This is a genomic window from Faecalibacterium sp. I4-1-79, assembly GCF_023347235.1.
Taxonomy (GTDB): domain Bacteria; phylum Bacillota; class Clostridia; order Oscillospirales; family Ruminococcaceae; genus Faecalibacterium; species Faecalibacterium tardum.
Window position 1 is genome coordinate 282,532 of the sequence record NZ_CP094467.1, and the last position, 115,343, is coordinate 397,874.

98 protein-coding genes, 3 tRNA genes and 6 rRNA genes (2 of these 107 only partly in view) are annotated in these 115,343 nt (G+C 55.5%); 49 read left to right on the forward strand and 58 right to left on the reverse strand.

Annotation, left to right across the window (positions count from 1 at the left end):
• The 4 genes from MTP36_RS01375 to MTP36_RS01390 all read right to left on the reverse strand — a co-directional run.
• On the reverse strand, nucleotides 1-206 hold the beginning of the coding sequence (locus tag MTP36_RS01375) for a tyrosine-type recombinase/integrase (RefSeq protein ID WP_249252981.1). The gene continues 994 nt to the left of window position 1, outside the view; 206 of the gene's 1,200 nt are visible here — the first part of the coding sequence; the start codon lies at nucleotides 204-206; its stop codon lies off the left edge, out of view.
• Nucleotides 207-271: 65 nt separating this feature from the next.
• Entirely contained in the window at nucleotides 272-547 is a 276-nt protein-coding gene (locus MTP36_RS01380) for a helix-turn-helix domain-containing protein (protein ID WP_117530179.1), read from the reverse strand.
• Between the two features lie 880 nt (nucleotides 548-1,427).
• Entirely contained in the window at nucleotides 1,428-1,865 is a 438-nt protein-coding gene (locus MTP36_RS01385) for a YaiI/YqxD family protein (RefSeq protein WP_249252983.1), read from the reverse strand.
• Complete coding sequence (locus MTP36_RS01390; protein WP_249254448.1) at nucleotides 1,862-2,530, reverse strand: alpha/beta hydrolase-fold protein; 669 nt, start codon at nucleotides 2,528-2,530, stop codon at nucleotides 1,862-1,864. The genes MTP36_RS01385 and MTP36_RS01390 overlap by 4 nt, the downstream gene beginning before the upstream one ends.
• A gap of 593 nt (nucleotides 2,531-3,123) precedes the next feature.
• Here MTP36_RS01390 and MTP36_RS01395 point away from each other — a divergent pair.
• Genes MTP36_RS01395 through MTP36_RS01435 form a run of 9 tightly spaced genes read left to right on the forward strand, consistent with a single transcriptional unit; the run spans nucleotide 3,124 to nucleotide 14,947 of the window.
• A complete protein-coding gene (locus MTP36_RS01395) occupies nucleotides 3,124-4,605 on the forward strand; it encodes an ATP-binding protein (RefSeq protein WP_249252985.1) in 1,482 nt (493 codons plus the stop codon).
• Between the two features lies 1 nt (nucleotide 4,606).
• Nucleotides 4,607-7,435: a Z1 domain-containing protein gene (locus tag MTP36_RS01400; RefSeq protein WP_249252987.1), complete on the forward strand. Its 2,829-nt coding sequence runs from the start codon at nucleotides 4,607-4,609 to the stop codon at nucleotides 7,433-7,435.
• Complete coding sequence (locus MTP36_RS01405) at nucleotides 7,435-8,367, forward strand: PD-(D/E)XK motif protein (RefSeq protein WP_249252989.1); 933 nt, start codon at nucleotides 7,435-7,437, stop codon at nucleotides 8,365-8,367. The genes MTP36_RS01400 and MTP36_RS01405 overlap by 1 nt, the downstream gene beginning before the upstream one ends.
• On the forward strand, nucleotides 8,367-10,643 hold the full coding sequence (locus MTP36_RS01410; protein ID WP_249252991.1) for an AIPR family protein: 2,277 nt from the start codon (nucleotides 8,367-8,369) through the stop codon (nucleotides 10,641-10,643). Before MTP36_RS01405 ends, MTP36_RS01410 begins: the two co-directional genes overlap by 1 nt.
• Nucleotides 10,627-11,922 carry a DNA (cytosine-5-)-methyltransferase gene (gene dcm, locus MTP36_RS01415; protein WP_249252993.1) on the forward strand — a complete coding sequence of 432 codons (1,296 nt, stop codon included), beginning with the start codon at nucleotides 10,627-10,629 and terminating at the stop codon, nucleotides 11,920-11,922. The genes MTP36_RS01410 and dcm overlap by 17 nt, the downstream gene beginning before the upstream one ends.
• The gene (locus tag MTP36_RS01420) at nucleotides 11,906-12,349 is read left to right on the forward strand and encodes a very short patch repair endonuclease (protein ID WP_249252995.1); all 444 of its coding nucleotides are present in this window, start codon (nucleotides 11,906-11,908) and stop codon (nucleotides 12,347-12,349) included. Before dcm ends, MTP36_RS01420 begins: the two co-directional genes overlap by 17 nt.
• 17 nt (nucleotides 12,350-12,366) lie before the next feature.
• Nucleotides 12,367-12,726, forward strand: a complete 360-nt coding sequence (locus MTP36_RS01425) for a hypothetical protein (protein WP_249252997.1) — start codon at nucleotides 12,367-12,369, stop codon at nucleotides 12,724-12,726.
• Between the two features lie 40 nt (nucleotides 12,727-12,766).
• Entirely contained in the window at nucleotides 12,767-13,921 is a 1,155-nt protein-coding gene (locus tag MTP36_RS01430; RefSeq protein WP_249252999.1) for a hypothetical protein, read from the forward strand.
• A 21-nt stretch (nucleotides 13,922-13,942) separates the two neighbouring features.
• The gene (locus MTP36_RS01435; protein WP_249253000.1) at nucleotides 13,943-14,947 is read left to right on the forward strand and encodes a hypothetical protein; all 1,005 of its coding nucleotides are present in this window, start codon (nucleotides 13,943-13,945) and stop codon (nucleotides 14,945-14,947) included.
• 130 nt (nucleotides 14,948-15,077) lie between these two features.
• Here the strand turns inward: MTP36_RS01435 and MTP36_RS01440 are convergent, their stop codons facing one another.
• From MTP36_RS01440 to MTP36_RS01470, 7 genes are all read right to left on the reverse strand, one after another.
• The gene (locus MTP36_RS01440; RefSeq protein WP_249253002.1) at nucleotides 15,078-15,467 is read right to left on the reverse strand and encodes a hypothetical protein; all 390 of its coding nucleotides are present in this window, start codon (nucleotides 15,465-15,467) and stop codon (nucleotides 15,078-15,080) included.
• 11 nt (nucleotides 15,468-15,478) lie between these two features.
• Nucleotides 15,479-16,102: an RloB family protein gene (locus MTP36_RS01445; protein ID WP_249253004.1), complete on the reverse strand. Its 624-nt coding sequence runs from the start codon at nucleotides 16,100-16,102 to the stop codon at nucleotides 15,479-15,481.
• Nucleotides 16,090-17,274, reverse strand: a complete 1,185-nt coding sequence (locus tag MTP36_RS01450; RefSeq protein ID WP_249253006.1) for an AAA family ATPase — start codon at nucleotides 17,272-17,274, stop codon at nucleotides 16,090-16,092. The genes MTP36_RS01445 and MTP36_RS01450 overlap by 13 nt, the downstream gene beginning before the upstream one ends.
• A gap of 151 nt (nucleotides 17,275-17,425) precedes the next feature.
• Nucleotides 17,426-17,800, reverse strand: a complete 375-nt coding sequence (locus MTP36_RS01455; protein ID WP_249253007.1) for a TnpV protein — start codon at nucleotides 17,798-17,800, stop codon at nucleotides 17,426-17,428.
• Between the two features lie 55 nt (nucleotides 17,801-17,855).
• On the reverse strand, nucleotides 17,856-18,686 hold the full coding sequence (locus tag MTP36_RS01460; RefSeq protein ID WP_249253009.1) for a DUF6017 domain-containing protein: 831 nt from the start codon (nucleotides 18,684-18,686) through the stop codon (nucleotides 17,856-17,858).
• A gap of 126 nt (nucleotides 18,687-18,812) precedes the next feature.
• A complete protein-coding gene (locus tag MTP36_RS01465) occupies nucleotides 18,813-19,013 on the reverse strand; it encodes a hypothetical protein (protein WP_249253011.1) in 201 nt (66 codons plus the stop codon).
• 346 nt (nucleotides 19,014-19,359) lie between these two features.
• Complete coding sequence (locus tag MTP36_RS01470) at nucleotides 19,360-19,995, reverse strand: helix-turn-helix transcriptional regulator (protein ID WP_005925497.1); 636 nt, start codon at nucleotides 19,993-19,995, stop codon at nucleotides 19,360-19,362.
• Nucleotides 19,996-20,386: 391 nt separating this feature from the next.
• Here MTP36_RS01470 and MTP36_RS01475 point away from each other — a divergent pair, with 391 nt between their 5' ends.
• From MTP36_RS01475 to MTP36_RS01500, 6 genes are all read left to right on the forward strand, one after another.
• Entirely contained in the window at nucleotides 20,387-20,761 is a 375-nt protein-coding gene (locus tag MTP36_RS01475; RefSeq protein ID WP_249253013.1) for a RidA family protein, read from the forward strand.
• A gap of 37 nt (nucleotides 20,762-20,798) precedes the next feature.
• On the forward strand, nucleotides 20,799-22,124 hold the full coding sequence (locus MTP36_RS01480; RefSeq protein ID WP_249253015.1) for an L-cysteine desulfidase family protein: 1,326 nt from the start codon (nucleotides 20,799-20,801) through the stop codon (nucleotides 22,122-22,124).
• A gap of 50 nt (nucleotides 22,125-22,174) precedes the next feature.
• Nucleotides 22,175-23,371 (forward strand): dicarboxylate/amino acid:cation symporter, encoded by a 1,197-nt coding sequence (locus tag MTP36_RS01485; RefSeq protein ID WP_249253017.1) that lies wholly within the window; start codon nucleotides 22,175-22,177, stop codon nucleotides 23,369-23,371.
• Nucleotides 23,372-23,603: 232 nt separating this feature from the next.
• Entirely contained in the window at nucleotides 23,604-24,788 is a 1,185-nt protein-coding gene (locus tag MTP36_RS01490) for a cation diffusion facilitator family transporter (RefSeq protein ID WP_249253019.1), read from the forward strand.
• Between the two features lie 231 nt (nucleotides 24,789-25,019).
• Nucleotides 25,020-26,207, forward strand: coding sequence for a pyridoxal phosphate-dependent aminotransferase (locus MTP36_RS01495; protein WP_249253021.1), 1,188 nt, complete (start codon nucleotides 25,020-25,022; stop codon nucleotides 26,205-26,207).
• Between the two features lie 60 nt (nucleotides 26,208-26,267).
• The gene (locus tag MTP36_RS01500) at nucleotides 26,268-27,479 is read left to right on the forward strand and encodes an NADP-dependent isocitrate dehydrogenase (protein WP_055186497.1); all 1,212 of its coding nucleotides are present in this window, start codon (nucleotides 26,268-26,270) and stop codon (nucleotides 27,477-27,479) included.
• A gap of 144 nt (nucleotides 27,480-27,623) precedes the next feature.
• Here the strand turns inward: MTP36_RS01500 and MTP36_RS01505 are convergent, their stop codons facing one another.
• A complete protein-coding gene (locus tag MTP36_RS01505; protein ID WP_118658555.1) occupies nucleotides 27,624-28,511 on the reverse strand; it encodes an aldo/keto reductase in 888 nt (295 codons plus the stop codon).
• Nucleotides 28,512-28,624: 113 nt separating this feature from the next.
• Between MTP36_RS01505 and MTP36_RS01510 the strand changes: the two genes are divergently transcribed.
• Nucleotides 28,625-29,017 (forward strand): MerR family transcriptional regulator, encoded by a 393-nt coding sequence (locus MTP36_RS01510; RefSeq protein WP_442900280.1) that lies wholly within the window; start codon nucleotides 28,625-28,627, stop codon nucleotides 29,015-29,017.
• A 40-nt stretch (nucleotides 29,018-29,057) separates the two neighbouring features.
• Here MTP36_RS01510 and aroD read toward each other — a convergent pair whose 3' ends face one another.
• The gene (aroD, locus tag MTP36_RS01515; RefSeq protein ID WP_249253025.1) at nucleotides 29,058-29,813 is read right to left on the reverse strand and encodes a type I 3-dehydroquinate dehydratase; all 756 of its coding nucleotides are present in this window, start codon (nucleotides 29,811-29,813) and stop codon (nucleotides 29,058-29,060) included.
• 583 nt (nucleotides 29,814-30,396) lie between these two features.
• On the opposite strand from aroD, the gene MTP36_RS01520 reads away from it, so the two are divergent.
• The 6 genes from MTP36_RS01520 (at nucleotide 30,397) to MTP36_RS01545 (ending at nucleotide 37,871) form a co-directional block, all read left to right on the forward strand.
• Nucleotides 30,397-31,907 (forward strand): 16S ribosomal RNA (locus MTP36_RS01520).
• Nucleotides 31,908-32,177: 270 nt separating this feature from the next.
• Nucleotides 32,178-35,012: ribosomal RNA gene (locus tag MTP36_RS01525) — 23S ribosomal RNA — on the forward strand.
• Nucleotides 35,013-35,137: 125 nt separating this feature from the next.
• A 5S ribosomal RNA gene (gene rrf, locus MTP36_RS01530) occupies nucleotides 35,138-35,254 on the forward strand.
• Together the 16S, 23S and 5S rRNA genes form the textbook arrangement of a ribosomal RNA operon.
• Before the next feature lie 139 nt (nucleotides 35,255-35,393).
• Complete coding sequence (locus MTP36_RS01535; protein ID WP_249253027.1) at nucleotides 35,394-36,257, forward strand: TraX family protein; 864 nt, start codon at nucleotides 35,394-35,396, stop codon at nucleotides 36,255-36,257.
• A 4-nt stretch (nucleotides 36,258-36,261) separates the two neighbouring features.
• Complete coding sequence (locus tag MTP36_RS01540) at nucleotides 36,262-36,942, forward strand: response regulator transcription factor (RefSeq protein WP_249253029.1); 681 nt, start codon at nucleotides 36,262-36,264, stop codon at nucleotides 36,940-36,942.
• Nucleotides 36,924-37,871 (forward strand): histidine kinase dimerization/phospho-acceptor domain-containing protein, encoded by a 948-nt coding sequence (locus MTP36_RS01545; protein ID WP_249253031.1) that lies wholly within the window; start codon nucleotides 36,924-36,926, stop codon nucleotides 37,869-37,871. The genes MTP36_RS01540 and MTP36_RS01545 overlap by 19 nt, the downstream gene beginning before the upstream one ends.
• Before the next feature lie 162 nt (nucleotides 37,872-38,033).
• On the opposite strand, the gene MTP36_RS01550 is transcribed toward MTP36_RS01545, so the two are convergent.
• The 4 genes from MTP36_RS01550 to MTP36_RS01565 all read right to left on the reverse strand — a co-directional run bounded on the left by MTP36_RS01550 (nucleotide 38,034) and on the right by MTP36_RS01565 (nucleotide 42,286).
• A complete protein-coding gene (locus MTP36_RS01550) occupies nucleotides 38,034-38,969 on the reverse strand; it encodes an alpha/beta fold hydrolase (protein ID WP_249253033.1) in 936 nt (311 codons plus the stop codon).
• A 23-nt stretch (nucleotides 38,970-38,992) separates the two neighbouring features.
• Nucleotides 38,993-39,244 carry an AbrB/MazE/SpoVT family DNA-binding domain-containing protein gene (locus MTP36_RS01555; RefSeq protein ID WP_118659051.1) on the reverse strand — a complete coding sequence of 84 codons (252 nt, stop codon included), beginning with the start codon at nucleotides 39,242-39,244 and terminating at the stop codon, nucleotides 38,993-38,995.
• 244 nt (nucleotides 39,245-39,488) lie between these two features.
• On the reverse strand, nucleotides 39,489-40,784 hold the full coding sequence (locus MTP36_RS01560; RefSeq protein WP_249253044.1) for a cation:proton antiporter: 1,296 nt from the start codon (nucleotides 40,782-40,784) through the stop codon (nucleotides 39,489-39,491).
• A gap of 473 nt (nucleotides 40,785-41,257) precedes the next feature.
• Nucleotides 41,258-42,286, reverse strand: coding sequence for a glycosyltransferase family 2 protein (locus MTP36_RS01565; protein WP_249253046.1), 1,029 nt, complete (start codon nucleotides 42,284-42,286; stop codon nucleotides 41,258-41,260).
• Between the two features lie 248 nt (nucleotides 42,287-42,534).
• On the opposite strand from MTP36_RS01565, the gene MTP36_RS01570 reads away from it, so the two are divergent.
• Nucleotides 42,535-44,109, forward strand: a complete 1,575-nt coding sequence (locus tag MTP36_RS01570) for a RecQ family ATP-dependent DNA helicase (protein ID WP_055187052.1) — start codon at nucleotides 42,535-42,537, stop codon at nucleotides 44,107-44,109.
• Nucleotides 44,110-44,286: 177 nt separating this feature from the next.
• Here MTP36_RS01570 and nrdG read toward each other — a convergent pair whose 3' ends face one another.
• Together nrdG and nrdD are read right to left on the reverse strand one after the other, a co-directional pair.
• Nucleotides 44,287-44,844 (reverse strand): anaerobic ribonucleoside-triphosphate reductase activating protein, encoded by a 558-nt coding sequence (nrdG, locus tag MTP36_RS01575; RefSeq protein WP_055187051.1) that lies wholly within the window; start codon nucleotides 44,842-44,844, stop codon nucleotides 44,287-44,289.
• Nucleotides 44,845-44,932: 88 nt separating this feature from the next.
• Complete coding sequence (gene nrdD, locus MTP36_RS01580; RefSeq protein ID WP_097778421.1) at nucleotides 44,933-47,104, reverse strand: anaerobic ribonucleoside-triphosphate reductase; 2,172 nt, start codon at nucleotides 47,102-47,104, stop codon at nucleotides 44,933-44,935.
• Nucleotides 47,105-48,068: 964 nt separating this feature from the next.
• Here nrdD and MTP36_RS01585 point away from each other — a divergent pair.
• The 6 genes from MTP36_RS01585 (at nucleotide 48,069) to MTP36_RS01610 (ending at nucleotide 54,526) form a co-directional block, all read left to right on the forward strand.
• Nucleotides 48,069-49,579 (forward strand): 16S ribosomal RNA (locus MTP36_RS01585).
• Nucleotides 49,580-49,705: 126 nt separating this feature from the next.
• Nucleotides 49,706-49,781, forward strand: a tRNA-Ala gene (locus MTP36_RS01590).
• A gap of 3 nt (nucleotides 49,782-49,784) precedes the next feature.
• A tRNA-Ile gene (locus MTP36_RS01595) sits at nucleotides 49,785-49,861 on the forward strand.
• Nucleotides 49,862-50,066: 205 nt separating this feature from the next.
• Nucleotides 50,067-52,901: ribosomal RNA gene (locus tag MTP36_RS01600) — 23S ribosomal RNA — on the forward strand.
• Between the two features lie 126 nt (nucleotides 52,902-53,027).
• Nucleotides 53,028-53,144 (forward strand): 5S ribosomal RNA (gene rrf, locus MTP36_RS01605).
• A gap of 221 nt (nucleotides 53,145-53,365) precedes the next feature.
• Complete coding sequence (locus MTP36_RS01610) at nucleotides 53,366-54,526, forward strand: glycosyltransferase family 4 protein (protein WP_249253048.1); 1,161 nt, start codon at nucleotides 53,366-53,368, stop codon at nucleotides 54,524-54,526.
• Nucleotides 54,527-54,576: 50 nt separating this feature from the next.
• On the opposite strand, the gene MTP36_RS01615 is transcribed toward MTP36_RS01610, so the two are convergent.
• Nucleotides 54,577-56,193 carry a phospholipase D-like domain-containing protein gene (locus tag MTP36_RS01615; RefSeq protein WP_249253050.1) on the reverse strand — a complete coding sequence of 539 codons (1,617 nt, stop codon included), beginning with the start codon at nucleotides 56,191-56,193 and terminating at the stop codon, nucleotides 54,577-54,579.
• Between the two features lies 1 nt (nucleotide 56,194).
• On the opposite strand from MTP36_RS01615, the gene MTP36_RS01620 reads away from it, so the two are divergent.
• The gene (locus MTP36_RS01620; RefSeq protein ID WP_249253052.1) at nucleotides 56,195-56,584 is read left to right on the forward strand and encodes a hypothetical protein; all 390 of its coding nucleotides are present in this window, start codon (nucleotides 56,195-56,197) and stop codon (nucleotides 56,582-56,584) included.
• Entirely contained in the window at nucleotides 56,581-57,210 is a 630-nt protein-coding gene (udk, locus tag MTP36_RS01625) for a uridine kinase (protein WP_097783024.1), read from the forward strand. Before MTP36_RS01620 ends, udk begins: the two co-directional genes overlap by 4 nt.
• 530 nt (nucleotides 57,211-57,740) lie before the next feature.
• Here udk and atpC read toward each other — a convergent pair.
• The 17 genes from atpC to MTP36_RS01710 form a co-directional block, all read right to left on the reverse strand.
• Nucleotides 57,741-58,139: an ATP synthase F1 subunit epsilon gene (atpC, locus tag MTP36_RS01630; protein WP_005921506.1), complete on the reverse strand. Its 399-nt coding sequence runs from the start codon at nucleotides 58,137-58,139 to the stop codon at nucleotides 57,741-57,743.
• A gap of 3 nt (nucleotides 58,140-58,142) precedes the next feature.
• The gene (atpD, locus tag MTP36_RS01635) at nucleotides 58,143-59,537 is read right to left on the reverse strand and encodes a F0F1 ATP synthase subunit beta (protein WP_005921508.1); all 1,395 of its coding nucleotides are present in this window, start codon (nucleotides 59,535-59,537) and stop codon (nucleotides 58,143-58,145) included.
• A gap of 83 nt (nucleotides 59,538-59,620) precedes the next feature.
• On the reverse strand, nucleotides 59,621-60,469 hold the full coding sequence (atpG, locus tag MTP36_RS01640; protein ID WP_055186785.1) for an ATP synthase F1 subunit gamma: 849 nt from the start codon (nucleotides 60,467-60,469) through the stop codon (nucleotides 59,621-59,623).
• A gap of 19 nt (nucleotides 60,470-60,488) precedes the next feature.
• On the reverse strand, nucleotides 60,489-62,009 hold the full coding sequence (atpA, locus tag MTP36_RS01645) for a F0F1 ATP synthase subunit alpha (protein ID WP_005921512.1): 1,521 nt from the start codon (nucleotides 62,007-62,009) through the stop codon (nucleotides 60,489-60,491).
• A gap of 90 nt (nucleotides 62,010-62,099) precedes the next feature.
• The gene (atpH, locus tag MTP36_RS01650; RefSeq protein ID WP_249253054.1) at nucleotides 62,100-62,639 is read right to left on the reverse strand and encodes an ATP synthase F1 subunit delta; all 540 of its coding nucleotides are present in this window, start codon (nucleotides 62,637-62,639) and stop codon (nucleotides 62,100-62,102) included.
• A complete protein-coding gene (gene atpF / locus MTP36_RS01655) occupies nucleotides 62,636-63,142 on the reverse strand; it encodes a F0F1 ATP synthase subunit B (protein WP_015537344.1) in 507 nt (168 codons plus the stop codon). Before atpF ends, atpH begins: the two co-directional genes overlap by 4 nt.
• Nucleotides 63,143-63,179: 37 nt before the next feature.
• Entirely contained in the window at nucleotides 63,180-63,461 is a 282-nt protein-coding gene (atpE, locus tag MTP36_RS01660) for an ATP synthase F0 subunit C (RefSeq protein WP_005921517.1), read from the reverse strand.
• A gap of 51 nt (nucleotides 63,462-63,512) precedes the next feature.
• The gene (locus MTP36_RS01665; protein ID WP_015537345.1) at nucleotides 63,513-64,256 is read right to left on the reverse strand and encodes a F0F1 ATP synthase subunit A; all 744 of its coding nucleotides are present in this window, start codon (nucleotides 64,254-64,256) and stop codon (nucleotides 63,513-63,515) included.
• On the reverse strand, nucleotides 64,257-64,760 hold the full coding sequence (locus MTP36_RS01670) for an ATP synthase subunit I (RefSeq protein ID WP_015537346.1): 504 nt from the start codon (nucleotides 64,758-64,760) through the stop codon (nucleotides 64,257-64,259). It abuts the gene before it with no gap.
• A gap of 15 nt (nucleotides 64,761-64,775) precedes the next feature.
• Nucleotides 64,776-65,036: an AtpZ/AtpI family protein gene (locus tag MTP36_RS01675; protein ID WP_172679811.1), complete on the reverse strand. Its 261-nt coding sequence runs from the start codon at nucleotides 65,034-65,036 to the stop codon at nucleotides 64,776-64,778.
• Nucleotides 65,037-65,375: 339 nt separating this feature from the next.
• Nucleotides 65,376-66,794, reverse strand: a complete 1,419-nt coding sequence (gene glgA, locus MTP36_RS01680) for a glycogen synthase GlgA (RefSeq protein WP_055186788.1) — start codon at nucleotides 66,792-66,794, stop codon at nucleotides 65,376-65,378.
• A gap of 165 nt (nucleotides 66,795-66,959) precedes the next feature.
• The gene (glgD, locus tag MTP36_RS01685; RefSeq protein ID WP_249253056.1) at nucleotides 66,960-68,087 is read right to left on the reverse strand and encodes a glucose-1-phosphate adenylyltransferase subunit GlgD; all 1,128 of its coding nucleotides are present in this window, start codon (nucleotides 68,085-68,087) and stop codon (nucleotides 66,960-66,962) included.
• Nucleotides 68,081-69,274 carry a glucose-1-phosphate adenylyltransferase gene (locus tag MTP36_RS01690; RefSeq protein WP_005921531.1) on the reverse strand — a complete coding sequence of 398 codons (1,194 nt, stop codon included), beginning with the start codon at nucleotides 69,272-69,274 and terminating at the stop codon, nucleotides 68,081-68,083. The genes glgD and MTP36_RS01690 overlap by 7 nt, the downstream gene beginning before the upstream one ends.
• 86 nt (nucleotides 69,275-69,360) lie before the next feature.
• Nucleotides 69,361-71,628, reverse strand: a complete 2,268-nt coding sequence (glgB, locus tag MTP36_RS01695) for a 1,4-alpha-glucan branching protein GlgB (RefSeq protein ID WP_249253058.1) — start codon at nucleotides 71,626-71,628, stop codon at nucleotides 69,361-69,363.
• Nucleotides 71,629-71,996: 368 nt separating this feature from the next.
• A complete protein-coding gene (locus MTP36_RS01700) occupies nucleotides 71,997-73,034 on the reverse strand; it encodes a 3D domain-containing protein (RefSeq protein WP_249253068.1) in 1,038 nt (345 codons plus the stop codon).
• 250 nt (nucleotides 73,035-73,284) lie between these two features.
• Nucleotides 73,285-73,497: a hypothetical protein gene (locus tag MTP36_RS01705; protein WP_249253070.1), complete on the reverse strand. Its 213-nt coding sequence runs from the start codon at nucleotides 73,495-73,497 to the stop codon at nucleotides 73,285-73,287.
• Nucleotides 73,494-73,700: a hypothetical protein gene (locus MTP36_RS01710; protein ID WP_249253072.1), complete on the reverse strand. Its 207-nt coding sequence runs from the start codon at nucleotides 73,698-73,700 to the stop codon at nucleotides 73,494-73,496. The genes MTP36_RS01705 and MTP36_RS01710 overlap by 4 nt, the downstream gene beginning before the upstream one ends.
• Before the next feature lie 75 nt (nucleotides 73,701-73,775).
• Here MTP36_RS01710 and MTP36_RS01715 point away from each other — a divergent pair, with 75 nt between their 5' ends.
• Genes MTP36_RS01715 through MTP36_RS01745 form a run of 7 tightly spaced genes read left to right on the forward strand, consistent with a single transcriptional unit; the run spans nucleotide 73,776 to nucleotide 78,711 of the window.
• Nucleotides 73,776-75,377, forward strand: a complete 1,602-nt coding sequence (locus MTP36_RS01715) for a hypothetical protein (RefSeq protein WP_055186791.1) — start codon at nucleotides 73,776-73,778, stop codon at nucleotides 75,375-75,377.
• 14 nt (nucleotides 75,378-75,391) lie between these two features.
• Nucleotides 75,392-75,979 carry a hypothetical protein gene (locus MTP36_RS01720; RefSeq protein ID WP_249253074.1) on the forward strand — a complete coding sequence of 196 codons (588 nt, stop codon included), beginning with the start codon at nucleotides 75,392-75,394 and terminating at the stop codon, nucleotides 75,977-75,979.
• Between the two features lies 1 nt (nucleotide 75,980).
• Nucleotides 75,981-77,039: an Ig-like domain-containing protein gene (locus MTP36_RS01725; RefSeq protein WP_249253075.1), complete on the forward strand. Its 1,059-nt coding sequence runs from the start codon at nucleotides 75,981-75,983 to the stop codon at nucleotides 77,037-77,039.
• Complete coding sequence (locus MTP36_RS01730; protein ID WP_249253077.1) at nucleotides 77,036-77,797, forward strand: SGNH/GDSL hydrolase family protein; 762 nt, start codon at nucleotides 77,036-77,038, stop codon at nucleotides 77,795-77,797. The genes MTP36_RS01725 and MTP36_RS01730 overlap by 4 nt, the downstream gene beginning before the upstream one ends.
• 20 nt (nucleotides 77,798-77,817) lie before the next feature.
• Nucleotides 77,818-78,228 carry a YcbK family protein gene (locus MTP36_RS01735; RefSeq protein ID WP_249253079.1) on the forward strand — a complete coding sequence of 137 codons (411 nt, stop codon included), beginning with the start codon at nucleotides 77,818-77,820 and terminating at the stop codon, nucleotides 78,226-78,228.
• 5 nt (nucleotides 78,229-78,233) lie between these two features.
• A complete protein-coding gene (locus MTP36_RS01740) occupies nucleotides 78,234-78,452 on the forward strand; it encodes a hypothetical protein (protein WP_055186805.1) in 219 nt (72 codons plus the stop codon).
• Between the two features lie 4 nt (nucleotides 78,453-78,456).
• A complete protein-coding gene (locus MTP36_RS01745; protein ID WP_249253081.1) occupies nucleotides 78,457-78,711 on the forward strand; it encodes a phage holin in 255 nt (84 codons plus the stop codon).
• 198 nt (nucleotides 78,712-78,909) lie between these two features.
• On the opposite strand, the gene MTP36_RS01750 is transcribed toward MTP36_RS01745, so the two are convergent.
• The 3 genes from MTP36_RS01750 to MTP36_RS01760 form a co-directional block, all read right to left on the reverse strand.
• Nucleotides 78,910-79,509, reverse strand: coding sequence for an ECF transporter S component (locus MTP36_RS01750; protein WP_097778438.1), 600 nt, complete (start codon nucleotides 79,507-79,509; stop codon nucleotides 78,910-78,912).
• A gap of 140 nt (nucleotides 79,510-79,649) precedes the next feature.
• Entirely contained in the window at nucleotides 79,650-80,633 is a 984-nt protein-coding gene (locus MTP36_RS01755) for a Gfo/Idh/MocA family protein (RefSeq protein ID WP_249253083.1), read from the reverse strand.
• Between the two features lie 27 nt (nucleotides 80,634-80,660).
• Entirely contained in the window at nucleotides 80,661-81,551 is an 891-nt protein-coding gene (locus MTP36_RS01760) for a type III pantothenate kinase (protein ID WP_249253085.1), read from the reverse strand.
• A gap of 184 nt (nucleotides 81,552-81,735) precedes the next feature.
• On the opposite strand from MTP36_RS01760, the gene coaBC reads away from it, so the two are divergent.
• Together coaBC and murC are read left to right on the forward strand one after the other, a co-directional pair.
• Nucleotides 81,736-82,932 (forward strand): bifunctional phosphopantothenoylcysteine decarboxylase/phosphopantothenate--cysteine ligase CoaBC, encoded by a 1,197-nt coding sequence (gene coaBC / locus MTP36_RS01765; RefSeq protein ID WP_249253093.1) that lies wholly within the window; start codon nucleotides 81,736-81,738, stop codon nucleotides 82,930-82,932.
• A 181-nt stretch (nucleotides 82,933-83,113) separates the two neighbouring features.
• A complete protein-coding gene (murC, locus tag MTP36_RS01770; RefSeq protein WP_117930512.1) occupies nucleotides 83,114-84,499 on the forward strand; it encodes a UDP-N-acetylmuramate--L-alanine ligase in 1,386 nt (461 codons plus the stop codon).
• Between the two features lie 70 nt (nucleotides 84,500-84,569).
• Here murC and MTP36_RS01775 read toward each other — a convergent pair whose 3' ends face one another.
• From MTP36_RS01775 to MTP36_RS01790, 4 genes are all read right to left on the reverse strand, one after another.
• A complete protein-coding gene (locus tag MTP36_RS01775) occupies nucleotides 84,570-84,833 on the reverse strand; it encodes a Txe/YoeB family addiction module toxin (RefSeq protein ID WP_118657913.1) in 264 nt (87 codons plus the stop codon).
• Nucleotides 84,833-85,090, reverse strand: coding sequence for a type II toxin-antitoxin system RelB/DinJ family antitoxin (locus tag MTP36_RS01780; protein WP_249253095.1), 258 nt, complete (start codon nucleotides 85,088-85,090; stop codon nucleotides 84,833-84,835). Before MTP36_RS01780 ends, MTP36_RS01775 begins: the two co-directional genes overlap by 1 nt.
• A gap of 185 nt (nucleotides 85,091-85,275) precedes the next feature.
• A complete protein-coding gene (locus tag MTP36_RS01785; RefSeq protein ID WP_249253097.1) occupies nucleotides 85,276-87,186 on the reverse strand; it encodes a hypothetical protein in 1,911 nt (636 codons plus the stop codon).
• Between the two features lie 6 nt (nucleotides 87,187-87,192).
• The gene (locus MTP36_RS01790) at nucleotides 87,193-89,292 is read right to left on the reverse strand and encodes an efflux RND transporter permease subunit (protein WP_249253099.1); all 2,100 of its coding nucleotides are present in this window, start codon (nucleotides 89,290-89,292) and stop codon (nucleotides 87,193-87,195) included.
• A gap of 265 nt (nucleotides 89,293-89,557) precedes the next feature.
• On the opposite strand from MTP36_RS01790, the gene MTP36_RS01795 reads away from it, so the two are divergent.
• The 4 genes from MTP36_RS01795 (at nucleotide 89,558) to MTP36_RS01810 (ending at nucleotide 92,324) form a co-directional block, all read left to right on the forward strand.
• Nucleotides 89,558-90,160: a TetR/AcrR family transcriptional regulator gene (locus MTP36_RS01795; protein ID WP_117528137.1), complete on the forward strand. Its 603-nt coding sequence runs from the start codon at nucleotides 89,558-89,560 to the stop codon at nucleotides 90,158-90,160.
• 78 nt (nucleotides 90,161-90,238) lie between these two features.
• Nucleotides 90,239-90,314, forward strand: a tRNA-Val gene (locus MTP36_RS01800).
• 89 nt (nucleotides 90,315-90,403) lie between these two features.
• A complete protein-coding gene (locus MTP36_RS01805) occupies nucleotides 90,404-91,018 on the forward strand; it encodes a DUF1919 domain-containing protein (protein ID WP_249253101.1) in 615 nt (204 codons plus the stop codon).
• Between the two features lie 226 nt (nucleotides 91,019-91,244).
• Nucleotides 91,245-92,324: a HipA protein gene (locus MTP36_RS01810; RefSeq protein WP_249253102.1), complete on the forward strand. Its 1,080-nt coding sequence runs from the start codon at nucleotides 91,245-91,247 to the stop codon at nucleotides 92,322-92,324.
• Nucleotides 92,325-92,406: 82 nt separating this feature from the next.
• Here the strand turns inward: MTP36_RS01810 and glpK are convergent, their stop codons facing one another.
• Nucleotides 92,407-93,909 carry a glycerol kinase GlpK gene (gene glpK / locus MTP36_RS01815; protein ID WP_249253104.1) on the reverse strand — a complete coding sequence of 501 codons (1,503 nt, stop codon included), beginning with the start codon at nucleotides 93,907-93,909 and terminating at the stop codon, nucleotides 92,407-92,409.
• A gap of 332 nt (nucleotides 93,910-94,241) precedes the next feature.
• On the opposite strand from glpK, the gene MTP36_RS01820 reads away from it, so the two are divergent.
• Together MTP36_RS01820 and MTP36_RS01825 are read left to right on the forward strand one after the other, a co-directional pair.
• Nucleotides 94,242-94,976, forward strand: a complete 735-nt coding sequence (locus tag MTP36_RS01820) for a LytR/AlgR family response regulator transcription factor (RefSeq protein ID WP_055185548.1) — start codon at nucleotides 94,242-94,244, stop codon at nucleotides 94,974-94,976.
• Nucleotides 94,973-96,253 carry a sensor histidine kinase gene (locus MTP36_RS01825; protein WP_249253106.1) on the forward strand — a complete coding sequence of 427 codons (1,281 nt, stop codon included), beginning with the start codon at nucleotides 94,973-94,975 and terminating at the stop codon, nucleotides 96,251-96,253. Before MTP36_RS01820 ends, MTP36_RS01825 begins: the two co-directional genes overlap by 4 nt.
• A gap of 57 nt (nucleotides 96,254-96,310) precedes the next feature.
• On the opposite strand, the gene MTP36_RS01830 is transcribed toward MTP36_RS01825, so the two are convergent.
• Both MTP36_RS01830 and MTP36_RS01835 read right to left on the reverse strand, forming a co-directional pair.
• A complete protein-coding gene (locus MTP36_RS01830) occupies nucleotides 96,311-97,627 on the reverse strand; it encodes an NAD(P)-dependent oxidoreductase (RefSeq protein ID WP_015537365.1) in 1,317 nt (438 codons plus the stop codon).
• 141 nt (nucleotides 97,628-97,768) lie between these two features.
• Nucleotides 97,769-98,977: a nucleotidyltransferase family protein gene (locus tag MTP36_RS01835; protein ID WP_249253108.1), complete on the reverse strand. Its 1,209-nt coding sequence runs from the start codon at nucleotides 98,975-98,977 to the stop codon at nucleotides 97,769-97,771.
• Nucleotides 98,978-99,221: 244 nt separating this feature from the next.
• Between MTP36_RS01835 and MTP36_RS01840 the strand changes: the two genes are divergently transcribed.
• Both MTP36_RS01840 and MTP36_RS01845 read left to right on the forward strand, forming a co-directional pair.
• Complete coding sequence (locus MTP36_RS01840; protein WP_005921122.1) at nucleotides 99,222-100,418, forward strand: acetate/propionate family kinase; 1,197 nt, start codon at nucleotides 99,222-99,224, stop codon at nucleotides 100,416-100,418.
• 409 nt (nucleotides 100,419-100,827) lie between these two features.
• Entirely contained in the window at nucleotides 100,828-101,115 is a 288-nt protein-coding gene (locus tag MTP36_RS01845) for a zinc-ribbon domain containing protein (protein ID WP_005921120.1), read from the forward strand.
• A 74-nt stretch (nucleotides 101,116-101,189) separates the two neighbouring features.
• Here MTP36_RS01845 and MTP36_RS01850 read toward each other — a convergent pair whose 3' ends face one another.
• The 11 genes from MTP36_RS01850 to MTP36_RS01900 all read right to left on the reverse strand — a co-directional run bounded on the left by MTP36_RS01850 (nucleotide 101,190) and on the right by MTP36_RS01900 (nucleotide 114,617).
• Complete coding sequence (locus MTP36_RS01850) at nucleotides 101,190-102,209, reverse strand: glycosyltransferase family 2 protein (RefSeq protein WP_249253110.1); 1,020 nt, start codon at nucleotides 102,207-102,209, stop codon at nucleotides 101,190-101,192.
• Between the two features lie 18 nt (nucleotides 102,210-102,227).
• Nucleotides 102,228-103,607 (reverse strand): O-antigen ligase family protein, encoded by a 1,380-nt coding sequence (locus MTP36_RS01855; RefSeq protein ID WP_249253111.1) that lies wholly within the window; start codon nucleotides 103,605-103,607, stop codon nucleotides 102,228-102,230.
• A gap of 43 nt (nucleotides 103,608-103,650) precedes the next feature.
• Nucleotides 103,651-104,763 carry a glycosyltransferase family 1 protein gene (locus MTP36_RS01860; RefSeq protein ID WP_249253113.1) on the reverse strand — a complete coding sequence of 371 codons (1,113 nt, stop codon included), beginning with the start codon at nucleotides 104,761-104,763 and terminating at the stop codon, nucleotides 103,651-103,653.
• Between the two features lie 31 nt (nucleotides 104,764-104,794).
• Entirely contained in the window at nucleotides 104,795-105,889 is a 1,095-nt protein-coding gene (locus MTP36_RS01865; protein WP_249253123.1) for a glycosyltransferase family 2 protein, read from the reverse strand.
• An 18-nt stretch (nucleotides 105,890-105,907) separates the two neighbouring features.
• Nucleotides 105,908-107,737, reverse strand: coding sequence for a GGDEF domain-containing protein (locus tag MTP36_RS01870; RefSeq protein WP_249253125.1), 1,830 nt, complete (start codon nucleotides 107,735-107,737; stop codon nucleotides 105,908-105,910).
• Entirely contained in the window at nucleotides 107,734-109,032 is a 1,299-nt protein-coding gene (locus tag MTP36_RS01875; RefSeq protein ID WP_249253127.1) for a hypothetical protein, read from the reverse strand. The genes MTP36_RS01870 and MTP36_RS01875 overlap by 4 nt, the downstream gene beginning before the upstream one ends.
• Before the next feature lie 46 nt (nucleotides 109,033-109,078).
• On the reverse strand, nucleotides 109,079-109,981 hold the full coding sequence (locus MTP36_RS01880; protein WP_249253136.1) for a metallophosphoesterase: 903 nt from the start codon (nucleotides 109,979-109,981) through the stop codon (nucleotides 109,079-109,081).
• Between the two features lie 255 nt (nucleotides 109,982-110,236).
• A complete protein-coding gene (lepA, locus tag MTP36_RS01885) occupies nucleotides 110,237-112,048 on the reverse strand; it encodes a translation elongation factor 4 (protein ID WP_249253144.1) in 1,812 nt (603 codons plus the stop codon).
• Between the two features lie 19 nt (nucleotides 112,049-112,067).
• Nucleotides 112,068-113,270, reverse strand: coding sequence for an alanine racemase (gene alr, locus MTP36_RS01890; protein ID WP_097783053.1), 1,203 nt, complete (start codon nucleotides 113,268-113,270; stop codon nucleotides 112,068-112,070).
• The gene (locus tag MTP36_RS01895; protein WP_005921098.1) at nucleotides 113,251-114,051 is read right to left on the reverse strand and encodes a tRNA 2-thiocytidine biosynthesis TtcA family protein; all 801 of its coding nucleotides are present in this window, start codon (nucleotides 114,049-114,051) and stop codon (nucleotides 113,251-113,253) included. The genes alr and MTP36_RS01895 overlap by 20 nt, the downstream gene beginning before the upstream one ends.
• Nucleotides 114,048-114,617, reverse strand: a complete 570-nt coding sequence (locus tag MTP36_RS01900) for a hypothetical protein (protein WP_249253145.1) — start codon at nucleotides 114,615-114,617, stop codon at nucleotides 114,048-114,050. The genes MTP36_RS01895 and MTP36_RS01900 overlap by 4 nt, the downstream gene beginning before the upstream one ends.
• Before the next feature lie 312 nt (nucleotides 114,618-114,929).
• On the opposite strand from MTP36_RS01900, the gene rplM reads away from it, so the two are divergent.
• Nucleotides 114,930-115,343 carry the 5' portion of a 50S ribosomal protein L13 gene (gene rplM / locus MTP36_RS01905; protein ID WP_055185524.1) on the forward strand. It continues 15 nt past the right edge of the window, so only the first 414 of its 429 coding nucleotides appear in the window; the start codon lies at nucleotides 114,930-114,932; its stop codon lies off the right edge, out of view.

The following is a 115,343-nucleotide window of genomic DNA, read 5'->3' on the forward strand; positions in this document are numbered from 1 at the left end:
AGGGGCAGCGGCAAGGGCTTGGCGGTTTTAGCGTCTACTTTTTCGTAGGTGCCTCCCCGCCCCGTGGGCAGCTCCCCGGTCTCATCATAGTGGAGCAGCACTTCCCGGAGCATGGATTCCGCCTTGCGCTTGTTGCCCCGGACGGTCAGACCTGTGGAGATCCACTTGATCTTCCGCTTGCCGTTGGCATCATAAAGATTGATCACGAAATAGAAACGTCCATTTTTCTCTTGGACAGACCCTGTAGTTTTCATCATAAACCTCCTTTGGGTCAACAGGCGTGCTGTCCGTTGCTGCACCCACAGCATACCACATCCAGCGGCGGATTTCCAGCCGGGAAGGTGCTCTGTCCGGTGAGCAGGAACTCGATCACGCTCAGCTTCGGGATACGGTAGGTGCGGCCGATTTTAAGCGCAAACAGGCGGCGGGAACGGATCAGTTCCCCGACCGTGTGGCGGTTCAGACCAAGCATCTCCGCAGCCTGCTGAAGGCTGACGGCATCGGGGTAACCGGGAAACATCTGGGAATAGGCATCGTTAAACTTCATGGGCACTCCTTCTGCATAAGTAGTTTAAGATCAAAAGTGTGTGCCACCTGCGGTTATATCCTTTGCAGCAAGGCTGCGGTCAGGCGGCAATGTAAAGAGAGCTGACAGTAGTTTCAACTCTCGCATCGCAGATAGACTTGCAGCCCATCTGCGTCAATATGATATAGGTCTCCCATATTCGCCCTCGGCACCCTAGGAGTGGGGAATCGTCCAGCAACGGATTCACACCGCACCATTGGCATTTCAGCCACCCCGTCTTCGTTATGACCGGGCTGCGAGTTACAGAAGTACCTTTTGTGAAGTACCGGACGATTGAACTATTCTGTTTTCAAAGAACAGAGTTTTATAGAAAATCTTCGGAATTTAAGGCTTCCGAAAAATTGTCCCTCTAATTGGTAGGCATCGAGAAAGGCCAAAAAGTAACCCGAAAAAGAAATTTGTTAAAAAGTTCTTGGAAAATATAGCCGAAGTAGCTTCTTGGTTAAAATAACGTCGGTCCATGGGGTGACCGATGGAGGGCGAAACTTTGCAACAATGGCGGTGCCTGAAGTTGAAAGTGGTCTTGAAAAAAGATGCCCTCAATAGGTAGCCGACGAAAAAGGCCAAAACGTAGCAATGCTTTTGAAAATTAACAAAAAAGTCACAATTTGCATTTGCAAATCGTGCGTCTGCTATTAAACGGAATTGTCATAATAATCATACGAGTACAAGCAAACCTTCGTGAAAGAAGATACTCCGAAGAAATACCCCTCTATATACGAGCCCACGAAAAGGGCTATTCTGCACCCACAACTTACAATCTGTAACCAAGATGTAATCATTCAAATCGATATTCGCCAAAAAAGAAGGCTGGATTTCTCCAGCCTTCCAAAAGAATGTATCAATAATTTTTGCTCAGAGTCTTCTCAAGCGTGTCCGCAAACCTGACATCCTGCTCCTTCGTCCGCTTTGGGCTCCCCTTGGGGTGCTTTCCGGCAAGAAGGAGCTTTTTGTTTTCATAACGCCGAAGCATGAGAGCGTCTATGTTGTCGGCGGTGTATTCCAGACCATTCTGGTTCAGCACTCGGACGCGCTTGGCAAGGCACATACTCGCCAGCCCGTAGTCCTGTGTTACGACAATATCACCCGGTTTTACCCGGTTGACGAGAGCAAAGTCTACGCTGTCCGCTCCTTTGTCGAACACCAGCGTCTGCGCACCTTCCCGCTCGATTTGGTGAGCGGTGTCGCACAGGATGATGACCGGAACGCCGAACTGCTTTGCAATCTGCAACGTCAGAGCGACGACCGGGCAGCCGTCTGCATCGATCAAAATGGTCATGTGTGGTCCTCCATCGTCCACCGAAAGGCTTTCGCGGTACGCAAATCAGCGTCCTTAAAGTGCCCGCCGCTGTTCCATTCAAGGGTGCAGTCTGTGCCACGCTCTGCAAGTCGGCTGTGCAGGGTGCAGATGCTATCTCCTACCGCAGCCATGACGGCGTTTTTCGTGTGCTCTTCCTTGTCGCCAAGGCTCAGATAAATGTGCTGTGCCTGTATCGGGTGCTGCTGTTCAAACTCCATCCAGCCCGGAAACCACACAGAGGGGGATGCGGCAGCGATACCATAGAACAGATTTGTCTGGGTGGATGCCCACAACGCAAACAATCCCGCCAGCGAGTAGCCGCCTAGAATGATTTTGACGTTTTCCGGGAGACGAAACTGCTGCTTCAGCGTGGGAACGACCTGTTCCGTCAGAAAGCGCAGGGTGTCCGTAGCATTGCCGCCGAAGCCTTGTTTTCCCCACACAGCAGGGGCTTCCCACGGAGAAAGTGCATCGTTCCAGCTTTCCACCGGGATGGCCGCAAACAGAAAGTGGTGCGCACTCTGTGCAATAGCGGTAACCTCACTTTCCATGCTTTGCAGCTCATGTTCGCCTGTCATTTGGAGCAGTAGGTATTCTGCATGGGCTTCGCCGTAAATGAGGCAAGGTCTGTTCCCGATTAGCATTGTCTGTGCGGTCACTGCGACGTCCTCCTGAAAAATTTTTGATGAGTCCAGTATAACAGCTGCGAGCGGAATTGACAATTCAGATGGATGCAATAGCTTCTGCAAGCAGTGCTTCGTGGTACCATTCTGGTACGCTGAAGCTCTCTTGCAAGCAATGTCTTTGTATATACAAAGCCCCTTGCCTTGTAAGAGCTTGTTGGGCACAGCCCAAACCTGTTGTTCTGCATCGTGCCGATGCAGGCTTCGCGTTTCTGCAAAACGCTCTTTCAGCACTCCGCAGGAGTGCGCGGCTATCACGGGACGTGATGTTCACAGGGATTGGGATTGCATCCCAACAAGCAGAATACGCACGGCAAATTTGCAATGCCATGCGTGTTTGAGCCTTTGTATATACAGAGGCACTGCTTGCAGATGCTAGAGCAATCAACAAATGCAAACTGGATTTTTTGTGAAAAGATACAGGAAAGACAATGAGATTGGTGTTTTGAGTCAAAACGCATTGCCTGCGAACGCGGCAGAGAGTATACTTTGATATAATAAATCATAAGTTGTCGAAGCACTACTTGTCCTTAGCAGAAAGAAGATGAGGAATCATGGCAAAACTGAAAGCGAACAAACCGACTGCGGATGTCCTGATGAATTCCATGCGTGCGATGGGATATTCCTTTGAGGCAGCGATTGCGGATATTGTGGACAACAGTGTCAGTGCACAGGCCCGGAACATTGTGCTGCGATTTCCGATAGACCCATCCGACTGCTGCGTTGCTGTCTGCGATGATGGTATCGGAATGAATAAGAAAGAACTGCTGGATGCTATGAAATATGGCAGCCAGCTGAAATCCGCCAATCGTTCTGAGGATGATCTTGGAAGATTCGGGCTCGGAATGAAAGCAGCTTCTCTGTCTCAGTGCCGCCGGTTGACTGTTGCGAGCAAAAAGGACGGTAAACTTTCGGCCTATATATGGGATCTGGACATCATTGAGGAAAAGAAAGATTGGTATATGGTTGACTGCTCAAAGGAGCAGATTGCGGAAATCCGATATGTTGACTTCCTGAGCGACAAAGAAAGCGGAACGATTGTTCTTTGGGAGAATTTTGATCTTATTGAGAAGTCGAGTGGAAATGTTTACGCAGAACTCGGAAAACACCAGAACGCAACAGCAGAGTATTTGTCCTTGATTTTCCACCGGTATCTGAATGGTGAGGGCCGGAATCCACTGACGATCATGGTAAACAATTATAAACTGACAGGATTGGACCCTTTCCTTGAAAATCACAGAAAAACGAATGTCCGCAGAAAAATTGAAATTCCAATCAAGGATTCTGAAGGAAAGGAACAGATTGTAAGCGTTCAGCCATTTGTTCTGCCCTTCCAGAAAGACCTGAGTGCAGAAGATAAGAGATTGTCTGGTGGGATTGAAAATTATCGGGCAAAGCAGGGATTTTATATTTATCGGAACAAACGGTTGATAATCTGGGGAACATGGTTTGGCAGACATCGGGATGAACTGACAAAGTATGCCCGGATCAAGGTTGATATTCCGAATTCACTGGATGACATCTGGGGAATTGATATCAAGAAGCAGCATGCCACAATTCCGGCGATTATCCGCAACCGCCTGACGAAAGCTGTTGACGAAGCAATGGATCTTGCAGCGAAGGCACAGACCTATCGCGGACGGGTTGAAAAAGTGGATGAAAAGGTTGACTACATCTGGGACCGCATAAAAGAACGGGATAACCAGTTCGTATACAGGATCAACCGGAATTCCCGGATTTTTGACCTTCTGAAAGAAAAAGTGGATGATGAAACATGGAACCGACTGGATATGGTGCTGGACGAAATCGAGAATTCGGTTCCCTATCAGCAGATTTATATTGACAAGTCGCAGAACCGCGTTGATGATACTGTGGATGATGAACGGGTTGCTGAAATTGAGAGCAAGGCCAGAATTCTGATAAAGATGTCCATGGATATAGGCGCAACTGATCGCAATGCTGTGATCGGACGCCTGTTCCAGTCTGAACCGTTCTGCAAATATCCGGAGTTGGCGGAAAAACTCAGGGAGGCATAAAATGGGACTCGATATTGAGAAGGTCGCCATGCTGACAGGTATGGTCGATAAGCTGGTACAGATGAAACATGTGGATAATGCTCTGGATGAAAGTGTTGTTGAGGAGCTTATCCAAAAAGCATTATTCATCAGCGATGTGCCTTACAGTGATGATGAAATTGCAGCCGTCAAACGGGATATTGCCTATAAATATCAGATTCAAGCACGTCCTGGCCAGAGCATTTTGGCAGATTATGAGCAAGCCAACTGGTATGACGACAGAAAAGCTGAAATTCAGCAGAATTTCTGGACACGATACAAGAATTATCTGATTGACGAAAAGCATTTCAGCCCGAACGTGGTCAGTACGCTGGGTAATGACACGTTGGATCAGAAGCTGATGAATTATATTCTGGATCCGAAGGCGGACTACGGAAAACCTGTACTGAAACGCGGCCTGATTATCGGCGACGTACAGTCTGGAAAGACTTCGACCTATATCGGCTTTATCTGCAAAGCGGCAGATGCAGGCTACAAAGTGTTCATTTTGCTGACCGGCACGATCGAATCCTTGAGGAAACAGACACAGGAGCGAGTGGAAGAAGGATTTATTGGTATTGATATGTCGGCCAATACTACCGGAGGAAAACGCGTTGGCGTGGGTCTCGACAACAAGCCGATACATGCAATGGCATTGACCTCCCGCGCAAGTGATTTCCGTGGGAACTCCAATAAAATAGCAATGTCGCTTGGCAAGGATAAGGATGCTGTTGTCTTTGTCATCAAGAAGAATACCACAACGCTCACCAAGCTGACGAAATGGCTGATTGACCTGAATGCTGATCCGCGGACACATAAGATTGATATGCCGATGCTGATGATTGATGATGAGGCGGACAATGCTTCCATCAATACAAGTTCCGATAAAGAAGATCCGACCAAAATCAACAAGCTGATCCGGAAACTGGCTGATGTGTTCACAAAGTCCAATTATGTCGGATTTACAGCAACACCGTTTGCCAACGTTTTCATCGATCCGGAAACAACGGAGAAAATGGAAACGCATGACCTTTTCCCGGAAGATTTCATTGTGGCGCTTCCGACACCCAGCAACTACATCGGACCAACAAGAATTTTTCCGAAGGACGCAGAATTCCATTCGCAATTGGTTTATATAACGGATGCAGGCCGGGAAGAAGAAGACGGCTATTCTTTCTATTTCAAGCACAAAAAGGACTGGAAAGGCAAACTCCCGGAAAGCATGACAGATGCCATCTATGCCTTTTATCTGGCGAATGCAATCCGTGATCTGCGGGGTGATCAAAGAGAGCATCGGTCTATGCTGATCAACATTTCCCGGTTTGTCAAGGTCCAGAAGTATATCAAGGAAATTGTCGAGAAGATTCATGCGGAAGCATACCGGTCGCTGAAGTATAATCTTTCCAGTGACTTTGAACTGTCCATGAAAGACCCGGTGCTGAACCGGATTTACAAGGTCTGGCAGAGTCAGTATGAAAAATGCGGATTTACATGGGATGAAGTTGCAGCAGCGCTTTTCGATGCAATGGAGAAAATCCAGATCAAGGTTGTGAACAGCTCCAGATCTTCTGAAAAGCTTGAATATCCGAAAAATGAATCTTTGCGTGTGATTGCAATCGGTGGTCTGGCACTGTCCCGTGGTCTGACGTTGGAAGGACTCATCATCAGCTATTTTTACCGGAATACTTGTACCTATGATGTTCTGATGCAGATGGGACGCTGGTTCGGATACCGGCGCGGATATGAAGATCTTTTCCGTATCTGGACGCATAAGGCATCTGCGGAGTGGTATGCGGAAATCGCGGATGCGACTGAAAAACTAAAGGAAGATATGGTGTTGATGCGGGATCTGGGGCAAAAACCGCGTGATTTTGGTATCCGTGTACGGAACAACTCGACAGACCTCAATAATACGGCCTATAACAAAATGCGCAATGCCACGGATGAGTTTGATGTGAGCAGCTACTTTGGAAGTATTGTTGAAACACCATATCTCCGGTTTGATGTGGAAGCCCAGAAAAATAACTTCCGGGCGGTGACAGATCTTGTAAGCGAGTGTCTCTCCAGAGGATATAGGTTTGAGCGCAGGGCAACAGGTTCCGGAAGAAAAGGCCGGTATGTGTTGTCGGATGTTCCGAAGGAATTGATAGTAGAACTCATTGATAGGCTCTCCATATCGAAGTACAGCTCGTATTTCAACACAAAGCAGATCTCGGAATTCCTGAGTGGATGCACAGACGCATCCATAGATGTCTTTGATGTTGCTTTTATGGACGGAGAAAGTCCGGATAAGGTGGCAGATGTCTGCGGTCAGAAAATTACCTGTGTCGAACGAAAAACCTGTATTATCGACAGTGAACTTGACAGACTGAGTATCGGCAGAAAAGGTAAATTGGGAGGCCCTGGAGATGGTTTGGTGGGAATTGTTGATTTCAATGGGAAAACTGCAGAAGAAATCATTGAAAATGCCAAGGCATCTTTCCGTAAATTCTATGAAAAAGAAAAAGGAGTACCATTTGATAAGACAAGGGTATATCCATCGGAGACATGGTTCCGCTTTGTTGTGGACAGAAAACCACTTCTGCTGATTTATTTGATTGATGTTGGTGTAGCGGAGGAAAATCAGAAAAAACAAGAAGCAGAATTCAAAGCTGCAATGGGAAATACGCCGGCAGTAGGTCTGGCATTGGGTCTGCCACGCAATGATGAGGAAGCAGGGCTTACATCCACCCGTTATAAGGTCAACCGTGTCTATAACTGGTTTGATCGGGAGGAAATGGAAGATATCCTTGCAGAAGGAAGGGAAGAATAATGACAGGCGTCATGGAGGAACGTTTTGCGGCTTTTCTGAGACCCGGATATTTTTCGAGAGTGGACAATCAGCATCCGTTGGAATTGTACATTGGTCTGGACGAAAAAGGGCGAAAAGCCATCGAACTCCGGGCAAGGTTCACAGCCCGAAAAGTGACGGGCACATCGGCTATTGATGTGAATCAGTACAAGAATGAAAAATACAATACAATCCGTTTTTCCTTGTGCGATGAAGAGATAAAAGGATTGTTCTTCAAATTTTGCGATGACCTGATAGAGCAATCGCGTGGCATCAGCGACAAGGGGCAAGGATATCAGACCATTGTCAACCGTTTTTTCCAGTGGAAGAAACTGTTTGTGGGTTCCAAACATGTATTCCTTACAGAACCCGAAATCATGGGGCTGATCGGAGAAATCCTGTTCCTGCGTGGGAAACTGGCAGAACAGATCGGGCTGGAGAATGCGCTGAAGAGCTGGAGTGGGCAGGAACTCACACATAAGGACTTTTCCTATGGAGATTCGTGGTATGAGGTAAAAACCATTCACCGTGGGATACCGGCAGTGAAGATATCCTCCATCGAGCAGCTTGAAAGCAGCACGGACGGAGAACTTGTGGTTTTCTTTCTGGAAAAGATGAGTGCCGCTTACAATGGTGTGAATCTCAACAAGCTGATTCTGGAGACAAGAAGCCTTTTTGCATCGGATGAAGACCGGAATGATTTTATGGCAAAGGTTGCCCTTCAGGGATATGTGTACAATGACTACTATGATGACTTTATCTATGAGATAAGAAGCTGCAACCGGTATCGTGTGACAAACGGTTTTCCGAGATTGACGCATGAGTTGCTGCCAGAGGCAATCTGCAAGGCATCGTATGAAATTCTGCTTCAGAAAATTGAGCAGTACAAACTGAAAGATCAAGAGGCCGTATAATGGACTATCAGGCGTATAAAAAGGAATTTCTGGAATCTCTGCGCAACGATTCGGCCATCAACGGGACGGATACGGAGGATGAATTCCTGAACAGGACATTGAGCCTTCTGGTTGACTATGATGAAGTTAATGATCCTGTCCGCTTTGGTATGGGCGACAAGAGAGGGCACGGAAATCGCCTGATGCGTGCAGATGGTTACTGTTTTGATGAAACGGATCACAGTCTGATCCTGTTCATCAGTGACTTTCAGGATTCAGAAAATGCCGCCAACCTCACCAGAAGCAGGGTTGACGAATTGTATTGGAGATTGTATTATTTTCTGGATGAGGTCTGCAATGGCCGGATGGAGGACTACTTCGATGATTCGGATGACATCCTCCGGGTTGCAAGGATGTTCCGCAAGCGGATGACCTGCAATATCGACGACCCGCAGCTGATTCTGAAAATCAAGTTCTATGTTCTTACTAATAAGGAACTGGACACAGCTTTGCTGGATGCCAATCTTCTGGAAACAACGATCCGGAAGAAAAAGGGAGCCGCAAAGAAAACCCGCACAACCAAAAAGATCAAGAAAGCAGACTTTAACGGTAAACCGCTGGAAATCAACCTGTGGTATCCGGAACGTTTCTATGAAATGGAAATGACAAACAGCAATGAGCCGGTTGTCATTGATATCCCGAAGGATTTTTCTGAAGTCGGAGTTCATGGTATTCCGTGCATAAAGGGCGACATTGGTGAGAACCTTGGGTATGAAGCCTATATTGCAATCATTCCGGGAAAACTTCTGGCCGAGATATACATTGCCTACGGAAGTAAGGTACTGGAAGGCAATGTCCGTGCCTTTCTGGGAACCAGTGGAAGCAAGAGTGTCAACAATGGTATAAAAAGAACAATAAACAACGATGCAACAAAGTTCTTTACCTATAATAATGGAATAGCAACAACCGCAAAGGGCGTGGAAGTTGAGAATATCAATGGACAGAATCTGATTACAAAGATAGTGGATTTCCAGATCATCAACGGCGGACAGACGACCGCAACGCTGGCGGATGCTGTTCTGAAAAAGACCAACGTTGAGCTGGAAGGCATTTATGTCCCGATGAAGCTGACTGTGATCGAGGACCGGGAAACGGAAAACGAGGACGGTGTCCGCTTCTATGACGAGATGGTGCAGGCAATTGCCCGCTATGCCAATAGCCAGAATAAGGTCACGGCAGCGGATCTGTTCTCCAATGACCCGTTCCATATCTGGATGGAAAAGATGTCGAAGAAGTGCCTTGCACCTCCGGCGAGATATACGATCCCGACAGGCTGGTATTATGAGCGATCCCGTAAGAAATACCAGCAGGAACAGGTGAAACTTCGCGGCGATGAACTGAGGCGTTTCCAGAAAAAATTCCCGAAGGATCAGGTCATCACAAAAGAGCAGCTGGGTATGTACCTGACAACGGTTGCCTGCAAGCCACACATCGTTTCCAAAGGCAAGAACTGGGTCATGAAGGAATTCGGAAATGACATCAGCAAGGAATACCGTGGGAACAATGATTCCTTCAATGAATTCTACTTCAAAAAAGGAATCTGCGCAGCGATTATTTTCCGGGCTGTTGATAACTACCTTGAAAGTCATAAGGACAGCGAAAAACGTCCGACGGGCTTTTGGTACAAAGTGGGCGGCTATAAGCTCAATATTGTACCCTATACGATTGCAAAAATCCTCAGCAAGATTCCGGATGGATATTCGCTGAACTGGAGTGCAATCTGGCAGAAACAGGCATTGTCGCCTGCATTCATGCATGAAATTGAAATTGTGACCAAGCAGACCAATGACTTCATTTGCGACAGCCATGGTATGATTGTCACGGAATACTGTAAAAAAGAATCTACATGGGAAGATTATAAGGCCGATAAAACATATACCCCTTCAGTAGCCTTTATGGATGAGCTGGTTCCTGTATCGCTTATCAAGGAGGAAGAAACTTCTGCGAAAAAAGAAGCCAAGGAATCCAATGACCTCAAGGTTGTGATGGGTGTGGTTGCGTTGGGTCCTGGATATTGGAGCAAATTGATGAATGCTGGTATCAGGCGTTCAATGCTGTCTTATCAGGAACAGACGTTGTTAAAGCAAGTCGTGCAGCTTTCATCGACGGGAAATATTCCTGTCTCCGCTTCAGGGAAGGTGCCGTACAAGACAATGAACATGATCAGGTCGGTGCTTTCTATCAAGGAAAAACTGGAGTCGGAAGGAATATCAGTCACAAATGGAGAAAACGTATAATATTGTTGAATTGTTCAGCGGCATCGGAAGTCAAGCAGCTGCACTGAAAAATCTTGGTGTAAAGATAAATACAGTCGGAACAAGCGAGTGGGATGTCCATGCAATCGTAGCCTATGATATGATTCATGGAGGAACAGATATTCCGGCGGATATTGCGCGGATGTCCAAGGATGAACTCCTTGAAAAAATGAGCCACTATACATTCAGCAATTCAGGAAAGGCACCACTGGAATATGAAGCTCTGCGTACATATTCAGTGGAATCCCTGCGATACATCTATACCAGCATCAAGCGAAATCATAACTTTGTCGATATAAGTGCTCTGGAAGGAAAGGAAATGCCGGACGGAATAGATATTCTCACCTATTCTTTTCCCTGTCAGGATCTTTCCAACGTCGGTGCATTCCACGGCTACAACAAAGGAATAGACAAGGATTCGGGCAGCCGATCCAGCTTGCTGTGGCAGGTAGGAAGAGTACTTACAGAGATGAAGGATACAGGAAAAACGCTGCCCCGGTTTTTGCTGATGGAAAATGTCCCGACACTTCTCTCCCAGCGCCACAAGAAAAATTTTGAAACATGGATCGGCGAGCTGAGCAAGTTGGGGTACGTCAGCAAATACTACCAGCTGAATGCTTCGTCTTTTGGCCTCCCCCAGAACCGCCCCCGCCTTTTGATGATCAGTGTATATGTCGGAGACGATGAAAACAAAAAATCGCTGACGGAAGATTATTTTGCAAGAAAAAGCAGTCCGGAGGATGTCGTGAACGATTTCCATACATCCGGGCACTATAAAGCAATAAAAATCCGTGATCTGCTCCGGAATGACTATCGGAACCCGATCTGGTTTGAGGAGGCAGTGGAGTGTACTCCCAACGATACTGTATCCAGAAGAAAAATCTGGGAAGATAATCCGCAGATTGTTCTGGAGGGAAATATTATCAATCCGGAAATTGATACAATCCGAACGATCACTACCAAACAGGACCGGAACCCGAACTCCGGTAATCTGTATTTTGACAGCGGAATTGAAGGAAAAGGAAAGTTCAGATACCTGACTCCCCGTGAATGTATGCTGTTTATGGGATTCAAGGATACGGATTATTGGAAATTGAAAAACAATAATGTCGCATTCCATAAAGGTGACCAATTATTTTCAAGAGATAAGATAATCCGGATGGCAGGAAACAGCATTCCTGTGAAATTGCTGGAAGGCGTTTTCTGGCAGATTCTCCAGATTGATAAGCTGATGGATAAAGACGATGGATGTTCACAGTAAAGCCGTCCGTAGCTATAATATGTCCTGCATACATGGCAAGGACACGAAGCCGGAAGAGATTGTAAGGAAATATTTATTTTCAAAGGGATTCCGTTACCGGAAGAATGACAAAAAACTTCCGGGAAGCCCGGATGTTGTGTTACCGAAGTACAGAACCGTTATATTCGTGAATGGATGTTTCTGGCATGGGCATGATGGGTGCAGATATTTTGTCTGGCCCAAAAACAATGCGGAATTCTGGCATAATAAGATAAAAACCAATATTGAACGGGATGCCCGGAAGAAAAAGCAGCTTGAAGATGCAGGCTGGAATGTGATAGTTGTCTGGGAATGCCAATTGCGTCCGGAAAAACGTGATAAAACATTGGAAGAATTGGAAAGTATGCTCAAAACAAGATTGGAAATGCGTCACAGAAAAGACAGCTGATAAGGAGGACAGTCATTATGCCAAGACCCAAAGGAAGCAAGAATAAAGCGAAAACTCCGGTGGTCATCATTGATTATGTAGCTGAACTGGAGAAAAAAATCTCAGAGAAGAACACCTTGGAAGCAGATATTACAGCATTGGAGGCTGACGTTGATGGGCTGAAGGTGCAGCTCAAAGAGAAGAAGACTGCACTGAAAGCACTTGACAAGGAGATTGCAGCATTGGAACGGAAAAAGTCCCGTCAGGATGCTGAAACGTTGAGGAAAGCCCAGAAAGAAGAAATCGACAAGGCGATTCAGCAACTTTTGGACGATGGGATGAGTATGGAACAAATTTTGGAAAAATTGTCATGTGGGAACATTAGCAATCAAAAATAAATACATGGAAAATTGCAGAGAATGAAAGAAGGAATTTGAAATGGATTGTTTGTTTGATAAACGTGGTGACTGTATGTCAATCGCATTTACAATTTCATATTCTGAATATAAGGAACTTATTGATCATGCATATAAGAATCGTGGTGGAATCGATGGACAACGTGGTACATTAAAAACGAGTACGGCGATTAGAATTCGCAAACGAATGGTAGAGGATATTACAAAAGGAACAATTTTGCCACCATTGGTAATAGGTGCGGCTGTTAAAGAAGCTGATTATAATGAGTTTGAAAAGAAGAACGAAGAAGCATTGCTGATATGGCTAAAAGAAAATGCATCAAGCCTCTCACTGATTGATGGAATGCAAAGAACGACTGCAATGTTCGAAGCGGAGAAAAGCATTGATTTAAGCGAGTATAAAATTCGTATAGAGTTATGGCTTGCACACACTGTAAATAATTTGATTTATCGGATGCTTGTTTTGAACTCGGGGCAAGTTCCGTGGGATGTGAGAAGACAACTGGAAACCGTTTTCGGATCAATTGTATCTCAGCTACAAATGGATTTGCCGGAACTCTCTATTTTTACGGAAGAAGAGTCTAGGAGACGTGCAAAAGCTGGTCAATATCAAGCCAATCGCATTCTTGAATTGTATTTGGCATTTGGTTCAAGAAAAGAAAAAATCGACATTAAAGAGCGTTTATCTGACGAATTTGTTAGACTTGATTTTTTGGAATTAACCTCGGATACAGATTCAACATTGGAATTTGAAGAAGCACTTCGATTGATGACGCAATTAGATCGAATTTTTGAGAGAGTTGATGCAGTAGAAAGTGAAAGATTCAAATCAGGAACAGATGTCTTTGGAAGCCAGCCAGCATGTGTGGGTTTTATTGTAGCAACATCAATCTTAATGTTGGGACGTCCAGGAAGTTCCCAGTCCAAGGAAAGCCTCGAAAAAAGATGGAGCGAGAAAAAAGCTGGATTTAATAGCATTGTTGAAAAAGCTCAAAAAATGAACAAAGAGGAATTGACTGAATTTCTTGCCCTTCAAACCTTGTCAGAAAAACTGGCAGGTCGAAAATCCGGAAAAGTAGGTGATTTTGAAAGAGAATTCTTTAGGACGGCATTTTCGACATTGTATGATGAGGGGGAAGATTTGACCTCTTTTGAAGTATGTTGGAATGCATACTGAGGGTGAAAAATGTCACGAAGTATGATAGATGCCAATAAAAAGTTCTTTGAGAATATAATAAATTCAGTCGGCGATGATAACGTGGAATATATTGCACAATGCCCTCGATATATTAGCACAGATGAAAATTCAAAATCATGGCTCAAAAATGCTAAGATAAAGAGAATACATCGCTTTTCCAAATCAACCTGTGCATTGCTTATAGAACACGGCGAATATTATATTTGTACAGTAAATGTCAATGTTGTACAAGCAGAAATTGACGGCATGGTAATAGAGCCGGTAAATGCTGGATTGGCAACATTATTGGGTTCAGAGGGATATTTGACAAAAACTTTTTCTGTTGATACCCGAGCTGAGATTTTCGATAAAGTATTGTATGATACATATGATATTCATGAATATGCAGGACATAACTGGGAAGATATAAAAGGACTTTTTCCTTCGATTAATTGCTTTCGTCTGAAAAATATGACTCAAATGGATTTTGATAGAAATGCGTTTTATTCACAGTTATGTAAGATTGCTTATGAAAATGAGTTGTGCAATAATCCGATGAGTGTGATTTCTCGAAATACTTGGGAAAAAGTGTTTTATGAATCCAATGAAAGCTTGAATTACAATCATTTATTATTAGCGTATACAGCTCTTTCTTGGGATTTGACCTATTTGTATTTATATCAATGCTTGGAAGATAAATTTGTTGAAAAATCAGTTGAAAAATTAAATGAAAGATTAGGGGTTGATCTATCGGAAAAAGAACTTGGACATATTTTGTATCAAGAGTTGGAGTGGCAACCGAGAGATATTGAAAGCATTGAAAGAATTATACAGGGATGCTCACCGGAATCTATAGCGATTAAACTCTTGACGGAATGCGCCAACGGGGAAAAGTTGCCCAAATTTGTTTATTCTGTCAGAAATGAAATTGTACATGAAACAAGAGATCCGATGATTGGATTAGACGCAAATGATCGTTGGGAAAAACTCATAACAGGTATGCTGAATTTAATAAAGGATATCTAATCAATCACCACAATAAGTTTCGATTATATGATGTGAACCCGAAGCGTATGCCAAACGATAAGGTCTATAGATCGGAGACTTATTCCAATCTATAGACCTTGTTGTATCCATCGGCTGATACAAATTGATACTAATTAGCATCAATAAACTTTTGATATTCAGCCATAATTTTCCTTGCCCTGCCGCGGGTGGTATCCTCAAAGGTCTCATCTTCACTGAAGCGCAGCCAGAAAGGGTCCTCCATCAGGCAGGCATCGGTGCGCTTTACGATTTCCCAAGCGTTGTAGTCAGGCAGGCCCATCATCTCCAGAATCTCCTTGCAGTCCATCCGATTTCGGGGAAAGATGCGCTTCTTTGCCCAGACGACCACATCGACCAGTGGGACTTTGCGGCTGCTGCCGATAAAGAGGTTCAAGGGCAGGTCGTACTGTGGCACCCCCTCATTGGCGCAGAGATACTGCCCATCTTCGCTCAAATGAGCGATTTCCTTTTCATCCAGCATCAATTTCAGGTAAGCCATAAAGACACCTCTCAAACTTTGGAGTTCAGGTATTCGACAAGCTCCCAAACGGTTGTTAGTGGATTGCTTTGTCGAGATATCAGCTCTGTGTCTTGATTCCGGACTTGTTCAGCCCGTGCTTTTGCCCGCTGGATTGCAGTGGATTGCAAAGGCTTCAAAACGTCAAAGTAATCCTTGTTTTTCTCATAATCAGGAAGTCTGCCCGGCTGTTTCAGCAATCGAATCAATGCTTGGCAATCTTCAACCTCTGTCTGCTGATTTACAAAATGTAGTAGGAACCACAACTCGAAAGACGGGTTAGAATAGGCCAAATGATAGCCTTCCTTTTGAGCGGACTGTTTGGCACGCAGAAGAACCTCGTTGGAGTTATCGTCACGGTCAAATACGCACCAGATGGAGTCGCCATCTTCCGGGTAGTATGGATTATTGCCCATAGTGGCTTTGGCTTTTTGCACAAGCCTGTCGGCAGATTTATACTGAGAAGAAATCGGGATGATGTCGATGTTACAGCCCCGACTTCGGAAACGCTTGAAATACCGAATCTCCGTTTCGCTGCCCTCGCAGATAAGATACACGACCGGGTTGCGCTTTCTGGTGTGGGTAGACTTGCGGCTGATCTCTTTTATTCTGCCCATGCTGCATCCCCTCCAATGAACGGAATCGCACCGTAGCGACCTTGTAAATAGCCCTTGGAGATGTTCTCGCCTTTCCGGGGAGAAAACTCGGTCAGGGCGTAAATATCGGTCTGCATGGTCTTTTCGTTCTTCTCTGCAAACCAGATCTGATCCCGGCGCAGCAGGGTCAGGTCGAGAAGCCCTGTGTCATGTGTAGTAAAAATGAGCTGGGCGTGGTTTGTGTTAATGGCAGCATCCTGCACCATCTCGATCAGATGTCGTGTCAAGAGTGGGTGCATACTGGATTCGATCTCGTCTACGACCAGCACAGCCCCGGATTCCAGTGCGGTGAGCCACATTCCGATGCGGGAGAAGAAACGCTGTGTGCCGACCGATTCCAGCCCAAGAGGAAGCCAGAATCCCTTGGAAGTGCCCTCCCCGGAATCCAGCGTGTGCAGGGCAGAGATGATCGGTTCGTCCTTGGAGCCGGTAATGCGGATGTCCTTGATGCCGAGGTCTGCATACAGCATTTCATGCAGGATACGTCTCTTTTCAGAGCCGCCCTGCCGGATGGCAGACAAGGTGGCATCCAGCTGCATTTCGGTTCCCATAAAGCCGGTCAGTTTCTCAAAGAACCACAGATACGCCTTTTCAGTCTGGGGGCAGTTCCATTCGTTGGAGCTGGACAGGTAAAGCCGATTTTCTGCGGTGCGTCCGGCAAGGGTAAACTGCTCCTGAATATTCTCGCGGAACTGATAACCATTGCCTTCTCTGGAAAAAATCAGAGCCTCCCGACCATTGGGCCAGTGATAGAGATATTCGGTCAGGATTTTGGCTTTATCGAAAGAGAATCCGTAGGCATATTTAATGCCGTTGTAGAAGTAGATGACCTCAAAACTGGTGGGCTGCGGAGGCTGTTCTGTAAAAGCAAACGGTTCCTGCGGCAGAGCTTCGCCCTTGAGCAGCTTGGCATACCGTCCGCAGACCATCTCACGCATGAGCAGGAGTGCATGGAGGACGTTGCTCTTTCCAGCTGCATTTGCGCCGTACAGCGCAAGGACAGGCACGAGCTGTTTCTTCTCGTCCGGCGAAATCAGGCAATCAGACAGACTTTTATCCGTAGATGCTTTCAAGCTGATAATAGCCGTGTCCTTGATGGAGCGGTGGTTGGTGACTGAAAATTGAAGCAGCATCGCGATTCCTCCCAGATGATTTTCTGAATCCAGTGTACTCTATTCTGGGCGAAAAGTCAAATTTTGATTTTGAAATTTGCAAATATTCAGCAAAAATCAAGAATAAAATCTAGAATATCGGCTTTTGATACCGTTCAGATGCTATCAGAAATCATTCTGCATACACGACTTCCCTCACCACCACCTCCTCCGCCTGCGCTTTCAGCCCGTTCATGTGCGCCACCCAGAGGAGCTGTGCGCGCTCTTTGTCCGGCGCGGGGTACTTGTCTAACAGAGTGGTCATTGTGCGTTCCAGCCACGCGCAGGCCGTTTTCTGGGCATCCTGCAAATGCGGCCAGAGCGTACCGTTCAGCAGCATCTGGTTGTACAGCACAGGACGCTGATTCTTGAGATAGGCCAGCCGCATCCGGCCATACTTGCCCAGCGGTTCGGTATCATCGGTCTGCGGCAGGGTGAGCAGGGGCAGCTGATACTCCCCGACCTGGGCGTAATGGATCTCGTTGCGGACGGTGTTCGTGTTCTTCATGGAAATTCTCCTTTGCATTTTCAACGTGTGTTGTGGTCTTTGTGGAAAACGGTGTTCACTTCTTCCGGCTCTGCGCGGTCAGCCAGTTGCCCTGCGCCTGATAGTAGTGCTCCATCGTGGTGGGTGCGTTCAGGATGGCGGTGCGCAGATAGGCCATGATGTTCTTGATGGGCTGGGTGGTGTTGGACATCACATCGAAGATGTACTCAACGTGCTGGCTGGTCAGCTTGTCCAGCCGCAGCCGGATGGCTTTGGTGGTCTGCGGCTGCTTGCCGACGTACTGGGTCTGCCGAGGACAGCAGTACATCTCCACAATGTTGTCCAGCAGTTCCTCCAGCTTGTCGGGGTCGTACCGCTGGGCAAGGGTGTCGATCTCCAGCCGTTCCCGGAACTCCTCCCGCACCTGTGCTTCCATCTGGTCAAAATCTGCGGATTCGCCTGTCGGCCCTGATAGATTAGTACTTTGTCTTTTAGTATTTTGTTTATTAGTATTTTGTTGTATTGGATTCTCCAACGTTGGAAAACCCGACATTGGATTTTCCGATGATGGTGAATTTGGCACTGGAGCAGGGCGTTTTTCAATCAGTTCTTTCTGCGGCAGTTCAAAGACTTCATAGTTGTAGTCAATAATGCGGCCACGGGCATCACGGACTTTGCTCCGACACAGATACCCGCCATCTTCCAGTTCGTGAACCGCACTTCTCACACTGTCGATGCCATCCTTGCAACCAACGGTCAGCCCTTTCAGGCTGTAATCCCAATCGTCCGGCAGGGAGAGCATATAGGACAGCAGTCCCTTGGCTTTCAGGGACAGTCTCTTATCCTGCAGGTGGTGGTTGCTCATAACGGTGTAGTTGACGTTTTTATTGACGCGGAATGTTGACATGGCGGCTTCCCTTTCAGCCCAATGCGGGCAAGAGAAAACGCAGCATCTCCCGGCTTTCGGGAAACGCTGCGTTCAGACAGGGAAGCCTGCTGTGAGCTGGCACAGCAACGGCAGCACTGCATATTTCTAACGGACATCTAACACAACTACACCTGAAATGCAGCCGCTGACGGCCTGTGTGAAAAAGGCTTTTTCTAACGTCATTTCGCAAAAAGCGGCTGATTTTTGCCTGCAAATTGCGGTGTGACGTGCCTTTTTGGAGGTCACAAGAATGCCCTCAGCTGCCGATGACAGCCGCGAGAAACCAGCTTCATCCAACAATTTCAAAGACTCGAAATCGTTTTGTCCTTAACCGGGCACGTGGGTTCGAATCCCACCATCTTAGCCGCAAAAAAAGCACCGGCTCAGGCTGGTGCTTTTTTTGCATATCCAACCGGATTTCTCCATCCTTCAAAAAATATGTATCAATAATTTTTGCTCAGAGTCTTCTCAAGCGTATAGACAAGATGAATTGTCGCTTCACTGCGCGTACACGTTCTCCCTTAACACCACTTCCTCCGGTTCGGCACAGTCTGCTGTTTCCGGTGGCTGGAACGTAAACGATACGCAAAAGACCGCCTCCGCGTTTGAAAACGGAGACGGTCTTTTTGTCGGGAAACAGTTCCTTCGCGGCTCACTTCAGCTTGCTCAGGTAGCGGTAGATGGTGGCCTCCGAGGAGCCCAGCTGGGCGGCGACCTCGCTGACGGCGCCCTTCATATAAAAGATGCCAGCGTGGTGCAAGGACTCCACGATGCGGATCTTCTCTTCCATCGTCAGTCGGTCGGGCGGCAGCCCGGCGCTGCCGGTCACCTCGGCAATGGCATTCTGTACGGCGTCGGGCAGGGAACTGACAAAGTTCTCCACCCCGATGCCGGTAGAGGAGGGCTCGGTGTGCGCCCCGCAGAGGGCAAGCAGCTCCTGCGCGATGCGGCTGTACTTGCCGGCATCAAAGTTGATGCAGAGCATGCCGATGAGCTGGCCGTTATCCTTGATGAACATGGTGGAGGAGCGCAGACGCCCCTTGGCCTGCGAAGCACCCTGATAGCCCGCCAGATAATCCTGTTTTTCATACATCCGCTCCTGAATGAAGCGCAGCGCCATGTTGGAAAGGGGCGCACCCTCGGTGCGTCCGCTGATGTGGTTGTTGACGATGGCAACAATGGTGCCGTCCTCACTGGTAAGGTCGTGCAGAACTACCTCGTAGTCTGGGCCCAGCGCCTCCCCCAGAAAAGATACCACTACGCGATAAGGCTCAAGTCTTGCATCCATCCCGTTCACCTCTTTTGTACTGCTGGAGCGTGTGAGAAAAAATTCTCACGCGTGTTCTATTGCTATCATAGCAGAAATGACAGTTTTTTACAATAAGAAGGTGCGTTGTATCCATTGTTTCGTCAAATTGATGACATTTATCGGGACTTTTTGTCATGCACGACAATTCATTCTTACGATAAGAAAATATTATTGACAAAATATTCTCACTGCGTTAGGATAGTGTCAGCAAGGGAAGGACAGCTCTTCCCGAAAAACACGGAAATCAACTTTTGAAGATTGACCCGGTGCAAAAGCCTTCACCCCTTGGGGACAGATTTCCCCCGGCCGGGGGAAGCCTTTTTCGGAAAATTGATTTCAGTGCCGACAAATGGAAAAGGAGAAAAATCGGATGAAACAGGTGATCGTTACCCCCAATGCTCCCGCTGCCATCGGCCCCTATTCGCAGGGCATCGCTGCAGGGCAGACCGTCTATGTATCCGGGCAGCTGCCCATCGATCCGGCCACCGGCCTGATCCCGGAAGGCATCGCCGCCCAGACTGCACAGTCCCTCAAGAACATTCAGGCCATTCTGGCACAGCAGGAGATGACGCTGGCCAATGTGGTCAAGACCACGGTGTTTCTGGCGGACATCAACGATTTTGCAGAGATGAACAAGGTGTACGGCGAGTACTTTGCGCAGCCCTACCCCGCGCGCAGCGCGGTGCAGGCGGGCAAGCTGCCCAAGGACGCTCCGCTGGAGATCGAGTGCATTGCTGTAAAGTAAGTTCCCCCGCACGGGAAGAAAAGAAACGGTGAACCAAATGGATAAACAGATGTTCGTTCGCATCCTGAACAGTGAGATGGAGCTGGCCACCGGCTGTACGGAGCCCGGCGCAGTCGCTCTCACCGCCGCAGAGGCGGGCGCAGCACTCCGCAAGGCGGGTGGCACACGGGTAGAAGCCGTGACCGTCCGCGCCAGCATCAACATTATCAAAAACGCCATGTCGGCAGGCATTCCGGGCACCTCGTATCAGGGCATGGATTACGCCGCTGCCATTGGTGCCGTAGGCGGCGACCCCGTCCACCTGCTGGAGGTCATGAACTATGTGCCCCGGGAGCAGATGGAAGAAGCCGCAGCCCTTGTCAAGGCAGGCAAGGTCAAGGTAGAGGTGGCACAGGTGCCGCAGAAGCTCTACGTTGAGGTGATTGTTACTGCCGACGGCCACACCGGCCGCGCGGTGGTGCGGGACCTGCACACCAACGTGGTGCTGGTGGAGCAGGACGGCGTAGCTACACTGGACAAGCAGCACACCGACCCCGCCGCAGCAGGGGACAGTGATGTGATGACCCCGGAGCAGATCGCAGAGTTTCTGACCGTCCGCTCCATCTGGGATTACTGCACTGAGGAGCTGGACCCCATGCACGACCCCATCGATATCATCCGCAGCGCCGTACAGGTGAACACGACCATCAGCAACGAGGGTCTTTCCAAGGAATACGGCCTTGCCATTGGCCGCAATCTGGAGCTGAACTGCCGCAAGGGTCTGATGACCCGCGACCTGACCACCAACGCCATGGTCATCGCTTCTGCCGGCGCGGACGCCCGTATGGCAGGCGCGCCGGTCTCTGTTGTGGCAAACTCCGGCAGCGGCAATCAGGGCATCACGGCTACCATGCCTGTTGTGGCAACTGCCCGCTGGCTGGACATCGACGAGGAGAAGATGCTCCGCGCCGTGACCCTTTCCAACCTGATCGCGATCTGCATCAAGGCCAAGTTTGGCCGCCTGAGCAACCTTTGCGGTGCAACCGTAGCCGCCACCGGCGCAGCCTGCGGCATTGCCTATCTGCTGGGCGGCGGCTACCACGAGGTATGCTGCACCATCCAGAACATGGTGGGCAACGTCACCGGCATGGTATGCGATGGTGCAAAGGCCGACTGCGCGCTGAAGATTTCTACCTGCGTCAACGCCGCCTGTCAGGCAGCTGCCATGGGCGTGCGCGGCGTGCGGGTGCAGAGCACCGATGGCATCGTGGAGCACAATGTGGAATATACGCTGGACAACTTTGCCACCCTGAGCACCCACGGCACCAGCGACAGCGTGATCCTTGATCTGATGCTGAACAAACACCTCCCGGAGACGGAATAAGTCTCCCCACCCGGCCCCTTTCCGGGGAAAAAGAAAGAGGTACTAAAGTTATGAAAAAGCTATTCCATAGTCTGCCCTTCCGGCTTTTGCTGGGCATTTTTGTTGGTATCATCCTTGGCCAGCTGTTCAACGAGAGCACCATGGGCGTTGTGGTGACCCTGCAGTACATCATGGGTCAGCTCATTACCTTCTGTGTGCCGCTGATCATCATCGGCTTCATTGCTCCGTCCATTACAAAGCTTGGCAAAAACGCCTCCCGCCTGCTGGCAGTGGCCATCGTCATCGCCTATGTGTCCTCTGTCTGCGCAGCCTTCATGAGCATGGGCGCAGGCTACGGCCTGATCCCCCACCTGTCCATCGACAACAATGTTGCCGGTCTGCGCGAGCTGCCGGGCGTCGTCTTTGAGCTGAACATTCCCCAGATCATGAGCGTCATGAGCGCTCTGGTGCTGAGCGTTCTGGTGGGTCTGGCTGCCACCTGGACCAACAGCAAGCTGACCTGCGACTTTTTGGCCGAGTTCCAGAACATCGTGCTGGACATCGTGAGCAAGGTCATCATCCCCGTGCTGCCCTTCTACATTGCCGCCACCTTCTGCGGCCTGAGCTACGAGGGCACCATCACCCATCAGCTGCCCGCCTTCCTGCAGATCATCGTCATCGTTATGGCCGGTCACTACATCTGGCTGGCTGTGCTGTACCTGTTGGCCGGTGCTTACTCCGGCAAGAATCCTTGGGAAGTGCTGCGTCACTACGGCCCCGCTTACCTGACCGCTGTCGGTACCATGTCCAGTGCTGCTACGCTGGGTGTGGCGCTGGAGTGCGCCCGCAAGAGCAAGGTCCTGCGTAAGGACATGGTCAGCTTCGGCATCCCCCTGTTTGCAAACATCCACCTGTGCGGCTCTGTGCTGACCGAGGTGTTCTTCTGCATGACCGTTTCCAAGATCCTGTACGGCAAGCTGCCCAGCGTCGGCACCATGATCCTGTTCTGCCTGCTGCTCGGCATCTTCGCGATCGGCGCACCCGGCGTGCCCGGCGGCACTGTCATGGCTTCTCTGGGTCTGATCACCGGTGTTCTGATGTTCGACAACGCCGGTACCGCTCTGATGCTGGCCATCTTTGCCCTGCAGGACAGCTTCGGCACCGCCTGCAACGTGACCGGTGACGGCGCGCTGACCCTGATGCTGACCGGCTACGCCGAGAAGCACGGCATCGCTGATACCGGCGACCTCGAAAGCCCGATCCTGTGATAAAAACCTGAGCACTCCTCCTTAATTACAAGAGACTGGGAACAGACAGTCCCGAAATCTCCGAAAAGCCCCGGCGACCGCAACGGCCGCCGGGGCTTTTTGTGCTGCAACCCGGTTTGATATCCGGCGTAATGGGATGAAATTTTTGAAACGCCTTTAAAACCATAAAGTAAAATGCTATACTAGAAGGACATTGGGTGCGCTGAAAATGCGCAGCCTGAAAGGAGCTTTTATGACGCAGCTTTTGATTCGTCTGTTTATACGCCGTCCCAATTCTCCGCAGAATCCCCGCGTCCGTGCCGCCTACGGCAATCTGGCCAGTGTGGTGGGCATGGTGTGCAATATCCTGCTCTGTCTGGGCAAGTTTGTGGTAGGTACCCTGTTCGGCTCGATCGCCATCACTGCCGATGCGCTGAATAACCTTTCGGATGCTTCCTCCAATATCGTCAGTCTGGTGGGCTTCAAGCTGGCCGCCAAGGCACCGGATGCCGAGCATCCCTACGGCCACGCCCGTTTTGAGTATCTGGCGGGTCTGGTGGTCAGCGTGACCATTCTGGGCATCGGCTTCTCCCTGCTGAAGGAATCGGTGGTCAAGGTGCTGCACCCCACCCCGGTGCAGTTCGGCTGGCTGACCGTGGCGGTGCTGGTGGTGTCCATTCTGGTCAAGCTGTGGATGAGCGGCTTCAACCGCACCATTGGCCGTATCATTTCCTCCGAGACCCTCATCGCCACTGCCGCCGACAGCCGCAACGATGTGCTGAGCACCGCCGCCGTGCTGGTGGCTGCCATCCTCTGCCGGGTGACCGGCTGGGACGTGCTGGACGGTCTGATGGGCGTGGGCGTGGCGGTGTTCATCCTGATCTCCGGCTGGGGACTGGTGATGGATACCCTGAGCCCGCTGCTGGGCGAAAGCCCCAGCGAGGATCTTGTGGAGCATATCGAACAGACCGTGATGGGTTATCCCGGCGTGCTGGGCGTACATGACCTGATGGTGCACGACTACGGCCCCGGCCATCAGTTTGCGTCCATCCATGTGGAGCTGCCCGCCGAGCAGGACCCGCTGGAAGCGCACGACCTGATCGACAACATCGAGCGGGACTTTATGAAGCACGACCATCTGATGGTGACCATCCACTATGACCCCATCGTCACCTCGGACGCCGCCGTGGGGGTGCTGCGCAGCCGTCTGACCGAAAAGCTGCGCCAGCTGGACCCGGCGCTCTCACTGCACGACCTGCGCATCGTGCCGGGCAAGACCCACACCAATGTGCTTTTCGATCTGGTGCTCCCCGCGGGCTATGCCGGGGACAAGGTGGAACTGCTGACCCAGATGGAGCAGTTTATCAAAGAGCAGGACCCCACCTATAACTGCATCATCAAGCTGGAACAGAGCTATACGGCTGCGGCTCATAAATGAGGGGGAGCCGTCCCGCACAGGCTTTGCGATATAAGGCAATACCGCATAATTCTAAGTGCCGATACGGCGAGTGAGGTGCGGCAGATGCTAAGCCAAAAGCACAGATAATACTTTGTGTATTATCGAGCATTTTGGCAACGCAGATGCCGTGCCGCGGCCGCCGGAGTGGTGCTTAAGCCGTAAGGCGGGAATTGTGCGGTGTTGCCATAAGGAAAGCAGAGGGAAAGTAGTATGCTGAACGAGACCTACCGCGCCATGCTGAACAACAAAAGCGTCATCCGCGAGACCTTCATGTATGGCAGACAGCGCGCTGCCCAGATCGGCAGCGAGAATGTGTTCGATTATTCACTGGGCAACCCCAGCGTGCCCTGTCCGCCGGAGTTCACCGAAGCCATGCAGACCCTGCTGGCACAGGAAGAGCCGGTAAGCCTGCACGGCTATTGCCCCAGTCAGGGCGACCCGGGCTTCCGCACCGCTGTGGCGGCGCATCTGACCGAGACCTTCGGTCTGCCCTACGCGCAAAAGCACATCTTCCCCACCACCGGCGCGGCGGGTGCGATCGCCCACGCCATCCGGGCGGTGACCCAGCCCGGGGACGAGGTGCTGACCTTTGCACCTTACTTCCCGGAGTACGGCCCCTATGTGGCGGGCACCGGCGCGGTGCTGCGGGTGGTGCCGCCGCAGGCGCCTACCTTCCAGCCCAATCTGGATGCCTTTGCACAGATGCTGACCGAAAAGGTCACCTGCGTGCTCATCAACACCCCCAACAACCCCACCGGCGTGGTCTACTCTGCCGACACTCTGACCCGCATGGCGGCGATTCTGACCGAAAAAAGCGCCCAGTACGGACACAATATCTTCTTGGTCAGTGACGAGCCCTACCGGGACATCGTGTTTGATGGCAAGACCGTGCCTTACCCGGCGGCGTTCTACCCCCACACCCTGACCTGCTTCTCCTACTCCAAGAGCCTGAGCCTGCCCGGCGAGCGTCTGGGCTATGTGGCGGTGCGCCCGGGGTGCGAGGGCGAGGACATCCTTGTGGACATGATGAGCCAGATCTCCCGCTTTACCGGCCACAACTGCCCGCCCAGCATCATCCAGCGGGCAGTCAGCTGTTGCCAGAAGGTGACCAGCGATCTTTCGGTCTACCAGACCAACATGGAACTGCTGTACGAAAAACTCACCGCGCTGGGCTTTGAAGTGGAGCGCCCGGGCGGCACCTTCTATATCTTCCCCAAGGCACTGGAAGAGGACGCCAACGCCTTCTGCCGGAAAGCCCGGGAATTTGATCTGCTGCTGGTGCCCAGCGACAGCTTTGGGGTAAAGGGCTATGTGCGCCTTGCCTACTGCATCGACACCGAAAAGGTAAAGCGCAGCCTGCCCGCCTTTGAAAAGCTGGCAGCCGCCTACCGCAAATAACCGGAACGCCCCGACCCGGGGCATAAAATAAACAACTGATAGAGGAAAGGGAACCCTGCTATGGAAAAGATCAAGATGACGACCCCGCTGGTGGAGATGGACGGCGACGAGATGACCCGTATCCTGTGGAAGATGATCAAGGACGAGCTGATCCTCCCCTTTGTGGATCTTAAGACCGAGTACTACGATCTGGGTCTGCCCAACCGCGATGCCACCGCAGATCAGGTGACCATGGATGCCGCCCTCGCCAACAAGAAGTACGGCGTGTCGGTCAAGTGTGCCACCATCACCCCCAACGCCCAGCGCGTGGAGGAGTACAAGCTGCACGAGATGTGGAAGAGCCCCAACGGCACCATCCGCGCTGTGCTGGACGGTACCGTGTTCCGCGCACCCATTATGATCGACAGCATCCATCCGGTGGTCAAGAACTGGAAAAAGCCCATCACCATTGCCCGCCACGCCTACGGCGATGTGTATAAGTGCACCGAGTTCCGCATTCCCGGTGCAGGCAAGGCAGAGCTGGTGTTCACCGGCGCAGACGGCAGCCAGCAGCGTGCCACCGTCTTTGACTTTGAGGGTGCCGGTGTGCTGCAGGGTCAGTACAACAAGGATGATTCCATCCGCAGCTTTGCCCGCAGCTGCTTCAACTACGCACTGGACGTGAAGCAGGATCTGTGGTTCGGTGCAAAGGATACCATCTCCAAGAAGTACGACCACACCTTCAAGGACATCTTCCAGGAGACCTACGATGCCGAGTACAAGGAAAAGTTCGAAGCTGCCGGCATTACCTATTTCTACAGCCTGATTGACGATATCGTGGCGCGCGTCATCCGCAGCGAGGGCGGCTTTGTCTGGGCGTGCAAAAACTACGACGGCGATGTGATGAGCGATATGGTCTCCACCGCTTTTGGCTCGCTGGCCATGATGACCAGTGTGCTGGTCAGCCCGGATGGCAAGTACGAGTATGAGGCTGCCCACGGCACCGTCACCCGCCATTATTATAAGTATCTGAAGGGCGAAAAGACCTCCACCAACCCCATGGCTACCATCTTTGCATGGTCGGGCGCCTTCAAGAAGCGCGGCGAGCTGGACAACCTGCCGGAGCTGGTGCACTTTGGCGAGGCGCTGGAAGCCGCAAGTCTGCAGACCCTGAACGAGGGCATCATGACTAAGGATCTGTGCGGTCTGGCAGAGGGCATCACCCCCACCGCCGTGGACAGCGAGGGCTTTATCAAGGCCATCCGTGAGCGTCTGGAAGCTAAGCTGGCATAAAACGATTTTCAATATAACATAAAAACCGGAACAATCCACCCGAAAAAGGGAAGATCGTTCCGGTTTATGTTTTAGGCAGGATGTACGACAAACTGGAATTTATCTGCTTAGGTTACGTACTTTCGTTGCTAACCTTTTCCTCCCTTACCAATCCTTTTTTTCTTTTGTACAGTCATGGTTCTTTTTGCGTTCTTCCACCATATTTGCAAACCATTCCACCTTAGCTGGGTCATAGTGGGAAAAGAAAGCACTCATTTTCGTGTCCAGTGCGGCAATTCTTGCCATATCCTCCGCAGAGAGTGCAAAGTCGAATACATTCAGGTTTTCCTGCATTCGTTCAATATGTGTGGACTTTGGAATCACCACTACGCCTCGTTGCAAATGCCAGCGGAGAATAACCTGTGCTGCACTTTTACCATACTTTTTGCCGATTTCATTCAGCACAGGATTCTGAAACATATTTCCTCTGCCTTCGCCAAACGGAGCCCAGGCCTCAATCTGTACGCTGTACTTGTCCATCCACTTCTTTGCCTCTTCCTGCTGATAGAAAGGATGTACCTCCACCTGATTCACCATCGGTTTAATGCGGGAAAAGGAGCAAATATCCACCAAACGGTCAGGATAAAAATTAGATACACCAATGGCACGAATTTTTCCTTCTTCGTATAGTTCTTCCAGTGCCCGCCATGCCCCGTAATAATCCGAATACGGCTGATGCAGCAGGCAAAGATCAAGATAATCTGTACGTAGCTTTTCCATAGAGTCTAAAACCGACGCTTTAGCTTTCTCATAGCCGTAATGCTCAATCCAGACCTTTGTGGTCAGGAAAATATCTTTACGGTCAACACCGGCTTTTTCGATTGCTGCACCGACCTGCTCTTCATTATAATAGCTTTGTGCCGTATCAATGGCACGATAGCCGACCTTTAGTGCATCCAGTACGCAACGTTCGCATTCCTCCTGTGTCACCTGAAATACGCCATAGCCCAACTGTGGCATTTTCACACCGTTGCTCAAAGTAATATAGTCCATAACAAAAGCCTCCTGTTGTGTTAAATTTTATTCTGTGGTATTATCATAACAGCCGGTAGTTACTACCGGTCAAGGCTTTTTTTTCAAAAACAGGAGGATTTTTTGTGTATTCTATGAAAGAGGCTTGTACTCTCACCAATATGACCTATGAAAATCTGAAATTCTACTGCAACGAGGGATTGGTCCCCAATGTCAAGCGAGACAGACGAAATTATCGTGTCTTTGACGAACATGACATCAAATGGATTCAGAGTCTGAACTGCCTGAAAAGCTGTGGAATGAGCATTGCAGAGATGAAGCAATATCTTGCTTTGTGCATGGAGGGCGAAGGCACAATTCCGGAACGTAAGGTGATTCTTGCAGAAAAAAAAGAAGCCCTGCTCCAGTCTATTACTGAACTGCAAAAGGCAGTGGAATACATTGACTGGAAGCAGAGATTCTATGACGATGTGCTGTCAGGCAAGACAGCGTATTACAGTAATCTTGTTCCGGAATTGCTTAAGTGATATATCGGTACAGTTGACACAGCAAATTTCGATTTGTTGGTTACAAATGCAGTGCATCCAGCACTTCATTTACGATGTCCAGCGATACCTGCCCCGGGGCGCTGGCCTGCCCGGGGTTGGCAAAGGTCATGGCAGAGCCAAAGACCTCCCCAGCCAGACGGCTCACCGAGCCCAGCGCCCCCATGCTCATGGTGATGACCGGTGTTTTCGGGTGAAGGTCGGCCATCTCAGCGGTGGCGGCCAGCAGTTCCAGTACATCGGTGCGGCACCGGGGCATCACAGCAAGCTTGGGCAGGTCGGCTCCGGCCTGCTGCATCTGTACCATGCGACAGACAAGCTCTGCCCGGGGCGGGGTCTTGACAAAATCGTGGCTGGAGCACACCACTGCGACCCCGGCGGAATGTGCCTGCTCCACCAGCTTGGGCAGGTCTGCCCCGGCGGTGAAGAACTCAATGTCCAGCAGGTCGGCGCAGTCGGTGTCAAGGATAAGGCTCAGAAGAGTAAGGTATTCGGGATGGGAAAGCGCCTGCTCACCGCCCTCTGCCTTGGTGCGGAAGGTGACCAGCAGAAGCTTGTCCCGCAGGGCGACCCGCAGCTTCTGTACGCAGTGGGCAATGGCAGCGGGGGACTGAAAGCCCTCGAACCAGTCCACCCGCCATTCCACACAATCGGCCGACAATGTTGAAAACTGTGCGGCCTTTTCCAGAATAGCGGCTTGGGTACGCTCCACAATGGGCAGAATGACCTTGGGGCGGCCCTCCCCGATGCGGCAGCCGCGGACGTTGACACAGGACATGGCACTTCTCCTTTATATAATAGGTATAGCTATATCATACAGGATGCTGGGATGACTCCATAATACGTTCTGCTCGCTGCCTTGTCAAGAAAAGGCGGCGATTATAATAGGAGAAAAGCAGGAGCATTTTCCCCCCTCTGCAAAGAATTTGGAAAAAAGATGTCAAAAAGTGTTGACAAGCGCCCCGGGGTGTGGTATTATACTTGAGCGCCAAGCGCTGAGACAAAAGAATGACTTCTGAAGTCCCAGCAGGAAGCCCTTGAAAAGAACCAATGAACGTTCAAATGTTCCGGTTAGCACCGAAAAACTGCTGAACGATTCAAGTTCAAAAAACTTCAAAAGCTTCTCAAAAAGTGCTTGACAAAAAAACCGCTTCTGTGGTAAAATAACTAAGCTTTCAGCCGCTAAGGCTGTGGCGCACAGGACCTTGAAAATTGAACAATATCGAAAGAACTTGTAACGGAACCTATTTTCGTGTTGGAAAAACACGGTAAACAATTCCAAACAAAAGTAATTCACACAGGACGCAAGCGATTGCGTGCTGAGCGAAACAAGATTCAACACTTTTAAGTGATAAATATCATTTATAAAGAGTTTGATCCTGGCTCAGGACGAACGCTGGCGGCGCGCCTAACACATGCAAGTCGAACGAGCGAGAGAGAGCTTGCTTTCTCGAGCGAGTGGCGAACGGGTGAGTAACGCGTGAGGAACCTGCCTCAAAGAGGGGGACAACAGTTGGAAACGACTGCTAATACCGCATAAGCCCACGGTGCCGCATGGCACAGAGGGAAAAGGAGCAATCCGCTTTGAGATGGCCTCGCGTCCGATTAGCTAGTTGGTGAGGTAACGGCCCACCAAGGCGACGATCGGTAGCCGGACTGAGAGGTTGAACGGCCACATTGGGACTGAGACACGGCCCAGACTCCTACGGGAGGCAGCAGTGGGGAATATTGCACAATGGGGGAAACCCTGATGCAGCGACGCCGCGTGGAGGAAGAAGGTCTTCGGATTGTAAACTCCTGTTGTTGAGGAAGATAATGACGGTACTCAACAAGGAAGTGACGGCTAACTACGTGCCAGCAGCCGCGGTAAAACGTAGGTCACAAGCGTTGTCCGGAATTACTGGGTGTAAAGGGAGCGCAGGCGGGAAGACAAGTTGGAAGTGAAATCCATGGGCTCAACCCATGAACTGCTTTCAAAACTGTTTTTCTTGAGTAGTGCAGAGGTAGGCGGAATTCCCGGTGTAGCGGTGGAATGCGTAGATATCGGGAGGAACACCAGTGGCGAAGGCGGCCTACTGGGCACCAACTGACGCTGAGGCTCGAAAGTGTGGGTAGCAAACAGGATTAGATACCCTGGTAGTCCACACTGTAAACGATGATTACTAGGTGTTGGAGGATTGACCCCTTCAGTGCCGCAGTTAACACAATAAGTAATCCACCTGGGGAGTACGACCGCAAGGTTGAAACTCAAAGGAATTGACGGGGGCCCGCACAAGCAGTGGAGTATGTGGTTTAATTCGACGCAACGCGAAGAACCTTACCAAGTCTTGACATCCTGCGACGCACATAGAAATATGTGTTTCCTTCGGGACGCAGAGACAGGTGGTGCATGGTTGTCGTCAGCTCGTGTCGTGAGATGTTGGGTTAAGTCCCGCAACGAGCGCAACCCTTATGGTCAGTTACTACGCAAGAGGACTCTGGCCAGACTGCCGTTGACAAAACGGAGGAAGGTGGGGATGACGTCAAATCATCATGCCCTTTATGACTTGGGCTACACACGTACTACAATGGCGTTAAACAAAGAGAAGCAAGACCGCGAGGTGGAGCAAAACTCAGAAACAACGTCCCAGTTCGGACTGCAGGCTGCAACTCGCCTGCACGAAGTCGGAATTGCTAGTAATCGCAGATCAGCATGCTGCGGTGAATACGTTCCCGGGCCTTGTACACACCGCCCGTCACACCATGAGAGCCGGGGGGACCCGAAGTCGGTAGTCTAACCGCAAGGAGGACGCCGCCGAAGGTAAAACTGGTGATTGGGGTGAAGTCGTAACAAGGTAGCCGTAGGAGAACCTGCGGCTGGATCACCTCCTTTCTAAGGAGTCAGGCAATGACAGAGCATCTAAGATGGTCGGTCATTGGAACAGGTGACAAGTTAAAGTTTAAGTAGATATTGTTCGATTTTGAGGGCCCTGAAAAGGACACTCAAAGACGTACCTTGAAAACTGAATAATAACTGCGAAACAAAGATTATAGTAAGTTCTTTTTTAAGAAATATTACAATTTCAAAAGGAAGGGTAACAATAATCTTCGTTGGCAAGAGAGAATCAAGAGGATACCAAATGTTCCAAGAGAACGTTTGAAAGGTCAAGCGAACAAGGGCGCAGGGCGAATGCCTTGGCACTGGGAGCCGATGAAAGACGTGATAAGCTGCGATAAGCTTCGGGGAGCTGCAAATAAGCATTGATCCGGAGATTTCTGAATGAGGAAACTCACCTGGGTTCATACTCAGGTACGTTATACTGAACTTAAAAATAGGTATATCGAGGGAACCGCCTGAACTGAAACATCTAAGTAGGGCGAGGAAGAGACATCAAACGAGATTCCGTAAGTAGTGGCGAGCGAACGCGGAAGAGGGCAAACCGGGAGTAGAAATACTTCCGGGGTACGGACCGCATTTAGGACTTAAGTTGTTAACCGAACGGCATGGGAAGGCCGGTCAGAGAGTGTGAGAACCACGTAGGTGAAAACGACAAGAGCTGAGCGAGTTCCAGAGTACGGCCAGACACGTGAAACCTGGTCGGAATACGGGGGGACCACCCTCCAACCCTAAATACTACCCAGTGACCGATAGCGTATAGTACTGTGAAGGAAAGGTGAAAAGCACCCCGGGAGGGGAGTGAAAAAGAACCTGAAACCCTGTGCCTACAAGCACCTAGAGCACGTCAAAGTGTGATAGGGTACTTTTTGTAGAACGGTCCGGCGAGCGATTGTATGCAGCAAGGTTAAGGACTTAAGGTCTGGAGCCGAAGCGAAAGCGAGTTTGAAAAGGGCGTTAAGTTGCATACAATGGGCCCGAAACCGGGTGACCTACCCATGGTCAGGTTGAAGTGGAAGTAAAATTCCATGGAGGACCGAACCGACCTCCGTTGAAAAGGCGGCGGATGAACTGTGGGTAGCGGAGAAATTCCAATCGAACCCGGAGATAGCTGGTTCTCCCCGAAATAGTTTTAGGACTAGCCTCAAGTTAGATACCTGGAGGTAAAGCACTGAATAGCCTAGCGGCCGAGAGGTTAGCGAAGCTTATCAAACTCAGAATGCCAGAGTATTGATGCTTGGGAGTCAGACAGTGTCAGATAAATGTCATTGTCAAAAGGGAAACAGCCCAGATCTACAGCTAAGGTCCCAAAGTCAGGTTAAGTGGAAAACGATGTGAAGATACGTAGACAACCAGGATGTTGGCTCAGAAGCAGCCACACATTCAAAGAGTGCGTAATAGCTCACTGGTCGAGCGTCTTTGCGCGGAGAATTTAACGGGGCTAAACCTGACACCGAAGCTTAGGCAATACAGCAATGTATTGGGTAGGGGAGCGTTGTATACGCGGTGAAACAGTAGCGCAAGCGGCTGTGGAGTGTATAGAAGTGAGAATGCCGGAATGAGTAGCGCGAATGCAGTGAGAATCTGCATGGCCGAAAGCCTCAGGTTTCTGGAGGAAGGTTCGTCCGCTCCAGGTTAGTCGGGAGCTAAGGTGAGGCCTAACGGCGTAGCCGATGCACAGACGGTAGAGATTCCGTCACCACCAAAAGAGTTAAACACAGGGACACATTTGAAGTCTCGGAGCCGGGTGTTGGTTCCGGTAGCGATCGAGGGAAGTTAGTACCGAAGTCCGGGATGGAAGATGGCGAGAAAAGCTGTGTGTATTTCTGCGGTGCCCGTACCGCAAACCGACACAGGTAGGTAGGAAGAAGATTCTAAGGCCAACGGGAGAAGGGTTGTTAAGGAACTCGGCAAATTGACCCCGTAACTTCGGGAGAAGGGGTGCTCCAGAGATGGAGCCGCAGAGAATCGGCCCAAGCAACTGTTTACCAAAAACACAGGTTTGTGCTAAATCGAAAGATGACGTATACGAGCTGACGCCTGCCCGGTGCTGGAAGGTTAAGAGGAGATGTGCAAGCATTGAATCGAAGCCCCAGTGAACGGCGGCCGTAACTATAACGGTCCTAAGGTAGCGAAATTCCTTGTCAGGTAAGTTCTGACCCGCATGAAAGGCGTAATGATTTGGGCACTGTCTCGACAGCCCGCCCGGCGAAATTGTAGTACCGGTGAAGATGCCGGTTACCCGCGACAAGACGGAAAGACCCCATGGAGCTTTACTGTAGCCTAATATTGGGTTTCGATGTTGCATGCACAGGATAGATGGGACACAGGGAAACAAGTGCTTTGGCATTTGTGGAGTGGCCGTTGGGATACCATCCTTGCGATATTGGAATTCTAACCTGCGCCTTTGAATCAAGGCGGGGGACATTGTTAGGTGGGCAGTTTGACTGGGGCGGTCGCCTCCTAAAGAGTAACGGAGGCGTTCAAAGGTTCGCTCAGCTTGAACGGAAATCAAGCAAAAGAGTGCAAACGCAGAAGCGAGCCTAACTGCGAGACTGACGGGTCGAGCAGTAACGAAAGTTGGAGTTAGTGATCCGGTGGTATGTGAGTGGAAATGCCATCGCTCAACGGATAAAAGTTACCCTGGGGATAACAGGCTGATCTCCCCCAAGAGTCCACATCGACGGGGAGGTTTGGCACCTCGATGTCGGCTCATCGCATCCTGGGGCTGTATTCGGTCCCAAGGGTTTGGCTGTTCGCCAATTAAAGCGGTACGCGAGCTGGGTTCAGAACGTCGTGAGACAGTTCGGTCCCTATCTGTCGTGGGCGCAGGATATTTGATGGGAGCTGTTCCTAGTACGAGAGGACCGGAGCGGACGTACCTCTGGCGCACCAGTTGTTCTGCCAAGGGCATAGCTGGGCAACTATGTACGGATCGGATAAACGCTGAAAGCATCTAAGCGTGAAGCCGACCCAAAGATAAGATATCCCATTGTTTCAAACAAGTAAGACCCCTTGAAGACTACAAGGTTGATAGGCATGATGTGTAAGTGGAGTGATCCATTCAGCAAGCATGTACTAATAGGTCGAGGGCTTGACCACAATTCGCTTGAGACTTTTAAGTCAACGAAAAAATGTCAGCAGTGATTATTCAGTTTTGAAGGCACGTCCTTCTAAAAATACTGGACAGATACGCAGAAATGTGTTATACTGATTCAGTCAAATCGGTCGGTGTCGATGACGGTAAGGTTCCACCTGTTCCCATTCCGAACACAGAAGTTAAGCTTACTTGTGCCGAAGATAGTTAGCTGGAAACGGCTTGTGAAAATAGGTAGTCGCCGACTTAACTGAAAGCTCTGAGATGAAAGTCTCAGGGCTTTTTTGTTGCGTTTCGGGACAAAAAATAGTATCATAAAAGGCAGAACCTTATACTTTCTACAGATTTTCCTGTTACACTGAATGCACAAGGAAAGGAGAGTCTATATGGACAAATTAACGAAAAAAGGGCTGGACGGTACCCAGCTCAAGACCATTGCACTGGCGCTGATGGTGCTGGACCACATTCATTATTTCTTCGAGTTCACCGGCTGTATCCCGACGGTGTTCAGTATGCTGGGGCGGCTCAGTGCGCCGCTGTTTCTGTTCTGCACGGTGGAGGGCTTTGCCCACACCCATGACCGCAAGCGGTATTTTGTCCGCATCTGGGCTATCGGTGCAGCCATGGCGGCGCTGGAATTCTTTATGATTTATGCCAAAGCCTTCCGGCGCGGGGATGGCTTCTATCCGCTGAATGCTATTTTTCAGGACCTTGCGCTGCTGTGCATCGTCTGGCAGGGCATCGACTGGCTGCGGGAGAAAAAATTCGCAAAGGGCATTGGCGCCATTGCTGCCGTTCTGTGCTGGCCGTATGTGGTGGTAGTATTTCTGCTGCTTTTCCCCGGGGTACAGGAGATGCCCATTGCTTCGACGATCGTGGCGTTTGTTATCACCAGCCCGCTGCCCATGTGGACAGCCATCACGGATGGCAGCTGGAGTTTTCTGCTGGGCGGCGTGCTGCTGTATGCCCTGCGGGGGCGGCGCAAAGTGCAGCTGACGGTATGGGCACTGGTGATTTTCCTGTGTGACTTTGCGCTGACCTTTGGGATGGCTTGCCGACAGGAGGGTTTTGTCTGGACGCAGATGTTCACCGACAACTACGAGTGGTTCGGGGTGGCGGCGGTGCTGCTGATGCTGCTGTACAACGGGCAGCGCGGCAGCGGGCACAAGCAGCTGTTCTACTGGTTCTACCCCGCCCATGTGTATCTGCTGTATGGGGCATCCTGCCTTGTTTATAACGTGTTGAGGTGATCTTGTGGCAAACATTCTGGCAGTGGATGACAATCTGGAACTCTGCAAGCTGATCCGCACCACTTTGGAGCGGGACGGCCACCGGGTAGAAACGCGGCAGGCGGGCAGAGATCTGACCGAGGCGCTTTGCCGCTGGGCAGACTGCATCCTGCTGGACGTGATGATGCCCGGGGAGGACGGCTTTGCGGTCTGTCGGCGCATCCGCAGCCTGACCGAAGTGCCCATCCTGTTTCTGAGTGCCCGCACCGACGAGGCTGCTGTGTTGGAGGGGCTGGGCATCGGGGCAGATGACTTTTTGTCCAAGCCCTTCCGGGTGGCTGAGCTGCGGGCGCGGGTGGCGGCACATCTGCGGCGGCAGAGCCGCACCCCGGCGCACCGGATGGTGCGCAGCGGCGTAGCCTTTGACCTGACCGCCCGGAGCGCGGCGGTGGAGGGGAAGGTGCTGCCGCTGACCCGCTCGGAGTATGCCATCTGCGAGTATCTGGCGCTGCACGCAGGGCAGACTTTTACCAAGGAGCAAATTTACGAAGCGGTTTTTGGTATTGACGGCACTGCGGACGACACTGCCGTGACACAGCACATCAAAAATATCCGGGCAAAGCTGCGGGCGGCGGGCGTGCCGGAGCCGGAAAAGCTGCTCAATACCGTGTGGGGCGTGGGGTACCGATGGAAAAGCGAAGACTGACCTCTCTGCGCAGCGTGCTGCTGCAATATCTGGTGCGCACGGCGCTGGCCTGCCTGCTGGTCGCGGTGGGGTGGCTGCTGGGGCTGATGCTGTGGATCCAGAACGGCGGGCTGTTTCTTCCCGCGAATCAAGCTGCACAGGCCTGTCAGAAAGCCGCACAGGACGTTTTACCGGGCATGACCGCCGCCACCTTTGACGAGACGCAGCTGGACTCCTTGTGCCGGTACGCCCTGTTTGCCGCGCCGGACAGCAGCGAGGTGCTGGCCACCAACATGGATGCCGGGCACTTGCAGCGGGCAATGGAGAACCGGCAGGGGAAAACCCGCTGGCATTTTGGCTACACGCAGTATTATATGACGTCAAAATTGCAGGACGGAACGGTCTGTCTGCTGCAATTTGACTATGCCGTGCCCTACGCCGACCCTGCGCTGCGGGGCGTGCTGCCGGATATGCAGACGGTGCACTGTATTCTGGGCATTCTGCTGTTGGTAGGCGCGGTGGTGTGGAGCACCCACAGGACCGGGCGCTTCCTGACCCGGGAGACCGAAAAGCTGACCGCCGCCGCGCAGGCGGTGGCGCGGAAGGATCTGGACAGCGCCGTGTTTTCCGGAGCGAAGGTGCGGGAGTACGAGAGCACTTTACAGGCATTGCAGACCATGGGCGACGCCCTGACCGGCAGCTTACAGAAGCAGTGGGCCATGGAGCAGCGGCAGCGGGAGCAGATCATTCAGTTGTCCCACAAGCTGAAAACGCCGCTGACCATCATCGAGGGCAACGCGGAGCTGCTGGCAGAGGATGACGGCCTGACCGCAGAGCAGAAAGCGCAGGTGGAGTCTATTTTGCAGGGCGCAGAGCAGACCCGCACCTATCTTGGCAAGATCCGTGCCGAGGTGCAGACCCCGCTGCGCTATAAACGGAATGTAGAATGATGGCAGAAATAGACGAATTGGAGCAAATTCCGCTGCATTTTGTTTCCGAAAACCATGAAAAGAGCTTCCCAAACGTCCGCAGGCGTTCTGGAAGCTCCATAAAAATGCTTATTCCACGTTAAAGGGCTGCTGCACGTTTTGTGCAGCAGCCCTTTGCTCGTTTTACTGTTTTGCCAGCTGCTTGTCCAACCAAGCGGCAATGTCCGCGAAAACCTCCAACTTGTTGGTCTCCACCAACAGCTCGTGGCGGGCACCGGGGTAGAAGATGCTTTCAATGTTCTGCACACCGGCGTCCTTCAGGCTCTGGATGGCGCGGCGCACGCCCTTGCCCTGCTCGCCCACCGGGTCGGCATCGCCGGAGAGGAAGAGCAGCGGCAGGTCCTTGGGCATCCGTGCCAGAAAAGCCGGGTCGTGCAGGCGCAGAATGCCGCTGAACATACTGTAATAGGCGTTCAGCGTAAAGGTGAAGGTGCAGCGCTCCTCCGCCAGATACTTGTCCACCTCAGCCTGATCGCGGTTGAGCCAGTCGTGGGTGGTGCGGCCCTCCAGCCCCTTGTTGTAGCCCATAAAGGAAAGGTTGGCCACAAGGCTGCTGCGGTAGTGCCAGCCGTGGAAGGCTGCCAGCACCCGGCAAAGGGTCTTGGCAACCTTGACCAGCGCCTTGGGCTGGAAGCCGGTGCCCATGATGATGGCACCGTCCAGCTCCCGGCCATACTCGCACAGATACTGCCGGGCGTAGAAAGAGCCCATGCTGTGTCCCAGCAAAAAGTAGGGCAGGTTCGGGTACAGCTCCTTGGTCAGCACGGTTACGGCGTGCAGGTCGGCCAGTACGGCGCGGTTGCCGTCCGGCTCGGCAAAATAGCCATAGTCCTCCTTGGTGCGGATGGACGCACCGTGCCCCAGATGGTCGTGGCCGGTGACCAGAATGCCCCGGTCGGCCAGATATTCCGCCAAGGGGCGGTAGCGGTCGATGTACTCCACCATGCCGTGGGACAGCTGCAGCACCGCCCGCACCTGCCCCTCCGGGACGCAGCGAAAGCCGTGCAGGGTGCGCCCCGGCACGGTGGAGGGAAGGGTAAAGTCGATGAACTGACTCATGAGAAAGGGGCCTCCTTTCTGCGTTACAGTGCGCTGAGCTTACGACGGCAGGCGGTGCAGATGCAGTAGCCGCCAAACTGGATGGCCTGCTCGTCCACCTCTCCGCAGAAATCGCAGCTGCCGGAGGGACGGTACTTTTTCAGGACGATGGCGTCCCCATCCACAAAGATCTCCAATTTGGTGTCGGTGTCGAGGTGCATACTAGTGCGCAGCTCCTTCGGCAGAACGATCCGTCCCAGCGAGTCAATGCCGCGAACGATGCCAGTGCTTTTCATAATGTGTCATTCTCCTTCACTATTCCTATTTAGCAACCACTGACACAATAGGAAAATTGTGCCAGCGCCGATAAGCTTAGTATACAAAAAATAGCAGCTTTCGTCAATGATTGCGTGCTGATTCGACAAAAAACAACCTTTTGCACATAAAGGTGGGAGAGATTCTCTCTGTGAAAAAAGGGGTTCAGGAAAGCCCACAGGCTTTCCTGAACCCCAAAATTACAAATAATTCTTCTTCGCCGTCTCAGCTCAGCTCCACAGGGGCTTCGGGCTGGTTCTCCACGCGGGCGCTGGTGCGACCCTCGGGACGGATCTCGCCGGCAGCGGTCAGCGAGAGCTTGGTCAGGGTGGGGCCTACCAGCTCGTACACCAACACCGAGAACAGCACCACGTTGCGTACCATGTGGCCGTCCGACAGCTCGGCAGCGGTAGCAGCCATGCCCAGCGCCACGCCGGCCTGCGGCAGCAGGGTGATGCCCAGATACTTCTGGATGGCGGGGCTGCAGCTGGTGGCGCGGCAGCTCAGGTAGGAGCCGCTGATCTTACCGGCAGAGCGCGCCGCAATGTACACCACGCCGATGAGCAGCACCATGGGGTTGGTAAGGATGGTCAGATCCAGTTCTGCGCCGGACAGCACGAAGAACAGGATGTTGATGGGGGACACCCAGCGGTCCAGACGATCCATCAGCTCGTCCGAGGTGGGGCAGACATTGCAGAACACCGTGCCGGTCATCATGCACACCAGCAGCAGAGAGAAGCCGCAGCGGGTGCCGTTGATCTCGAATTTGGTCATGGACAAGCCCACGGTCAGCAGCACAAAGGCCACCGACAGGCTCATGCGCTTGGAGCGGGAGTGGAAGTAGACTTCCAGCAGGTTCAGAAAATAACCGGCGGCAGCGCCCAGCACCAGCGAGAGCGCGATCTCCAGCAGCGGCTCCAGCACCACGCTCACAGGGTCGATGCGGCCTTGCTCCAGCGCGTTTGCCACGCCGTAGGAGGCCGAGAACAGCACCAGACCCACGGCATCGTCAATGGCGACCACCATCAGCAGAAGCTTGGTTAAAGGGCCGTCCGCCTTATACTGTTTGACCACCATCAGGGTAGCAGCGGGTGCGGTAGCGGCGGCGATAGAGCCCAGCGTGATGGCAGAGGCCAGCGAGATGGCGTCCGGGCGGGCAAAGTGCAGGGCAACGAGGGCGATATCCACCAGCGCGGTGGTGATCACCGCCTGCGCAATGCCCACGGTCACGGCGCGGCGTCCCATGTGCTTCAGGGCGCTGAGCCGGAACTCGTTGCCGATGACGAAGGCGATAAAGCCCAGCGCCACCTGTGTGAGGACGCCGTAGCCCTCCACGGCAACAAGGCTGCCAAAGCCAAAGCCGAAACGGCTCAGCCCCAGCCGACCCAGAAAGAAGGGGCCCAGCAGCAGGCCGGTAAGCAGGTAAGCGGTAACGGCGGGCAGACGCACGGCCTTAGCAGCGCGTGACATGAGCAGACCGGCGATCAGGGCAAGGGACAGACAGATCAACATTTGTTCCATAATGTGGTTTGTATTGGGTGCGCAGCCAAAGGCCGCAGCACTCGGTTCCTCCTTGTCAAAAAAGTATCGAACTCCTGTGTGAAATCCAGTGCGGGGTCAAAATGGGAAAACGTATCCAGTATACCGGAATAATGGAGGAAAAGCAACCATCCCGCGCGTTTCGTACAGACTTTGGCACGAAAAGATATGTTTACCCCTCTGAGCTTCGCTTCGCTCAGCAGATTCCCCAAGGGGACGCCAACCCTCTCAGGCGCTACCGCGCCAGCTCCCCCGAAGGGGGAACTTTTACGCATCTGCCGGTAAGCGCTGATAAAGCTCCCCCCTCGGGGGAGCTGGCACGCCGTCAGGCGTGACTGAGAGGGTTCGGCCGTCCCCTTGGGGAAGGTGGCTGCGACCAACGGGAGCAGACGGAAGGGGCTCCCTCAAACAAAAATCCCCCCGTCATTTAAGATGACAGGGGGAAAACGATGCTTTTAGTTGAACTTGAAGATCTTGCGCAGCTGGCGGTAGGTGGCTACGACCACCTTGTCGCCGCCGGGGAAGCGCAGGTCGGTCAGACCGCCAAGGTTCACGCGCACGGCGCGGTAAACGCCGGGGGTAACGTGATCCTTGAGGTACTGCCACAGCTCGGCCTTTTTGGCGTGTGCCTCGGCGCTGCCGTCCAGCAGCAGAAAGATGTCACTGACTGCCATCATCACCGACAGGTAGTGCACCATGTAGGCGCGCAGACGCTTCTGATCCTTCAGCGCATCCAGATCCTGACAGTCGATCATGTGCTTTGTGACCCGCAGCTGCTGATCCACGCGGCCGATCATCACGCTCTCGTTCACGCTCTGGTCTGCGCGGCCGATGAAGTAGCGGTACAGATCCAGATCCATATAGTACATGCTCTTGACGTAGGGCAGGGGCTGGTACACAAAGATATTGTCCACATAGAAGGTGTGCTTGGGCAGCACCATGCCGCACTGGCGCAGCACCTCGGTGCGGTACATGACCGAGTGCATCAGCAGGTTCTGATCCGGGCGGAAGTGCCGGACGTGCACCCAGTCGAACAGGCGGTTCTGCGGGAACACGTTGGTATAGCGCACGGTATGGCTGGTGCCGTCCTCCACATGCTCGTACACATAGTTGCAGATCATCAGATCCGGCGCGGTGCCGCGGGCAACCAGTGTGGTCAGACGCTCCAGCACCTTCTTCAGGGCGTCGGTGTCCAGCCAGTCGTCGCTGTCTACTACCTTGTAGTACAGGCCGGTGGCGTTGCGGATGCCCTGATTCACGCCCTCGCCATGGCCGCCGTTCTCCTGATGGATGGCCTTGACGATGGTGGGGTACTTTGCGGCGTACTCGTCGCAGATGGCGGGGGTGTCATCCTTGACGGAACCATCGTCCACCAGAATGATCTCGGCCTGCTCGCCTGCGCTCAGCAGCGTTTCGATGCAGTGACGCATATAGGCTGCCGAGTTGTAGCAGGGCACGGCAAAGGTGATAAGTTTCTGCTGCATATTATAAATGCTCCTTTTTACATTGCATGATCCATGCCGGGCAGTCTGCGGGGGGCATGGAGATATGTGTTCTCATTATAGCATTTTCGCGCCTGAAAAGCTATCCTTCCCGGGCAGAAAGAGTGGATATCGCACATTTTTGCGCAAAGTGACGCTTTTTTCTGCCAAAAGTATCGGTTTTGTGGTATACTGATAAGGTTTTGAGCGACTGGCGCGTCAGCGCACCTACTTATATAACGGAGGAGACCATGGAAAACCCGCACAGTATCCTGAAAAAAGTTTTCGGCTACGACAGCTTCCGCCCCGGGCAGGAGGAGATCGTCAGCCGCCTGCTGGCTGGGCAGGATGTGCTGGCGGTCATGCCCACCGGCGCGGGCAAATCCATCTGCTATCAGGTACCGGCGTTGCTTTTGCCGGGCATCACCATCGTGGTGTCCCCGCTGGTCAGCCTGATGAAGGATCAGGTGGGAGCGCTGGTGCAGGCGGGCGTGGCGGCGGCTTTTCTGAACAACAGCCTGACCGACAACCAGAAGGCGCTGATGCTGCACCGCGCCCGGGAGGGCTGGTACAAGATCATCTATGTGGCACCGGAGCGGCTGGAGATGCCGGGCTTCCAGCGGTTCGCGCAGGAGCGGCAGATCAGCATGGTCACGGTGGACGAGGCGCACTGCATCAGCCAGTGGGGACAGGATTTCCGCCCCAGCTATCTGCGCATCAAGGAATTTGTGGACAGCCTGCCCAGCCGCCCGGTCATGGGTGCATTCACCGCCACCGCCACCGCCCATGTGCGGGAGGATATCCGCACCCATCTGGCGCTGCAAGCGCCCTACGAGGTGACCACCAGCTTCGACCGCCCCAACCTGTACTTCGAGACCCGGCGGGCACTGCCCAGCCAAAAGCCCAAGGAGCTGCTGGAACTGGTGCTCAAAGAGGGCAATCATGCGGGCATCGTGTATTGCAGCACCACCCGGCAGGTAGACGAGACGGTGCAGCTGCTGCAAAGCCGCAGCATCCGGGCGGCAGCCTACCACGCCAAGCTGGACGCGGACACCCGGCGGCAGAATCAGGACGATTTCCTCTACGACCGGGTGCAGGTGATGGTGGCCACCAATGCCTTTGGCATGGGCATCGACAAGCCCAACGTGCGGTTCGTCATCCATTATAATATGCCAAAGGATCTGGAAAGCTATTATCAGGAGGCAGGGCGTGCCGGGCGCGACGGTCAGCCCGCCCGATGCACCCTGCTGTATTCCGGCACGGATGTGCGCACCATCCGCTTTTTCATCGACAAGGAGCGGGAGGCCGACAATGGTCTGCCCGCGGATGTAAAGGCCGAAGCCGCCCGCAAGGCAGAGGAGCGGCTCAAGTACATGACCTTCTACTCCACCACCCAGCACTGTCTGCGCGGCTTTCTGCTGCAATACTTCGGAGAAGCAGCGCCCAAAAAGTGCGGCAACTGCTCCTGCTGCCTTGCCGCCGAGCAGGAAGCGCAGTTGCAGGTGGAATACGCCCGCCGCCGTGCCGCCCAAAGCGCCGACCGGCTGGAAAAGCCACGCCGCGCAAAGCCCGCCGCGGGCAGCCTGAGCGAAGCGGACGAAAAGCTGCTCAACGCCCTGTACGCGGTGCGCAAGCGCTTGGCAGGCAAGCAGAACCTGCCCGCCTTTATGGTGTTCAATGATGCCACCCTGCGGGAGATGGCAGAGAAAAAGCCCATGAGCATCGACGAGCTGCTGAACATCAGCGGCGTGGGCGAAAAGAAAGCCGCCCGCTACGGCAATGCCTTCCTGCGCGTCATCGAGGACGCTGTGGGCAGCCGGGAATGAGAAAAGAAAGAAGCCGCTGCACAGTCTGTGCAGCGGCTTCTTTTAGTGCGGGACGATTTCGAATGGCCTCCGCGTTGCTTTGGCCATATTCAGCGGAAGAATTATTTTTAATAGAGCGTTTGTCGCGGCCTGCGGGCCGCGACAAACGCATTTTCACGAGAAGGAGTTCAGCACCGCTTACCGTTCCATGGTATGGGTGGCGAATACCTTTTCGTCCTCCCACCACACGGGCTGCCCGGCGGCAAGGGACTTGGGCACATCCAGCAGGCGCTGGTTGCGGCTGCCGCGGAAACGCAGAGAGATGTCGTGCTCGGCCTGCACGAATCTGCCGTCCACCAGCACATCCAGCAGTGCCAGCAGCTCGTCGGTCACCTCGCACCGCGCGGGACTGGGCTCTTTGCCGGTAAGCTGTTCCCAAGTGTAGCCGGAGTAGCACCACACCGTCTTGGCGGGGTACAGCGCCTTGAAGTTGCGTACAAAGGGCAGCAGCTCCCGCTGGTTTTCCGGCTCAAAGGGTTCGCCGCCCAACAGGGAGAGCCCGGCGATATAGTCCGGCTGGCAGGAGGCGAATATCTCGTTGCGCACGGTCTTATCAAAGGGCTGACCGTAGGCAAAGTCCCATGCCACGGCGTTGAAGCAGCCCGGGCAGTGGTGGCGGCAGCCGGACACAAAAACGCTGGTGCGCACCCCGGGGCCGTTGGCGATATCGTAATATTTGATGTTTGCGTAGTTCATGCTCATGTTCCTGTCGTTTGCTGAAAAGATATTTGGAGCGGCCTGAAGGCCGCTCCAAATATAAATCATAAATAAATTTTGGCGTTTTTTACAGATGCAGCACGCGGTCCTTGATCTCCTGCGTGCGTCCCTGGTTCCAGAACTGAGTGCCGATATAACCGCAGGTGCGGCGGGCAACGTTCAGCTTGTTCTGGTCGCGGTTGCCGCACTTGGGGCACTCCCACACCAGCTTGCCGTCATCCTCCACGATCTTGATCTCGCCATCGTAGCCGCACACCTGACAGTAGTCGGACTTGGTGTTCAACTCGGCGTACATGATGTTGTCGTAGATGAACTGCAGCACGCTTATGACGGCTTCCAGATTGTCCTGCATGTTGGGCACTTCCACATAGCTGATGGCACCGCCCGGGGACAGGCGCTGGAAGTCGGCCTCAAACTTCAGCTTGGTAAAAGCGTCGATGGGCTCGGAAACATGGACGTGGTAGCTGTTGGTGATATAGTTCTTGTCCGTGATGCCCTTCACGATGCCAAAGCGCTTTTGCAGGCACTTGGCAAACTTGTAGGTGGTGGATTCCAGCGGGGTGCCGTAGAGGGAGTAGTCCATGTTCTCGGCTTTCTTCCACGCGTTGCACTTGTCGTTCATGTGCTGCATCACACTTAATGCAAAGGGCTTGGCACCGGCATCGGTGTGGCTCTTGCCGGTCATATACTTCACGCATTCGTACAGGCCGGCATAGCCCAGACTGATGGTGGAATAGCCGCCGAAGAGCAGCTTGTCGATCTTTTCGCCCTTCTTCAGGCGTGCCAGTGCGCCGTACTGCCACAGAATGGGGGCAGCATCACTGGGGGTGCCCAGCAGCCGCTTATGGCGTGCCTGCAAAGCCCGGTGGCACAGATCCAGACGCTCGTCAAAGATCTTCCAGAACTTTTCAAAGTTGCCGCCGGAGCTCAGGGCAACGTCCACCAGATTGATGGTGACCACGCCCTGATTGAAGCGGCCGTAGTACTTGGGCTTGCCGGTCTCGGGGTCTACATAGGGGGTCAGGAAGCTGCGGCAGCCCATGCAGGTGTAGCAGTGGCCCTCGCCATTCTTGTCCACCTTGAGTTCCAGCATCTTCTTTTCCGAGATATAGTCCGGCACCATACGCTTGGCGGTGCACTTGGCGGCCAGCTCGGTCAGGTAGTAGTAGGGAGCGCCGGGGCGGATGTTGTCCTCCTCCAGAACATAGATCAGCTTGGGGAAGGCGGGGGTGATCCACACGCCTGCCTCGTTCTTCACGCCCTGATAGCGCTGCCGGATGGTCTCTTCAATAATGATGGCAAGGTCGGCCTTTTCCTGCGGGTTGCGGGCCTCGCCCAGATACATGAATACAGTAATAAAGGGTGCCTGACCGTTGGTGGTCATCAGGGTGACCACCTGATACTGGATGGTCTGCACGCCGCGGTTGATCTCGTTGCGCAGACGGCGCTCCACGATCTCCTTCTTGCGCTCGGCAGAGACGTCCAGCCCTTCCATCTCCAGCTCCACCTCAGCGGCGATCTTCTTGCGGGAGACGTCCACAAAGGGAGCCAGATGGGTCAGGCTGATGCTCTGACCGCCGTACTGGTTGGAAGCTACCTGTGCAATGATCTGGGTGGCAATGTTGCAGGCAGTGGAGAAGCTGTGCGGCTTCTCAATATAGGTGCCGGAAATAACGGTGCCGTTCTGCAGCATATCTTCCAGGTTCACCAGATCGCAGTTGTGCATGTGCTGGGCAAAATAGTCGGAATCGTGGAAGTGGATCAGACCCTCCTGATGCGCCTTTACGATCTCCGGGTCCAGCAGCAGACGGGCGGTCAGATCCTTGGAGATCTCGCCGGCCATATAGTCGCGCTGCACACTGTTGACGGTGGGGTTCTTGTTGGCGTTCTCCTGCTTGACCTCTTCGTTCTGGCACTCGATCAGGCTCAGGATACGCTCGTCAGTGGTGTTGGTCTGGCGCTTCAGGCTCTGGACGTAGCGGTAGGTGATATAGTGGCGTGCTACATCGTGCGCCTGAATGTCCATCAGCTGGTTCTCCACCAGATCCTGTACTTCTTCCACGCTGACCGCGCGGTTGAGCTGCTGGCACTGGTCGGTAACGGCTGCGGCGATCTGGGTGATCTGCTCCCGGCTCAGACGAGCCTGACCGCCCACAGAATCGCTGGCTTTGGTAACGGCGGTGATGATCTTGGTAATATCAAAAGGAACTTCTGCACCGTTTCGTTTGATGATCTTCATCGGTTCTCCTCCTTCTATATAGGCGCATTGTGAACGGGTACCTCTTATCATAAGAGATACCCGTCTGCGCACAACGATATCCAACAAACTGAATGTAACTCTATTTTATCATTATCTAGTGGCAAGTCAAGCAAAATACCACTATATTTTGCGTTTTGTAGCAATCGCCAAAAATAGCAGATATTTTTCGGGACAAAATTTTGCACGGAAACTCTTGACAGCGCAGTACGCTTTCCGGCGGGTAATATAAGCCACAGTCTATACCTGTCTGGGTTTCACACTGCCTATATAATGTAATAATATAGAGTTGAACCCTCTCAGGCGCTGCGCGCCAGCTCCCCCGAAAGGGGGAGCTTTTATGCATCTTCCGGTCAGCCCAATAAAGATCCCCCCGAGAGGACAGATTTCCCCCGGCCGGGGGAAAATGTCACCGCAAGTGACAAAAGGGGGAATCTGGCATCGCGCAGCGATGCCTGAGAGGGTTCGTTTCGGTTGGAGTTTTGCCCCAACCCCCCCTCCGCAAAGAAATTGGAAAAAAGATGTCAAAAAGTGTTGACAAGCGCCCCGGTGTGTGGTATTATACTTGAGCGCCAAGCGCTGAGACAAAAGAATGACTTCTGAAAGCTCAGCAGGAAGCCCTTGAAAAGAACCAATGAACGTTCAAATGTTCCGGTTAGCACCGAGAAACTGCTGAGCGATTTAAGTTCAGAAAAGTTCAAAAGCTTCTCAAAAAAAGTGCTTGACAAAAAACCACTTCTGTGGTAAAATAATCAAGTCGTCAGCCGCTAAGGCTGCGGCGCACAGGACCTTGAAAATTGAACAATATCGAAAGAACTTGTAACGGAACCTATTTTCGTGTTGGAAAAACACGGTAAACAATTCCAAACAAAAGTAATTCACACAGGACGCAAGCGATTGCGTGCTGAGCGAAACAAGATTTAACACTTTTAAGTGATAAATATCATTTATAAAGAGTTTGATCCTGGCTCAGGACGAACGCTGGCGGCGCGCCTAACACATGCAAGTCGAACGAGCGAGAGAGAGCTTGCTTTCTCGAGCGAGTGGCGAACGGGTGAGTAACGCGTGAGGAACCTGCCTCAAAGAGGGGGACAACAGTTGGAAACGACTGCTAATACCGCATAAGCCCACGGCTCGGCATCGAGCAGAGGGAAAAGGAGCAATCCGCTTTGAGATGGCCTCGCGTCCGATTAGCTAGTTGGTGAGGTAACGGCCCACCAAGGCGACGATCGGTAGCCGGACTGAGAGGTTGAACGGCCACATTGGGACTGAGACACGGCCCAGACTCCTACGGGAGGCAGCAGTGGGGAATATTGCACAATGGGGGAAACCCTGATGCAGCGACGCCGCGTGGAGGAAGAAGGTCTTCGGATTGTAAACTCCTGTTGTTGAGGAAGATAATGACGGTACTCAACAAGGAAGTGACGGCTAACTACGTGCCAGCAGCCGCGGTAAAACGTAGGTCACAAGCGTTGTCCGGAATTACTGGGTGTAAAGGGAGCGCAGGCGGGAAGACAAGTTGGAAGTGAAATCCATGGGCTCAACCCATGAACTGCTTTCAAAACTGTTTTTCTTGAGTAGTGCAGAGGTAGGCGGAATTCCCGGTGTAGCGGTGGAATGCGTAGATATCGGGAGGAACACCAGTGGCGAAGGCGGCCTACTGGGCACCAACTGACGCTGAGGCTCGAAAGTGTGGGTAGCAAACAGGATTAGATACCCTGGTAGTCCACACTGTAAACGATGATTACTAGGTGTTGGAGGATTGACCCCTTCAGTGCCGCAGTTAACACAATAAGTAATCCACCTGGGGAGTACGACCGCAAGGTTGAAACTCAAAGGAATTGACGGGGGCCCGCACAAGCAGTGGAGTATGTGGTTTAATTCGACGCAACGCGAAGAACCTTACCAAGTCTTGACATCCTGCGACGCACATAGAAATATGTGTTTCCTTCGGGACGCAGAGACAGGTGGTGCATGGTTGTCGTCAGCTCGTGTCGTGAGATGTTGGGTTAAGTCCCGCAACGAGCGCAACCCTTATGGTCAGTTACTACGCAAGAGGACTCTGGCCAGACTGCCGTTGACAAAACGGAGGAAGGTGGGGATGACGTCAAATCATCATGCCCTTTATGACTTGGGCTACACACGTACTACAATGGCGTTAAACAAAGAGAAGCAAGACCGCGAGGTGGAGCAAAACTCAGAAACAACGTCCCAGTTCGGACTGCAGGCTGCAACTCGCCTGCACGAAGTCGGAATTGCTAGTAATCGCAGATCAGCATGCTGCGGTGAATACGTTCCCGGGCCTTGTACACACCGCCCGTCACACCATGAGAGCCGGGGGGACCCGAAGTCGGTAGTCTAACCGCAAGGAGGACGCCGCCGAAGGTAAAACTGGTGATTGGGGTGAAGTCGTAACAAGGTAGCCGTAGGAGAACCTGCGGCTGGATCACCTCCTTTCTAAGGAGTCAGGCAATGACAGAGCATCTAAGATGGTCAGTCATTGGAACAGGTGACAAGTTAAAGTTTAAGTAGATATTGTTCGATTTTGAGGGCCCTGAAAAGGGGTTACTCAAAACCTTATGTGGGGGTTTAGCTCAGCTGGGAGAGCACCTGCTTTGCAAGCAGGGGGTCAAGGGTTCGATTCCCTTAATCTCCACCACATGGGCCAATAGCTCAGCTGGCTAGAGCACACGACTGATAATCGTGAGGTCGATGGTTCGAGTCCATTTTGGCCCACCATGTGATGAAAGTCAGAGTTCCGGGAGACCGGGCTTTGAGGGACATCACCAAGACGTACCTTGAAAACTGAATAATAACTGCGAAACAAAGATTATAGTAAGTTCTTTTTAAGAAATATTACAATTTCAAAAGGAAGGGTAACAATAATCTTCGTTGGCAAGAGAGAATCAAGAGGATACCAAATGTTCCAAGAGAACGTTTGAAAGGTCAAGCGAACAAGGGCGCAGGGCGAATGCCTTGGCACTGGGAGCCGATGAAAGACGTGATAAGCTGCGATAAGCTTCGGGGAGCTGCAAATAAGCATTGATCCGGAGATTTCTGAATGAGGAAACTCACCTGGGTTCATACTCAGGTACGTTATACTGAACTTAAAAATAGGTATATCGAGGGAACCGCCTGAACTGAAACATCTAAGTAGGGCGAGGAAGAGACATCAAACGAGATTCCGTAAGTAGTGGCGAGCGAACGCGGAAGAGGGCAAACCGGGAGTAGAAATACTTCCGGGGTACGGACCGCATTTAGGACTTAAGTTGTTAACCGAACGGCATGGGAAGGCCGGTCAGAGAGTGTGAGAACCACGTAGGTGAAAACGACAAGAGCTGAGCGAGTTCCAGAGTACGGCCAGACACGTGAAACCTGGTCGGAATACGGGGGGACCACCCTCCAACCCTAAATACTACCCAGTGACCGATAGCGTATAGTACTGTGAAGGAAAGGTGAAAAGCACCCCGGGAGGGGAGTGAAAAAGAACCTGAAACCCTGTGCCTACAAGCACCTAGAGCACGTCAAAGTGTGATAGGGTACTTTTTGTAGAACGGTCCGGCGAGCGATTGTATGCAGCAAGGTTAAGGACTTAAGGTCTGGAGCCGAAGCGAAAGCGAGTTTGAAAAGGGCGTTAAGTTGCATACAATGGGCCCGAAACCGGGTGACCTACCCATGGTCAGGTTGAAGTGGAAGTAAAATTCCATGGAGGACCGAACCGACCTCCGTTGAAAAGGCGGCGGATGAACTGTGGGTAGCGGAGAAATTCCAATCGAACCCGGAGATAGCTGGTTCTCCCCGAAATAGTTTTAGGACTAGCCTCAAGTTAGATACCTGGAGGTAAAGCACTGAATAGCCTAGCGGCCGAGAGGTTAGCGAAGCTTATCAAACTCAGAATGCCAGAGTATTGATGCTTGGGAGTCAGACAGTGTCAGATAAATGTCATTGTCAAAAGGGAAACAGCCCAGATCTACAGCTAAGGTCCCAAAGTCAGGTTAAGTGGAAAACGATGTGAAGATACGTAGACAACCAGGATGTTGGCTCAGAAGCAGCCACACATTCAAAGAGTGCGTAATAGCTCACTGGTCGAGCGTCTTTGCGCGGAGAATTTAACGGGGCTAAACCTGACACCGAAGCTTAGGCAATACAGCAATGTATTGGGTAGGGGAGCGTTGTATACGCGGTGAAACAGTAGCGCAAGCGGCTGTGGAGTGTATAGAAGTGAGAATGCCGGAATGAGTAGCGCGAATGCAGTGAGAATCTGCATGGCCGAAAGCCTCAGGTTTCTGGAGGAAGGTTCGTCCGCTCCAGGTTAGTCGGGAGCTAAGGTGAGGCCTAACGGCGTAGCCGATGCACAGACGGTAGAGATTCCGTCACCACCAAAAGAGTTAAACACAGGGACACATTTGAAGTCTCGGAGCCGGGTGTTGGTTCCGGTAGCGATCGAGGGAAGTTAGTACCGAAGTCCGGGATGGAAGATGGCGAGAAAAGCTGTGTGTATTTCTGCGGTGCCCGTACCGCAAACCGACACAGGTAGGTAGGAAGAAGATTCTAAGGCCAACGGGAGAAGGGTTGTTAAGGAACTCGGCAAATTGACCCCGTAACTTCGGGAGAAGGGGTGCTCCAGAGATGGAGCCGCAGAGAATCGGCCCAAGCAACTGTTTACCAAAAACACAGGTTTGTGCTAAATCGAAAGATGACGTATACGAGCTGACGCCTGCCCGGTGCTGGAAGGTTAAGAGGAGATGTGCAAGCATTGAATCGAAGCCCCAGTGAACGGCGGCCGTAACTATAACGGTCCTAAGGTAGCGAAATTCCTTGTCAGGTAAGTTCTGACCCGCATGAAAGGCGTAATGATTTGGGCACTGTCTCGACAGCCCGCCCGGCGAAATTGTAGTACCGGTGAAGATGCCGGTTACCCGCGACAAGACGGAAAGACCCCATGGAGCTTTACTGTAGCCTAATATTGGGTTTCGATGTTGCATGCACAGGATAGATGGGACACAGGGAAACAAGTGCTTTGGCATTTGTGGAGTGGCCGTTGGGATACCATCCTTGCGATATTGGAATTCTAACCTGCGCCTTTGAATCAAGGCGGGGGACATTGTTAGGTGGGCAGTTTGACTGGGGCGGTCGCCTCCTAAAGAGTAACGGAGGCGTTCAAAGGTTCGCTCAGCTTGAACGGAAATCAAGCAAAAGAGTGCAAACGCAGAAGCGAGCCTAACTGCGAGACTGACGGGTCGAGCAGTAACGAAAGTTGGAGTTAGTGATCCGGTGGTATGTGAGTGGAAATGCCATCGCTCAACGGATAAAAGTTACCCTGGGGATAACAGGCTGATCTCCCCCAAGAGTCCACATCGACGGGGAGGTTTGGCACCTCGATGTCGGCTCATCGCATCCTGGGGCTGTATTCGGTCCCAAGGGTTTGGCTGTTCGCCAATTAAAGCGGTACGCGAGCTGGGTTCAGAACGTCGTGAGACAGTTCGGTCCCTATCTGTCGTGGGCGCAGGATATTTGATGGGAGCTGTTCCTAGTACGAGAGGACCGGAGCGGACGTACCTCTGGCGCACCAGTTGTTCTGCCAAGGGCATAGCTGGGCAACTATGTACGGATCGGATAAACGCTGAAAGCATCTAAGCGTGAAGCCGACCCAAAGATAAGATATCCCATTGTTTCAAACAAGTAAGACCCCTTGAAGACTACAAGGTTGATAGGCATGATGTGTAAGTGGAGTGATCCATTCAGCAAGCATGTACTAATAGGTCGAGGGCTTGACCACAATTCGCTTGAGACTTTTAAGTCAACGAAAAAATGCTAGCAGTGATTATTCAGTTTTGAAGGCACGTCCTTCTAAGAAATACTGGACAGAAACACAGAAATGTGTTATACTGATTCAGTCAAATCGGTCGGTGTCGATGACGGTAAGGTTCCACCTGTTCCCATTCCGAACACAGAAGTTAAGCTTACTTGTGCCGAAGATAGTTAGCTGGAAACGGCTTGTGAAAATAGGTAGTCGCCGACTTAACAAAGAGCTCTGAGAGAAATCTCGGGGCTTTTTTTACGTATAGAATATGAATTTTCTACAAATAAAGCAAGATATAATTGAAAATTCATATTTTGTTAAAGTACTTTATAGGAATTAGTTGCAGCTAAGGGATGCTTATGATACAATAATAATATGTTATTGTGATGAAAAATGGGATTTGACGAGGATGTATTACAAAATGAAAGGAAGTAGTTGCGGTGAAGGTGGCGATGATCGGGCACAAGGATTTTCCAAGTCGCTCGGGCGGTGTAGAGGTCATGGTCGGCGGGCTGGCCAGAAGTCTGGTGGAACGCGGCTATGACGTTACCGTGTATAACCGCGGCTTGGAAAAGCACCATAATGTGTACGATGTGGACGGCGTTCACGCACGGCGGGTGTTTACCCTGCAAAAGCCTGCACTGAATGCCACGATCTACTCTTTTCTGGCTACTTTTGATGCGCTGTTCCGGGGTTTTGATGTGATCCATTACCACGCCATCGGACCCAGCGTACCGCTGCTGATCGCTAAACTGTTCGGCAAGCACACCGTATGTACGGTGCACGGTTTGAACTGGAAGGTGGACAAGTGGCGCGGCTTTGCAAGCCGTTACATGAAGCTGGGAGAGAAGATCGCCGCAAAATATGCGGATGATCTGGTGGTGCTTTCGGAGACGGAGTGGAACTATTTTTTGCAGAAGTATGACCGCGCGTCTATTCTGATCCCCAATGCTATCCGCTTTTATGAAAGGCACGATTGCAGTCTGATCCGGGAAAAATATGGGCTGAAGCAGGGAGAGTACATCCTGTATGTGGGGCGCATCTCGCCGGAAAAGGGCACGATGGATCTGGTGGAGGGCTACCGCAAAGCCAAGACGGGGAAAAAGCTTGTACTGGTCGGCCCGCTGGATGACAGCGAATATTGCAGAGCAGTACAGCAGCAGGCACAGGATGACCCCAATATCATCATGACAGACTATGTGGTGGGCGACCCGCTGAAGGAGCTTTACAGCAACTGTGGACTGTTCGTTCTGCCCAGCCACACCGAGGGGCTTTCTCTATCTTTGCTGGAGGGGCTGTCTATCGGTGCACGGTGTCTGGTGAGCGATATCTCCGAGAATACGGTCGTGACCGACATTTATGGCGCGGCCTTTACGCCGGAGGATACGGACGACCTTGCCCGGGCGCTGGAGCGAGAATGCGCACAGGAGTACCCGGACGCAATGCGGCAGCAACAGATCGAGTACGTCCATACAAATTTTGAGTACGATGTGATGCTGGATCGTTACGAGGAGGTCTATCATCATGTGGTGGGCAATCCGCTGACGGCGATGCCCTCCACACTGAAAAAAGAAAAAGTGCTGGTCGGCACAAAAGCATAAGCAAAGAACGCCCCGGAAACGTTTGACAGCGTTTCCGGGGCGTTTTTCGTTTAGATCAGCGGGGCGATGAACTTGAGCATCATACCCACCAGATGCAGCAGCTTTTTGCCCTGCCAGACGCTCTGGCGGGTGGGCTCTACCGTGCGGCACTGTGCCAGTGTATCTTGAAAATCAGCCTCAATACGAGGCAGACAGTCCACACCGCGCATCCAGACCGCGTTTTCAAAGTGGTGGTACAGACTGCGGTAGTCCAGATTGATAGTGCCCACGACCGCCTCCTGCCCGTCCATGATCATCACCTTGGCGTGGGTGAAGCCGGGCACCCACTCGCTGATCTTCACACCAGAGGACAGCAGTGGCAGGTAATGGGTCTTAGCCAGCGCATAAGCAAACCACTTGTCCGGCTTGCCGGGTAAAATCAGGTGCACATCCACGCCGCGCTCTGCGGCAAAGCGCAGGGCGGTCTCCAGCTCGCCGTCCAGAATGAGGTAGGGCGTGATGATATGTACGCTGTGCCGGGCGCGGTTGAGCAGGTCGATGTACACCATCTCGCCTACACGCTCGCCGTCCAGCGGGCAGTCGCCGTAGGGGATGACAAAGCCGTTGGCCTGCGTTTCCGGGAGGGGCCGGGTAAGAAACTGCGCAAACTCCGGCTCGCGCTGGATGCTCCACATCTGCAAAAACAGGGCGGTCATGGTGCGCACACCCTCGCCCTCCAGCATGACCGCGGCGTCCTTCCAGCGGCCGTATTTTTCAACGTGGTTGATGTACTCATCGGCCAGATTCACGCCGCCGGTAAAGCCCACACGACCATCCACGACAAGGATCTTGCGGTGGTCGCGGTAGTTGTAGTGGGTGGAAACAAAGGGTGTGACCGGCGCAAATACCTTGCACTGGATACCCAACGCCTCCAGCCGTCTGGGGTAGTCCCGGGGCAGGGTGGAGAACTCGCAGGTGCCGTCATACATTACCCGCACATCCACGCCCTGCGCGGCCTTGCGTGCCAGAATTTCCAGAATGCGCCCCCACATCAGACCCTCATCGATGATGAAGTATTCCAGAAAAATGTACTGGGTGGCGCTTTCCAGCTGGGGCAGCAGCGCAGCAAACTTGGCTTCTCCGCTGGGGAAATAGGTCACCTGCGTGTTTTCGTACACCGGGAAGCCGCCGCCCCGTCCGCGCAGATACTGCGCCAGAGAGGCCGCGCCGGGGCAGTCTGCATCCAGCGCCTTGCCCGTCTTTTTGTTCTGCGGCAGTTGACTGCGGGTCTGCCCCTCCAGCTCCAGCAGGCGCTTTTTGAGCATCCGGTGACCGACATCCTCCTTGGTGTAGCAGAACAGCAGCACGCCCAGCACCGGGGCAAGCGCCGTGACCACCAGCCACGGGATGCGCACGCTGTTGTTCATGTCCTGATTGAGCAGGTAGACCATCATGGCCGCGGTGACCAGCAAGGTGCCGCCCAAGTAGTGGGGCAGCAGGTCGCTGAACCAGCGCATCAGGCTGAACAGCGCCCCGAATTGTAGCACCAACAGCACCAGCACCAGCCCAAAGCGGCTGAAGATGGCGTGGATGAGCCCTTTCTGGCCTTTACGGAGCAGACGGATGCCGCCGTCCTCAAAGACCCGAACCTTGCTTCTCATGGTGCGCTGCAATGTTTCTTTTGACATTTTGACCGTCCTTTTCCGTAAATGTGTCGGCGAACGCAGTGAGCAGACGGATGAGGGGGATTCCCCACAAGCTGCCGCTTGCCTGCGCCCTCATCCGTCACCTGTGGTGACAGCTGTTCCCCTCTTTGTCACCTTCGGTGACATTTCTCCCCGGTGCGGGGAGAATCTGTCCCTTCCGGGGAAAGCCATCATTCGGAAAAATGATTTTCGTGAGGATGGCCTGCAAACCCTGTCCAAACGACACATTTTGTGCTATGATAAAAGGGAAGAACTGCTGCCGGGCGGCAACAGCCCCGGGGCAGCAGAATATATACAAATCTATTATAATCCATTCCGGCCGGTTTTTCCACAGAAACCGGCAGATTTTGTACAGAAGGAGTTTGCATCATGAACAACCTGATCATTGGCATCGCGGGCGGCTCGGGCAGCGGCAAGACCACCCTTTCGCTGCGGCTGAAGGAGCGCTTTGGGGAGGACGAGGTGCGCTTGATCTCCCACGATAGTTACTACAAGCGCCACGACGAACTGCCCTTTGAAGAGCGCTGCAAGCTGAATTACGACCACCCGGACGCCTTCGACAACGCCCTACTCATCTACCATTTACAGGAGCTGAAGGCCGGACGCGCCATCGACTGCCCGGTGTACGATTACTCCAACCATAACCGCAGCAACGAGGTGCAGCACATCGAGCCCGCCCCGGTGCTGATCGTAGAGGGCATTCTGCCCTTTGTAGAGCCGGAGCTGTGCGCCCTATTCGACTACAAGATCTTTGTGGACACGGACGCGGACGAGCGCATCCTGCGGCGCATCCTGCGGGACGTAAAGGAGCGGGGGCGCAGCTTGGACAGCGTGATCGACCAGTATCTTACCACGGTCAAGCCGATGCACGAAGCCTTTGTAGAGCCCAGCAAGCGCAACGCGGACATCATTGTGCCCAATGGCGGCGAGAACAGCACCGCTGTGGAGATGCTGGCGCACCACATCCGCACCCTGATCGAGAAAGCGAACCGGGGGTAAGACGATTTAGAATGGCTTCCGCTGCGCTCTAGCCATGTTCAGCGGAAAGAATATTTTTAATTTTGGGGTTCTGAAAAGCCTGCGGGCTTTTCAGAACCCCATTTCCACAGGTGGAGTCGTAGAGGAAAACGGCATTTGCAGCGCCGCTTTCTGCGAAAGCGCGGCGCTGGGGGCGGGCGCTCGCTCCCCCTTGGGGGAGCTGTCGCGCAGCGACTGAGGGGCTATAAATGGAGAAGCGAAAAAAGCGTTAAAGCGATAGCGCCAACTGGCGCAGCGCTAGCTTTTTTGTGCTTCGACTTCTTCTTTAGGATTGTCAAGGGCGAGCAGCCCTTGGCCCGTTGCGGGGTGGGTGGAGTCCAGAGGTAGGGAGGGGGGAGTCGGAACACCCCTCCCTGCCTCTGGCCCAGCGGAGCGTCTTTGCACGCTGACGGCAGGTAGTAACTTCTCCTGCGGAGCGCATTTGAAATCGTCCCGCGCAAAAAACGGCACCCGCAGCCGGATGGCTGCGGGTGTCGTTTTGCATACAGGGTTTAACGGACAGAGGTGCGCACCAGCGCGCGTTTCAGGCGCGCCTGTGCCAGCTCGTACTCACGGTCGTTCAGGTTCTTGCGGGCAAGGATCTCCTCGGCGCGCTTCTTGGAAGCTTCCGCGCGCGCCTGATCGATGTCCTCGGCCCATTCCCAAGTGGTAGCCACCAGACGCACGTCCCCGTCCAGCACGCTGAGCAGGCCGCCCATGCAGGCTGCACGGCGGCGCTGACCGTCGGCATCCACAATGTGCGCCTCGCCCATGCCCAGTGCCGTGCAGTAATCGCCGTGCTTTGCCAGAATGGCGATATCGCCGTCAATGGCGCGGCAGACGATGCGCTCGGCCTGACCTTCAAAGGCGCAGCCGTCCGGCGTGACCACCGTCAGATGAAAGGTCGTCATGGCTTACCCCTTCTTCGCTTTTGCGAACACGTCGTCGATGGTGCCCGCGAACAGGAATGCGCTCTCGGGCAGCTCGTCGCACTCGCCGCTCAGGATCATCTTAAAGCCCCGCAGGGTCTCCTTCAGCGGCACATACTGGCCGGGCATACCGGTGAACTGCTCTGCTACATGGAAGCTCTGGCTCAGGAAGCGCTGCACCTTGCGGGCGCGGCTGACGGTACGCTTGTCCTCCTCGCTCAGTTCGTCCATGCCCATGATGGCAATGATATCCTGCAGCTCCTTGTAGCGCTGCAGCACCTTCTGGACAGCGCGGGCGATCTCGTAGTGCTCCTGACCCACGACCTCCGGGCTGAGGATGCGGCTGGTGGAATCCAGCGGGTCCACAGCGGGGTAGATGCCCTGCGATGCAATGTCACGGCTCAGAACCGTGGTAGCATCCAGATGGGTAAAGGTGGTGGCAGGGGCGGGGTCGGTCAGGTCATCGGCGGGAACGTAGACGGCCTGCACCGAGGTGATGGAGCCCTTGCGGGTGGAGGTGATGCGCTCCTGCAGGGCACCCATCTCGGTGGCCAGCGTGGGCTGGTAACCAACGGCAGAGGGCATACGGCCCAACAGTGCGGACACCTCGGAACCGGCCTGCGTGAAGCGGAAGATGTTATCAATGAACAGCAGCACGTCCTGATTTTTCACATCGCGGAAGTACTCCGCCATGGTCAGGCCGGACAGTGCCACGCGCATACGGGCTCCCGGGGGTTCGTTCATCTGGCCGTAGACCAGCGCGGTCTTGTTGATAACGCCGCTCTCGGTCATTTCGCCGTACAGGTCGTTGCCCTCACGGGTGCGCTCGCCAACGCCGGTAAATACCGAGTAACCGTTGTGCTCGGTGGCGATGTTATAGATCAGTTCCTGAATCAGAACGGTCTTGCCGACACCGGCGCCGCCGAACAGGCCGATCTTACCGCCCTTGGCGTAGGGGCAGATCAGGTCAACCACCTTGATGCCGGTCTCTAAAATCTCGGTGGTGGACTGCTGCTCCTCGTAGCTGGGAGCGGGACGGTGGATGGGCCAGTAGGCATCCGGGGTGGGGGCGGGCTTGTTATCCACAGGCTCGCCCAGCAGGTTGAACACGCGCCCCAGACACTGGTCGCCTACGGGCACCTTGATGGACTCGCCGGTGTCCACGGCATCTGTGCCGCGCACCAGACCATCGGTGCTGCTCATAGCAATGCAGCGTGCCACATTGTCGCCGGTCAGCTGAGCGACCTCCACCACCAGCTTCTGGCCGTGGTTGTCGATCTCAATGGCGTTGAGCAGCTCCGGCAGCTCGCCATCCTTGAACTGGATGTCCAGCACCGGGCCAATGACCTGGATCACCTTGCCGATATGTTTTTCGGACATAGGCTACAACTCCTTCTTGATAGGTTTTTCCGCTCAAGCTCCCCCTTCGGGGGAGCTGCCGCCGTCAGGCGGCTGAGAGGGTTTTAGTTCTCCGCGCCGGCCACGATCTCGGTGATCTCCTGCGTGATGGCAGCCTGACGGGCACGGTTATAATACAGGTTGAGATGGTCGATCATCTCGCCGGCGTTCTTGGTGGCAGCGTCCATGGCGGTGCGGCGGGCAGCCAGCTCGCTGGCCACGCTCTCGCACACGGCACCGTAGACGACACCGGCCACATACTCCGGGATGATCGCGCTGAATACTTCCTCACTGCTGGGTTTGTACAAGATCTGACTGCGGCGTGCCTCGGCTTTCTGCTGCTCGGTGGGCTCCATGGCCAGCGGCAGCACCTCGATGGAGACAGCCGTCTGGGTCATCATGGAATCGAACCGGGTGTAGCAGAGCTTTACGGCGTCAAACTCGCCCTTGCGGTACCCTTCGGTGATCTGGCGCGCCAGCTGGAAGCACTGCCCCACCGAAATATCGGCGGCCAGCAGCACCTCCTGCGTGAACAGTTCGGCTTCGTGGTGGGCAAAATATTCTGCCGAGCGCTTGCCGATGGGCAGCACCTCCACGTTGCCGCTTTCCTGTGCGGCCAGCTTGAGCACATTGGCGTTGTAACCGCCGGCAAGGCCGCGGTCACCGGCAATGACCACCAGCAACGTGCGCTTGATCTCGCTGCGGCGCAGGTAGGGGTTGCGGGCCCGGGGGTCCGCTGCCGCGATCTCGGTCAGGGTCTTGTACAGCGTTTCAAAATAGGGTCGGCTGTGCTCGACCCGCTCCTTGGCACGGCGCATTTTGGAGGAAGCCACCAGCTCCATGGCCTTGGTGATCTGCATGGTGCTCTCTACGCTTTTGATGCGCAGTTTGATGTCCTTCATGGAACCAGCCATGCGTTACGCCTCCTTCCCTTTAATGCGCCTTGACAAAGCTTTCGGTATACCGGGTCAGCACGGCTTTGAGCTGCTCCTCGGTGTCCTTATCCAGATTGCCGGTGGTGCGGATGGTGTCCATCACGGCAGCCCCGGCGGCATCGTTGTCCAGATACTCGTACAGGCTCTTCTCGTACTCTGCCACATCCGGCACCTTGACGTTGACAAGGTAGTCATGGATGGTGGCGTACAGGATGGCGACCTGCTTTTCCACAGGTACGGGCGCGGAGCGGTTCTGCTTGAGCACCTCCACGATGCGCTCGCCCTGTGCCAGACGTGCCTTGGTGTCGGCGTCCAGATCAGAGCCGAACTGCGCAAAGGATTGCAGTTCGCGGTACTGGGAGTAGATCAGCTTCAGGGTGCCTGCCACCTTCTTCATGGCCTTGATCTGGGCGTTGCCGCCGACACGGGACACCGAGATACCGGGGTTGACTGCCGGCATGACGCCGGAGTGGAACAACTCGGTCTCAAGGAAGATCTGACCATCGGTGATGGAGATGACGTTGGTGGGGATGTAGGCGGAAACGTCGCCCGCCTGCGTCTCGATAATGGGCAGAGCCGTCAGGCTGCCGCCGCCCAGCTCATTGGAAAGCTTGGCAGCGCGCTCCAGCAGACGGGAGTGCAGATAGAAAACGTCGCCGGGGTAAGCCTCGCGTCCCGGGGGACGGCGGATCAGCAGCGACAGGGCACGGTAGGCCACAGCGTGCTTGGAAAGGTCATCGTAGATGATGAGGACGTGCTTGCCCTGCTGCATGAAGTATTCGCCCATGGCGCAGCCGGAGTAGGGGGCGATATACTGCAGGGGGGACAGCTCGGAGGCGGTAGCGGACACCACGATGGTGTAGCCCATGGCACCGGCTTCGGTCAGGCTCTGCACAAGGTTTGCCACGGTAGAGCGCTTCTGACCGATGGCAACGTAAATGCAGATGACGTCCTTGCCCTTCTGGTTGATGATGGTATCGGAGGCGATGGTGGTCTTGCCGGTCTGACGGTCACCGATGATCAGCTCGCGCTGGCCGCGTCCGATGGGGATCATGGAGTCGATGGCCTTGATACCGGTCTGCAGCGGCTCCTTGACGGGCTGGCGCTCGATAATGCCGGGAGCGCGGCTCTCGATGGCGCGGTACTCGGTGGTCTCGATGGGGCCTGCGCCGTCGATGGGCTGACCCAGTGCGTTGACCACGCGGCCGATCATGGCATCGCCCACCGGCACGGAGACTACCTTGCCGGTGCGCTTGACGATGCTGCCTTCTTTGATGCCGGCATCCGAGCCCAGCAGCACGATGGAAACGGTATTTTCCTCAAGGTTCTGGGCCATACCGTATTCGCCGTTGTCAAACTGGAGCAGCTCGCCTGCCATGCACTTTTCCAGACCGCTGGCCCGGGCGATGCCGTCGCCCACCATAATGACCGTGCCGGTCTCGCTCTGCTCGATGGCATTTTCGTAATGCTTGATCTGCGCACGGATGATCTTGGAGATCTCTTCAGGTTTCAGTTGCATCTTTGTTTGTTCACCACTCAATTCATAATAGTCATTTCGGGTGGAAATTCGTTCTGTACTCTGCCCCGTTTGTAAAGGGCAGGGAAAAAGTTACAGGGTAACCGCCGCAATATCCCGGCGCAGGGAGGCAAGGCGGTTCTGGACGGTGCCGTCCAGCTCGGTGCCCTCGATATCCAGCCGGATACCGCCCAGCACCTTGGCATCCACCTTGGTCTTAAGGTCGATGGTCTTGCCGGTCAGGCTTTCCAGCTTGGCGTGCAGCGCCGCGCGCTGCGGCTCTGTCAGCGGAACAGCCGAGATGGCCGTAGCTTCCAGAATGCCGTGCGCCTGATTGTAGCGGATGCGGTAAGCCCGTGCGCAGCCGGACAGCTCCCGCAGGGTGCCCTTCTCGCACAGGATCTTTAAAAAGTTCAGCACATAGAGGTGGACCTGCCCGCGCAGGGCTTCGTCCAGCAGACCGCAGCGCTCCTTTTTGGGGATGCTGGGGGTGCTGAGCAGCCGCAGGTAGTCCGGGTTTTGCTTCAGAAGCTGTTGCACCTCGTCAAGCTCGCCCAGAATGCGGGTCTCCAGCCCTTCCTCTGCCGCCAGATCGTACAGACTGCCGCCGTACATCTTTGCAGTTTCGGTCATGATGCTTCACCCACGTTTTTGATAAATTCGTCGATCAGGTCCTTGTGGTCCTTCTCGCTGATCTCGCGCTCCACCACCTTGGATGCGATCTCCATGGCGATGCCGCCGATCTCGTCCTTGACCTCGTTCACGGCCTTCTTGCGCTCCTGCGCAATGTCGGCCTCGGCCTTCTGCTTCAGCGCAGCGGCCTGTGCGCGGGCCTCGCCCACGATCTCTTCCGAGCGGGCGGTGGCGGTCTTTTGCGCCGTAGCTACGATCTGGTTGGCCTCGGTGCGGGCGTTCTGCAGGTTCTGCTCGTACTCCGCCTTCATGGCCTCGGCCTCGGTGCGCAGCTTCTGCGCATCCGCAATCTCGCTGTCGGCTTTTGCCTTGCGGTCGGCGATCACCTGTTTGATCGGCTTCAGCAGGAACTTTTTGAAGATGACCAGCTGGATCATCAGGTTGCAGATCTGGGCCAGAAAGGTCCAGCCATCCAGCGTGATCAACGCCTGATACAGTTCCATAAGCGTCTCCTTTCGTTATTTTTTCGGATCGGGAGGCTTATGCCAGATACTTCATGAACATACCGGGAGCCAGGAAGATCAGCAGCAGGCCGGTAACAAAGCCGTAGATACCGGTGGTCTCGGAAAGGGCAACGCCGAGGATCAGGGTGCTGGTAACATCGCTCTTGCACTCCGGCTGACGGCCAACGGCCTCACAGGCAGCAGCAGCAGCGTTGCCTTCGCCGATACCGGGGCCGATACCTGCGATCAGTGCGCAGCCTGCGCCGATGCCGCAGCCTGCCAGAGCGATACCACGAGCCAGATACTGGAAATCAGTCATAAGATTTGTCCTCCTAAAATGTGTTTGTGTTTTGGGGGATGCCGGAAGGCCTTAGTCCTCACCGGCAGCACGTTTGATGAAGATTGTGGTCAGGGTACAGAAGATGAACGCCTGAATGCAGCCGCCGAACCAGTCGAAATACAAACCGGTAAAGGCCGGGATGCCGATCTGGAACAGCTGGATCTGACTCAGGAAGCCCGGCAGCCAGCCAAAGATGACGTGGCTCAGACTTGCCAGTGCCCAGTACAGCAGTGTGGAGATGACCGTACCGGATAGGATGTTGCCGAAGTGACGGAACGCCATGCTGACAGGGGTAGAGATCTCTGACAGCACATTGATGGGTGCCATGATAAAGATTGGATCGAGCAGACCCTTGAGGTAGGCCAGAATGCCGTTCGTTTTGATCTTGTAGTACATGATCAGAACAAACACCACGATGGCCCACGCTGCCTCGGTGTTCAGGTCGGCCGTGGGGCTCCACAGGCCAACGACGCTGATCAGGTTGCACCCGATGCTCAGTGCAAAAATAGCACCGACCAGGGGGATATACTGATCGAAGTGGAAGCCCATGTTGTCGTGCACGAACTGCTCCAGCCGCGTTACGATGAACTCGGCTGCGGCCTGTCGTTTGGACACATTTTCCAGCTTGAGGTCGTGCCCCAGCCAGATGGCAAAACCCGAGAGCAGCGCCATGACGATCCAAGTGCTTACCAAGGTCTGGGTAATTTTAAAATCACCCAGCAGGGGGATATTGGTGTGGATGGTATACAGGATCTTTGCGCCGTTCAGTTCCATTTATTCTTGTTCACCCCCTTCGTCACGGGGCTGCACCGCAGACGCCTCGGCGGGGGCGGGGTCATCTTCCACAGCGATGTCCACCGGCTCCTGCGGGGGCGTGAGCGGCTTGTACTTCCCGGTTATCTGGAGATAATAGATCGTAACTCTGGGGAACAGCAGCGGCAAAACGCCTGCAAACGCCTGGAAGCACGGAGCCGCAATGGCTATGATGATCCACAACGCCTGCAGCAGCATCCTTGTATTATAGGATATCTGCAGCTGCGCTTTACGCTTTTTTTCGTCCGGCTCGTCAATGACCTTCTGCACCACAAAGCAGATGCCGGCAAAGTTGCCGATGGCCACCAGCGCGCCGATGATGCCGCCCAGCAGCACCCGGTAGTCAAAGACCACCCAGCCCACCAGATGCAGTGCTGCAAACACCACCCACATCACGGCGGTGCACAGAGACACGCCGCAGGCGATGCGCAGCAGCTCCTTTTTGGATTCCGGCTGCAATTTCATAAAAACGGACCTCCATTACTGGTGGGAGTTAAAGCCCACCCGATGATTTTTTTCGTGTTTGGAGCGCTCCAGCCGTTCCTTGCAGAACACCCAGAAGTTCTGCGCCCCGGCGGCAAGCCCCAGACCCACAGCGGGCAAAAACAGCCATTCCGGCCAGCCCCAGTGCTCTACAGCCCACCAGCACCCGGCAAGGCAGAGCACCAGCGGCAGCAGCATATTCAGTCCCAGCTGGGTCAGCCAGACCAGATCCTCTAAAGCTTTATACCAGCCCTTCAAGTCCTGCGCCGCTCCTTTCTGCGGGTGCTGCCTATATTCCAGTATCTGGAAGTCTTGCCAGAGATGGACAGGCAGCCAAAAAGTCTATGCCCTCAGTATACTTCAAAACGTTGGATATTGCAATCAATTCTCCACCGAAATATAGTGAAATTTCATAGTTTGTTCAGACTGATTTCACGGGTGTACGCCGATAGCACACATTGTACGCCTGCGGGAATATCATTGCACAAACTTTGCGGAAAAGTTTGTGCAGAATGTAAAAAAGCGGAAAAAGAAGCAAAAAAGGGGCTGCCGCACGTTTGTGCGGCAGCCCCGGCGGGTGCTTTGGGATTCAGGCGCTTACCAGAGGTTTGCGGTCTCGTTGTACAGACCCTCGTAGCTCTTGGCGGAAACGTCCCAGCTGAAATCGCACTCCATGCAGTGACGCACGAGGTTCTTCCAGTTTTCCTTGTTGTTGTAGGCATCCTGTGCGTTGCAGCAGGCCACATACAGCTCGTGGGCGTTGTAACCGGCAAAGGTAAAGCCGTTGCCGTCACCCATGGTGCTGTCGTGGATGGAGTCGCGCAGACCGCCGGTCTCGCGGACGATGGGAGGTGTGCCGTAGCGGCAGGCCACCATCTGTGCCAGACCGCAGGGCTCGCTCTTGGAGGGCATGATGAAGGCGTCTGCACCGGCGTAGATCTCCTGCGAGAGCTTGGGCTCAAAGCCGATGTAGGTGCCTACGCGGCCCGGGTGACGGCCGCACAGGTCAGAGAAGAAGCTCTCGTACTGGCTCTCGCCGCTGCCCAGAATGACCAGCTGGATGCCGCGATCCACCAGACCGTCAGCGATGCTCTGCACCAAATCAAAGCCCTTCATGCCCACCATGCGGCTGACCATGCCAAAGACGGGACTGCCGTCTTTATTCAGACCGAACCTGTCCTGCAAAGCTTCCTTGCACTTGGCCTTGCCGGTCTCAAAGGTCTTGATGCTGTAATTGAAGGGGATGTTCTTGTCGGTGGCGGGGTCGTTGGCGTCCATATCGATGCCGTTCAGGATGCCGCACAGCTTGTACTGCTTTTCACGCAGCAGAGCGTCCAGACCGTAGCTGAACCACGGGTCCAAGATCTCCTGTGCGTAGGTGGGGCTGACGGTGGTGATCTTGTCGGCAGTCTCGAAAGCGCCCTTCATGAAGTTGGCGCAGCCGTCGTACTCCACGATATGCTGGTCCCGGTGGCCGATACCGCAGGTGTCCTCCAGAATATCGGTGCCGTACTTGCCCTGATAGGCAATGTTGTGGATAGTGAACACGGTCTTGATGCGGTTGAACTTGTCCAGATGACGATAGTACAGGTTCAGGTACACCGGCACCAGAGCGGTCTGCCAGTCGTTGCAGTTGATGATATCGGGGGTGAAGTCGATATAGAACAAAGTCTCCAGCACGGCGCGGGAGAAGAAGGCGAAGCGCTCGCCGTCATCGTAGAAACCGTACAGGCCGCGGCGCTTGAAATAATACTCGTTGTCGAGGAAGTAGTAGGTCACGCCGTCCACATCGGCCTTGAACAGGCCGCAGTACTGGCTGCGCCAGCCCACAGGCACGGAGTAGTTGGTAACGTATTCCAGCTTATCGCGGTACTTCAAATCGCCGTACAGGGGCATGATGACGCGGGCGTCCACGCCGTCCTTGACCAGCGCTTTGGGCAGGGCACCTGCCACATCGGCCAGACCGCCGGATTTGGCAAAGGGATTGGCTTCCGAAGCAGCATACAGGATCTTCATAGGATTCGCTCCTTCCATGATACAGGCAGATGTTCGCGCTCCCCGCCGCCATGAAAAGCGGCGCGAACCTTGCATACAAAAGAGCAGGCGGGGGCACACAGGTGCCCCCGCCCCTCTCAAGAGGGGCTACCGGGGAGGAAGCCGCCCCTATGGATATTGCATCGATCAGACGGTGTGGTTCTTCTGGACGTAGACCGGGAAGCTCTCGGTGCCGGACAGCTTTTTGCCGGCGGTGATCTTCACGTTCTTGTCGGTGACAACGCAGTCCAGCTCCACGTTGGGCTCGACCACGGTATCCTGCATCAGGACACAGTTCTTGACCACAGCACCCTTCTTGACCTTGACGCCGCGGAAGAGCACGCAGTTCTCCACGGTACCCTCGATGACGCAGCCGTCGGCCAGAATGGAATCCACGACCTTGGAGCCGGTGACGTAACGGGTGGGGTTATCGTCGCGGATCTTGGTGTAGATGGGGCTGCCCTTGGGGAACAGCGCTTCCAGATTGCGGTCATCGATCAGCTTCAGGTTCTCGTCAAAGTAGCTCTTCATGTCGCAGACGTGAGCCACATAGCCGGTGTACTCCAGCGCATGGATGTTCAGGATGTTGACATTGTGAGCCAGAATGTCGCGCTCGAAGTAGATCAGACCACGGGCGGTAGCGTCCTTGACCAGCTTGATCAGGGTCTCGCGCTCCAGCACATAGATGTTCAGATCCAGATTCTGCACGCCGGAACGGTAGTCGTTGAACAGCAGCTCGGTCACGCGGCCATCGGCATCAATGGTCAGGGTGTAGTTATCGTTCTTGCGGCCCTCAGGGATCTCGGTCTTCTGGTAAGCCACAGTCACGTCGGCACCGCTGGCCTGATGAGCAGCCAGCAGGGTGTTGAAGTCGTAGTTGACGGCGATGTTGGCATCGCTCATGACCACATACTTCTCCTTCTGGTGCTCGAGGAAGCTCAGAATGGAGCCCAAAGCCTCCACACGGCCGGAGTAGATGCGCACGCCCTTTTCTGCAAAGGGCGGCACGATGTTCAGGCCGCCGTGGCGGCGGGCCATATCCCACTCGCGGCCGGTGCCCAGATGATCCATCAGGGAGTGGTAGTTTTTACGCACCACGATGGAAACGTTGGAAATGCCGCAGTTGGCCATGCTGGACAGCACAAAGTCTACCATGCGGTAACGGCCCGCAAAGGGGATCGAGGCCATTGCGCGCTCGGTCACCAGCTCGGGAACGGTATTGTCATAGCTGTTGGGGAAAATGATACCCAACGCATTGGTGTTCTGTCTCAGCATACTTCCACACCCTCCTTGACGGATTCAAACACTTTTGCGCCCTCCTTGACGGTAGCGCCTGCGCCGATGGTCAGACCGGTGCCAACATGGGCAATTGCGCCCTCGCCGCCGACCTTTGCACCTGCGCCCACAACAACGTCCTCAGCAAGGATGCAGCGCTTGACCACGGCACCTGCCTTGACCACGACACCGTCCATCAGCACGGCGTCCTCAACGGTAGCGCCCTCTTCCACAACGACGCCTGCGCTCAGGACAGAGTGCTTGACGTTGCCGTAGATCTTGCAGCCCTCGGTGATGAGGGAGTCCTGCACAACGGCGCGCTCGCCGATCTTCTGGGCGGGCAGCACGGGGTTGCGGCTGTAAATTTTCCAGGTCTTATCAAAGATATCAATGCCGGAGTTTTCGGGGTCCAGCACTTCCATGTTAGCTTCCCACAGGCTGTCGATGGTGCCGACGTCGCGCCAGTAACCAGCAAAGCGGTAGGCGTACATCTTGCGGCCGTCACGCAGCAGGGCGGGGATGATGTTCATGCCGAAGTCGTTCTTGGAGTTGGGGTCAGCCTCGTCCTCGATCAGATACTTCTTGAGCACATCCCAGTTGAAGATGTAGATGCCCATGGATGCCAGATTGGACTTGGGCACCGGGGGCTTCTCCTGAAACTCGGTGATGCGGTCGGTCTCGTCTGCCACCATCAGGCCGAAACGGGAAGCTTCCTTCCAGTCCACTTCCATAACGGCCACAGAGAACTCTGCGCCCTTTTCCTTGTGGAAGCGCAGGAAGTCGGCGTAGTCCTGCTTGCAGATCTGGTCGCCGGACAGGATGATGACGTACTCGGGATCATAGCTGTCGATGAAGCCGATGTTCTGGTAGATGGCGTTTGCAGTGCCCTTGTACCAGTCGGTGCCGTTTGCCTGCTCGTAAGGGGGCAGGGTGTGCACACCGCCGTGCAGACGGTCCAGATCCCAAGGCTGACCGTTACCGATGTACTCGTTCAGCTTCTGGGGCTGGTACTGCGTTGCGATACCAACGGTGTCGATATCGGAGTTGACGCAGTTGGACAGCGGGAAGTCCACGATGCGGTACTTACCGCCGAAGGACACCGCAGGTTTTGCCGTCTTTTGTGTCAGCGCGTATAAGCGCGAGCCACGTCCACCGGCAAGGATCATTGCCACGATTTCTTTTGCCATAGCTTTATTCTCCCCTTTAGCATTTCCGTTTTGGAAATGATAGTCAACAGATCAGAATGTTCGTGCGTGCATCCGTGTGGGCATCCTTACTCCTTGGGTGCTTTTGCTTTGCGGGTGCGCTTTGCGGGTTTGGTTTCTGCTTCGGTCTCAGGTTTTGCTTTTGCCGCGGTCTTTGCCTTGGCGGCGGTTTTCTTTACCGGCTTGTCCGCTGCGGCCTTGGACTTGGCAGCGGCCTTTTTTGCTTTTTCCGGTTTTTCATCCGCCGTTTCGGCGGCCTTGGCCTTGGTGGTGCGGGTCTTTTTTACCGGCTTGTCGGCGTCCGGCTCGGCCTTGGCCTTGCGGGTCGTCTTTTTTACCGCCTTTTCCACGGCGCCCTTGACGGTGGATTTTTTGGCGGTCTTTTTTGCCGGTTTGTCCGTGCTGTCCTCTGCTGCCTTGCGGGTGCGCTTTGTGGGCACCTCAAAGTACAGGGTGCTCATGGGCGGCAGGGTAACGGTGATGCTCTGCTCAAAGCCGTGCTGCGGCTTTTTGTGGGTACGCACCGGCTTGTTGTGCACAGTGCCGGAGCCGCCGAAAGTGGCATCGTCACTGTTCAGGATCTCCTTGTAGGTGCCGGACACCGGTGCACCGAGGGTGTAGCCCTCGCGCAGGACGGGGTTGAAGTTGCAGATGACAAGGATCTGCTTGCCGGCGGCATCCTTGCGCAGGAAGGCGATGACGCTCTGCTGCGAGTCGTCCGGTACGATCCACTGGAAGCCCTCCCAGCTGTAATCGATCTGCCAGAGGGCGGGGTGCTCTTTATAGAAGGCATTCAGGGTGCGGACGTAGTTCTGCAGCTCGGCGTGCTTGTCGTAATCAAGCAGCATCCAGTCCAGCTGCTTTGTCTCGTTCCACTCGGCAAACTGACCGAACTCCTGTCCCATGAACAGCAGTTTCTTGCCGGGGTGTGCCATCATATAGCCGAAGAAGGTGCGCAGATTGGCAAACTTGTCGTCATACTCGCCGGGCATCTTGTTCAGCAGGCTGCCCTTGCCGTGCACAACCTCATCGTGGCTGATGGGCAGGACAAAGTTCTCGCTGAAAGCGTAGAAGAAGCTGAAAGTCACCTTGTTGTGGTTGCCGGAGCGGAACAGCGGGTCGGTCTTCATGTAGCTGAGCATATCGTTCATCCAGCCCATGTTCCACTTGAAGTTGAAGCCCAGACCGCCGTCCGAAGCGGGCTTTGTGACCATGGGCCACGCGGTGGATTCCTCGGCGATCATGTACTTGTGGGGGTGACGGCCCAGCACGGTGTTGTTCAGCTTGCGCAGGAAAGCAATCGCTTCAAGGTTCTCCTTGCCGCCGTCCTTATTGGGCTCCCATTCGCCCTGCTTGCGGTTGTAGTCCAGATACAGCATGGAGGCCACGGCGTCTACCCGCAGACCGTCGATGTGGTACTGCTCCAGCCAGTACAGTGCGCTGGAAATGAGGAAGCTCTGCACCTCGTTGCGGCCAAAGTCGAACACCATGGTGCCCCACTCCTTGTGCTCGCCGCGCTTGGGGTTGGGGTCCTCGTAGCAGGCCTCGCCGTCAAAATTGTACAGGCCGAACTGGTCTTTGGGAAAGTGGGCGGGCACCCAGTCCATGATGACGCCAATACCTGCGGCGTGCATCTTATCCACGAAGGCCATAAAGTCTTTGGGGGTGCCGTAGCGGCTGGTGGGTGCAAAATAGCCGGTGACCTGATAGCCCCAGCTGCCGTCAAACGGATATTCCATCACCGGCAGCAGCTCTACATGGGTATAGCCCATATCCTTGATGTACGGGATCAGCTCGTCCGCCAGCTCGGAATAGTTGTAGGGCTTGCCGCCCTCCTTCTGCTTCCAGCTGCCGGCGTGCATCTCGTAGATATTCATCGGGCCGTTGATCACGTCTGCCTTTTTCTGTGCGGCCTGCCATGCGGCGTCGTTCCATGCAAAGCCGGACAGATCATAGACCTTGCTGCCGTTGGACGGCCGGGTCTCGGCGTGGAAGGCGTAAGGATCGGCCTTGTAGACAAGGTCGCCTGCGCGGGTGGTCACGCAATATTTATAAACATCGTATTCCTTCATGCCGGGAATGAACAATTCCCACACGGAATCGCCATCAACCTTGCGCATGGGATGGCTGCCGGGCTTCCAGCTGTTGAAGTCGCCTACCACACTGATGGCTACGGCGTGCGGTGCCCATACACGGAACACGACGCCGGACTCCCCGACCCGCGTTTCCAGATGTGCGCCGAAGTAGCGATAAGCCTCGCAGTTATTGCCCTGCTTGAACAGGTACACCGGCAGATCCGATGTATTGCTCTGAATCTTTTCTTCGGTCGGTTTCATAGACTGCTCCTCCCCGTGTGGAAGCCGAAAGCGGCTTCCACAGCTTTGTACTCTTTTATATTAAAAGGTTTTGACCAGATTTGCAAGACTTTTTGTCCAAAATTCAAATACAATTACCACAAATTTTCTGGACTTCTCTGTATGTTGTGGGCATACCATCCAAAATTTGCAGCTCGACATCGTGTAAACTGCTCATTTGACAAACGGTTTCAGCGAAAGCGTTGCGAAAACGGGAAAGGGGTCGGGGAAAGTCCGCAGACTTTCCCCGACCCCGAAATAAAAATAGCTTTCCACATAACCACGCAAAGAGACCGCTGCACAGTTTGTACAGCGGTCTCTTTGCGTGGTTATTGTGTTTTGTTTACAGCTCAGCCCACAACGTAGACGTTGACCTGAATGGCGCCGTTGATAACGCTTTCGGCGTAGGTTTCGTAGAACAGGTCTACAAGGATCTGCCCCTTCTGGACGGCGATGCCGGTATCGGTGGCTACGGCGTAGCCGTAGACGAACTTGCCGTCGGTGGAGGTGATGTAGAGCTTGGTGCCGTAGGGGATCACGTCCGGGTCCACAGCCACGGTGCCGTAGCCCAGACCCAGACCGGAAGAGCCCTTGCCGGTACGGGAATAGTAGCCGGTGGCCTTGCCGGTAAGCACCTTGCTATAAGAGGTGGGGGCGTTGGTGGTGCCGTCCGCGCCGGTCAGGGGGGACACCGGCGCGCCTACGCCGTAGGTCTTGATGACGTGGTTGGTGGGTTCTACCGTGGTGGTGGTATCCACAACGGTGCTGTTCTCCAGCTCGCCGTCCACATAGCGGTCGCGGGTGGTCACGGTCTGCTGACCCGCTGCGCCGTGCTGCAGGGTGGTGGTGCGGCCGGTGTTGCGGAAGTACAGGCTGGTGTAGACATACTGGGTGTCGTAGGGGATGGCCTGGGTCTCCACACGCTCAGCGTAGTCCACGCGATGGACCACGATCTTGCTGCCGGCGGTCACAACATGATCCAGCGCCGGCTCGGTGTAGTCGTCCCCTTCAAGGGTGATACCGGCGCGCTCCAGTGCATCGGCAACAGTGCCGAACACCAGTTTGACCGGGTACTCCTGCCCGTCGGCAGTGATGCTGACGGAGAATGCGCGCTCGATGTTCAGGGAGGCAAGATTGCCGCTGAACGCGGTGTAGTAGACCTCATCGCCCTCTTCAGAGCGGATGCCGGAAAGGTGCATGACCTGTGCGGGGGAAGCATCGGCATCGGTCACAAGGACCTGCCGTGCACCATTGGAGTCGGTGACGTAGGTCAGCCGCAGATTTGCAGCGGTGACGCCAAGGGTAGCCACAAGACATACCACCATGACACAAAATGCCAGCACACGGGGAGATACTGCCTGCTTTGCGGCAGTAACTGCTTTCTTCAATTTAACGGAAGCGATACGAGACAACTCCTCTCTTTGTCGTATTTTGCGCGGCTGCGGGCAGTGCATCAGCACCCCGGCCGCCCGGACTGCGGCGGCTGGGGATATAAGTGCCGCACAGTCAAATACGATGCTCTCTTTGGGTAAAAAGCGGAGCATCGTATTACAGGTTGGAATCCGCTTCGGGCAGACCACAAAACTGCCCAGACACGGGCCGCATCTGCCCGTGCCGTGCCGTACGCAGGACGGCTTTTTACTTCATCCAGATAGAATTTAAACGCTGCAACGTTCGTTGCACAAACGTTATTTTACCAGACCGTAAAGCATCTGTCAAATTTGCATCATGTGCTTTGTTAGATTTATAACATTGTTTTTTGTGCAATTTCCACAGTGTTTTCTTTGATATTTTGGTTTTTAGGTAGTTTCCATCTGATTTTTTCCTTTTTTCTGCGCGTGATTTGTTCATGAATTTTTAACATTTGCATCGGCTTTTTTTCCTGCAAATAAGGCCGCAGCGGCGGCCGCTGCGCCCAAAACAAGCTGCCCCACATCGCGGGTTTTGCATAGAAAACCTGCAAGGGGATTACCCGCTTCCGGCAGGGGAAAACGGCTTGTATTTGCGGCACAAAAACCCCGTTTAGCAAAATGCCGAAGAGCAGAAAATTTCACATTTTCTGTACACTCTGGATAGTTTTGCACCTCCAGCGGTACAATCGGGATAGCAAACAGAAAAGGAGGTTTTGCATGGAGATCGAGATCCTCAAGCAGCAGTGCGGCGGCACCGAATTTGTGCCCCAGCCGCACCGGCTGCACCTTGGCGCACAGAACGCCGAGGGGGTGGACCGGCTGCAGTTCATCCTGCCCGCAGCGTGGGCGGGGTGCACCATGGCGCTGTATCTGCGCCGCAGCGATGGGGTGCAGCTGGCGGCTATTCCGCTGGACACCGACGGCAGCGTGACGGTGGACCGCCGCCTGACCGGCAGCGTGCGGGGACAGTGGATGCTGGCCGCCATGGGCAGCGGCGGCTACACCGCCTACACCCGCCCCGGCAGCTACGATGTGTACGCCACCCTGCCTACGGACGGCGGCAGCGAGGAGCTGCCGCCCTCGGTGTACGAGCAGTTCGTGGCCCGCGTGCTGGAAAGCGCCCGCGCCGCAGCGGAGAGCGCCCGCCGCGCCGAAAACGGCGCAGCAGACACCGCCGTACAGGTGGCGCTGGCGCAAAAGGCGGCGGACAAAATTCTGGCCGACCGCACCGATGCCGATGCCTGCGCAAAGCGGGCGGAGGACGCCGCGCTGCGTGCCGAGAGCTACGCGCCCAAGGACGGCACCGTGCTGAGCGTGAACAGCAAGGGCGGCGCGGTGCAACTGGACGCACAGGATGTGGCAGCGGTGCCGCTCCCGGCGCGGCCTTTGCCCGGCGAGGTGGTGCGCATCCTCAGTGTGGATACCGCCACCGGCGCGGTACAGACCGACACCACCCCGCTGCCGGACCTGCGCCCCTATGTGCGCAGCGAGACCGTGCCCACGGCGGCAACGCCCGGCGCAGTACGGGCAGACGGGCAGTACGGTGTTGCGGTGCGGGCAGACGCCACCTTGACTACCGTGCCTGCCACGGCGGCACAGCTGGACCGCATGACCGAGGCCTACGCGCCCCTGACCCCGGCGCTGCTGCCCTACGGCGTAAAAAAAGCGCTGACCAGTGCCGCCGGGGCAGCAAGCTGGTCGGCGCAGGAAAAGGCGGCAGTGCTGCTGCAGCTGGGTGCGGATGACCGGTTTTATTCCAAGGCGGAGGCAGACCGGAAATTCAGCACGGGCTACACACTGCCGTGTGCCACCGCAGCCGTGCTGGGCGGCGTAAAGCCCGGGCGGGGGTTAACCGTGAGCGCGGACGGCACGCTGGAAGTGACGGCGGAAAACCTTGACACGGTGCTGGGTTTTAGTCTGGCCGAAAAACTGAAACGACTGGAAAGGATGATGGACATGGACGGAAAGCTGGTATACACCGGTGCGGGCACTGCGGGCAAGGCCGCAACGAGCCTGACTGTGCCGGAGACGGTGGATTACATTGTGGTGCGGATGGTGGCACCCACGGCAGAAAACAGCACGAACCCGGTCGCCGCTGCTGCGGAGTACGGCAGCACCCGCATCGTGCGGGGCGGCACGGCGGTGGCCATGGTGGGCGGCACAGGCTATGACTACAGCAACGGTGTCAAGTGCAGCGGTGCAGCGCCTGTGCGGATGAGCTTTGCAGCCAGCGGCGTGCTGAGTATCGGCGTTGTGAGAACGGACTCGAGCCTCAGCTTTGAGTACCCCTTTAACGTAGAGGGTTACCAGTATGTGTAAGGGTGGGGTGCAGCATGAATGAGATGACCATCCGGCTGGAGCGCAACGGCGCGGCAGCAGTGCCCGGCGGGCAGCTGCTGCTGGGTTACGCGGGCAACCGGGGCAACTACCGACTGCGCATTGAGCAGCGGGGCGAGTGGAAGGGGCTGACGGTATGCGCCCACTGGCACACCCCCGGTGCAAGCGCGGCCACGCTGGTGGAAAACGGTGTGCTGACCGTTCCGGCGGCGGTGACGGCAGTGCCCGGCACAGGCTGCATCACCTTTGAGGGTACGGACGGCAGCCGTACTGTGACAAGCGCCGATGTGCGGTGCAAGGTATGCGCCAACAGCGGCACGGCGGAGGGCACGATGCCTGCACCGGACACCCCGGCGTGGGAGGCGCTGGTAAGGCTGCTGGGAACCGGCGGTATTACCACCGCGGAAAAGCGGGAACTGCTGGCAATCCTGCGGCTTCTGGCGGCGGGCAATGATGCAGCCATGACCGCCTATGACCGCTTGGCGGCGCTGTGGAGCGCCCCACAGCCGGAAAAGCCGGAAAACAAGATGACTGCCCGGCTGAGCCTTGCGGTGCTGGGCAGAATGATCCTTGGAAGGAGTTAATATGAGCTACGTAAAACAGAATTTTGTGGACGGCCAGACTCTGACGGCTGCCCACCTGAACCACATGGAAGCGGGCATTGCGGCAGCCGCAGGGGTAAAGGGCGATAAGGGCGACCCGGGCGAGGGAGTGAGTGAAACTGCGAAAGAGCTGCTGCTGAACCTGTTTGAGAATGCAGCCTACAAAACCAGCGATGCACAAGATACCCTGAATGCCTTGCGTGTAGAGTGGGGCAGAAGTGCACAGGATATTCCGGTGCAGAGCGTGAGCCTGAGCAGCAGCGCCCTGACCCTGAACGAGGGCGAAAGCAAGACCCTGACGGCTACCGTGCTGCCCGCAAACGCCACCAGCCATGTAGTGGTGTGGCGCGTTGCACCTGCCGGGTTTGCCACGGTGGCAAACGGCGTGGTGACAGGCATCAAAGCAGGCAACTGCACCGTAACGGCTACGGCGGGCGGTAAAAGCGCAAGCTGTACGGTGACGGTGGCAGAGGTGGAGACGGCGCAGCTGCTCTACGACCTGCCCGGTGAAACGGCACTGACAAAGGGCCTTGATACCGGCGTAAAGATGCTGGAGCACGCGGGCACTGAGACACCGCAGTACACCATTTTGCTGGATGCAAAGGCCAGCGACCGCTTTAACGACAAAGCATGGATCGTGTTTGTGCACTGCATGACCGAGACCGGCGATAACTTCAATCTGCCGGGTATCAACATCAATCTGAACCCCAACAACGGCACCACCAGTATTGCTTATTACGACTATTGCGACGTGACGCTATCGGACAGCGTTGCACACCTCAAGACGCGCACACGGTATGTGATCCAGCTGGACGGCCAGAAGTATCGCGGCGGCAGCACCCACTGCACGCTGAGTGACTGGAAGGTAACCAAACACACCCTTAAAGACGTGCCGGAGAGTCTGCTGATCGGTGGTGCTCCGGGCACGAATGGCGGCGAGATGACCCGCTGCTGGGACGGCACACTGTACCAGTGTAAGGTGTACAAAGGACTGCTGAGCGATACGAAGATCAACAAGTTCATTCAGGAGGGCACGGTATGATCTATGATGTACATGGTGATCCCCTCGGTACAGCAAGCGGCAACGTGCTGTACGGGAAGAAATATGTGGCCTGCGGAGACAGCTTTACCGCAGGCGACGCGACTGGCTACACGGATGCTGCCGGCAACACCGGCACGAACTCGGATTTTTACGACCAGAAGCTGAAAGCATGGAAAACATACCCGTGGTGGATCGCAAAGCGCAACGACATGACGCTGGTGAACGAGGCTGTGAGCGGCTCTGTGTTCACCAATATCACCGGGCGGCTTTCGCCGTTCTCGGTGGAGCGGTACAAGGCCGTACCGAAGGATGCGGACTACATCACCCTGATGTTCGGCCTGAACGAGTGTGAGCCGGACACGGCACAGGGCTTTGACCCGACCGCCATTGTGGGCACAAAGACAGATACCACCAACGCAACAGTGTGGGGCGCGTACAATATCGTTTTTGAGTATCTGATGAAGAACATCCCCTACGCGAAGCTGGGCGTGATTCTTGCGGACGGATGGATGAGTGCAGCCTACCGGACAACGATAAAGGAGATCTGTACCTACTGGGGTGTACCGGTACTGGACCTGAACGACGCGCAGCACCCGCTGCTGCTGACCGCACACAGCGCAGGACGCGCGGACGCCAGCCCTACGGCAAAGCAGCTGCGCAACGATGCCTTTCAACTTGCCCTCTACAACGGCCATCCGGGTCTGCGGGCGCATGAGTACCGCAGCACCATCATTGAGAACTGGATGCGGGGACTGTGATGCAGAAAGAAAGTGAAGAGATGATCCGACAATATAGCCTTGCAAGGGACGGAGAACGCCGCCTTGCACCGGACTTTAAGGTACGGGAGCTGCGCTGTCGGGACGGCAGCGACACCGTTATGGTAGACGAGGCGCTGATGCTGCTGCTCCAGTGTATCCGGGAGCACTTTGGCAAGGCGGTGACCATTACCAGCGGCTACCGGACGGCGGCGCACAACGCGGCCGTGGGCGGCGCCAAGAGCAGCCAGCACCTGCTGGGCCGGGCGGCGGACATCCGGGTGCAGGGAGTAAGCGTGGAGGACGTGGCTGCCTACGCCGAAAGCCTGATGCCGGACTGGGGCGGCGTGGGACGCTACCCCGTCAAGGCAGGCCGGGCAAAGGGCTGGGTGCACGTGGATACCCGGGCAGACAAAGCCCGGTGGAGGGGGTGAACGCAATGACAAGCATCATCTCAGCCATCATCGCAGGTGCGGTGACCCTGATCGGCGTGCTGATCGCCAACGGAAAAAGCCAAGCGGTGACCGACACAAAGCTGGAGGAACTGACCCGGGAGGTGCGGGAGCATAACAACTTTGCCCGCCGCGTACCCATTTTAGAAGAACAGATGAAGGTGGCTAACCACCGCATCGCAGATTTAGAGAAAGAGAGGAACTGAACCTATGAACGATACCCATTGCAAAATTTCTGCTGCTACGCTGGCGCGCACGGCTGCACTGGCGCTGGCACTGACCAATCAGGTGCTGAGCGCCTGCGGCAAGCCTATGCTGCCCATCGAGAGCTCCACCGTGGAACAGTTGGTGACCACCGGCCTGACCGTGACCGCCGCCCTTGTGAACTGGTGGAAGAATAACTCCTTCACCCCGGAGGCCATCAAGGCCGATGGCTATCTGGAACAGCTGCGGGAGAAAAAGTAAAGGCTGCCGAGCAGACGGGACGATATTTTTGTGAATAGGGCAATGCCGGAGCGTCTGCGGACGCTCCGGCATTGCATTTTCACAGGGAGGATATTGGAGCCGTTCCCAACAAAAAACTCCCCCGGCAGTTGCCGGAGGAGCATTCATTTTTCTATTCTAAACACGGATGCGCCGCCCTGACATGGTGCGCAGCCGGTCTTACTTCAGGAACTTTGCCACGGCGCGGGCGACGATGCCGCCCAGAATGCCGGACACCAGAAATTCGGCAACGCCCTGCACGCCGACCAGCAGCACCACGAACATGAAGGGGTTGGCAGCGCCCTTGACGGACACCAGATTCTGCACATAGTCGCAGCCGTAGAAAGCCAGCACGATGTAGCCCATGAAGAACAGGGTGTTCAGGGCGGGTGCGGTCATGGCGCTGACGATGTAGCTCCAGGTGCGGGACTTATCCAGCTTCTGCAGGCCCTTGAAGATCAGGCCGCAGCACAGACCCATGAGCACACGCATGCCCACGCACAGGATAAAGGTGTTCAGCGGGCTGACCTGAAACAGTGCACCAGTCATGGCAGATGCGCCGGTGATGGCATCGTAGAAGCTCACAGCGCCGAACACGCCGCCCAGCAGGGCACCCACGGCGGGGCCCATGGTGATGGCGCCCACGGCGATAGGCAGGGTGAGGAAGCTCATGTACAGCGGGCCCACGGGCACACTGCCCAGACCGACAAGCTTCATTACCAGTTCAATGGCCACCAGCAGGGCCACACGAGTCAGAGTCTTGGTATTGGTATTCTTCATAATTCAGTTTTCCTCCTGCTGCCGTTCCGCCCTTTTTGTCGGATACGGCGCAAACCTGCCCGCTCTGTGCGGGTTTTAGGTGAATATTCAAATCTCTTGGAAGCGCGTAGTTGTCAGGGCGTGTTCCAGAGAAAAATGCGTTAAAATCTGTCACCGGGGAAGCGTACCCCAGCGCTGCGGCGCGCCACCGTGAGTACCCGGCTCACCGCGATGCTGGTATCCAGCATGCGGGCGCACAGCTCCTGGTCTCCGGCGGTCATGGCGCGGTAAAAGGTCTCGAACTCTGCCGCCTGCCGGGGACGGTCCCCGTTCAGGTTGTAGTGCTCCTCCTTGCCCTCGTTGGGGTGGAAGGTCACGCCGCCGCAGTAGTTCGGGGTGGATTTTTGCAGAATGTAGCCCTTTGTGCCCTGAATGATGCAGCGGGCAGGGGCTGCGCAGTCCTTGGCGGCAAGGCTTACCGCCTTGAAGCCGCTGTAATCCATCATCAGCACACCGCTGGTGTCGATATTGCGCTCCATGTTGGCGGCATACACCGCCTTGTTGGGCTCACCGAACAGACCTACGATGTAGCTGACGTTGTACACGCCCAAGTCCATCAGTGCGCCGCCCGCGCACAGCGGGTCGAACACCGGCGGGGTCTGCCCGGCACAAAAGGCGTCGTACCGGCTGGAATACTGGCTGAAGCTGCACTGTACCATGCGCACTGTACCCACCCGGGGCAGCAGCTCCCGGAGCTTTGCGTAGTTGGGCTGGTACTGGGTGGTCATAGCCTCAAAAAGGAACAGCCGCTTGCGCTGTGCCAGCGCAGCTAGTTCCTCGGTCTCGGCGGCGGTCACCGCCATGGGCTTTTCCACAATGACGTGCTTGCCCGCCTCCAGCGCCACCCGGGCGTAGCGGGCGTGCTGCAAATTGGGCACGGCGATGTAGACCGCGTCTACCCATTGCAGCAGCTCAAAATAATTGGTGGTGTGCTGTGGGATCTGATATTGTACGCACAACTCTGCGGCTTTTGCCGCCGAGCGCGGGGTGCTGCACACCGCCTGCACAGTAAACGGCGTGTGCTCCACAAGCCATGGCAAAAATTCCTGCACGATCTTACCCGTGCCAAGAATGCCCAGTTTCATAATGCTCTCCCTTATCCTCTTGTTCCCTCAGCCTACCAGCGTCTCCGGCTCGCGGCGGGTGCGGCGGTTGGGGTACGGATGCTTTGCCCGGGGGCGTCCCTGTTGACCGTAGTGTCTGCCGCCGCCATGGCTGCGGCTGTGCTCCTGCGGGGCGTTCAGCTGGTACAGCAGTGCCAGCCCCTTCATCAGCAGCTCCGGGTCATAGGCCAGGGGGTGGCGGCACAGCGGGGTGACGTATTTTGCCAGCCCGCCGGTGACCACCAGTGTGACCGGGCTGCCCAATTCCTCTTCAATGCGCTGCACCATGCCGTCAATGAGCACGGCGGTGCCCAGCACCGAGCCGGACAGCATACAGCTTTCGGTATTGGTGCCGATGGCTTTTTTCGGGGAGCCCAGATGCACCTGCGGCAGCTGGGCACAGCGCTCGCCCAGTGCGCGCAGCCCGGTGGAAAGGCCGGGGCAGATCACGCCGCCCCGGAATACCCGATCCTTGTCCACCACATTAAAGGTGGTGGCGGTGCCAAGGTCTACCGTGACGACCGGCAGCGGAAAGTTTGCCGCCGCGTAGGCGGCATCCACCAGCCGGTCCTTGCCCACGGCGCGGGGCTCGTCCACCCCCATGGTCAGCCCGGTGCGGATGTCCGGCGAAACGATGACCGGCTTTTTGCCGGTATAGTGACGGGCGCACTCGGCCAGTGCCCCGGTGATCTGGGGCACTACGCTGGTGAGCACCGCACCCTCAAAGCGCATGGGGCGCTCCGGGTGGCGGCGGTGCGCAAAAATTTTATCCATCTCGGCACGATATTCCGCAGCCGTGCGGGTGCGCACCGTGTCCATGCGCGCCACAAAGCATACACGTCCGTCCCGGATGCCCCCAAGGGCGACGGTGGTGTTGCCTATATCAATGGCTAAGATCATAATTCTGTTTTCCTTTTCAAAGTAAAAGAAAAGAACCGGTTTGCTCTTTGTCAAGCGTATTTTACCGCATTTTTGCTCAGGATACAAGTTCCCGGCAAAGATTTTGTTGTGCTGGTGGAAGTTTTGCATTATACTAAGGTAAGATATGTGGAAAAGAACTGTTTTTCCGGGAGGTAAACGAACCATGGATCTGAACGGCAAGTGCGTCCTGCTGGGCGTGAGCGGCGGCATTGCCGCCTATAAGATGGCCAACGTGGCCAGTGCACTGCGCAAGCTGGGCGCGGACGTGGAGGTCATCATGACCAAAAACGCCACCCAGTTCATCACCCCTCTCACCTTTGAGACCCTGACCGGCCACAAGTGCATGGTGGACACCTTTGACCGGGATTTCAAGTTTGAGGTCACCCACATCTCGCTGGCAAAAAAAGCGGATGTGATCTTAGTCGCCCCCGCCACCGCCAACGTCATTGCCAAAATGGCGCACGGCATTGCGGACGATATGCTTACCACAGTGGTGTTGGCCGCTAAGTGCCCGAAGCTGGTCGCCCCCGCCATGAACACCGGGATGCTGGAAAACCCCATCACGCAGGATAACCTTGCCACGCTGGAGCGGTACGGCTTTACCGTCATCCCCTCCGAAAGCGGCGTGCTGGCCTGCAAGGATGTGGGCAGCGGACGCCTGCCCAAGGAAGAGGTACTGCTGGAGCACATTCTGCACACCATCGCCCGCCCGAAGGATCTGGTCGGGGTGCGCATCGCGGTGACTGCCGGCCCAACGCAGGAAGCACTGGACCCGGTGCGCTACCTGACCAACCACTCCACCGGCAAAATGGGCTACGCCATTGCCCGCGCCGCCGCCATGCGGGGTGCGGAGGTGACCCTGATCCACGGGCAGACCGCGCTGCCGCCGGTCAAGTTTACCACCGATGTGCAGGTGACCACCGCCCGGCAGATGTACGAGGCGGTGACAAGCCGCTTTGACACCACCGATGTGCTCATCATGGCCGCTGCCGTGGCAGACTACCGCCCTGCTACCGTGGCAGACGACAAGATCAAAAAGAAGGAGGGCGACCTTTCCATCCCGGTGGAGCGCACCGAGGACATCCTTGGCACCATCGGCCCCCGCAAGACCCACCAGTTCCTGTGCGGCTTTTCCATGGAGACCCGGAACCTTGTGGAAAACTCTTCCGCGAAGCTTGCTAAGAAAAATCTGGACATGGTGGTGGCCAACAACCTCAAGGTGGCCGGTGCAGGCTTTGGGGTGGACACCAACGTGGTCACCTTCATCACCCCGGACGGCACCCGGGAGCTGCCTTTGATGAGCAAGGCAGATGTAGCTGATGCCATTCTGGACGAGATCCTGCAGCGGCGGGCAAAGTAATACTACCGGGATTTTGTTGTACACATATCACAAAATTCACAAAAAAATTATGGTTCTTTCCGAAAATTCGGCCTTACCTGTTTATTTTATGCTGCAAAAAATATATAATAAGAGTGTGTCCCCATATTTGGAAGGAATCGGTCTGCGCTGCAGCCGTTAATATTTGGAGGAGAGCCTTACTATGTTCATGTACTCGGATTATAGCCAGCATCTGCTGGACCATGTAAAGAAGATCCATTTTATCGGCTGCGGCGGCAGCGGAATGTACCCGCTGATCCAGATCTTGGCCGCCAAGGGCTACGAGCTGTCCGGCAGCGATGTGCTGGACGGCAGCATCATCCGCTACGAGCGGGAGATGGGCGTGAAGGTCAGCCTTGGCCACAATGCGGATAACGTTGTTGGTGCGGACATGGTGGTGTACTCTGCCGCCATCTCCAAGGATAATGTGGAACTGAACGCAGCTGCCTCCTATGGCATCCCCACCGTGGAGCGCAGCGTGCTGCTGGGCTATGTGAGCCGCCTGTACAAGCAGAGCATCTGCGTGTCCGGCACCCACGGCAAAACCACTACCACCTCCATGATCACCACTGCGCTGGAACTGGCAGGGCGCGACCCCTCTGCCGTCATCGGCGGCAAGCTGCCCCTCATCAACGGCTACGGCAAGGCCGGCAAGGGCGATGATATCGTCATCGAGGCCTGCGAGTTTGCCGAGACCTTCCTGAAGCTGACCCCCTACCTGTCCGTGGTGCTGAACATCGACAACGACCATCTGGACTACTACGGCAGCATGGGCGAGCTGAAGTTCGCCTTCAAGCGCTTTGCCCTGATGACCCAGTTCATGATCTTTGCCAACGCCGACGATAAGAACACCATGGACGTGATGTACACGCTGGACCGCCGGGTGCGCACCTTTGCCATCGACAACCACGGCGACTACCGCGCTGTCAACGTCAACGAGTATAAGCCCGGCTTCTTCGAGTTCGACCTGAAGGAGTGGAATACGACCGACACCACCCGCATCCGCCTGTCTGTGCCCGGCCGCCACAATATTTATAATGCACTGGCCATGTGCGCCGTGTGCCGCTTTGTGGGCCTGAGCGCAGAGCAGTGCGCCGAGGCCGCCCTGAACTTCAAGGGCGCAGGCCGCCGCTTTGAGGTGTACGGCGAGTGCAACGGTGCGCTGGTCATCGACGACTACGCCCACCACCCCACCGAGCTGCGCGCCACCCTGAACACCGCCAAGGAGATGGGCTACAAGCGCCTGATCGCCGTCCACCAGCCGTTTACATACAGCCGCACCAAGATGCTGTTCAACGACTTTGTGGATGTGCTCAAGATCCCGGACATCACGGTGCTGACCCCCATCATGGGCAGCCGCGAGCCCAACGACCCCACCATTACCAGCGCAAAGCTGGCAGCGCAGATCCCCGGCTCTGTGCTGGTGAACAGCCTGCAGGAAGCCGCCGACTGGGTAAAGCAGAACGCCCAGCCCGGCGATCTGGTCATCACCCTCGGCTGCGGCGATATCTATAAAGCCAGCAAGATGATGGTGGAAAAGGATCAGTAAGTTTATTTAAAAGGGACACCGGACAGCCTGCGGGCTGTCCGGTGTCCTTTTTTAGATACAGCGGCTGCTGTCAGGTGTCATCGTAATGTCCGCGGCAGGAAACGATAAACACAATGCCGTTTTCTTCGTAGTAAACGATGCGGTTCACATCGTCGATACGGCGGCTCCACCAGCCGCTGAGCGTACCGCGCAGCGGTTCCGGCTTGCCGATGCCGTCAAAGGCGTTGCGGGAGATATCTTTGATCAGCGCGTTGATGCGTTTCAATGTCTTTTTGTCCTGCATCTGCCAATAAAGATAATCCTCCCATGCGCGATCCTCCCACAGCAACCGCATCAGGCTTCCTCGATGAGATCATGCGGGGCAAAATGCGCCTTGCCGCTGCGCACATCCCGCATGATGCCTTCCAGATAACGCTGATTGGCAGAGGAATAAAAGGGGTCTGCGGTCAGCTCGAACGGAATGCGCTTTTCCCGGGCGCAGGCCTTGAGAAAGATGGTGATAGCCGTGTTCATGCTCAGACCGATTTCGTCAAAGGTCTGCTCTGCCTCATGCTTCACGGTGTCATCTACGCGTACACTGATCTGTGCCATATCCAGCACCTCCTTCTTTCTTTGATTCTACCATAAATGAAAGCAGAATGCAATCAAGATGCTTTCTTTTTATTGTATGCCTTTCACCCTGAAATATTCCCGCAGACGCAGAAGCGCCCCGCAGTCATTCGGCTGCGGGGCGCTTCTGCGTTTCTATCTACGATTCTGGAAGGATGTTGGCATTATCAGAACTTGAACAGGTCCACGATGCGCTGCCACAGGCGGGTGAAGATGTTGCCCTCCTTCACCGTCTCAGTCTCAGCCACAGCATTGTTGGCAGCGGCCACGGTCTCGGCGGTCTTGTAGACAAACTTCACGCTGCTCTCGGCGTCCTCGGGTGCACCGGCAAAGCTGGTGTAGCTTTCCAGCCGGTCGGACATCTCGTCCAGCACGGTCTTGAGGCCGTGCAGCTGATCCTGATCCAGTGCGCCGGTCAGCTTGGAGATGCCCTCCTCGTTGAACTGGTTCAGGCCGTCGTTCAACTGATGGGTGCCGTCGTTCAGCTGGCTTGCGCCCTCGTTCAGGGTGTTCACGCCATCGTACAGGGTCTTGGTACCGGCGGCAAGCTGGGCGCTGCCGTCCTTGGCAGAATGGGCACCATCTGCGGCGGTCTGCACACCGGCGGTGTACTGACCCACGCTGGAAACGAAGTACTGGATCTTGGAAAGGCTGTCCTTCAGGGCACGCACATCCGCGATATCCTGACTGTTCTCCACCTGATACTTCAGCTCTGCCTTGGCGGTGTCCTTAGCCTCCTGACTGGTCAGCAGCTGCACCAGACCGCACAGCATGGAGGGGTCGTAGTTCTGCATCAGGTGCAGAGCAGCCTCCAGATCATGGTTCGTCTTGGTAGCGGAAAGGTACAGCGCCAGATCCAGCTGGCTGTCCTTGAAGCTGGGCGCCTGCTCCCAGATGGTACGCACCATCTTGCGGCGGCCGGCAGCCAGCGTCTTGTCGTTGATGGTCAGGATGTTGTCGATGACCGCGGCGTAGTTGTCCCAAGTCATATCGGTGTCGATCAGACCGCCCTCTTTCAGGGTCTTGTTGGCAGAAGCCAGCACGCCGTCTGCCACCTGCTGTGCACCGCTGTTCAGGGCGCTGTTGTTGGCGCTCAGGGTGTCCAGACCGTTGGTCAACTGGCCCAGACCCTCGTCCAGTGCGGCTGCACCATTGTTCAGGGTGTTGGCGCCGTCCAGCAGTGCCAGCACGCCGCTGGCCAGCTGACTGGTGCCATCCTCCAGCTGAGAAGCGCCGTCCAGCAGCTGGCTCATGGCATCGTTCAGCTGGTTGATGCCGTCGGTCAGGTCGTTGATGCTGCTCAGGTCAAACACATTGTCAGTGCCCAGAGCCGCAGCGCTGGTGGCGCAGGCCATCATCACCTGCGGGCAGGTCAGCCCGGTGACATCTGCTTCCACCGTGATGGTGTCCTGCAGATAGTCCTCAATGGTGTCCAGCTCGTCCGGCAGCAGACCGGACAGGGAATCCTTCACGCCCGGCAGGGTGACAAAGGCAGCCACATTGCTCTTGGCGGCGCTTTCCACCAGACCGTGGGCAGCCACCACATTGGTGGCATCCTGCCCAAAGATCACGCCCACAGCGGTGACCAGCGGGGTGACGATGGTGCGGTCGGTGCCGTTCACGTTCACGGTGCCGGTCTCGTTGTTCTTCAGGGCGATGGTCATGGTCAGATGACCGCTCTTGCCGATCAGATCTTCCAGCGCGGCTTCCTGACCGTCCAGCGCGTAGGTGACGGTAGCCTGAATGGGCAGGGCGCGGTCCGTGTCACCTTTATAATACACATCGGTATCATCGGTGTTCCACACCAGCTTTTCGCCGTCCTGTGTGAACGCGGCGCTGCTCTCAGTGTTCTGGATATTGGTCAGGGTGCTCTGGTCGGTTACTTTGGACAGACCGGAGGCGCTGTAAACATGCTCGCTGACGGTGGTGCTCTGGATGGAGCCATCGGCGTTCATCACAGCGTACACGGTCTCAGACTTGGTAAAGCTGCTGCCGCCTGCGGCAAAAGCCGGGGCTGCACAGCTGGCGGCAAGGGCAACTGCCAGCGCCGCACTGGCGAAACGAAGCGATTTTTTCATAACGCATTACTCCTTTTCAGACTTCTTGGCGTTGGCAGATTCAGGGACCATCCATTTCAGGGTGGTGTGGCGGATGAGCCAGTCGCACAGCATCAGGGCGGCGGGCAGCATCACCAGAATGACCAGCATACTGATCAGAGCGCCGCGGGAGATCAGCAGGCAGATGCTCCGCAGCAGTTCCATCTTACTGATGGCGGCCACGCCGACCGTAGCGGCGAAGAAGGTCAGGCCACTGGTCAGGATGGACTGGCTGCAGTGCTCCAGCGACTGCTGGGCAGCTTCCTTGGGGGTGCGGCCAAAGGCGCGCTCCTCGTGATAACGGGTAGTCATCAGGATGGAGTAGTCCACGGTAGCGCCCAGCTGGATGGTGCCGATAACGATGCTGGCGATGAAGGGCAGCTGCGTACCGGTAAAGTACGGGATGCCCATATTGATGGCAATTGCGGCTTCGATGCTGGCAACCAGCAGCACCGGGATGGAGATGCTCTTGAAGGAGATGGCGATGATGACCAGAACGGCCATGATAGACCAGACATTGACGTTCTTGAAGTCCACGTCTGCCACCTCGATCAAGTCTTTGGTCATAGCGCCTTCACCGGTGATGACGCCCTCGGGATCTACATTTTTGATCAGGCCGATCATCTTGTCCAGCTGACTGTTGATGGCATCCGTGCCGGTCTTGTAGGAGCTGTTGGCCAAAATCAATTTGTAGCCGCCGGATTGCAGGATCTCCATCACGCTGTCGGGCAGCAGCTCGGTGTCAAAGCCGGGGCCGGTAATGGAATCCAGACTTACCACCTGCGTGATACCGTCCACGTCCTTCAGCTCGTCGCACAGGTCGGACACCTGCGTGGCGGTCAGATCGTCATGCACCAGAATGAAGTGGCTGGTGGTCATGCCGAAGTCCTCGCCCAGCTTGTTGGTGCCCACGATGCCGGTCAGGTCCTGGGGCAGGGAGTCGAACAGGGTGTAGTACACGCTGGTCTTGTTCTGCGCAATGGCAAAGGGGATAAGGATGAGGATAAAGACGACCACGATGGGCACGGAATGCTTGGAAACAAAGTAGCTCAGCTTGGTCAGCCGGGGGATAACGGTGCGATGCTTGTATTTTTCCACCCACTTATCAAAGGTAAGGATCAAAGAGGGCAGGATGACCACGGTGCAGATGACGCCCAGTGCCACGCCCTTTGCCATGACAAGGCCGATATCACGGCCCAGCGTCAGACGCATGGCGCACAGTGCAAGGAAGCCTGCAATGGTGGTCAGGCTGGAAGCGGAGATGGAGGTCATGGTCTTGCAGATGGCGCTGACCATGGCTTCTTCATTGGTGGAGCGCAGCTCCTTTTCTTCCTCATAGCGGTGCAGCAGGAAGATGGAGAAGTCCATCGTAACGCCCAGCTGCAGCACAGTGGCAAGCGCCTCGGTGATGTAGCTGATCTGTCCCAGCAGGATGTTGGTGCCGAAGTTGTACGCGATGGGGAACAGCAGACCCAGCATGAACAGCAGCGGGGTGAGGGTGCTTTCCAGCGAGAGGAACAGCACCAGCAGGCTGGCACCCACGGCGATCAGGATGTACAGGGGCATTTCCTGATTGACCAGTGCCTTGGTGTCCTGCAGAATGACGCTCATGCCGCCGAAGAAGCAGTCCTTGCGCAGCAGCTTTTCGATCTGCTTGACGGCTTCCATGGTTTCGTCGCTGGCGCTGGGGGCGTCAAAGCGGACAATCAGCATGGTGGAATCGTTTTTGCCGAACATGAACTGCTGCACATCGGCAGGCAGCATGGCGGTGGGAATGTTGGGGTCGATCACATCGCTGAGCCAGAAGGTCTGGGTGACGCCGGGCACGGCTTCTATCTCCTTTTTCATAGCGATGAGTTCGTTGGTTGGCAGGCCCTCTACCGTGATCATACCGGTGGAGGCCAGATGGAAATCGTCCTCAAGGGCTACCTCGCCGATCATGGAGTCCAGATCCTGCGGCAGGTAGGTGAGGATGTCATAATTGATGCGGGTGGCAATGGCGCCGATTGCGGAAGGGATCAACAGCAGCACGGCTACTGTTAAGATCAGCTTGCGCAGACGCACGATGCCTTGTGCGATCTTTTTCATGAGAACCCTCCAGAATAGAAAGTTGATTGGGAATGTCCGCAAAACTGACTGTTGGTCATCTTCCGGGCAAACACTATTATATCCACCCCGGGCAGAGTGTCAAGCAGGAAAAGTGACCGAAAGTCAGTTTTTTTATCACCTGCAAAAAATTGTATAGCAAACCGGGCTTGCACAAACGGCCAAGGACTGCTAAACTAAGGTACGCAGACCGGACGCAGCACATACCTGCGTCTGAATTCAGAGAAAAGAGGAATCTACCCAGAGCATGAGCACCGTGGAAGGTAAGAAACAGGAAAAGCGCCGCGCCCTGCTGGATGCAGCCTATGAGCTGTTTCTGGAGCGGGGCACCGCCAAGACCAGCGTGGAGGATATCACCAGCCGGGCAAAGGTGGGCAAAGGCACGTTTTATCTGTATTTTCAGGATAAGGGCGCGGTGATGCAGGCGCTGCTGGGGCGGGTGAGCTACCAGCTGCTGAGCGATGCCTGCCTTGCGGTCGAGCAGCACCCCGAGCTGCCCGACTTTACCGCGCAGGTAGTGTTCGTCATCGACCATATCATCGAGGCTTTGCGGCAGGATGCGCTGGTGCTGCGGTTTCTGGAGCGCAACTTCGTCTGGCCCGGGCTGGACCAGATCGAAGCCAGCAGGGAAGCCGAGCCCCTGATGCGCAAGCTGCTTGCCATTGTGCTTTCCAGCCCGGAGATGGCCGGACGTAGTGAGCGGGAGGTCTACCAGCGCATCACCGCCTTGGGCAGTATGTGTATGTCGGTGTGCTATTCCAGCATTCTGGAGGGCAAGCCGGACAACATCGACGCCATGAAGCCGGTACTGTACGATATCATCCGCCGGGCGCTTTCGCCGGAAAAGTAAAAAAGAACGCATAAAAAAGCACAAAAGGTCTTGCTTTTTGCAAAAAGCTGTGGTAAACTATCCAAGTCGATATGACATGGACGGTTAGCTCAGCTGGTAGAGCATCTGCTTGACGTGCAGGAGGTCACAGGTTCGAGTCCTGTACCGTCCACCATACAGTTCGTACTCGAACCCGATTCTTTATGAAAAAGGGTTCGGGTATTTTTTTTGCAACATTGGGACTCAATTGTTTTGGAGGATTCTGTGCTTGTCAAATTAAAGACTTTTTTTCGAACAGCTTATAATTTTTTCAATCGCATCCGACTGAAAAACACGGATGTTACTTTGATTGCCAGTAACTGCAATGGCTGTTGCATTCTGCATGATCTCGGTTTGAAATTTAATTCACCTTTTGTGAATCTATGGGTCGAGCCTTCTGACTTTATAAAACTCTGCGAAAATCTGAAAGATTATCTCCAATACGACCTTGTATTTATTACACCCGCCGAAAAAGAAATCACTTACCCTGTTGCATTGCTGAAGGACATTAAGTTATACTTTCAGCATTATTCTTCCGAAGAGGAAGCCTCTCTCGCTTGGAATCGTCGAAAAGGTCGAATAAATTTTGATAATCTTTATTTTCTTTTTACAGACCGTGATGGATGCACCAAGCAAAATCTGTTGGACTTTGATCAATTGAATTTGAAACACAAGGCTGTACTTTGCCACAAACCGTATCCCGATATTGAATCCGCCGTTTACATCAAAGGATTTGAAAGCGAATCGTGCGTCGGAATGTGTATGCGTTATCGAAGTCGCTTTTCTATCAGAAAATACTACGACGATTTTGACTATGTTGCATGGTTCAATCAAACTTAAACAGAAATCTCTCTCCAGCAAAGAGCTATGTATCACTAGGGAAGGCGACATCCTATCCTACTCGTTCCCAGCAGGGCTTGGGGCAGGGACGCCCCGGCAAGAGTTTCCGAGGTGAAGTTCCCACCATCTGCAAAAACCTTTCCGCGCCAAAAACTACCTTGGCAAGAAGGATATCCATGCTATAATAAGGATACAGCAATATTTTTTGACCGAAAGGAGCTTTAGGATGCACTATCTTCTGCTGAACAAGGATACCGTCTGGCTTGCATTTCATTGCGAGCAGAACGAATACATGGAAACCGCTGCACAGGAAGATCTTTGGTACACCGCGCAGCGGCCTTTCGGCTATACGAACCTGACGGATTTTCTGGAGCGCCGCAAAGCGCCCAAGCACCGGGCGCACATTGCAGCGCTGCTGAAGGAATACGGCTGCGATACGCTGGAGGGCTATTTGAATGTGACCCATGCGCTGTCACTGAACGATACCTTCTGGGTCAGGGCAGCAGATGCCGACCTGCAATGGCGGGACGCTTCTCTTTATCAGAACCCTTTCAACGAGATGATCTCGCAGGCTGCTTTTGACGGTTCTGTGTCCAGCACAAGCTTCTCGTCCACCTCCCCGGAGTTCAGTACAGACGGGCAGTACGCCAAATGCTGGGTGCGGGAGAAGGACACCATTCAGCTGTATAAGACCGGCAGCGTATTCGGCATGGAACCGGTGTCGGAGTATCTGGCTTCTCAGCTGGCAGTCCTGCTTTGCCCGGGAGCGGCAGTCTATGACCTCGGTTTCCACCACGGGGAGCTGATCTCCAAATGCGCCCTTTTCACCAGCGAACGTTACGGCCTTGCCAAGGCCGCTGTTCTGACAAAAGACCGGACGATTGCCGGATTTCTGCGCTATTTTGAAAGCATCGGAAGCGGTGATGCCTTCCGGCGGATGTGCATTCTGGATGCACTTATCCTGAATACCGACCGGCACAGTGGAAACTTTGGTGTCCTGTTCGAGAACGACACGCTGCAAGTCCAAAAAATGGCACCCGTTTTTGATAACAACCGCAGCTTGCTGTTTGATTTGGACAACGACCAGCTGAAAAATACGGAATGGTGCATCCGGCACTGTTCGCCGCGGCTTGGCACCGATTTTATTGCAACCGCGCGCGGACTTCTGACCGACAGCATCCGTGCTGATCTGGAAAAGCTGCGGGCATTCCGCTTCACCGGCCACCCCGTGCTCTCCATCGACCCGGAACGGCTGGAGCGGCTGGACAGCATCCTGCAATTCCAGCTGGACAAAATACTGGCATAACGAACCCCCGGCAGGCTATCACCATCACGGTGGCAGCCTGCCGGGGGTATTATAATGTTATGCTGTCAAACGCTTTCTTGCCTTACACCTCGTGCTCGGCCCAGTCCTGACTGCGGCCCACGGCCTTGTGCCAGCCCTTGACCAGCTTTTCCCGCTGGGCAGCGTCCATTTTGGGCTCAAACAGCTGGTTGCAGCTCCACAGGTGGCTGATCTCCTCCCGGCTCTTCCACACGCCGGTGGCAAGGCCGGCCAGATACGCCGCACCAAGGGCGGTGGTCTCCCGGATGGCCGGGCGCAGCACCTCCTTGTTCAGGATGTCGGACTGGAACTGCATCAGGAAGTGGTCGCGGCTGGCACCGCCGTCCACCTTCAGGGTGCTGATGGTGATGTCGGTGTCCTTCTCCATGGCCCACATCAGGTCGGCGCTCTGGTAGGCGATGGATTCCTCTGCCGCGCGGATGATGTGGTTCTGGGTAGTGCCGCGGGTGATGCCCAGAATGGCACCCCGGGCGTACATATCCCAATAAGGCGCGCCCAGACCGGTAAAGGCGGGCACGATGTACACGCCGCCGTTGTCCGGCACCTTCTGGGCGTAATACTCGGAATCGCAGCTGTCCTGGATCAGGTGCATCCCGTCCCGGATCCACTGGATGACCGCGCCGCCCACAAAGACGGAGCCCTCCAGCGCATATTCTACCTCGCCGTCAAGGCTGATGGCAATGGTGGTGACCAGACCGTTCTTGCTCTGGTAGATCTTGTTGCCGGTGTTCATCAACAGGAAGCAACCGGTGCCGTAGGTGTTTTTCACGTCGCCGGGCTTAAAGCAGCCCTGCCCGAACAGCGCAGCCTGCTGGTCGCCCGCAATACCCGCCACCGGCACATCCACGCCCTGAATGTTGGTGTAGCCGTACACCTCGCTGGAGTCCTTCACGCTGGGCAGGATGCTGCGGGGAATGTCCAGCGCCTTGAGCAGGGTGTCGTCCCAGTCCAGTGTGCGGATGTTGTACAGCATGGTGCGGCTGGCGTTGGTGCGGTCGGTGACGTGCACCTTGCCGCCGGTCAGCTTCCAGACCAGCCAAGTGTCCACCGTGCCGAACAAAAGCTCCCCCGCCTCGGCCTTTTCCCGCGCACCGGGGACGTTGTCCAAGATCCACTTGATCTTGGTGGCAGAGAAATAGGCGTCCGGCACAAGGCCGGTGTTTTCCCGGATGTAGTCTGCCATGCCGGGGGTCTTGAGCAGCTCGTCCACAAGGAAGGCGGTGCGGCGGCACTGCCAGACGATGGCGTTATACACCGGGCGTCCGGTGTTCTTGTCCCACAGGATGGTGGTCTCGCGCTGATTGGTGATGCCGATGCCCGCAATGTCTCTGGGGTCCACGCCGCTCTGGGCGATGACCTCGTTCATTACGCCGTACTGGCTGGACCAGATCTCCATAGGATTGTGCTCCACCCAGCCCTGATGGGGGTAGATCTGCTCAAATTCCCGCTGCTGGACGCAGACGATGTTCTGCTCGTTGTCAAACAGGATCGCCCGGCTGCTGGTAGTGCCCTGATCTAATGAGAGGATGTATTTGGTCTGGCTCATGATCGTCTCTCCTTGCTCTGAAGCTTGAGCGCAAAACAAAAAAGAGCGCACCAAACAAAGCTATCTGCTCTGTCTGTCGCTCTCCTGCTCTGCGCAAACATATTCTGTGCTTATTGTACACGCTCTGCAGGCAAAATACAAGCTTCAGCGCGATTTTTGGACGTTCTGCACAAGAGAACCGCCCCGCCGTTGAACACTCTGCCGAACGGGGATGCAATGCAGCTGCCGGGGATGTAAAAAGCTTGCAAATTTGCGAAAAAGACGTGACGAAACGGCGCGTATGTGGTATCGTTAAGAGGTAGACTTTTTTGTTCGGAAAGGATTTCTTTGCTATGACCCGGATCGCTTTCTGTGATGACGATGCCGCTCTGCTGCACCAGATGCAGGATTTTCTGGAGCAGTACCGCACCCTGCGGGGCGTGCAGCTGGAGCTGTTCCCTTATACAAAGCCCATGGAGCTTCTGGCAGATATCGAGGCCGGGGTGCGCTTTGACGTGCTGTTTCTGGATGTGCTTATGCCCGGCATCAACGGCATCAACGCCGCGCGGGAGATCCGCCGGTACGACACGGCGGTGCAGATCATCTTTGTGACCTCTTCTTCGGAATTTGCCGTACAGTCCTATGTGGTAGGCGCATACTACTACCAGCTCAAGCCCATCTGGAAGGACAGCTTTTTCCGCCTTACCGATGCCGTTTTGGCCGAGTGCCGCAAACGCACCCAGCACAGCCTGATCCTGCGCTGCAAAAGCGGCGTGACCCGCATTACGCTGGACAGTCTGGAATACTGCGAGGTGCAGGGACGCACGTTGGTGTTCCACCTACTGGACGGCACCGTCATCGAGAGCAGCGGCAGCATGGACGAGTTGGCGCGGCAGCTGGCAGATTACCCGGGCTTTCTGCGCCCGCACCGCTCCTATCTGGTAAACATGGAGTACATCCAGAACATCACCGCCAAGAGCATCACCATGGAAAGCCTTGCCGAGGTGCCGCTGCCCCACGGGCGCTTTACCGCCGTGCGGGATCAGTATCTGGAGTACTCCTTTGCGGGAAAGAAGGTCGTCCTGTGACCGCCCCGGGCATTCTGCCGGAAGTGCTGGATGGCGCAGCAGTAGGCATTTTCGGCATCCTGCTCAGTGCGGCGTTCTGCCCCATCCGCTGGACGGGCAAAAAGCGCTGGGTGCTGGCGGGCTGCACCGCCGGGCTGCTGGCGCTGCAGGGGATGTTCTACTTTGGTGCCAGCCCAACGGCTGCCAAGTATCTTTACCCGCTTATCACCCATCTGCCGCTGTATGTCGTGCTGGTGCTGCTCAGCGGGCAGAAGATCTGGCCGCTGGTGGCAGTGCTCACGGCTTATTTGTACTGTCAGGTGCGGCGCTGGGCGGCGTTGGCGGTAGCGCTGTTCTTCCCGCAGCATCCGCTGGTGCAGCCGGTGGCAGAGCTGCTGTTCACCCTGCCGCTGCTGCTGTTGTTCATCCGGTTCCTTGCGCCCTCCATGCGGCAGCTTTCCCGCTACCCGGCCTCGGTGCAGTGCCAGTTTGGCATCGTGCCGCTGGTGAGCTATCTTTTTGATTACATCACCCACGTCTACACCAGCCTTTTATCCGAGGCGAACCCGGCGGCGGTGGAGTTCATGTTCTTTGTGTGCTGCGCGGCCTTTCTGTGCTCCATTTTGCGCGCCTCCCGGGTGGAGCGGCAGCGCATCCAGATGGAGCAGTTACAGACCAGCCTGAACCTGCAAGTCACGCAGGCCATGCGCGAGATCGAGGCGCTGCGTCTTTCTCAGCAGCGCGCCAGTACCTACCGCCACGACCTGCGCCACCACATGCAGTTTCTGGCGGGCTGCATCGAGAACGGCCGCACCGAGCAGGCGCTGGGCTACATCCGCAGCGTGTGCAGTGAGATCGAAGCCGGCAAGGTGACCGCCTACTGCGAGAACGAAGCGGCGAACCTGATCTTTTCTGCCTTTGCCGATCGCGCCGCCAAGGCCGGGGTACAGTTCACGGTGCAGGCGGGCATCTCGCAGGCGCTGCCGGTCTCGGAGAGCGACCTTTGTGTGCTGCTCTCTAACGCGCTGGAAAATGCCCTGCACGCCGCCGTGCGCTGCCGCGAAGCAGGGCAGGGGGCGTTTATTGAGACCACCGGGCACGAAAAGGGGAAAAAGCTGTTTTTGCAGATCACCAACAGCTGTCTGCCGGACGTGCAGTTTCGGGAGGGCGTCCCGGTCACCGACCGCACCGGTCACGGGCTTGGAGTGCGCAGCATCTGCGCCATCTCGGAGCGATACAGCGGCCTGACCAGCTTTGCCGCCAAGGACGGGCAGTTTACCCTGCGGGTAATGTTATAAGTTATAAAAATAATAGTAAGGCGGGAAGGTCCACGGACCTTCCCGCCTTACTATTTATTATAATTGCTGCTTTGCCAGCACGTCAGAGGTAGGGGTCTGGAACACCGGGATGTCGGCATAGGGGTCGGCAGCGGTGTCGGCGGGCAGGCTCTTCATATACTCGTCCATAGCGACAGCCACCTTCTTGGCAACAGCCACGGCCTCTACCACGGTGCGTGCGCCCATGACGGCGTCGCCGCCGGCAAATACGCCCTCGCGGGTGGTGCGACCGTCCTCGCTGACGCTCAGCAGACCCTTCTGGTTGGTCTCGATGCCGGTTGTGGTCTTGACGAGGTTGCTCTCAGAGCCCTGACTGACCGACACGATGACGCCGGTGTGGGGGTAAAAAGTCTCGCTGCCCTCTACCTGCGTAAACTTGCCGTCCTCGCCCTTGACGGTATCGCGGCAGATCAGACCGTTTTCCCGGATCTCCACCGGTGCCTTGCAGAACCGGAAGCCCACGCCCTCCAGCTTGGCGTAGCTCACCTCATACTCGGAGGCGCTGATGCAGCTTTCGTCCCGGCGGGCGTAGCAGGTAACGTGGCGGGCACCGTTGCGGATGGCGGTGCGGGCACAGTCCATGGCGGAGTTGCCCACGCCGATGACGGCCACGTCATCGCCCAGACGGAAGGCCTTGGAGTTGGCCAGATAGTCGATGCCAAAGGCTACGTTGCCAAGGCTTTCGCCCTTGATGTGCATGGCGTTGGCCTTCCACAGACCGGCACCGATGAACACGCTCTTGTAGCCGTCGCGGAACAAATCGTCGATGGTGATGGTCTTGCCGATGGTAGTGTTGGGGCGCACCTTGATGCCCTTCAGCTCTAGATGGCGGTACTGGAAATCGTCCAGCACACTGTCCGGCAGGCGGTAGTTGGGGATGCCGTAGCGCATCACGCCGCCGATCTTATCCCGGGCGTCAAAGATGGTCACATCGTAGCCCCAGCGTGCCAGCAGCACGGCGATGGTCAGGCCCGCCGGGCCAGAGCCCACCACAGCGGCCTTCATGCCGTTTTTCGGGGCGGGGCCTGCGGTCATCTTGTTGGCGTAGGTGGTGGAGATATAGTCCTCGATGATGGAAAAGTGCACCGGGTCGTGGCTGGGCATCCGGTTGCGGATGCAGTGACCCTCGCACTGCTTTTCGTGGTTGCACACCAGACTGCATACAGTGGTCAGGGGGTTGTTTTCAAACAGCATCCGGCCCGCAGCGTCCATCTGGTTTGCCTTGAGCAGACGGATGACCTCCGGGATATTGGTGTGGATGGGGCAGCCCTCCTGACACATCGGCTTTTTGCAGCCGAGGCAGCGGTTGGCTTCGTCCAGAACATGAAGTGCCATGGGTTCCTCCTTGTGTTTCCCCTGCGGGGACAGTCGTTTTTTACAAGTTTGTTGTATCCAACATTGCATTACTTTAATCATACACCCGAACCGCGCCGGATACAAGAGGGCACAATATAAAATTTTTCACGTTATTTTTTGTCAATTCGTCAAAAAGATAATTTTTTGACGATATATCCCGCCCATCGGCTCCGGTTTTGCCCGGCACAGCGCACCAAGGTCGCTGGCCCTGCTCTGGGCGGCAGCCATTTGGGCGCAGGTCTTGTTTTCCCGTGCCAGCCGCGCCAGCGAGTGGGACAGCGGCAGCGGCAGCGCCGTTTCTCCGAGCAGGGGCAGCGCTTCCTTGCGCGCGCCCAGCAGGTGCAGATAGGGCGGCAGCGCCGGGGTCTGGGCGGTGTAGCCCAGCGCCGCATCCATTGCCAGCCGCCGCATCCGCGCCCGGGGGTAGCGCACGGTGGTCAGGGCGTCCAGCAAAGCGGGCAGGCTTGCGGTCTCCCGCACGGCGTTTTCCAGCCGGTGCTCCAACCCCTCGGATACCCCGCGCACTGCTGCAAAGGGAGCTTGCCCTGCGCAGGCTGCCCGCAGCAGCGCCAGCTCGCAGTGCCCCATGACCGCAAAATCCGTATACTTTCCGTCATATTCCACCTGTTTATACAGTCTCAGCGCCTTTTCCGGCACATAAGGTGCCAGTGCCGCCGCGCCGTCCTCCGCCCAGAGCGCCCGCAGGGCACTGGCGCTGGCAAAGGCTGCATGAGCACTTTCGGTCAGTGCCTGCCCGTGGTCTGCGCCCTGCCGGGGCAGGGCGATGGGTTGTATTTCTACATTTTGTTCTATAATAGCCTTACAATACTCTACGGCAAGATTATTGTTGGGCCTGTCCAGCAGGGCGGCGATGTCTGACCCCGGGCACAGCGCCTGCACTGCCGCCTGCCGGGCGGCGGCAAAGCTGCGTGCCCCGGCGGCAAGCTGCTGTCTGAGCGCGGCACGGTAGTCCTCGCTGCACAGCACCCGGGCGGCTTTTTGCAGCAGGGCGGTGTCCGGGGTCTCTGCCCCAAAGACCAGCGTATCGCACCCGGCAGCGGCCAGAATGCGCACCCCCGCCCGGGCAAAGGCCTCGGCACCGGCGCAGGCGCAGGGCGCGGGCAGGGCAAACACAAGGTCTGCCCCGCAGGCCAGCGCCGCCTGCACCCGCACCGCCTCCGGCAACAGCGGCAGCGCCCCCCGCTGGGTAAGCCCGCAGCTCATGGCCACGGCCACCCGCTGTGCCCCCAGCGCCCGCGCCTGTGCCAGCTGCCAAGCGTGGCCGTTGTGGAAGGGGTCGTACTCCGCAATGATGCCTGCAAACTTCATGGAACTGCTCCTTTTCGCCGAAAGATTGTTAAATTTATATCGCATATACAGAAAAACCCTGTCGTTTCCGGGATTTGTGGGCAGGATGTACAAAAACCTTGTACACAAGTTTTACCGCTTTGCCCGGGTTGCGCCTTGAAAAGCCGCTATCCCTATTATATAATAAACATAGGAATCTGTAAAATTCTGTCCGCAGGTTTTTTCAGGCTACGGACGGTACAAAAATTTTCAGGAGGCAACACAGATGAAGATTCTGGTTATTAACTGCGGTTCTTCTTCCCTGAAGTATCAGCTGATCGATATGGACGGCGAGAAGGTGCTGTGCAAAGGCCTGTGCGAGCGCATTGGCATGGAGAGCAGCATGATCACTCACGAGGCCAACGGCACCAAGGCTACCACCCCGGCGATCTTCCCCACCCACACCGAGGCTTTTGCCGAGGTCGTGAAGAAGATGACCACCGGTGCAGGCAAGTGCATCAATGACGTGAGCGAGATCGACGCCATCGGTCACCGCGTCGTGCACGGCGGCGAGAAGTTCAAGAGCAGCTGCCTGATCACCGATGAGGTCATCAACACTCTGCGTGAGCTGAGCCCGCTGGCTCCCTTGCACAACCCCGCCGGTATTCTGGGTATCGAGGCCGCCCGCAAGGTGTTCGGCAACATTCCCATGGTGGCTGTGTTCGACACCGCTTTCCACAGCACCATGCCGCCGAAGGCTTATATGTACGCCATCCCCTACGAGTACTACGAGAAGTACGGCGTGCGCCGCTACGGCTTCCACGGCACCAGCCACAAGTACGTTGCCCACAAGGCAGCCGAGTATCTGGAGGAGCCCATTGAGCGCCTGAAGCTGATCACCTGCCATCTGGGCAACGGTTCTTCCATTGCCGCAGTCGATCAGGGCAAGGTGGTGGATACCTCCATGGGCATGACCCCGCTGGCCGGCCTGATGATGGGCACCCGCTGCGGCGACCTGGATCCCTCTGTGGTCAACTACCTGAAGTACACCCTGAACATCACCGGCCACGAGCTGGACGAGATCCTGAACAAGAAGTCCGGCCTGCTGGGCATCTCCGGTGTTTCCAGCGACAAGCGCGATGTGGAAGAGGCTGCCGCGGCCGGCAACAAGCGCGCACAGCTGGCTTCCGATATGCTGAACTACCAGATCAAAAAGACTATCGGCAGCTACATTGCAGCTATGGGCGGCGTGGATGCCATCGTCTTTACCGGCGGCATCGGCGAGCACGATGCCATTGCCCGTGCAAAGATCTGCCACCACATGGATTGGCTGGGCATCCGCATCGACACCGAGAAGAACAAGCACCCTGTTGGCGATGTGTGCGAGATCACCGCTTGGGGCGCAAAGGTGCGCACGCTGGTCATTGCTACCGACGAGGAGCTGATGATCGCCCGCGACACTAAGGAAGTCATCGAGAAGTAAGCTTTTCCCAAAGGGCTTTGCAGGGGCTGCTGCACAGAATGTGCGGCAGCCCCTTTTGTTTGTGTGAAAAAGTGGTTCAGAAACACCTGCAGGTGTTTCTGAACCACAAATCATAAATTATCTGCCGCTGCACAAAACCTGTGCAGCGCGCCGCTTTTCTATCTTCCGGCGGTGATTTTACCCAAATATATGCTGTCGGTTTGTGCCATGTGTACAAATAAAAGGGCGAACAGTTGTTTTTTGGTTGACAAATCTCAAAAATAACGGTACAATAGGAAAGTCCTCAATCCGAGGGCGTTTATCTATTCAAGCCCCTGGTAAGCTTACTGATCAGCGCGATGGTCCCAAAACCAAAGGTATGGTTACAATCCTTCCGTGGGCAAGAACTAACTAAAGAGGAGATACTACTATGTTTGAAGACAAGACTCTGGTCTGCAAGGACTGCGGTAAGGAATTTGTTTGGACTGCCGGCGAGCAGGAGTTCTACGCTTCTCGCGGCTTCGAGAACCAGCCCCAGCGCTGCAAGCCCTGCCGTGACGCCCGCAAGAACGGCGGCGCACGCAGCAACAGCGGTGAGCGTCAGATGTTCGACGCTGTCTGCGCAGCTTGCGGCAAGGCCTGCAAGGTTCCCTTCCAGCCCCGTGAGGACCGTCCGGTCTACTGCTCCGACTGCTTCGCTCGCATGAAGCAGAACTAAGCGCTGATTTTCATTTAAATCGGTAACAAAGCCCCCCGCTGCCAGTCGGCAGCGGGGGCTTTTTGCGTTTCTCTTCAGGGATGCTTGCGCTGATTTGCGCCCGAGAGCAGCAGCACCGTGCGGTACAGCCGCAGCTTGAGCAGCAGCAGCTTTATCCGGTCGTTCCGGCTTTGCATGACGTGCAGCGGGGTGCTGCGCACTGCTGTGTGCACGCGGGGCTTTTGCAAGGTGCTGCGCAGCCATGCGGTCTGCTCTGCAAGGGAAAGCGGACTGCACCCAAGGTTCTTGACCCCCATCATCAGATCGCGGACGGTGCAGTAGTTCGCCTTTGCGCGGTGCATGGGGCTGTTCTGCAAGCCCCACGCAGAAACGGTGTCCCACACGGCGTCACTGAGATAAAAGTTATCCTCCAACCGTTCCGGGTGGTAGCTGTTGGACAGACTGCCCCGCCGGGCAATCGTGTAGTGGTACAGCGGCTTTTCCAGCACCACCAGACAGCCGGGGTCCCTGCGATAGAAGGCTACGAAAAACAGCCCGTCCTCCCCCAGCTGATGGCAGGGAAAGCGCAGATGGTGCTGCTCCAGAAACGCTCTGCGGAACAGCTTATTGATGATCAGATACGAGGACGCCATCTCGTCAAAATGCTCCTTGAAGGGCTCGCCCCGGTACACGCCGGAGAGGGCGCAGCCGCTGGTCTGTGTGTGCAGCAGCTGGTCCTTTTCATCATAGCTGTCCAGATACAACCCAAACTCCACGCAGTCCGCATCCGCGTCCCGGACGGCGCTGTACAGCAGCTCTGCGGCGTCCGGCTCCACCCAGTCGTCCGGGTCCAGAAAGAAGATATATTCTCCCCGGGCGGCATCCAGACCCGCGTTGCGGGCAGCGGCTACGCCGCCGTTGGGCTGGTCGATAAAGCGAAAGCGCGCGTCCTCGGCAGCAGCCTGTGCGCATAGCGCGGCGCTACCGTCCTTGGAGCCATCGTTGATGAGGATGGCCTCGAAGTCGGTCAGGGTCTGCGCCCGCAGTGAGCGCAGCGCCCGGGGCAGCAGGCGTTCCATATTATAAATGGGTAGTATAAACGTAATACAGGGCATTGTTTTCACTCCTTGCTGTCACACTTCCTTCATCAGAATACGGATGCGGTCCCGCATCTCCTGCCGACTGTCCGGCATCCACACCTTGGGCTCCGGGGGCTTTTTGCGCTCCATGGCATAGGCAAGCGTCACCAGACGCAGCGCCATCGTACTCCAGAAATAAAAGGCGGTATTATCGGTCAGGTAGGTCACCGTCATATAGCCTAGCTCGGACAGATACAGCAACGTGGTCTCTTGGTCTGCATAGCGCTGCCAGAACAGCGGGGTCAGAACATACTGGATGCCGGACCAGAGCAGAAAACCGGGAAATCCTACCTCTACAAAGACCTTCAGGATGTCGTTGTGAAAAGGAATGGCCTGGTTGAGGAGTCCCGCATTGTACCACTGGGCAATGATGGTATCCACATATTCAAAGCCGTGGCCGAGATAGGTGATGGAAAATTCATAGTAGGGGTTTGCCATGCTCCACAGGTAGTCCCGTCCCATCATATCGATGCCAAAGCGCAGTAGAAGCGCTGTAATGATACCATTGCGCACACAATAGAGGAACGCCAGAAAAAACAGGATGTAGCACCCGCCCACTGCCGGGTAAAACCAGTTGGGGACTTTGCGCTTGCGAAGAAGCAGAGCGATCAAGATGAACAGGACCACTGCCGGGATGGCGATGCGCTTCATGCCGACCAGAAAAAACCAGCAGCAGAGCAGCAGATACCGCCGACGCTTGCGTTTTTCCTGCAGGGTGGAATGGGGCGCAAAGACGGCGTAATACAAAACCATCTGTCCGAACACAAAGGTCAGGTCGTGGATCTCCAGCTGCAGCGCATAGCCATCCGCATCGCCGAAGGTGACCAGACAGGTGATGAGAGACTGGAGGCTGGCTGCAAGACCGTAGCCGGGAATGCTCAGCAGCATGATGGCCGTGTTGGCAATGCAGATGCTGATGGTAAACAGGTCGATGGCTTTTTCCCGGAACAGATAGACCAGCGCCACGGCAGTGAGGATGGCAATGCTTTGGAACACAAGCTTGGAGCAGCTGCGGATCATGGAGGACACCGCAGCAAAGCTTTCGATCCAGATGACCATCGACCAGAAAAACAGTGCCGCCATCAGGGACATATACAGCAGGGTAGGCTTCCAGATCTCCCGGAGGCGTGTTTCGTCCGGGTAAAACAGAGTGTATAGCACCGCAAGCCCGATCACTCCCAGAGAGATGGCCTTGGGAAGGCCACCCAGCGTGGTGTTGATCGGCTTCCACTCTCCCAACCCTGCTCCGGCCAGAAAGAACACGCAGCTGATGGTCAGCAGTTTTTGCCACAGCGGGCTGTCCTTATAAAACAAAGAGGCCGGAGTTTTCCGGCTGTAATCCTTTTTGGTCAGGATCTGATCCAATGTGCGCATGAAAAAGGGTTCTCCTTTTGTAGCGGGTGTTCCCGCAGGTGACTTACGCTTCTCCGCTCAGCTGCAAGTACTGCTGCTGCAAGCGGGCGGCGGCGATGTTGATATCGTAGCCCGCCTGCCGGATCAGCTCTGCACCGGCAGAACGGTCGCAGGGCTGTTGGAGCATCCGCTGCAAGCCTGCCGCCCAGTCTGCATTGCTGGCAGAAAGCGGGATCTGGATGGCGCGGGGCGAAAGCAGCACCTCTTCCGGCACTGCGTCCGAAAATACGCATCCCAGCCCGGCGGCCTGCGCCTCGATGCCCACCACCGGCAGACCCTCGAAGCGGGAGGGCATGACAAAGAGATCCATCAACTGGTACCAGTCTGCCACATTGCTTTGCAGCCCGGCAAACAGGATATGGTCTGTGATGCCCAGTTCCTGTGCCTGTGCGCGGACAGCCGGTTCCAGCCTGCCGGTGCCGATGAGCACCAGCATCGCCCGGGGCTCCAGCTGCAAAAAGGCAGCAAAGATCTCCAGCAGACGTTCATGGTTCTTGCGGACGTCAAAGCGCCCTACATGGCCCAGCACCACCCGATCCTCCAGCCCGTAACGCGCCCGCATTTCCGCGCGGACGGCAGGGGTAAACCGGAAGGTCTCCGGCTCAATGGCGTTGGGAATGATCTGTCCCCGGCGCTCCCAGTCCGCCTTGCCGAAATAGTAGATGCCTGCGTCCCGGCCGCAGGCCCACAGGTGGGTGGCTGCGCCGGGCAGCAGCCGCTTGCAGAGCATCTTCAGCGGCCACTTATAGTCCCGGACGATCCAGATATTATGGGCGTGGGCAATGCGCACGGGCAGCCCCGCCTTCTCCGCGCCCTTCAGGGCGTACAGTCCCATGGCCTCGTTGTGGGCGTGCAGGATGCGGATGCGGGGGTCTGCGGCCACGGTCTGCTGCACAAAGCGCAGATATGCCGGGTAATGCAGCGGGTCAAGCCCCGGGCTTTGGTAGATATGCCCGCCCAGACGGCGGATCTCGTCGTCGTAGTCGCCGGGCTTTTTCTTGTTGACGATAAAATCAAACTGAACCTTGCTGCGGTCGATATGCCGGTAGTAGTTCATCAGCATGGTCTCGATCCCGCCGCGGTCCATATTGCTGACCGAATGCAGCACTCGTATCATAAATTTCTCCCTTTATCTGTGTTTGCAGCCCTTATGTCAGGTTTTCTGCGGCAGCAAGATACTGTCCATAGTTTTTCGCCGCCAGTGCCTGATGCAGTGCCAGCAGACGGCTGTCCTGCACGCAGATATCCTGTGGGGCGTAGTACGCAGCATACATCTGCTGCATCACCAGAAATGCCGCCTGCTGGACGGTTTCGTCCAAACGGGAGAGCCGGTACCATGCCAGCGCGATGTGCTGTAACAAAAGCTGCTGCACCTGCGCAGAGTGCACCTCTTTTTTCTGTGCCAGATCCGCCATCAGATACCGCATGATCCATACGGTATCCACTGCCTTTGCCTTTTTGCGGGAGCGCAGTGTGATGCCCAGCGGGTTCCGGGTATAGTTATAGACATACGCCGGAATCAGGTAATGGGCAGGCCGGAAAGGGCCGATGCAGAAGGCAAAGATCGTATCCTCGAACCAGTAGCCCTCCGGGAATTTCAGATGGGCGAAAATGCTGCTGCGGATCACCTTGCCCCATGCCATGCCATAGGGGGTCTGCCCGGTTTCGGCAGCGGATCCCTCCCGGTAGCCCGTCCGGCCAAAGACAAGGCCGTGCCCGGTAATGTTGACAAAGCCGCCCTGCACAATGTCGGCGTTCGTTTCCACCGCTTTGGACAGCAGCGCCTCTACGGCACCTTTGCGCAGCGTGTCGTCTGAGTCCACAAACAGGATGTACTTTCCCCGGATATGCTCCAGCGCGCGGTTTCGTGCCCCGGAAAGCCCGCGGTTAGATTGTGTAAGGATCTCTACCCGGGGGTCGGCGCGGTATCGCTCCAGCAGCTCCGGTGTTTTATCGGTAGAGCCATCGTTGACCAGTGACACAAAAAATGTATAGCCGGTCTTTTGTGAAAGAATCGAGTCCACACAGCGGACAATGGTGCGCGCAACATTGTAGCACGGTACAATAATGTGCAGGTCGTACTGCGGGATTATACGGTTGTCGGCCTGTATAGTCCCTGTGGGGATCGGTGCAAGAGCTTTCAGGTAGTTCTCTGCGGCAGCTGCATCGGGAAACGCCAGCGCAGACGGAGCAGCGCCGGTGTGCCGTTTCCCATGGGTCAGCTTTTTCAGCAATTGTTTCATCTAAGTTCTCCGGCTTTTTCAGGTTTCAGAAATTCCAAGGGCAGCGCCGCCCTCCTCTGCGGTCAGGGCCATTTTTTTCTGTGCGCAGCGCACAAGGTCGCGCACATGGTAGAGCTCCTCCTCCGAGGTGGTCGCCCATGCAGCGGTGAACAGGATGGGGTACTCCGGGTTCAGCTTGTTGTACTCGTCCACCTGACTTTGCAGGATGCGGATCATGACTTCTGCCTTCCGGCTGCTGCATTCATCAAAGAAGGCAAGGAACTTGCCCGCGCCGTTGTAGCCCACCGTGCCGTCGGTGTCGCCCATCAGCTGCAAAAGACCGGAAAAATCCTTCAGGATGCTGTCGCCCACATGGTAGCCGAAGCGACGGCTCATCTCAGTCAGGTTGTCCAACTGAAAGGCAAAGCAGGTATAATCCTCCGGCAGGATGCGGCCGGCCATGCCGGTGATGTACACATTGAGCTTTTCGCGGTTGGGCAGGCCGGTCTTTTTGTCCACATACAGCAGATAATCCACCACATCCGAGAGGCGTCCCAGCAGAACGGCACCGCAGCAGCCGATCACAAAGAACAGCACCAGCGCCAGCATCAGGTACAGCTTGACATTGATGGCGGCAGCCACCTGCACTGAGCTGATCATCTTCAGATAATCCGCGCTGATGTACAGGTTCAGCTCCTTGCTGCTGGTATTGATGATCTCGTAGTAGCTTTTCAGCTGCGCCTCGTAGTCATTGATCATGCTTTCCATTGCAGCATGCTGTTCGTCTGTACCGCCAAAATCCACGTTGCGGAAGCTTTGCAGGATCTCCTCCTGAAACTGCCGGTCGATCTGGCTGGCAGCCACCTGCTGTTCCAGCGACACCAGCTTCAGCACCAGACCGTCATAGGTGGTCTGTGCCTTATCGCCCGAGCCCTCCAGCTCGATGTTGTTCAGGATGTATTCTGCGGATACCACCTCGCCTTGGTCGGTAAAGTAGTTTTTCAGCAGGTCGGCGTTCTTGTACACATACTGGTCGGTCAGGTTCCACAGGCTGTCCCGCTGCTCGGTGGTGATCTGCTCGTCCTGCTTTGCAGTCTCAATGCAGTTGGCCAGATATTCCTGCAGCACCGTGCCGTCCCGCACCTGCGGGCCGTTGAGCACATAGGCGTACAGCGCCGGGATGGTGTATTTTTTGAAATCGGAATAGATATCGCACAGATCTGCATAGGTGTAGCCGGTGCGGGAGGAGCGGAAGTCTGGGTAATGTTCCCGCTTGCTCAGCAGGTAGTTCTGCATCTCGGTGGTATCGTTTTCCAGAATGCGGATGCACTCGTAGTAGTCGTAGCCGTTGTCCAGCAGATCGGACGAAGGGTTGAGCGAGAGCTTCTGCTCCACATATTTTTCCGTATAATAGGTGCAGTAGCTCTGGATGATAGCATCCAGCATATTGCGGGCATAGCCCGCGCCCAGCGCTCCGTCTACCACGAGGCTCACCTTGTAGGTGTCGGGGAAGTAGGTCACCTCTTCGCCCTTATCCAGTAAGGCATCATTGATGGTCTGCTGATCCTCTGGAATCACCGGGGTCACCGAAATGTTGGAACGGATGGCGCTCAGCTGCCCGGAAGCGCCCAGCGCATCCATGGCTTGCGAAATGACCGTGGAGGAATAGATCTCGTTGACGTCCAGATCGCTGCCGTCCGGGGTGTAGCCGTCCGAGATGCCGTCGTTGGTATAGCGGATGATGACAGAGGCTGTGTACATCTGCCGCCCGTCTGCATACAGGTAGATGGCGGCTGCACCTGCCAGCGCGACCAGAAAGATCAGGATGCTGAAACGCTTCAGATAGCGCAGGATCTCAAACTTTTTCATTTGTGGTGCCTTACCTTTCTGCGTTTCCGTTCGTGGAGCAGCCATGCGCCGCCCAGCATCACGGCAACAGACTCCATCAGGGTCTTTTTCAGGCTCAGCCGCTGAATAAAGGAGGCTGAACCATAGGCAAAGGTGATATAGTTCTGGGATTTATACTTGACGTAGGCTTTGTCCAGCACGAACAGCTGCTCCGAGATCTCGTTGATGGCAGCTTCCAGCTTGTTCACCATGGCCTGTGCCTCGGCCAAGCGCGGCTGCCCGGCGTCCAGCTCCCGGATCTTCTGGATCACATAGTTCGTGCTCACGATCTCGGACTGGTAATCGGTGGCATCGGACAGAGAAGCATCTGCCGCCCGCGCCAGCGCGTCCATAGCGGTCTTGGTGCGGGACATATAGTATTCGCTGTCCTCATCCACGGTGGGGATCATCATGATGGAGGTCATGGACTTTTCGTAGATGGAAATGCCCTTTTTATCGGCGTCATAATAAGCCTGCTGGGTGCGCATGGCAAGATCGTCGATCTTGTTCTTGTATTCCAGAATGCTGGTCAGCATGGACGGGTCGCGGGCAACGCCGCCCTCAATGACAAAGGCCATGGCATTGGGGAGATCGTAATCCACCAGATTGTTGATCTTTTTACCCAGCGTGGTAAAGTTGTTGGTGGCAGAGTCGGGGTTTGCCTCGTCCGTAAAGCTTTTGTTCTCCTGCAGACGAGCGTTCAGGTAGCGGTTCAGCCCCTCAGCGCGCACCTCCAGCTCGTTCAGCCGCAGATAAGGCTCACACGCAGAGGTCACTTCCAGCTTTTCCTTCAGCAGGCTCTGGTTGTCGCAGTAGTTGCTCTGAAAGATCTCCCGGTAGGATTCGCACACGCTCTGCAAAAGATCCGTAGCCTTGCGGCTGCCAAGCTCCAGCTTGCGGGCGTTGATGGAAAGATAGTAGTTGGTGCTGATATATTCGCTGCCGTTGGCGCTGCCGGTGCCTTCCGGGCTGAGATAAAGGCACTGGGCCAGCTGGGAGGCAGTCAGGCTGTCCTGCAAGCCCACCCGCCGGATGGCGCGTTCCATCACCTCGTCCGAAACGATCTCGTAGGCGTTGAAGCGGGTCTTGTTGGGGTTCATGCCCAGCGCAGCCTCGGAGTAATTGAAGGAGATGCTGGCGGTGGCGCTGTCCGCACTTTTGAAATAGTGAACCAGCCCGAACAGACAGCACAAGGTCAGCAGGCAGAGAAACAGGCGGTATTTATTTGTCCAGATATGGCGCAGCGCCTGTTTGATCTTTTCTTTGATGTCATCCATGGCATTCTACCCTTTTGCAGCGGCCTGCACGCGCGGTGCAGACTGCTTAGTCGATGTCAATGACCGAAAGCTCCGGCACGTTATTGATGCGGGGCACCCAGCTGGAATCGCCCAGTCCCCGGCTTACGATGAGGGTGGCGTTGTTGGCAAGCCCATAGCTGCCCCCGGCATAGTCGGGGAATAAGCCCTCCTCGGCACTGTAAAGCGGGCCGACCTTTGGCAGCCGCACGATGCCGCCGTGGGTGTGCCCGGCAAGGCCCAGCTCAAAGGAATAATTTTCCAGATGTTCGGTAAAGTAGGTGGGCACATGCGCCAGACAGATGCGCAGGTCATAGTCCGTCTGCTGCTCTGCGGCGTCCATAAAGGTACTGGCACCGTAGTTGTAAAAGTCCTTCGGGCTGCCCTCCACGCCCAGAATGCTGATGACATTGTCGTGGACGGTATAGCGCGCCTCTTCATTGCGCAGGATGGTCACCCCGGCGGCGGTGAACTTTTCCACCAGAGCCTGATCGCCGTTCAGAAAATACAGCTCGTCCTCGTGGTTGCCCATCACGCCGCACACCGGCGCGATCTCGCTCAGCTGGCTGCACAGGGAGAGCATATTATCATAGCTGGAACCTTCGCCGTAGGTCACAAGGTCGCCGCCCAGCAAAATCAGATCCGGGGCAAGGCTGCGGATATCCTGCACCAGATCGCAATTATCCTGCCCGTACTCCCGCAGATGTACATCGGTGAGAAAAACGACCCGGCAGCTCTGGGTCAGCTTGCGGGAATGGATCTGATAAAACTCTGCGGTATAGTGGGTACGGTTATAGCAGATATTCTGCCACAGCGCCCCGCCGATCAGAGCGAGCAGAGCAATAAAGATCAGCAGCGTCAGCAACACCTGCTTCCAGAGAGATGCTGCCCTCTGTGCGCCGCCGCTGTGTGTGTGTCTGCTGTTTTGCACTGCGCCTTTTCCGTGCTTTGCTTTGATAAAGGCCACATCCTTTCTGTGGGGGAACGTTGCATGGAGACGTGCACAGCACAAGGCCGCAGCTCATCTCTCTAAAAACGAATACAAGAATTGATATATAAAGAAATTATAACATATTTATAGTGAAAAGCAAAGAGTGCATCTCTGCCGTGAGCGGATTTCACATTTGGGAACTCCCATCAAAAAAGGGATGCCGCGCACGCAGCATCCCTTTTGTATATTTGCAGATCAATCGTCGTCGCTGTCCAGCTTGAGCACGGCGGTAAAGGCCTCGCTGGGCAGGGAAACGCTGCCCAGCTGACGCATCTTCTTTTTGCCTTCCTTCTGCTTTTCCAGCAGCTTCTTTTTACGGGAGATATCGCCGCCGTAGCACTTGGCCAGCACGTCCTTGCGCATGGCCTTGACCGTCTCGCGGGCAATGATCTTGCCGCCGATGGCTGCCTGTACCGGGATCTCGAACAGGTTGCGCGGGATGTTGTCCCGCAGCTTTTCGCAGATGCGGCGTCCCTTGGCGTAGGCGTTGTCCCGGAACACGATCATGGACAAAGCGTCCACGGGGTCGCCGTTGAGCAGAAAATCCAGCTTGACCAGATCGCTCTCGCGGTACTCCTTGAACTCGTAGTCGTAGCTGGCGTAGCCACGGCTGCGGCTCTTGATGGCGTCAAAGAAGTCGTACACGATCTCGCCCAGCGGCAGCGCGTAGTGCAGGTCCACTCGCACATCGTCCAGATACTTCATATCGATCAGCACGCCGCGCTTGCTCTGGCACAGATCCATCAGGCCGCCCACATAGTCATTGGGAGTGTACAGATGAACATCCACAAAGGGCTCTTCCTGTTTGACGATATTGCTGGGATCCGGGTAGCTGGAGGGGTTATCGATCATTTCCACTGTGCCGTCGGTCAGGGTCAGACGGTAGCGCACGCTGGGGGTGGTGGTGATGATATCCAGATCAAACTCCCGCTCCAGACGCTCGGTGATGATCTCCATGTGCAGCAGACCCAAGAAGCCGCAGCGGAAGCCGAAGCCCAGCGCGGCACTGGTTTCCAACTCAAAGGTCAGGGAGGCATCGTTCAGCTGCAATTTTTCCAGTGCGTCCTTCAGGTCGGGGTACTTGGCGCCATCGGCAGGGTAGATGCCGCAGAACACCATGGGCTTGACCTGACGGTAGCCGGGCAGCGCTTCTGCGGTGGGGCGCTCTGCCAGCGTGACGGTATCGCCCACGCGGGTGTCCTGTACCGTCTTGATGCTGGCGGTCAGGTAGCCTACCTCACCGGCCTGCAGCTGGGCACAGGGGGTCAGGGAGGTGGCGCCCATGTGACCCACCTCCACCAGCGTGAACTCTGCGCCGGTAGCCATCATGCGGATGGTGTCGCCGGGCTTTACCGTGCCCTCGAACACGCGGACGTAAACGATGACGCCCTTGTAGCTGTCATAGATGCTGTCGAAGATCAGCGCCTTTAAGGGTGCGTCCGGGTCGCCGGTGGGGGCGGGGATATCGCTGACCACACGCTCCAGCACCTGATCGACGTTCAGGCCGGTCTTGGCGGAGACGCGGGGCGCATCCATGCAGGGCAGACCGATCACGTCCTCCACCTCCTGTGCCACCTCGTCCGGGTGGGCGCTGGGCAGGTCGATCTTGTTCAGGATGGGCACCAGTTCCAGATCGTGCTCCAGTGCCATATAGGTGTTGGCCAGCGTCTGCGCTTCCACGCCCTGCGTGGCGTCCACCACCAGAATCGCGCCCTCACAGGCGGCCAGACTGCGGCTGACCTCGTAGGCAAAGTCCACATGACCCGGGGTGTCGATCAGGTTGAACTCGTAGGTCTTGCCGTCCTTTGCAGTATAGTTCATGGTCACGGCACGCGCCTTGATGGTAATGCCGCGCTCGCGCTCGATATCCATGTTGTCAAGGATCTGATCCTCCATGGTGCGCTCGTCCACGCTCTTGGTCAGTTCCAGAATGCGGTCGGACAGGGTGGATTTGCCGTGGTCGATATGTGCAATGATGCAGAAGTTGCGGATGTTGTCTCTTGCCATGTAGTTCCTCCGGGCAGCTTTATGCTTCTAAGATCCAGTCCTCCACGGCCACGATCTGTCCGTGGTCGCGGTAGACGCGGGGCACGCGGCGGGAAACGCCGCACAGCACTTCATAGGGAATGGTATCGGTCTTGCGGGCAATGGTCTCTGCGGTGTCGCTCACGGTGCCGCCCCACAGGATGGCTTCATCGTCCTCGCGCACTTCCGGCACATCGGTCACGTCCACCATCATCTGATCCATGCACACCCGCCCAAGTACCGGGCAGGCCTTGCCGTGGATCTCCACCACGCCCTTGCCGCAGCTCAAAAGCCGGGGGTAGCCGTCGGCATAGCCGGTGCAAAGGGTGGCTACCTTGGTGGGCTTTTCAGCGGTAAAGCGGCGGCCGTAGCTGGCGCACTGGCCGGGCTGCATCTCCTTGATCATGCTCACCACGGTCTTGAGGGTCATCACCGGCTTAAAGCGCCCAAAGCGTACCTCGTCGCTGGGGTCGTAGCCGTACAGGATGATGCCGGGGCGCGCCATGCAGCGCTCCCGGGGCAAGCCCTCCGGCCAGTCCGGGTGGAGCATGACCCCGGCAGAGTTATCGCAGTGTACAAGGGCAGGCTCCCGCCCGGCGGCCTTCAGTGCGTGGAAGGCTTTCACGAACAGTGCGTGCTGCTCGGCAGTATAGGCCACATTCTCCGGGGCGGTGTCATCGGCCACGGAAAAATGCTGGAACAGGCCGGTCATTTCCAGCCCGGGCAGCGCACAGGCTTCCAGCATCTCCCGGATGGCGGCGTCAAAATCGGTGCGCAGGGCAAAGCCGATGCGCCCCATACCGGTGTCGGCCTTGAGGTGGATGTGCACCCTGCCGCCTGCCGCCACGGCGGCTTCGCTCAGGGCGCGTGCCTGCGCAAGGGAGTAGCAGGCCACGGTGATGTCGTTCTGGATCAGGGCGGCGGCGTAGGCGGGCTGTACATGCCCCAGAATGAGGATGGGCAAAGTCTGCCCCGCCTTGCGCAGCTGCACAGCTTCGGTCAGACAGCTGACCGCCAGCCATGCGGCGCCCTCCTCGGCGAACACCCGGGCGCACTGTACCGCGCCATGGCCGTAGCTGTCCGCCTTGACCACTGCGCACAGGGGCAGTGCCCCTGCCCGGGCCTTTACCTCCCGGAAATTATACCGAAGGGCCTCGAGGTCGATCTCGGCCCAGACGTGTTTTTCAAACGGTTGTTTCTGCATGATCTGTTTCCTTTTTTGGTACGATAAAGCTGCCCCGGCCCGTGTGGACGGGACGCCAGCCGTCAATGCCGCTCTCCTGCAAGGCATGGAGGGTCTTTTGGCGGAAGGCGTGATCGGTGCGGCAGCGCTCCTGCACAAATTCTTTGGTCTGTTCCCGCACGGTAACGCCGTCGGCGGGGCAGCGGCTCTTCACGATGGGCAAGCCCGCCTCCCGCACGGCGCACTGCACCTCGTACTCGGTGGCCAGCAGCATGGGACGGATGAGGGTGAGATCCCGCTGGGAGAGGTAGGTCACCGGCGAGAAGCAGCCGATGCGTCCCTCCCGCCAGAGGTTCATATAAAAGGTCTCCACGGCATCGTCCAGATGATGCCCCAGCGCCACCTTGTTGCAGCCCAGCTCCTGCGCGGCGGTGTGCAGCGCGCCCCGCCGCAGCTTGGCACACAGGGCGCAGGGGTTCTTTTCCTTGCGGTACTCGAACACCACCGGGCCGATCTCGGTGCGGCGCACCTCGTAGGGGATGCCGTGCTGCCGGAACAGCTCTGCCAGCGCCGAGTAGTCCATGGGCTGATGGTCGAACTGCGGGTCCAGCGTGACCGCCACCACCTCGTAGTCAAAGCCGATGTACTTGCGCAGCATGGAAAGGCCAATGGTCAGCGCCACGCTGTCCTTGCCGCCGGAAACGCCCACCATCACCCGGTCGCCGGGGGCGATCATTTCATAGTCCTGTACGGCTTTGCGCATTAAACCGCAAAGCCGCTGCATTGCACGAAGATCACTCATGACAGGCTCACACTTTCTACCAGATTGACCACATCGCTGATGGACGCCAGCTTTGTCAGCGCTGAGACATAGACCACATCGCCGCTGTCGTAGGTGATGGTAGCCAGCACGGCGTAGTAGGTGCGGATATCGCAGCGCACCGCCTCTACCGCTGCACCCTCCACGGTCAGGTTGACCTTGCGGGGTTTGATGACGCCGTAAGCTTGTTTAAGGTCAGTTTCCGAATCCTCAATGAAGTTTTCGTAGCTGTCGGCGGTGCCCCGCTGTAACAAAACGGCCTGATAGTCTTCGTTGTCTGCCGTGTCAGCGGTAGCCAGCTCCAGCACGGTGCCAAGGGTGGGGTCCTCGGTCATGCGGCACACGCTCCACACGCTGCTGTCGTAGTAGACAGAGATGCCGTTCGTGCCGGTATAGTGGGTGTCAGGCGTCGCAGGGGTCTGCCGGTTCACCAGCAGGGTGAGCACCATGTAGGCTGCGATGCCCAGACAGATGAAGATGGCCATCGCTGTCAGCAGCTTGGAGCTGCGGCGCTGCGCCGAAGAAGTGCGGTCGATCTCATTTGGCATGGAAGTATTCTCCTTGTGTTGGCAAGGCGGCGGTACGCCGCCCATATCCTTTATAGTATACCACAACTGCAGCGGGATTTGTAGCGGGCAAATGGCAAAAATATGGCGGTGCGGGCAAAAAACTTTTACAAAAATCGAAATTCAGAAATCAAGAGAATTTGAGAGAAAACAAGCGATTTTGAGAGTTTCAAAAATTTCCGCTGAAAAAATCCAAAAATCATGTTGACAGGCGCGTTTTTGTGTTGTATACTGACACTCGCGCCCCAAAAGGACGCCTGAAACGTACAAAAAGCTTATCAGGAGGAAATAGATATGAGCACTACTCTCGTAAAGCCCGCTGAAGTCGAGCGTAAGTGGTACCTGCTCGACGCTACCGGCAAGAGCCTGGGCCACGTCGCTGCTGAGGCCGCTGTTCTGCTGCGCGGCAAGCAGAAGGTCGATTACACCCCCAACGTGGACTGCGGCGATTTCGTGGTTGTCATCAACTGCGACAAGGCTGTTCTGACCGGCAAGAAGGCCGAGCAGAAGTTCCACATCACCCACAGCAAGTACATCGGCGGCCTGAAGAAGGTCCAGTACAGCAAGCTGATGGCTGAGAACAGCGATCTGGCTATGACCTACGCTATCAAGGGCATGATCCCTTCCAACACCATCGGTGCTAAGGCTCTGACCCGCCTGCACTGCTACCAGGGTGCCGAGCACGCTCACGCTGCTCAGAAGCCCGAG

Coding starts and splice junctions, on each gene's coding strand:
- atpC (WP_005921506.1), bottom strand. CDS start 58,139: ATGACGACCTTTCATCTGACGGTGGTCACGCCGGACGGCTGCGCCTTT.
- MTP36_RS01900 (WP_249253145.1), bottom strand. CDS start 114,617: ATGCCAAATGAGATCGACCGCACTTCTTCGGCGCAGCGCCGCAGCTCC.
- MTP36_RS01510 (WP_442900280.1), top strand. CDS start 28,625: ATGAAAGAGGCTTGTACTCTCACCAATATGACCTATGAAAATCTGAAA.
- MTP36_RS01835 (WP_249253108.1), bottom strand. CDS start 98,977: ATGAAGTTTGCAGGCATCATTGCGGAGTACGACCCCTTCCACAACGGC.
- MTP36_RS01560 (WP_249253044.1), bottom strand. CDS start 40,784: ATGGAACAAATGTTGATCTGTCTGTCCCTTGCCCTGATCGCCGGTCTG.
- MTP36_RS01470 (WP_005925497.1), bottom strand. CDS start 19,995: ATGGATGCAAGACTTGAGCCTTATCGCGTAGTGGTATCTTTTCTGGGG.
- lepA (WP_249253144.1), bottom strand. CDS start 112,048: ATGGCAAGAGACAACATCCGCAACTTCTGCATCATTGCACATATCGAC.
- MTP36_RS01390 (WP_249254448.1), bottom strand. CDS start 2,530: ATGCTAATCGGGAACAGACCTTGCCTCATTTACGGCGAAGCCCATGCA.
- MTP36_RS01570 (WP_055187052.1), top strand. CDS start 42,535: ATGGAAAACCCGCACAGTATCCTGAAAAAAGTTTTCGGCTACGACAGC.
- MTP36_RS01535 (WP_249253027.1), top strand. CDS start 35,394: ATGGACAAATTAACGAAAAAAGGGCTGGACGGTACCCAGCTCAAGACC.
- MTP36_RS01830 (WP_015537365.1), bottom strand. CDS start 97,627: ATGGCACTTCATGTTCTGGACGAAGCCAACCGCTGCCTCGGCTGCAAA.
- MTP36_RS01795 (WP_117528137.1), top strand. CDS start 89,558: ATGAGCACCGTGGAAGGTAAGAAACAGGAAAAGCGCCGCGCCCTGCTG.
- MTP36_RS01865 (WP_249253123.1), bottom strand. CDS start 105,889: ATGAAACAATTGCTGAAAAAGCTGACCCATGGGAAACGGCACACCGGC.
- MTP36_RS01460 (WP_249253009.1), bottom strand. CDS start 18,686: ATGTCAACATTCCGCGTCAATAAAAACGTCAACTACACCGTTATGAGC.
- MTP36_RS01785 (WP_249253097.1), bottom strand. CDS start 87,186: ATGAAAAAATCGCTTCGTTTCGCCAGTGCGGCGCTGGCAGTTGCCCTT.
- MTP36_RS01845 (WP_005921120.1), top strand. CDS start 100,828: ATGTTTGAAGACAAGACTCTGGTCTGCAAGGACTGCGGTAAGGAATTT.
- MTP36_RS01410 (WP_249252991.1), top strand. CDS start 8,367: ATGGACTATCAGGCGTATAAAAAGGAATTTCTGGAATCTCTGCGCAAC.
- MTP36_RS01875 (WP_249253127.1), bottom strand. CDS start 109,032: ATGGATGACATCAAAGAAAAGATCAAACAGGCGCTGCGCCATATCTGG.
- MTP36_RS01780 (WP_249253095.1), bottom strand. CDS start 85,090: ATGGCACAGATCAGTGTACGCGTAGATGACACCGTGAAGCATGAGGCA.
- MTP36_RS01500 (WP_055186497.1), top strand. CDS start 26,268: ATGGAAAAGATCAAGATGACGACCCCGCTGGTGGAGATGGACGGCGAC.
- glgB (WP_249253058.1), bottom strand. CDS start 71,628: ATGAAACCGACCGAAGAAAAGATTCAGAGCAATACATCGGATCTGCCG.
- MTP36_RS01495 (WP_249253021.1), top strand. CDS start 25,020: ATGCTGAACGAGACCTACCGCGCCATGCTGAACAACAAAAGCGTCATC.
- MTP36_RS01425 (WP_249252997.1), top strand. CDS start 12,367: ATGCCAAGACCCAAAGGAAGCAAGAATAAAGCGAAAACTCCGGTGGTC.
- MTP36_RS01740 (WP_055186805.1), top strand. CDS start 78,234: ATGACAAGCATCATCTCAGCCATCATCGCAGGTGCGGTGACCCTGATC.
- MTP36_RS01385 (WP_249252983.1), bottom strand. CDS start 1,865: ATGACCATTTTGATCGATGCAGACGGCTGCCCGGTCGTCGCTCTGACG.
- MTP36_RS01485 (WP_249253017.1), top strand. CDS start 22,175: ATGAAAAAGCTATTCCATAGTCTGCCCTTCCGGCTTTTGCTGGGCATT.
- MTP36_RS01715 (WP_055186791.1), top strand. CDS start 73,776: ATGGAGATCGAGATCCTCAAGCAGCAGTGCGGCGGCACCGAATTTGTG.
- atpE (WP_005921517.1), bottom strand. CDS start 63,461: ATGACTGATTTCCAGTATCTGGCTCGTGGTATCGCTCTGGCAGGCTGC.
- MTP36_RS01760 (WP_249253085.1), bottom strand. CDS start 81,551: ATGATCTTAGCCATTGATATAGGCAACACCACCGTCGCCCTTGGGGGC.
- alr (WP_097783053.1), bottom strand. CDS start 113,270: ATGCAGAAACAACCGTTTGAAAAACACGTCTGGGCCGAGATCGACCTC.
- atpD (WP_005921508.1), bottom strand. CDS start 59,537: ATGTCCGAAAAACATATCGGCAAGGTGATCCAGGTCATTGGCCCGGTG.
- MTP36_RS01750 (WP_097778438.1), bottom strand. CDS start 79,509: ATGAAGAATACCAATACCAAGACTCTGACTCGTGTGGCCCTGCTGGTG.
- MTP36_RS01775 (WP_118657913.1), bottom strand. CDS start 84,833: ATGCGGTTGCTGTGGGAGGATCGCGCATGGGAGGATTATCTTTATTGG.
- MTP36_RS01440 (WP_249253002.1), bottom strand. CDS start 15,467: ATGGCTTACCTGAAATTGATGCTGGATGAAAAGGAAATCGCTCATTTG.
- MTP36_RS01480 (WP_249253015.1), top strand. CDS start 20,799: ATGGATAAACAGATGTTCGTTCGCATCCTGAACAGTGAGATGGAGCTG.
- atpA (WP_005921512.1), bottom strand. CDS start 62,009: ATGCAACTGAAACCTGAAGAGATCTCCAAGATCATCCGTGCGCAGATC.
- murC (WP_117930512.1), top strand. CDS start 83,114: ATGTTCATGTACTCGGATTATAGCCAGCATCTGCTGGACCATGTAAAG.
- glgA (WP_055186788.1), bottom strand. CDS start 66,794: ATGAAGATCCTGTATGCTGCTTCGGAAGCCAATCCCTTTGCCAAATCC.
- MTP36_RS01790 (WP_249253099.1), bottom strand. CDS start 89,292: ATGAAAAAGATCGCACAAGGCATCGTGCGTCTGCGCAAGCTGATCTTA.
- MTP36_RS01690 (WP_005921531.1), bottom strand. CDS start 69,274: ATGGCAAAAGAAATCGTGGCAATGATCCTTGCCGGTGGACGTGGCTCG.
- MTP36_RS01555 (WP_118659051.1), bottom strand. CDS start 39,244: ATGAAAAGCACTGGCATCGTTCGCGGCATTGACTCGCTGGGACGGATC.
- MTP36_RS01550 (WP_249253033.1), bottom strand. CDS start 38,969: ATGAGTCAGTTCATCGACTTTACCCTTCCCTCCACCGTGCCGGGGCGC.
- MTP36_RS01420 (WP_249252995.1), top strand. CDS start 11,906: ATGGATGTTCACAGTAAAGCCGTCCGTAGCTATAATATGTCCTGCATA.
- MTP36_RS01855 (WP_249253111.1), bottom strand. CDS start 103,607: ATGCGCACATTGGATCAGATCCTGACCAAAAAGGATTACAGCCGGAAA.
- MTP36_RS01810 (WP_249253102.1), top strand. CDS start 91,245: ATGCACTATCTTCTGCTGAACAAGGATACCGTCTGGCTTGCATTTCAT.
- dcm (WP_249252993.1), top strand. CDS start 10,627: ATGGAGAAAACGTATAATATTGTTGAATTGTTCAGCGGCATCGGAAGT.
- MTP36_RS01490 (WP_249253019.1), top strand. CDS start 23,604: ATGACGCAGCTTTTGATTCGTCTGTTTATACGCCGTCCCAATTCTCCG.
- MTP36_RS01450 (WP_249253006.1), bottom strand. CDS start 17,274: ATGCTGCTTCAATTTTCAGTCACCAACCACCGCTCCATCAAGGACACG.
- aroD (WP_249253025.1), bottom strand. CDS start 29,813: ATGTCCTGTGTCAACGTCCGCGGCTGCCGCATCGGGGAGGGCCGCCCC.
- MTP36_RS01455 (WP_249253007.1), bottom strand. CDS start 17,800: ATGAAGAACACGAACACCGTCCGCAACGAGATCCATTACGCCCAGGTC.
- MTP36_RS01670 (WP_015537346.1), bottom strand. CDS start 64,760: ATGAAATTGCAGCCGGAATCCAAAAAGGAGCTGCTGCGCATCGCCTGC.
- MTP36_RS01665 (WP_015537345.1), bottom strand. CDS start 64,256: ATGGAACTGAACGGCGCAAAGATCCTGTATACCATCCACACCAATATC.
- MTP36_RS01435 (WP_249253000.1), top strand. CDS start 13,943: ATGATAGATGCCAATAAAAAGTTCTTTGAGAATATAATAAATTCAGTC.
- udk (WP_097783024.1), top strand. CDS start 56,581: ATGAACAACCTGATCATTGGCATCGCGGGCGGCTCGGGCAGCGGCAAG.
- MTP36_RS01725 (WP_249253075.1), top strand. CDS start 75,981: ATGAGCTACGTAAAACAGAATTTTGTGGACGGCCAGACTCTGACGGCT.
- MTP36_RS01505 (WP_118658555.1), bottom strand. CDS start 28,511: ATGGACTATATTACTTTGAGCAACGGTGTGAAAATGCCACAGTTGGGC.
- MTP36_RS01755 (WP_249253083.1), bottom strand. CDS start 80,633: ATGAAACTGGGCATTCTTGGCACGGGTAAGATCGTGCAGGAATTTTTG.
- atpH (WP_249253054.1), bottom strand. CDS start 62,639: ATGACCGAAACTGCAAAGATGTACGGCGGCAGTCTGTACGATCTGGCG.
- coaBC (WP_249253093.1), top strand. CDS start 81,736: ATGGATCTGAACGGCAAGTGCGTCCTGCTGGGCGTGAGCGGCGGCATT.
- MTP36_RS01735 (WP_249253079.1), top strand. CDS start 77,818: ATGATCCGACAATATAGCCTTGCAAGGGACGGAGAACGCCGCCTTGCA.
- MTP36_RS01705 (WP_249253070.1), bottom strand. CDS start 73,497: ATGAACAAATCACGCGCAGAAAAAAGGAAAAAATCAGATGGAAACTAC.
- MTP36_RS01405 (WP_249252989.1), top strand. CDS start 7,435: ATGACAGGCGTCATGGAGGAACGTTTTGCGGCTTTTCTGAGACCCGGA.
- MTP36_RS01445 (WP_249253004.1), bottom strand. CDS start 16,102: ATGGGCAGAATAAAAGAGATCAGCCGCAAGTCTACCCACACCAGAAAG.
- MTP36_RS01475 (WP_249253013.1), top strand. CDS start 20,387: ATGAAACAGGTGATCGTTACCCCCAATGCTCCCGCTGCCATCGGCCCC.
- MTP36_RS01400 (WP_249252987.1), top strand. CDS start 4,607: ATGGGACTCGATATTGAGAAGGTCGCCATGCTGACAGGTATGGTCGAT.
- glgD (WP_249253056.1), bottom strand. CDS start 68,087: ATGCTGAGACAGAACACCAATGCGTTGGGTATCATTTTCCCCAACAGC.
- MTP36_RS01430 (WP_249252999.1), top strand. CDS start 12,767: ATGGATTGTTTGTTTGATAAACGTGGTGACTGTATGTCAATCGCATTT.
- MTP36_RS01545 (WP_249253031.1), top strand. CDS start 36,924: ATGGAAAAGCGAAGACTGACCTCTCTGCGCAGCGTGCTGCTGCAATAT.
- MTP36_RS01820 (WP_055185548.1), top strand. CDS start 94,242: ATGACCCGGATCGCTTTCTGTGATGACGATGCCGCTCTGCTGCACCAG.
- MTP36_RS01380 (WP_117530179.1), bottom strand. CDS start 547: ATGAAGTTTAACGATGCCTATTCCCAGATGTTTCCCGGTTACCCCGAT.
- MTP36_RS01615 (WP_249253050.1), bottom strand. CDS start 56,193: ATGTCAAAAGAAACATTGCAGCGCACCATGAGAAGCAAGGTTCGGGTC.
- MTP36_RS01730 (WP_249253077.1), top strand. CDS start 77,036: ATGATCTATGATGTACATGGTGATCCCCTCGGTACAGCAAGCGGCAAC.
- MTP36_RS01850 (WP_249253110.1), bottom strand. CDS start 102,209: ATGCCCTGTATTACGTTTATACTACCCATTTATAATATGGAACGCCTG.
- atpG (WP_055186785.1), bottom strand. CDS start 60,469: ATGGCTGGTTCCATGAAGGACATCAAACTGCGCATCAAAAGCGTAGAG.
- MTP36_RS01840 (WP_005921122.1), top strand. CDS start 99,222: ATGAAGATTCTGGTTATTAACTGCGGTTCTTCTTCCCTGAAGTATCAG.
- MTP36_RS01895 (WP_005921098.1), bottom strand. CDS start 114,051: ATGAGTGATCTTCGTGCAATGCAGCGGCTTTGCGGTTTAATGCGCAAA.
- MTP36_RS01870 (WP_249253125.1), bottom strand. CDS start 107,737: ATGAAAAAGTTTGAGATCCTGCGCTATCTGAAGCGTTTCAGCATCCTG.
- MTP36_RS01395 (WP_249252985.1), top strand. CDS start 3,124: ATGGCAAAACTGAAAGCGAACAAACCGACTGCGGATGTCCTGATGAAT.
- MTP36_RS01720 (WP_249253074.1), top strand. CDS start 75,392: ATGAATGAGATGACCATCCGGCTGGAGCGCAACGGCGCGGCAGCAGTG.
- MTP36_RS01745 (WP_249253081.1), top strand. CDS start 78,457: ATGAACGATACCCATTGCAAAATTTCTGCTGCTACGCTGGCGCGCACG.
- nrdG (WP_055187051.1), bottom strand. CDS start 44,844: ATGAACTACGCAAACATCAAATATTACGATATCGCCAACGGCCCCGGG.
- MTP36_RS01860 (WP_249253113.1), bottom strand. CDS start 104,763: ATGATACGAGTGCTGCATTCGGTCAGCAATATGGACCGCGGCGGGATC.
- nrdD (WP_097778421.1), bottom strand. CDS start 47,104: ATGAAGATCATCAAACGAAACGGTGCAGAAGTTCCTTTTGATATTACC.
- atpF (WP_015537344.1), bottom strand. CDS start 63,142: ATGGAACTGTATCAGGCGTTGATCACGCTGGATGGCTGGACCTTTCTG.
- glpK (WP_249253104.1), bottom strand. CDS start 93,909: ATGAGCCAGACCAAATACATCCTCTCATTAGATCAGGGCACTACCAGC.
- MTP36_RS01565 (WP_249253046.1), bottom strand. CDS start 42,286: ATGCAGCAGAAACTTATCACCTTTGCCGTGCCCTGCTACAACTCGGCA.